The sequence below is a fragment of the Nonomuraea sp. NPDC049655 genome, from assembly GCF_044465465.1.
Lineage (GTDB): Bacteria > Actinomycetota > Actinomycetes > Streptosporangiales > Streptosporangiaceae > Nonomuraea.
Window position 1 is genome coordinate 109,472 of record NZ_JBITLS010000017.1, and the last position, 114,126, is coordinate 223,597.

General features: G+C 70.8%; 106 protein-coding genes (2 of these 106 only partly in view). 69 read left to right on the plus strand and 37 right to left on the minus strand.

Going from position 1 to position 114,126, the window contains the following annotated elements; genetic code table 11:
- The 3 genes from ACIBQ6_RS42890 to ACIBQ6_RS42900 form a co-directional block, all read left to right on the plus strand.
- Positions 1–258, plus strand: the 3' end of a protein-coding gene (locus tag ACIBQ6_RS42890; RefSeq protein ID WP_397218657.1) for a formimidoylglutamate deiminase. Its footprint begins 1,065 nt before the window's first position; only the last 258 of its 1,323 coding nucleotides appear in the window; the start codon falls outside the window, past its left edge; its stop codon occupies positions 256–258.
- Positions 255–1,400, plus strand: coding sequence for an imidazolonepropionase (gene hutI / locus ACIBQ6_RS42895; RefSeq protein WP_397218658.1), 1,146 nt, complete (start codon positions 255–257; stop codon positions 1,398–1,400). The genes ACIBQ6_RS42890 and hutI overlap by 4 nt, the downstream gene beginning before the upstream one ends.
- 106 nt (positions 1,401–1,506) lie before the next feature.
- Entirely contained in the window at positions 1,507–2,448 is a 942-nt protein-coding gene (locus ACIBQ6_RS42900) for a sigma-70 family RNA polymerase sigma factor (protein ID WP_358283634.1), read from the plus strand.
- Positions 2,449–2,534: 86 nt separating this feature from the next.
- Here the strand turns inward: ACIBQ6_RS42900 and ACIBQ6_RS42905 are convergent, their stop codons facing one another.
- Positions 2,535–3,101, minus strand: a complete 567-nt coding sequence (locus ACIBQ6_RS42905) for a TetR/AcrR family transcriptional regulator (protein WP_397218659.1) — start codon at positions 3,099–3,101, stop codon at positions 2,535–2,537.
- A gap of 79 nt (positions 3,102–3,180) precedes the next feature.
- Here ACIBQ6_RS42905 and ACIBQ6_RS42910 point away from each other — a divergent pair, with 79 nt between their 5' ends.
- Complete coding sequence (locus tag ACIBQ6_RS42910; RefSeq protein ID WP_397218660.1) at positions 3,181–3,984, plus strand: alpha/beta fold hydrolase; 804 nt, start codon at positions 3,181–3,183, stop codon at positions 3,982–3,984.
- Positions 3,985–3,994: 10 nt separating this feature from the next.
- Positions 3,995–4,759: an MOSC domain-containing protein gene (locus ACIBQ6_RS42915; protein ID WP_397218661.1), complete on the plus strand. Its 765-nt coding sequence runs from the start codon at positions 3,995–3,997 to the stop codon at positions 4,757–4,759.
- Here the strand turns inward: ACIBQ6_RS42915 and ACIBQ6_RS42920 are convergent.
- Complete coding sequence (locus ACIBQ6_RS42920; RefSeq protein WP_397218662.1) at positions 4,743–5,663, minus strand: ABC transporter substrate-binding protein; 921 nt, start codon at positions 5,661–5,663, stop codon at positions 4,743–4,745. The two genes, ACIBQ6_RS42915 and ACIBQ6_RS42920, sit on opposite strands and share 17 nt — an antisense overlap.
- 192 nt (positions 5,664–5,855) lie before the next feature.
- Between ACIBQ6_RS42920 and ACIBQ6_RS42925 the strand changes: the two genes are divergently transcribed.
- The 7 genes from ACIBQ6_RS42925 (at position 5,856) to ACIBQ6_RS42955 (ending at position 14,181) form a co-directional block, all read left to right on the plus strand.
- Complete coding sequence (locus tag ACIBQ6_RS42925) at positions 5,856–7,172, plus strand: ammonium transporter (RefSeq protein WP_358283648.1); 1,317 nt, start codon at positions 5,856–5,858, stop codon at positions 7,170–7,172.
- Positions 7,169–7,507: a P-II family nitrogen regulator gene (locus ACIBQ6_RS42930; RefSeq protein ID WP_352321406.1), complete on the plus strand. Its 339-nt coding sequence runs from the start codon at positions 7,169–7,171 to the stop codon at positions 7,505–7,507. Before ACIBQ6_RS42925 ends, ACIBQ6_RS42930 begins: the two co-directional genes overlap by 4 nt.
- On the plus strand, positions 7,504–9,729 hold the full coding sequence (locus tag ACIBQ6_RS42935) for a [protein-PII] uridylyltransferase (RefSeq protein WP_397218663.1): 2,226 nt from the start codon (positions 7,504–7,506) through the stop codon (positions 9,727–9,729). The genes ACIBQ6_RS42930 and ACIBQ6_RS42935 overlap by 4 nt, the downstream gene beginning before the upstream one ends.
- Before the next feature lie 225 nt (positions 9,730–9,954).
- Entirely contained in the window at positions 9,955–12,789 is a 2,835-nt protein-coding gene (locus ACIBQ6_RS42940) for a nitrate- and nitrite sensing domain-containing protein (protein ID WP_397218664.1), read from the plus strand.
- Between the two features lie 21 nt (positions 12,790–12,810).
- Positions 12,811–13,233, plus strand: a complete 423-nt coding sequence (locus ACIBQ6_RS42945) for a roadblock/LC7 domain-containing protein (protein WP_357971168.1) — start codon at positions 12,811–12,813, stop codon at positions 13,231–13,233.
- A 26-nt stretch (positions 13,234–13,259) separates the two neighbouring features.
- Positions 13,260–13,622 (plus strand): DUF742 domain-containing protein, encoded by a 363-nt coding sequence (locus tag ACIBQ6_RS42950; RefSeq protein ID WP_125631446.1) that lies wholly within the window; start codon positions 13,260–13,262, stop codon positions 13,620–13,622.
- A complete protein-coding gene (locus ACIBQ6_RS42955; RefSeq protein ID WP_352321413.1) occupies positions 13,603–14,181 on the plus strand; it encodes an ATP/GTP-binding protein in 579 nt (192 codons plus the stop codon). Before ACIBQ6_RS42950 ends, ACIBQ6_RS42955 begins: the two co-directional genes overlap by 20 nt.
- On the opposite strand, the gene ACIBQ6_RS42960 is transcribed toward ACIBQ6_RS42955, so the two are convergent.
- On the minus strand, positions 14,178–14,579 hold the full coding sequence (locus tag ACIBQ6_RS42960; RefSeq protein WP_397218665.1) for a hemerythrin domain-containing protein: 402 nt from the start codon (positions 14,577–14,579) through the stop codon (positions 14,178–14,180). The two genes, ACIBQ6_RS42955 and ACIBQ6_RS42960, sit on opposite strands and share 4 nt — an antisense overlap.
- A gap of 74 nt (positions 14,580–14,653) precedes the next feature.
- Here ACIBQ6_RS42960 and ACIBQ6_RS42965 point away from each other — a divergent pair, with 74 nt between their 5' ends.
- Positions 14,654–15,106 carry a MarR family winged helix-turn-helix transcriptional regulator gene (locus ACIBQ6_RS42965; RefSeq protein ID WP_387667803.1) on the plus strand — a complete coding sequence of 151 codons (453 nt, stop codon included), beginning with the start codon at positions 14,654–14,656 and terminating at the stop codon, positions 15,104–15,106.
- Here the strand turns inward: ACIBQ6_RS42965 and ACIBQ6_RS42970 are convergent.
- Positions 15,095–15,862: a TetR/AcrR family transcriptional regulator gene (locus tag ACIBQ6_RS42970; RefSeq protein ID WP_397218666.1), complete on the minus strand. Its 768-nt coding sequence runs from the start codon at positions 15,860–15,862 to the stop codon at positions 15,095–15,097. The two genes, ACIBQ6_RS42965 and ACIBQ6_RS42970, sit on opposite strands and share 12 nt — an antisense overlap.
- Before the next feature lie 80 nt (positions 15,863–15,942).
- Here ACIBQ6_RS42970 and ACIBQ6_RS42975 point away from each other — a divergent pair, with 80 nt between their 5' ends.
- Entirely contained in the window at positions 15,943–16,881 is a 939-nt protein-coding gene (locus tag ACIBQ6_RS42975; RefSeq protein ID WP_397218667.1) for an ATP-binding cassette domain-containing protein, read from the plus strand.
- Positions 16,878–17,666 carry an ABC transporter permease gene (locus ACIBQ6_RS42980; protein WP_397218668.1) on the plus strand — a complete coding sequence of 263 codons (789 nt, stop codon included), beginning with the start codon at positions 16,878–16,880 and terminating at the stop codon, positions 17,664–17,666. The genes ACIBQ6_RS42975 and ACIBQ6_RS42980 overlap by 4 nt, the downstream gene beginning before the upstream one ends.
- A gap of 6 nt (positions 17,667–17,672) precedes the next feature.
- On the opposite strand, the gene betA is transcribed toward ACIBQ6_RS42980, so the two are convergent.
- The 5 genes from betA to ACIBQ6_RS43005 form a co-directional block, all read right to left on the minus strand.
- Entirely contained in the window at positions 17,673–19,319 is a 1,647-nt protein-coding gene (gene betA / locus ACIBQ6_RS42985) for a choline dehydrogenase (RefSeq protein WP_397218669.1), read from the minus strand.
- Positions 19,295–20,230 (minus strand): ABC transporter substrate-binding protein, encoded by a 936-nt coding sequence (locus tag ACIBQ6_RS42990; protein ID WP_358283672.1) that lies wholly within the window; start codon positions 20,228–20,230, stop codon positions 19,295–19,297. The genes betA and ACIBQ6_RS42990 overlap by 25 nt, the downstream gene beginning before the upstream one ends.
- Before the next feature lie 62 nt (positions 20,231–20,292).
- The gene (locus tag ACIBQ6_RS42995) at positions 20,293–21,267 is read right to left on the minus strand and encodes an ABC transporter substrate-binding protein (RefSeq protein ID WP_397218670.1); all 975 of its coding nucleotides are present in this window, start codon (positions 21,265–21,267) and stop codon (positions 20,293–20,295) included.
- A complete protein-coding gene (locus ACIBQ6_RS43000; protein WP_397218671.1) occupies positions 21,264–23,177 on the minus strand; it encodes an ABC transporter permease in 1,914 nt (637 codons plus the stop codon). The genes ACIBQ6_RS42995 and ACIBQ6_RS43000 overlap by 4 nt, the downstream gene beginning before the upstream one ends.
- Positions 23,174–24,229, minus strand: coding sequence for a glycine betaine/L-proline ABC transporter ATP-binding protein (locus ACIBQ6_RS43005; RefSeq protein WP_397218673.1), 1,056 nt, complete (start codon positions 24,227–24,229; stop codon positions 23,174–23,176). The genes ACIBQ6_RS43000 and ACIBQ6_RS43005 overlap by 4 nt, the downstream gene beginning before the upstream one ends.
- A gap of 341 nt (positions 24,230–24,570) precedes the next feature.
- Here ACIBQ6_RS43005 and ACIBQ6_RS43010 point away from each other — a divergent pair, with 341 nt between their 5' ends.
- The 4 genes from ACIBQ6_RS43010 to ACIBQ6_RS43025 all read left to right on the plus strand — a co-directional run bounded on the left by ACIBQ6_RS43010 (position 24,571) and on the right by ACIBQ6_RS43025 (position 28,662).
- Complete coding sequence (locus ACIBQ6_RS43010) at positions 24,571–27,309, plus strand: nitrate- and nitrite sensing domain-containing protein (RefSeq protein ID WP_397218674.1); 2,739 nt, start codon at positions 24,571–24,573, stop codon at positions 27,307–27,309.
- A complete protein-coding gene (locus ACIBQ6_RS43015) occupies positions 27,309–27,731 on the plus strand; it encodes a roadblock/LC7 domain-containing protein (protein ID WP_352321436.1) in 423 nt (140 codons plus the stop codon). The genes ACIBQ6_RS43010 and ACIBQ6_RS43015 overlap by 1 nt, the downstream gene beginning before the upstream one ends.
- Positions 27,732–27,797: 66 nt before the next feature.
- Positions 27,798–28,112, plus strand: coding sequence for a DUF742 domain-containing protein (locus tag ACIBQ6_RS43020; protein WP_229824241.1), 315 nt, complete (start codon positions 27,798–27,800; stop codon positions 28,110–28,112).
- Positions 28,093–28,662, plus strand: coding sequence for a GTP-binding protein (locus tag ACIBQ6_RS43025; RefSeq protein ID WP_397218675.1), 570 nt, complete (start codon positions 28,093–28,095; stop codon positions 28,660–28,662). The genes ACIBQ6_RS43020 and ACIBQ6_RS43025 overlap by 20 nt, the downstream gene beginning before the upstream one ends.
- On the opposite strand, the gene ACIBQ6_RS43030 is transcribed toward ACIBQ6_RS43025, so the two are convergent.
- Positions 28,656–29,615: an SIS domain-containing protein gene (locus tag ACIBQ6_RS43030; RefSeq protein WP_397218676.1), complete on the minus strand. Its 960-nt coding sequence runs from the start codon at positions 29,613–29,615 to the stop codon at positions 28,656–28,658. The genes ACIBQ6_RS43025 and ACIBQ6_RS43030 overlap by 7 nt on opposite strands.
- Complete coding sequence (locus ACIBQ6_RS43035; RefSeq protein WP_397218677.1) at positions 29,612–30,733, minus strand: hypothetical protein; 1,122 nt, start codon at positions 30,731–30,733, stop codon at positions 29,612–29,614. The genes ACIBQ6_RS43030 and ACIBQ6_RS43035 overlap by 4 nt, the downstream gene beginning before the upstream one ends.
- Before the next feature lie 533 nt (positions 30,734–31,266).
- Between ACIBQ6_RS43035 and ACIBQ6_RS43040 the strand changes: the two genes are divergently transcribed.
- From ACIBQ6_RS43040 to ACIBQ6_RS43055, 4 genes are all read left to right on the plus strand, one after another.
- Positions 31,267–32,388 carry a spermidine/putrescine ABC transporter substrate-binding protein gene (locus tag ACIBQ6_RS43040; RefSeq protein ID WP_357971184.1) on the plus strand — a complete coding sequence of 374 codons (1,122 nt, stop codon included), beginning with the start codon at positions 31,267–31,269 and terminating at the stop codon, positions 32,386–32,388.
- Positions 32,389–32,495: 107 nt separating this feature from the next.
- Entirely contained in the window at positions 32,496–33,254 is a 759-nt protein-coding gene (locus ACIBQ6_RS43045; protein ID WP_352350262.1) for an ABC transporter permease, read from the plus strand.
- Positions 33,247–34,053: an ABC transporter permease gene (locus ACIBQ6_RS43050; protein ID WP_358283695.1), complete on the plus strand. Its 807-nt coding sequence runs from the start codon at positions 33,247–33,249 to the stop codon at positions 34,051–34,053. The genes ACIBQ6_RS43045 and ACIBQ6_RS43050 overlap by 8 nt, the downstream gene beginning before the upstream one ends.
- Positions 34,040–35,089 carry an ABC transporter ATP-binding protein gene (locus ACIBQ6_RS43055; RefSeq protein WP_358283697.1) on the plus strand — a complete coding sequence of 350 codons (1,050 nt, stop codon included), beginning with the start codon at positions 34,040–34,042 and terminating at the stop codon, positions 35,087–35,089. The genes ACIBQ6_RS43050 and ACIBQ6_RS43055 overlap by 14 nt, the downstream gene beginning before the upstream one ends.
- Here ACIBQ6_RS43055 and ACIBQ6_RS43060 read toward each other — a convergent pair.
- Positions 35,083–35,688 carry a TetR family transcriptional regulator gene (locus tag ACIBQ6_RS43060; protein WP_352350268.1) on the minus strand — a complete coding sequence of 202 codons (606 nt, stop codon included), beginning with the start codon at positions 35,686–35,688 and terminating at the stop codon, positions 35,083–35,085. The two genes, ACIBQ6_RS43055 and ACIBQ6_RS43060, sit on opposite strands and share 7 nt — an antisense overlap.
- A 149-nt stretch (positions 35,689–35,837) precedes the next feature.
- Between ACIBQ6_RS43060 and ACIBQ6_RS43065 the strand changes: the two genes are divergently transcribed.
- The 6 genes from ACIBQ6_RS43065 to ACIBQ6_RS43090 all read left to right on the plus strand — a co-directional run bounded on the left by ACIBQ6_RS43065 (position 35,838) and on the right by ACIBQ6_RS43090 (position 43,451).
- The gene (locus ACIBQ6_RS43065) at positions 35,838–37,088 is read left to right on the plus strand and encodes a glycosyltransferase (protein ID WP_358283701.1); all 1,251 of its coding nucleotides are present in this window, start codon (positions 35,838–35,840) and stop codon (positions 37,086–37,088) included.
- Between the two features lie 18 nt (positions 37,089–37,106).
- The gene (locus ACIBQ6_RS43070) at positions 37,107–38,504 is read left to right on the plus strand and encodes an aminobutyraldehyde dehydrogenase (RefSeq protein ID WP_358283702.1); all 1,398 of its coding nucleotides are present in this window, start codon (positions 37,107–37,109) and stop codon (positions 38,502–38,504) included.
- 251 nt (positions 38,505–38,755) lie between these two features.
- A complete protein-coding gene (locus ACIBQ6_RS43075; RefSeq protein WP_397218678.1) occupies positions 38,756–42,049 on the plus strand; it encodes a nitrate- and nitrite sensing domain-containing protein in 3,294 nt (1,097 codons plus the stop codon).
- 5 nt (positions 42,050–42,054) lie between these two features.
- A complete protein-coding gene (locus ACIBQ6_RS43080) occupies positions 42,055–42,468 on the plus strand; it encodes a roadblock/LC7 domain-containing protein (protein ID WP_201760494.1) in 414 nt (137 codons plus the stop codon).
- A gap of 19 nt (positions 42,469–42,487) precedes the next feature.
- Positions 42,488–42,892, plus strand: coding sequence for a DUF742 domain-containing protein (locus ACIBQ6_RS43085; RefSeq protein ID WP_055507219.1), 405 nt, complete (start codon positions 42,488–42,490; stop codon positions 42,890–42,892).
- 7 nt (positions 42,893–42,899) lie between these two features.
- Positions 42,900–43,451 (plus strand): ATP/GTP-binding protein, encoded by a 552-nt coding sequence (locus ACIBQ6_RS43090; RefSeq protein WP_352350489.1) that lies wholly within the window; start codon positions 42,900–42,902, stop codon positions 43,449–43,451.
- 48 nt (positions 43,452–43,499) lie between these two features.
- Here ACIBQ6_RS43090 and ACIBQ6_RS43095 read toward each other — a convergent pair whose 3' ends face one another.
- Positions 43,500–44,273 (minus strand): ABC transporter ATP-binding protein, encoded by a 774-nt coding sequence (locus ACIBQ6_RS43095; protein ID WP_358283706.1) that lies wholly within the window; start codon positions 44,271–44,273, stop codon positions 43,500–43,502.
- Between the two features lie 105 nt (positions 44,274–44,378).
- Complete coding sequence (locus ACIBQ6_RS43100; RefSeq protein WP_397218679.1) at positions 44,379–45,671, minus strand: flavin-dependent oxidoreductase; 1,293 nt, start codon at positions 45,669–45,671, stop codon at positions 44,379–44,381.
- An 82-nt stretch (positions 45,672–45,753) separates the two neighbouring features.
- Here ACIBQ6_RS43100 and ACIBQ6_RS43105 point away from each other — a divergent pair, with 82 nt between their 5' ends.
- The gene (locus ACIBQ6_RS43105) at positions 45,754–46,188 is read left to right on the plus strand and encodes a pyridoxamine 5'-phosphate oxidase family protein (RefSeq protein WP_397218680.1); all 435 of its coding nucleotides are present in this window, start codon (positions 45,754–45,756) and stop codon (positions 46,186–46,188) included.
- Positions 46,189–46,201: 13 nt separating this feature from the next.
- On the opposite strand, the gene ACIBQ6_RS43110 is transcribed toward ACIBQ6_RS43105, so the two are convergent.
- The 3 genes from ACIBQ6_RS43110 to ACIBQ6_RS43120 are packed head-to-tail and all read right to left on the minus strand — an operon-like array spanning position 46,202 to position 48,719.
- Positions 46,202–47,032 (minus strand): ABC transporter permease, encoded by an 831-nt coding sequence (locus ACIBQ6_RS43110; RefSeq protein ID WP_397218681.1) that lies wholly within the window; start codon positions 47,030–47,032, stop codon positions 46,202–46,204.
- Complete coding sequence (locus ACIBQ6_RS43115) at positions 47,029–47,847, minus strand: ABC transporter permease (protein ID WP_397218682.1); 819 nt, start codon at positions 47,845–47,847, stop codon at positions 47,029–47,031. Before ACIBQ6_RS43115 ends, ACIBQ6_RS43110 begins: the two co-directional genes overlap by 4 nt.
- A complete protein-coding gene (locus tag ACIBQ6_RS43120) occupies positions 47,844–48,719 on the minus strand; it encodes an ABC transporter substrate-binding protein (protein ID WP_358283719.1) in 876 nt (291 codons plus the stop codon). Before ACIBQ6_RS43120 ends, ACIBQ6_RS43115 begins: the two co-directional genes overlap by 4 nt.
- Before the next feature lie 765 nt (positions 48,720–49,484).
- Between ACIBQ6_RS43120 and ACIBQ6_RS43125 the strand changes: the two genes are divergently transcribed.
- The 4 genes from ACIBQ6_RS43125 (at position 49,485) to ACIBQ6_RS43140 (ending at position 53,719) form a co-directional block, all read left to right on the plus strand.
- Positions 49,485–52,307 (plus strand): nitrate- and nitrite sensing domain-containing protein, encoded by a 2,823-nt coding sequence (locus tag ACIBQ6_RS43125; protein ID WP_358283721.1) that lies wholly within the window; start codon positions 49,485–49,487, stop codon positions 52,305–52,307.
- A complete protein-coding gene (locus tag ACIBQ6_RS43130) occupies positions 52,304–52,726 on the plus strand; it encodes a roadblock/LC7 domain-containing protein (RefSeq protein ID WP_020546542.1) in 423 nt (140 codons plus the stop codon). The genes ACIBQ6_RS43125 and ACIBQ6_RS43130 overlap by 4 nt, the downstream gene beginning before the upstream one ends.
- Before the next feature lie 71 nt (positions 52,727–52,797).
- Entirely contained in the window at positions 52,798–53,145 is a 348-nt protein-coding gene (locus ACIBQ6_RS43135) for a DUF742 domain-containing protein (protein WP_352350491.1), read from the plus strand.
- A 7-nt stretch (positions 53,146–53,152) separates the two neighbouring features.
- Positions 53,153–53,719, plus strand: coding sequence for an ATP/GTP-binding protein (locus ACIBQ6_RS43140; RefSeq protein ID WP_352350291.1), 567 nt, complete (start codon positions 53,153–53,155; stop codon positions 53,717–53,719).
- Between the two features lie 25 nt (positions 53,720–53,744).
- Here the strand turns inward: ACIBQ6_RS43140 and ACIBQ6_RS43145 are convergent, their stop codons facing one another.
- From ACIBQ6_RS43145 to ACIBQ6_RS43160, 4 genes are read right to left on the minus strand one after another with little or no spacing between them, the layout of a single operon-like run.
- The gene (locus tag ACIBQ6_RS43145) at positions 53,745–54,749 is read right to left on the minus strand and encodes a methyltransferase (protein ID WP_358283726.1); all 1,005 of its coding nucleotides are present in this window, start codon (positions 54,747–54,749) and stop codon (positions 53,745–53,747) included.
- Positions 54,750–54,765: 16 nt separating this feature from the next.
- Positions 54,766–55,557 (minus strand): ABC transporter permease, encoded by a 792-nt coding sequence (locus ACIBQ6_RS43150; protein ID WP_397218683.1) that lies wholly within the window; start codon positions 55,555–55,557, stop codon positions 54,766–54,768.
- Positions 55,554–56,330 (minus strand): ABC transporter permease, encoded by a 777-nt coding sequence (locus ACIBQ6_RS43155; protein ID WP_358283732.1) that lies wholly within the window; start codon positions 56,328–56,330, stop codon positions 55,554–55,556. The genes ACIBQ6_RS43150 and ACIBQ6_RS43155 overlap by 4 nt, the downstream gene beginning before the upstream one ends.
- Positions 56,330–57,316, minus strand: coding sequence for an ABC transporter substrate-binding protein (locus ACIBQ6_RS43160; RefSeq protein WP_358283734.1), 987 nt, complete (start codon positions 57,314–57,316; stop codon positions 56,330–56,332). Before ACIBQ6_RS43160 ends, ACIBQ6_RS43155 begins: the two co-directional genes overlap by 1 nt.
- 389 nt (positions 57,317–57,705) lie before the next feature.
- Here ACIBQ6_RS43160 and ACIBQ6_RS43165 point away from each other — a divergent pair, with 389 nt between their 5' ends.
- The 5 genes from ACIBQ6_RS43165 to ffh are packed head-to-tail and all read left to right on the plus strand — an operon-like array spanning position 57,706 to position 63,611.
- The gene (locus ACIBQ6_RS43165) at positions 57,706–60,615 is read left to right on the plus strand and encodes a nitrate- and nitrite sensing domain-containing protein (protein ID WP_397218684.1); all 2,910 of its coding nucleotides are present in this window, start codon (positions 57,706–57,708) and stop codon (positions 60,613–60,615) included.
- Positions 60,612–61,034, plus strand: coding sequence for a roadblock/LC7 domain-containing protein (locus tag ACIBQ6_RS43170; protein ID WP_352350301.1), 423 nt, complete (start codon positions 60,612–60,614; stop codon positions 61,032–61,034). Before ACIBQ6_RS43165 ends, ACIBQ6_RS43170 begins: the two co-directional genes overlap by 4 nt.
- Before the next feature lie 5 nt (positions 61,035–61,039).
- Complete coding sequence (locus ACIBQ6_RS43175; RefSeq protein ID WP_352350303.1) at positions 61,040–61,432, plus strand: DUF742 domain-containing protein; 393 nt, start codon at positions 61,040–61,042, stop codon at positions 61,430–61,432.
- A gap of 7 nt (positions 61,433–61,439) precedes the next feature.
- The gene (locus ACIBQ6_RS43180) at positions 61,440–62,000 is read left to right on the plus strand and encodes an ATP/GTP-binding protein (RefSeq protein ID WP_352350493.1); all 561 of its coding nucleotides are present in this window, start codon (positions 61,440–61,442) and stop codon (positions 61,998–62,000) included.
- Positions 62,001–62,057: 57 nt separating this feature from the next.
- Positions 62,058–63,611 (plus strand): signal recognition particle protein, encoded by a 1,554-nt coding sequence (gene ffh / locus ACIBQ6_RS43185; RefSeq protein ID WP_358283740.1) that lies wholly within the window; start codon positions 62,058–62,060, stop codon positions 63,609–63,611.
- 827 nt (positions 63,612–64,438) lie between these two features.
- Here the strand turns inward: ffh and ACIBQ6_RS43190 are convergent.
- Positions 64,439–65,821, minus strand: a complete 1,383-nt coding sequence (locus tag ACIBQ6_RS43190) for a hypothetical protein (RefSeq protein WP_397218685.1) — start codon at positions 65,819–65,821, stop codon at positions 64,439–64,441.
- 254 nt (positions 65,822–66,075) lie between these two features.
- Between ACIBQ6_RS43190 and rpsP the strand changes: the two genes are divergently transcribed.
- From rpsP to ACIBQ6_RS43255, 13 genes are all read left to right on the plus strand, one after another.
- Positions 66,076–66,525: a 30S ribosomal protein S16 gene (rpsP, locus tag ACIBQ6_RS43195; RefSeq protein ID WP_352329496.1), complete on the plus strand. Its 450-nt coding sequence runs from the start codon at positions 66,076–66,078 to the stop codon at positions 66,523–66,525.
- A 1-nt stretch (position 66,526) separates the two neighbouring features.
- Positions 66,527–66,772 (plus strand): RNA-binding protein, encoded by a 246-nt coding sequence (locus tag ACIBQ6_RS43200; RefSeq protein ID WP_020546537.1) that lies wholly within the window; start codon positions 66,527–66,529, stop codon positions 66,770–66,772.
- Positions 66,773–66,846: 74 nt separating this feature from the next.
- Positions 66,847–67,347, plus strand: coding sequence for a ribosome maturation factor RimM (gene rimM, locus ACIBQ6_RS43205; protein WP_358283744.1), 501 nt, complete (start codon positions 66,847–66,849; stop codon positions 67,345–67,347).
- Complete coding sequence (trmD, locus tag ACIBQ6_RS43210; RefSeq protein ID WP_397218686.1) at positions 67,347–68,126, plus strand: tRNA (guanosine(37)-N1)-methyltransferase TrmD; 780 nt, start codon at positions 67,347–67,349, stop codon at positions 68,124–68,126. The genes rimM and trmD overlap by 1 nt, the downstream gene beginning before the upstream one ends.
- Before the next feature lie 137 nt (positions 68,127–68,263).
- Positions 68,264–68,626, plus strand: a complete 363-nt coding sequence (gene rplS, locus ACIBQ6_RS43215; protein WP_357707128.1) for a 50S ribosomal protein L19 — start codon at positions 68,264–68,266, stop codon at positions 68,624–68,626.
- Between the two features lie 142 nt (positions 68,627–68,768).
- Positions 68,769–69,626 (plus strand): signal peptidase I, encoded by an 858-nt coding sequence (gene lepB / locus ACIBQ6_RS43220; RefSeq protein ID WP_358283749.1) that lies wholly within the window; start codon positions 68,769–68,771, stop codon positions 69,624–69,626.
- Positions 69,626–70,222 (plus strand): signal peptidase I, encoded by a 597-nt coding sequence (gene lepB, locus ACIBQ6_RS43225; RefSeq protein WP_352330985.1) that lies wholly within the window; start codon positions 69,626–69,628, stop codon positions 70,220–70,222. Before lepB (ACIBQ6_RS43220) ends, lepB (ACIBQ6_RS43225) begins: the two co-directional genes overlap by 1 nt.
- Before the next feature lie 50 nt (positions 70,223–70,272).
- Positions 70,273–70,941 (plus strand): ribonuclease HII, encoded by a 669-nt coding sequence (locus ACIBQ6_RS43230; protein WP_364324443.1) that lies wholly within the window; start codon positions 70,273–70,275, stop codon positions 70,939–70,941.
- Between the two features lie 39 nt (positions 70,942–70,980).
- On the plus strand, positions 70,981–71,304 hold the full coding sequence (locus ACIBQ6_RS43235; protein WP_026215037.1) for a DUF2469 domain-containing protein: 324 nt from the start codon (positions 70,981–70,983) through the stop codon (positions 71,302–71,304).
- A 1,103-nt stretch (positions 71,305–72,407) separates the two neighbouring features.
- Positions 72,408–72,761 (plus strand): YraN family protein, encoded by a 354-nt coding sequence (locus ACIBQ6_RS43240; protein ID WP_397218687.1) that lies wholly within the window; start codon positions 72,408–72,410, stop codon positions 72,759–72,761.
- A complete protein-coding gene (locus ACIBQ6_RS43245) occupies positions 72,762–74,303 on the plus strand; it encodes a YifB family Mg chelatase-like AAA ATPase (protein WP_397218688.1) in 1,542 nt (513 codons plus the stop codon).
- Between the two features lie 91 nt (positions 74,304–74,394).
- Positions 74,395–75,648, plus strand: a complete 1,254-nt coding sequence (dprA, locus tag ACIBQ6_RS43250; protein ID WP_397218689.1) for a DNA-processing protein DprA — start codon at positions 74,395–74,397, stop codon at positions 75,646–75,648.
- A 499-nt stretch (positions 75,649–76,147) separates the two neighbouring features.
- Positions 76,148–77,017: a tyrosine recombinase XerC gene (locus ACIBQ6_RS43255; RefSeq protein WP_397162595.1), complete on the plus strand. Its 870-nt coding sequence runs from the start codon at positions 76,148–76,150 to the stop codon at positions 77,015–77,017.
- 1,608 nt (positions 77,018–78,625) lie between these two features.
- Here the strand turns inward: ACIBQ6_RS43255 and ACIBQ6_RS43260 are convergent.
- Positions 78,626–80,080, minus strand: a complete 1,455-nt coding sequence (locus ACIBQ6_RS43260) for a M23 family metallopeptidase (protein ID WP_397218690.1) — start codon at positions 80,078–80,080, stop codon at positions 78,626–78,628.
- Positions 80,081–80,255: 175 nt separating this feature from the next.
- On the opposite strand from ACIBQ6_RS43260, the gene ACIBQ6_RS43265 reads away from it, so the two are divergent.
- The gene (locus ACIBQ6_RS43265) at positions 80,256–81,494 is read left to right on the plus strand and encodes a GNAT family N-acetyltransferase (protein WP_397218691.1); all 1,239 of its coding nucleotides are present in this window, start codon (positions 80,256–80,258) and stop codon (positions 81,492–81,494) included.
- A gap of 500 nt (positions 81,495–81,994) precedes the next feature.
- Here the strand turns inward: ACIBQ6_RS43265 and ACIBQ6_RS43270 are convergent, their stop codons facing one another.
- On the minus strand, positions 81,995–83,317 hold the full coding sequence (locus ACIBQ6_RS43270) for an MFS transporter (RefSeq protein WP_397218692.1): 1,323 nt from the start codon (positions 83,315–83,317) through the stop codon (positions 81,995–81,997).
- A 154-nt stretch (positions 83,318–83,471) separates the two neighbouring features.
- On the opposite strand from ACIBQ6_RS43270, the gene ACIBQ6_RS43275 reads away from it, so the two are divergent.
- From ACIBQ6_RS43275 to ACIBQ6_RS43300, 6 genes are all read left to right on the plus strand, one after another.
- Positions 83,472–84,086: an ArsR/SmtB family transcription factor gene (locus ACIBQ6_RS43275; RefSeq protein ID WP_397162554.1), complete on the plus strand. Its 615-nt coding sequence runs from the start codon at positions 83,472–83,474 to the stop codon at positions 84,084–84,086.
- A 242-nt stretch (positions 84,087–84,328) separates the two neighbouring features.
- Positions 84,329–85,264: a 30S ribosomal protein S2 gene (gene rpsB, locus ACIBQ6_RS43280; RefSeq protein ID WP_364324423.1), complete on the plus strand. Its 936-nt coding sequence runs from the start codon at positions 84,329–84,331 to the stop codon at positions 85,262–85,264.
- An 849-nt stretch (positions 85,265–86,113) separates the two neighbouring features.
- Positions 86,114–86,947 (plus strand): translation elongation factor Ts, encoded by an 834-nt coding sequence (gene tsf, locus ACIBQ6_RS43285; RefSeq protein ID WP_352323799.1) that lies wholly within the window; start codon positions 86,114–86,116, stop codon positions 86,945–86,947.
- A gap of 145 nt (positions 86,948–87,092) precedes the next feature.
- On the plus strand, positions 87,093–87,791 hold the full coding sequence (pyrH, locus tag ACIBQ6_RS43290; RefSeq protein ID WP_352323800.1) for a UMP kinase: 699 nt from the start codon (positions 87,093–87,095) through the stop codon (positions 87,789–87,791).
- A 43-nt stretch (positions 87,792–87,834) separates the two neighbouring features.
- Positions 87,835–88,392, plus strand: a complete 558-nt coding sequence (gene frr / locus ACIBQ6_RS43295) for a ribosome recycling factor (RefSeq protein WP_352350337.1) — start codon at positions 87,835–87,837, stop codon at positions 88,390–88,392.
- Between the two features lie 57 nt (positions 88,393–88,449).
- Positions 88,450–89,289: a phosphatidate cytidylyltransferase gene (locus ACIBQ6_RS43300; RefSeq protein WP_352323802.1), complete on the plus strand. Its 840-nt coding sequence runs from the start codon at positions 88,450–88,452 to the stop codon at positions 89,287–89,289.
- Here ACIBQ6_RS43300 and ACIBQ6_RS43305 read toward each other — a convergent pair.
- The gene (locus tag ACIBQ6_RS43305; RefSeq protein WP_397218693.1) at positions 89,269–90,291 is read right to left on the minus strand and encodes a suppressor of fused domain protein; all 1,023 of its coding nucleotides are present in this window, start codon (positions 90,289–90,291) and stop codon (positions 89,269–89,271) included. The genes ACIBQ6_RS43300 and ACIBQ6_RS43305 overlap by 21 nt on opposite strands.
- Before the next feature lie 153 nt (positions 90,292–90,444).
- On the opposite strand from ACIBQ6_RS43305, the gene rlmN reads away from it, so the two are divergent.
- Positions 90,445–91,545 (plus strand): 23S rRNA (adenine(2503)-C(2))-methyltransferase RlmN, encoded by a 1,101-nt coding sequence (gene rlmN / locus ACIBQ6_RS43310; protein ID WP_352350343.1) that lies wholly within the window; start codon positions 90,445–90,447, stop codon positions 91,543–91,545.
- An 86-nt stretch (positions 91,546–91,631) separates the two neighbouring features.
- Here rlmN and ACIBQ6_RS43315 read toward each other — a convergent pair whose 3' ends face one another.
- The 3 genes from ACIBQ6_RS43315 to ACIBQ6_RS43325 are packed head-to-tail and all read right to left on the minus strand — an operon-like array spanning position 91,632 to position 93,878.
- A complete protein-coding gene (locus ACIBQ6_RS43315) occupies positions 91,632–92,339 on the minus strand; it encodes an SGNH/GDSL hydrolase family protein (RefSeq protein WP_397218694.1) in 708 nt (235 codons plus the stop codon).
- 31 nt (positions 92,340–92,370) lie between these two features.
- Positions 92,371–93,042, minus strand: a complete 672-nt coding sequence (locus tag ACIBQ6_RS43320; protein ID WP_397162556.1) for a hypothetical protein — start codon at positions 93,040–93,042, stop codon at positions 92,371–92,373.
- Positions 93,039–93,878, minus strand: coding sequence for an ATP-binding cassette domain-containing protein (locus tag ACIBQ6_RS43325; protein ID WP_397218695.1), 840 nt, complete (start codon positions 93,876–93,878; stop codon positions 93,039–93,041). The genes ACIBQ6_RS43320 and ACIBQ6_RS43325 overlap by 4 nt, the downstream gene beginning before the upstream one ends.
- Before the next feature lie 191 nt (positions 93,879–94,069).
- Between ACIBQ6_RS43325 and ACIBQ6_RS43330 the strand changes: the two genes are divergently transcribed.
- Positions 94,070–94,570, plus strand: a complete 501-nt coding sequence (locus ACIBQ6_RS43330; RefSeq protein ID WP_358283780.1) for a DivIVA domain-containing protein — start codon at positions 94,070–94,072, stop codon at positions 94,568–94,570.
- A 30-nt stretch (positions 94,571–94,600) separates the two neighbouring features.
- Here the strand turns inward: ACIBQ6_RS43330 and ACIBQ6_RS43335 are convergent, their stop codons facing one another.
- Entirely contained in the window at positions 94,601–95,248 is a 648-nt protein-coding gene (locus tag ACIBQ6_RS43335) for an HAD-IA family hydrolase (RefSeq protein ID WP_397218696.1), read from the minus strand.
- A gap of 3 nt (positions 95,249–95,251) precedes the next feature.
- Complete coding sequence (locus tag ACIBQ6_RS43340; RefSeq protein WP_397218697.1) at positions 95,252–96,823, minus strand: FAD-dependent monooxygenase; 1,572 nt, start codon at positions 96,821–96,823, stop codon at positions 95,252–95,254.
- Positions 96,824–96,888: 65 nt separating this feature from the next.
- On the opposite strand from ACIBQ6_RS43340, the gene ACIBQ6_RS43345 reads away from it, so the two are divergent.
- Positions 96,889–97,485, plus strand: coding sequence for a PadR family transcriptional regulator (locus ACIBQ6_RS43345; RefSeq protein ID WP_358283787.1), 597 nt, complete (start codon positions 96,889–96,891; stop codon positions 97,483–97,485).
- Here the strand turns inward: ACIBQ6_RS43345 and ACIBQ6_RS43350 are convergent.
- From ACIBQ6_RS43350 to iolC, 5 genes are all read right to left on the minus strand, one after another.
- Positions 97,466–98,470 (minus strand): AI-2E family transporter, encoded by a 1,005-nt coding sequence (locus ACIBQ6_RS43350; protein WP_397218698.1) that lies wholly within the window; start codon positions 98,468–98,470, stop codon positions 97,466–97,468. The genes ACIBQ6_RS43345 and ACIBQ6_RS43350 overlap by 20 nt on opposite strands.
- 61 nt (positions 98,471–98,531) lie before the next feature.
- On the minus strand, positions 98,532–100,367 hold the full coding sequence (gene iolD / locus ACIBQ6_RS43355; RefSeq protein WP_397218699.1) for a 3D-(3,5/4)-trihydroxycyclohexane-1,2-dione acylhydrolase (decyclizing): 1,836 nt from the start codon (positions 100,365–100,367) through the stop codon (positions 98,532–98,534).
- On the minus strand, positions 100,364–101,203 hold the full coding sequence (iolB, locus tag ACIBQ6_RS43360) for a 5-deoxy-glucuronate isomerase (RefSeq protein WP_397218700.1): 840 nt from the start codon (positions 101,201–101,203) through the stop codon (positions 100,364–100,366). The genes iolD and iolB overlap by 4 nt, the downstream gene beginning before the upstream one ends.
- Positions 101,200–102,105: a deoxyribose-phosphate aldolase gene (locus ACIBQ6_RS43365; protein WP_358283793.1), complete on the minus strand. Its 906-nt coding sequence runs from the start codon at positions 102,103–102,105 to the stop codon at positions 101,200–101,202. The genes iolB and ACIBQ6_RS43365 overlap by 4 nt, the downstream gene beginning before the upstream one ends.
- Positions 102,102–103,040 (minus strand): 5-dehydro-2-deoxygluconokinase, encoded by a 939-nt coding sequence (gene iolC / locus ACIBQ6_RS43370; RefSeq protein WP_397218701.1) that lies wholly within the window; start codon positions 103,038–103,040, stop codon positions 102,102–102,104. Before iolC ends, ACIBQ6_RS43365 begins: the two co-directional genes overlap by 4 nt.
- Before the next feature lie 225 nt (positions 103,041–103,265).
- Here iolC and ACIBQ6_RS43375 point away from each other — a divergent pair, with 225 nt between their 5' ends.
- Genes ACIBQ6_RS43375 through ACIBQ6_RS43390 form a run of 4 tightly spaced genes read left to right on the plus strand, consistent with a single transcriptional unit; the run spans position 103,266 to position 109,136 of the window.
- The gene (locus tag ACIBQ6_RS43375) at positions 103,266–104,444 is read left to right on the plus strand and encodes a CehA/McbA family metallohydrolase (RefSeq protein ID WP_397218702.1); all 1,179 of its coding nucleotides are present in this window, start codon (positions 103,266–103,268) and stop codon (positions 104,442–104,444) included.
- Positions 104,435–105,334: a TIM barrel protein gene (locus tag ACIBQ6_RS43380; RefSeq protein WP_397218703.1), complete on the plus strand. Its 900-nt coding sequence runs from the start codon at positions 104,435–104,437 to the stop codon at positions 105,332–105,334. The genes ACIBQ6_RS43375 and ACIBQ6_RS43380 overlap by 10 nt, the downstream gene beginning before the upstream one ends.
- Entirely contained in the window at positions 105,331–106,419 is a 1,089-nt protein-coding gene (locus ACIBQ6_RS43385; RefSeq protein WP_387667607.1) for a Gfo/Idh/MocA family protein, read from the plus strand. The genes ACIBQ6_RS43380 and ACIBQ6_RS43385 overlap by 4 nt, the downstream gene beginning before the upstream one ends.
- Positions 106,410–109,136 (plus strand): alpha-mannosidase, encoded by a 2,727-nt coding sequence (locus ACIBQ6_RS43390; RefSeq protein WP_397218704.1) that lies wholly within the window; start codon positions 106,410–106,412, stop codon positions 109,134–109,136. The genes ACIBQ6_RS43385 and ACIBQ6_RS43390 overlap by 10 nt, the downstream gene beginning before the upstream one ends.
- 11 nt (positions 109,137–109,147) lie before the next feature.
- On the opposite strand, the gene ACIBQ6_RS43395 is transcribed toward ACIBQ6_RS43390, so the two are convergent.
- Positions 109,148–110,602 carry a PucR family transcriptional regulator gene (locus tag ACIBQ6_RS43395; protein ID WP_397218705.1) on the minus strand — a complete coding sequence of 485 codons (1,455 nt, stop codon included), beginning with the start codon at positions 110,600–110,602 and terminating at the stop codon, positions 109,148–109,150.
- A gap of 70 nt (positions 110,603–110,672) precedes the next feature.
- On the opposite strand from ACIBQ6_RS43395, the gene speB reads away from it, so the two are divergent.
- Genes speB through ACIBQ6_RS43410 form a run of 3 tightly spaced genes read left to right on the plus strand, consistent with a single transcriptional unit; the run spans position 110,673 to position 113,763 of the window.
- Positions 110,673–111,605 carry an agmatinase gene (gene speB / locus ACIBQ6_RS43400; protein WP_358283807.1) on the plus strand — a complete coding sequence of 311 codons (933 nt, stop codon included), beginning with the start codon at positions 110,673–110,675 and terminating at the stop codon, positions 111,603–111,605.
- Entirely contained in the window at positions 111,602–113,107 is a 1,506-nt protein-coding gene (locus tag ACIBQ6_RS43405; RefSeq protein WP_397218706.1) for a purine-cytosine permease family protein, read from the plus strand. Before speB ends, ACIBQ6_RS43405 begins: the two co-directional genes overlap by 4 nt.
- Entirely contained in the window at positions 113,107–113,763 is a 657-nt protein-coding gene (locus tag ACIBQ6_RS43410; protein ID WP_358283926.1) for a cyclase family protein, read from the plus strand. Before ACIBQ6_RS43405 ends, ACIBQ6_RS43410 begins: the two co-directional genes overlap by 1 nt.
- Here ACIBQ6_RS43410 and ACIBQ6_RS43415 read toward each other — a convergent pair.
- Positions 113,760–114,126 carry the 3' portion of an Lrp/AsnC family transcriptional regulator gene (locus ACIBQ6_RS43415; protein ID WP_352322709.1) on the minus strand. Its footprint extends 125 nt past the window's final position, so 367 of the gene's 492 nt are visible here — the last part of the coding sequence; its start codon lies off the right edge, out of view; its stop codon occupies positions 113,760–113,762. The genes ACIBQ6_RS43410 and ACIBQ6_RS43415 overlap by 4 nt on opposite strands.

The following is a 114,126-nucleotide window of genomic DNA, read 5'->3' on the forward strand; positions in this document are numbered from 1 at the left end:
ACGGGCGCCGGGCACACCTCGCTCGGCTTCGCCGACGCCGGCCGGCTCATCCCCGGGGCGTGGGCCGACCTGGTGTCGGTCCGGCTCGACTCGGTGCGCACGGCGGGCATCGGCGGCCTGGAGGCCGTGGTGTTCGCGGCCACGGCCTCCGACGTGCACTCGGTGGTCTCCGGCGGCCGCAGGGTGGTCGCGCAGGGCCGCCACGAGCTCGGCGACGTCGGGCACATGCTCTCCGAGGCGATAGGAAAGGTGCGATGACCACCACGCTGATCGACGGGATCGGGCTGCTCTACACCGGCGACCCCGAGCGCGAGGAGATCACCGACGCGGCGCTGGTCGTCGAAAACGGCCTGGTGGCCTGGGTCGGCCCCGCCGCCCAGGCGCCCGACGCCGACGAGCGCCTGCACGCCGGCGGCCGGGCCGTGCTGCCCGGGTTCGTGGACAGCCACGCCCACCTGGTGTTCGCCGGCGACCGTACGGCCGAGTTCCAGGCCCGCATGTCGGGGCAGCCGTACACCGGCGGGGGCATCAGGACGACCGTCGCCGCCACCCGCGCGGCGAGCGACGCCGACCTGGCCACGCACGCCCGCGCCCTGGTGGAGGAGATGCTCGCCCAGGGCACCACCACCGTGGAGATCAAGAGCGGCTACGGCCTGTCCGCTGAGCACGAGCGCCGCTCGCTGGAGATCGCCACCACCCTCACCGACGAGACGACCTACCTGGGCGCGCACGTCGTCCCCGAGGGCGCCGACGCCGACGACTACGTCCGGCTGGTGACGGGCGAGATGCTCGACGCCTGCGCCCCCTACGCCAAATGGGTGGACGTCTTCTGCGAGCGCGGCGCGTTCGACGGCGACCAGACCAGGGAGATCCTGAACGCCGGGATCAAGGCCGGGCTCCAGCCCCGGGTGCACGCCAACCAGCTCACCGAGGGGCCCGGCGTGCGCATCGCCTGCGAGCTGGGCGCGGCCTCGGCCGACCACTGCACCCACCTGTCGGCCGCCGACGTCGACGCACTCGCGTCGAGCGGGACGGTGGCGACACTGCTGCCGGGGGCCGAGTTCTCCACCCGCTCGCCCTATCCCGACGCGCGGCGGCTCATCGACGCGGGCGTCACGGTCGCGCTGGCCACCGACTGCAACCCGGGCTCGTCGTTCACCTCGTCGATGCCGTTCTGCGTGGCGCTGGCGGTGCGCGAGATGGGGATGACGCCGCTGGAGGCGGTGCGCGCGGCCACGTACGGCGGGGCCCGCGCGCTGCGCCGCACGGACGTAGGCTGGCTGCGTCGGGGAGCCCGCGCCGACCTGGTCGTGCTCGACGCCCCCTCCTATGTCCACCTGGCGTACCGACCCGGTGTTCCCCTTGTCCACCAGGTGTTTCAGGCCGGTCTCCTCCTTTAGGAGGACGTCCAAGACCCTCCCTCTGGCGTAGCTGTTTAGGGAATCTTTGCTTCCGGCCGGACGTTGGCCGGATATAGGACGCAGCTGCGGAACGAGGTGCCAGGGGATGGCAAGGCCTACGGGGAGTCGCACGCAGGAGCAGCACGTCGCTGACCGCGACCTGCTGGGGACGTATCTGGCCGAGATCGGCCGGGTCCCGCTGCTCACGGCGGAGGAAGAGGTGGAGCTCGCCAAACGGATCGAGGCGGGCCTGTTCGCCGAGCAGCTTCTTGACAGCGGAGGCTCCGAGCCGCGCATCGGGGACGCGGCGGACGAGGAGCTGGAGCGCCTGGCCGTCTCCGGCCAGCGCGCGAAGGACGAGTTCATCCAGGCCAACCTGCGCCTGGTGGTGGCGGTGGCCCGGAAGTACTCGGGCCGGGGGATGCCGCTCATCGACCTGGTCCAGGAGGGGAACCTGGGCCTGGTTCGAGCGGTCGAGAAGTTCGACTACCGCCGGGGGTACAAGTTCTCCACCTACGCGACCTGGTGGATCAGGCAGTCGGTCGGACGGGCCATCCACGAGCAGGCCCGTCCGGTCCGGCTGCCGACGCACGCCGGCGAGCAGATGACCCGGCTGATGCGGGTGCGCCGCGACATGCTGGCCGAGTTCGACGCCGAGCCGACCGACGGCGACCTCGCCGAGATCCTCGACCTGCCGATCGAGCGGGTGCGCGAGCTGCGCCGCTGGGCGTCCGACCCGGTGTCGTTGCAGCTCGGCGTGGGTGACGAGGACGAGACCGAGCTCGGTGACATGATCGCCGACGAGACGTGGGCCGATCCCGAGCAGCAGGCCATCGACATCCTTGAGCGCGAGCGGCTCGACCAGTGGCTCACCGGCCTGGAGGGCGACACCAGCGAGATGCTGCGCTGGCGCTACGGGCTGCTCGACGGGCGCGAGCACACGCTGACCGAGGTGGGGGAGCGCTACGGCATCGGCCGCGACCGGGCCCGCCGCATCGAGCGCGACGCCCTGGCCCGGCTGCGCCGCATGGCCAACGCCGCCGCCTGACCTTTCTCCGCGTTTCCGGCCCCGCCGCCCGGCCTTCCGGGCGGCGCCGCCGTTTCCGTGGCCGTGCCGCAGCGCCTGAGCGCCTGCTACGGCTTGAGGACGCGGCGCAGGAACTCCTCCACGGCGGCCTCCGCCGTCGCCGTGTCGCCGCCCCTGGCGACCAGCAGGGCGCTCTCGTTGACGGCGGCCAGCAGCATGTGGGCGTGCAGGTCGACGAAGCCGTCGGGGACCGCGCCGGTCGCCTGCAGGGCCGCCTTCAGCATGCCGAAGGAGTACCGCTCCTCCATCGCCCGCCAGCTCTCCCAGCCCAGCACCGCGGGCGCGTCGATGAGCACGATGCGCCGGATCACCGGATCGCCCGCCAGCCTGACCCAGGCCAGCACGCCCGCCAGGAGCGCCGCCGCCGGGTCGGCGATGCCGCGCACCGCCTTGGCGATCTTGACGCCGATGGCCGACTCCGTGGCCTCCAGCACCGCCTCGAACAGCGCGTCCTTGCCCGCGTAGTGGTGGTAGAGGGCCCCGCGGCTCAGCCCCGACTCCTGGAGCACGGCCTCGATCGACGTGTCGTCGTAGCCCCGTTCGGCGAACAGCCGCGTGGCGATGGCCAGGACCTTGTCGCGGGTGGCCGCGCCGCGCTCCGCCTTGAGGTTCATGCCCTCACTCTAGACAAACCGACCAACGGTCGGTAATTTCCTAGACCGACAGTCGGTCTGTAATCGAGAGGGACCCGGCATGGACGGCATCAACTACGTGGACGTGGGCCAGGGCCCGGTGACCCTGTTCGTGCACGGGGTGGGCACCAGCTCGTACCTGTGGCGCAACGTCATCGCCGAGCTGCGCGACGAGCGTCGCTGCGTGGCCCTGGACCTGCCCGCGCACGGCGGCAGCGAGCCGCGCCAAGATCTGTCCATCCCCGCGCTGGCCGAGGCCGTGGAGGAGCTGTGCGCCGGGCTCGGCCTGGACGAGGTGGACCTCGTGGCCAACGACACCGGCGGCGCCGTCGCCCAGGTCTTCGCGGTCCGCCACCCCCGGCGCCTGCGCTCGCTCACCCTCACCAACTGCGACGTGCACACCAACACCCCGCCGGAGGCGTTCAAGGACACCGTGGAGCTGGCCGCGAGGGGCGAGCTGGCCGGGCTGGTGGCCGCCGTGCTGGACCACCCCGAGCTGCTGGCCAAAACAGCCCTGGGCGCCGGCTACGAGCACATCGACGACCCCGCCGCGCTGGTGGACGCCTACCTGCGCCCGATCCTGGCCAGGCCGGACGGCGGCCGCGCCTTCGAACGCCTGCTGGCCTCGATCGACGCCGCGGACATGGTCGCCATCGAGCCGCAGCTCACCGTGCTCACCGTGCCGACGCTGGTCGTGTGGGGCACCGGCGACGTGTTCTTCGACGTGAGCTGGGCCCGCTGGCTGCGCGACACGATCCCCGGCGTGCGGGAGGTCGTGGAGATCGACGGCGGCCGGCTGTTCTTCCCCGACGAGCGCGCCGCCGAGCTGGTCCCCCACCTGCGCCGCTTCTGGGGCCGGGCCTAAGCTCTCGATCATGCATGTCGAGACGTTGCGCCGCTATCCGGTGAAGTCGATGCTGGGCGAGGAGGTCGCCGAGAGCGAGGTGACCGAGCGCGGCCTGGCGGGCGACCGGGCCCGGGCGGTGCTCGACGTCGCCACGGGGAAGATCGCCAGCGCCAAGAACCCGCGGCTCTGGCGCGACCTGCTGACCGTCGAAGGCGCCCGCGCGCCGGGCGACGAGGAGCTGTCGAAGCTGCTCGGCCGCGAGGTGCGGCTGATCGACGTGCCGCCGGAGGGTGCCGAGCTGGAGCGGTCGGTGCCCGAGCGGGTGCTGGCCGAGGGCATCGAGGCGGAGGTGCCGTACACGGCAGGCACGCTCGGCGGGGCCTCGCCGGCGGGCACCTTCTTCGACTTCGCGCCCCTGCACCTGATCTCCACCTCGACGATCGACCGCATCGGCGAGCTCAGCCCGCGCGGGCACGTCGAAGCCCTCCGCTACCGGCCCAACCTGATCATCAGGACGGACGCGGCGGGCTTCGTGGAGAACGACTGGGTGGGGCGCGAGCTGCACGTGGGGGACGAGGTCGTGCTCCAGGTCATCGTGGCCAGCCCGCGCTGCGCGGTGCCGACGCTCGCCCACGGCGCGCTCGGCCGTGACACCGAGGCGCTGCGGGTGCCGGCCCGGCACAACCGGGTCCAGGTGCTGGAGGCCGGGCTCCAGGCGTGCGCGGGCGTCTACGCGCGGGTGCTGCGGCCCGGCCGGATCGTCCGGGGCGACCGGGTCAGGCCAGCGGGCTGAGGTACTTCTCCAGGTCGTCGAGGATCTTGCCGGCGGCGGTGACGCCGATGCCGGTCATCCAGATCTCGTCGTCCACGTCGTGGGCGTGGCCGGCCTTCACCGCGGCCAGGTTCTGCCACAGCGGGCCGCCGGTCACCGTGGCCTGCGACTTGGCGGCGGCCTCGCCGTAGGCGCTGTAGAAGACCACGTCGCCGTCGGCCTTGGCGATGTTCTCCTGGCTCAGCTTGCCGAAGCGCTTGTCGTCCTGGTCGGCCAGGCGCTGGGCCTCGGGCCGCTGGACGCCGGCGTCGCCGACCACGATGCCGCTGAACGACTCGGGGCCGTACATGCGGATCTCGGTGGGCATGAAGCGCACGATGCTCACCGACAGCTTGCCGAACTTCCCGCCCAGCGCCTCGGCCCGCTGCTCGTAGGCCGACAGCAGCCCGGACGCCTGCTCCTTCTTGCCCAGGGCCTCGGCGTCCAGCAGGAAGTTCTCCTTCCAGGTGACGCCCACCTTCTCGGTGAACACCGTCGGCGCGATCTTGCTGAGCTTGTCGTAGAAGGCGGCCTGGCGGAACTTCGAGCCGAGGATGAGGTCCGGCTTGAGGGCCATGATGGCCTCGATGTTGGGCTGCTGGAGCGTGCCGACCGGCTTGGTGGCCGACAGCGCCGAGCCGAGGTACTCCGGCCAGGTCTGGTTCTCGCCCGCCTGGGCCGCGCCGACGGGGGCCATCCCGAGGGAGACCATCGTGTCCAGCTTGTCGGTGTCGAGCACGACGACCCGCTTGGGGGTCATCGGCACCTTGGTCTCGCCCATGGCGTGCTTGACGGTCCGGGTGGGGCCGGCGTCCTCCGTGCCGGTCGAGGTGCCGCAGGCGGCCAGGGCGAGGACGGGGAGCAGGGCCAGAAGCCGGAGACGCATGAGGGATTCCTTGATCTATTAGGTTAGGCAATCCTAAGTATCTCATGACCGGATCGGCGCGTGTGAAGGGGCCGAAACCTACTCGAAACACCGTGCCGGTGAGATTCACCGCCGCGAAACACTGCAGGTCGAGCCACGAAACCCCGGCCGAACACGCTGTGGCAACACGTCACATGTAAGGAGGGTCGCGTCGTGAAGATCGATAGCGGCACCACAGCCTGGATGCTCGCGGCCACCGCGCTGGTGTTGCTGATGACTCCGGGTCTCGCGTTCTTCTACGGGGGCATGACCAGGGCCAAGAGCGTCCTGAACATGATGATGATGTCCTTCGGCGCCATCATCACGGTCACCGTGGCCTGGGTGCTGTTCGGGCACTCGCTCGCCTTCACCGACAACGGCAGCTCGCTGCTGAACAACGTCGTCGGCGGTTTCGACGCCCTGGGCCTGCAGAGCCTGGTGGAGACGGCCACCAAGGACGACGGCACCGGCATGCCGAGCCTGGTCTTCTCGGCCTTCCAGCTGACGTTCGCCATCATCACCGTCGCCCTGATCAGCGGCGCGATCGCGGACCGGGCGAAGTTCGGCGCGTGGATCCTGTTCAGCGTCATCTGGGCCACCGTGGTCTACTTCCCGGTCGCCCACTGGGTGTGGGGCACCGGCTGGCTCAACACCATGGGCATCGAGGACTTCGCCGGCGGAACCGTCGTGCACATCAACGCCGGCGCCGCGGCGCTGGCCCTGGCCCTCGTGATCGGCAAGCGCCAGGGCTGGCGCAAGGAGCCGATGCGGCCGCACAACCTGACGCTGGTCCTGCTCGGCGCGGGCCTGCTGTGGTTCGGCTGGTTCGGCTTCAACGCCGGCTCCGAGCTGGCCGTGGACGGCACCGCCGGGCTGGCGTTCATGAACACCCAGATCGCCACGGCGGTCGCCGCGGGGGCCTGGCTCGTCGTGGAGAAGCTGCGCGACGGCCACGCCACCAGCCTCGGCGTCGCCTCCGGCGCGGTCGCCGGCCTGGTCGCCATCACGCCGGCCTGCGGCTTCGTGGACCCGTGGGCCGCGATGGTCATCGGCCTGGCCGCCGGGGCGGTCTGCGCCTACGCCGTGGGCCTGAAGTACCGGCTGGGCTTCGACGACTCGCTCGACGTGGTCGGCGTGCACCTGGTCGGCGGCGTCATCGGCGCCGTCTCGCTCGGCTTCCTGGCCGCCTATCCCTTCCTCGACCAGCAGAGCAAGGGCCTGTTCTACGGCGGCGGCCTCGGCCAGCTCGGGCTGCAGGTGCTCGGCCCGGTCGCGATCGGCGGCTACTCGTTCGCCGCCACCTGGATCGTCGGCAAGCTCATCGACAGGACGATGGGCTTCCGCATCTCCGCCGAGGACGAGCTCACCGGCATCGACGTCACCACGCACGCCGAGACCGGGTACGACCTCGGCACGGTCTACGCCTCCGGCGTGACCACCCCGAACGGTCCGCTCACCCCGGCACCGGCTCCCAAGAAGGTGGAGGCATGAGGCTCATCACCGCGATCATCAAGCCGTTCAAGCTCGACGACGTCAAGGCGGCGCTGGAGCAGTTCGGCATCAAGGGCATGACGGTCAGCGAGGCCAGCGGCTACGGCCGCCAGCGCGGCCACACCGAGGTCTACCGCGGCGCCGAGTACCAGGTGGACCTGGTGCCGAAGGTGCGCCTGGAGGTGCTGACCGAGGAGGACGACGCCGAGGACGTCATCGACGTCATCGTCAAGGCGGCGCACACCGGCAAGATCGGCGACGGCAAGGTCTGGTCCGTGCCCGTCGACACGGCCGTGCGCGTACGCACCGGAGAGCGAGGGCCGGAGGCCCTGTGAGAGGAGAGGCGCGCTCGTACGCCGCGGCCCGCAAGGAGCGGACCGCGGACACCGACCGCTGGCTCAAGGACCTCTTCAGGACGGCGAGCGACGGCGACCAGGTCTCCCTGGTCGCCGTCGGCAGCCTCGGCCGCGGCGAGCCGGCCCCCGGCAGCGACCTGGACCTGGTCCTGCTGCACGACGGGCGGGCCGACGTGGCGCGGATCGCCGAGCGCATCTGGTACCCGATCTGGGACTCCGGCGTCGGCCTCGACCACTCCGTGCGGACCGTGGCGCAGGCCGTGGCCGTGGCCGGGCAGGACCTCAAGGCCGTGCTCGGCCTCATCCAGGCCAGGCACGTCGCCGGCGACCCCGAGCTGACCAGGAGGGCCAGAGAGGCGGTGCTGGCCGAGTGGCGGGCCGACTCGCGGCGCCGGCTGGGCGAGCTGCGCGCGTCGGCCGACCGGCGGGCCCAGGTCAGCGGCGAGCTGGCCTTCCTGCTCGAACCCGACCTCAAGGACGGCCGCGGCGGGCTGCGCGACGTCCAGGCGATGCAGGCCGTGGCGGCGGCGTGGGTCGCCTCGGCGCCGGGACCGCGGGCGCGCGAGGCCCACGAGTTCATCCTCGACGTGCGGCACGCGCTGCACGTCGTCACCGCGCGCGGCGCCGACCGGCTGGTGCTCCAGGAGCAGGACGCGGTGGCCGGGCTGCTCGGCCTGCTGGACGCCGAGGCCCTCATGCGCCGGCTCGCCGAGGCGGGCCGGACCGTCTCCCACGCCTTCGACGCCACCTGGCGCACGGTTGACAGGCTGCTGTCAGGGCCGGTCCCGCGAGGGCGCCGCCCGCTGGCCGACGGCGTGGTCGAGCACGGCGGCGAGGTGGTGCTCGCCAGGGGCGCCGACCCGCGCAAGGACCCCGTCCTGGTGCTGCGGGCCGCCGCCGCGGCGGCCGGCTCGGGGCTGCCGCTGGCGCCTGCCACGGTGTCCGTCCTGGCTGCTCAGTCGGCTCCGATGCCGGTGCCGTGGCCGGAGGAGGCGCGCGACGCGCTGGTGTCGATCCTCGGCGCCGGACGGGCCGCCGTGCCGGTGTGGGAGGAGCTCGACCAGGCGGGCGTGCTTGTCAAGCTGCTTCCTGACTGGGAGCGCGTACGGCACCGTCCGCAGCGCAACCCCATCCACCGCTTCACCGTCGACCGGCACCTGATCGAGGCCGCCGCGAACGCCGCCGGCCACGCCCGCGAGGTCTCCCGTCCCGACCTGCTGCTGATCGGGGCGCTCCTGCACGACATCGGCAAGGGCTGGCCGGGCGACCATTCGGCGACGGGCGAGGTCGTGGTCCGCGACATCGCCCGTCGCATGGGGCTGCCCGCCCGCGACGTCGAGACGCTGGCCACCGTCGTACGCCACCACCTGCTGCTGCCCGAGACCGCCACCCGCAGAGACCTCGACGACCCGGTCACGATCGAGAAGGTCGCCGCCACGGTCGGCTCCCGCGAGGTGCTCGACCTGCTGGCCGCGCTGGCCGTCGCCGACGGCAACGCGACCGGGCCGGCCGCGTGGAACGCCTGGAAGGCCGGGCTGGTCGCCGACCTCGTGCGCCGCGTCAGGTCCGTGTTGTCGGGCTCGCCGCCGCCCAGGGCGCCCTCGATCCCGCCCGAGCAGGCGGCGCTGGCCCGGCACGGCGGCGGCGCGGTGCGCGTCAACGGCGGGGCGGTCACCGTCGTCGCGCCCGACCGGGCCGGGCTGTTGTGGAGCGCCGCCGGGGTGCTGGCCGCCCACCGGATGGTCGTGCGCTCGGCGTCGGCCGCCTCGGCGGGCGGCACGGCGGTGATCGAGTTCGCCGTCGTGCCCGAGTACGGCTCGCCGCCCGACCCCGCCACCCTGGAGGCCGACCTCCGTCTCGTCCTTGCCGGCCGTCTTGACATCGAGCAGCGGCTGGCCCGCCGGACCAGGTCCGTGCGGCCGCCGCGGGTACCTGTGGCTCCACCTCGGGTGACACTGGTCGACGACGCCTCCGCGACGGCCACCGTGGTGGAAGTCAGGGCCCATGACAGGCCGGGGCTCCTGTGGCGCATCGGACGGGCGTTCGGGGAGTGCGGTCTTGACGTGAGAGCCGCCCGCGTGGAGACTCTCGGCGCGGAGGCGGTGGACGTCTTCTATGTCGTGGACCGCGCCGGTCGCCCCCTCAGCGACAGCGCGCAGCGAGCTCAAGTCCACGATCAGGTGCTGGCCGCACTGCGATAACCAACAGTGAACAACTGTCGGTCACATATGTAACGATTGTGTCCGAAATGCCTGTTAAGTCGGATGCTGCGGATACCTTGTGGACGGCTTGAACACCCGTCGTTTGAACGGGACGATTGAGGGGTAGCGAAAGCAGTGATCACGGGGAACTCCGACAGCGGCCATGCCGCGAGGCGGGACCGCGGGAAGCGGTCGCTGCCTCGCCTCGGCCTGCGGAACTGGCGCGTGAGATGGCGTCTGACGGCGCTCATCCTCGTGCCCACCATCGCCGGCGTCGTGCTCGGGGGAGCACGTGTGGTCGGCTCGGTCCAGAGCATCGGCGACTACGACCGCACGGCCACCGCGGCCGAGCAGTCCGGCCGGATCCGGGACCTGGTGCAGGCACTCGGCCTGGAGCGTGACACGGGGGGCTGGATCGGCGCCTATCCCAAGTTGCGCAAGTCGAAGGCCGGCGAACTCGCCGAGTACAAGGCCGCGGTCGACAAGCTGGTCACCAGCGTCCGCGCGGACCTCGACACCATGGACGAGTCCTACGGCGAACGCGTCGTCAAGGCCGCCGGCCAGGCCAAGTACGACCTCAACCGGCTGAGCAAGATCCGCGCCGAGGGCCAGGCCGACACCATCCGGTACGACTTCCTGACCGACACCCTGCTCAAGCTGCACGACGAGCTCGCGCTGCTGTCGGACGACTCCCAGATCATCGGCCACTTCCGCGCCCTGAGCGCGCTCGCGCAGGCCAAGGAGGAGATGTCCCGCCAGCGCGTGCAGCTGCTGAAGAACTCCTACAACGTCGAGCGCGTCGACGCCAAGGAGGTCGAGCGGTTCATCGCCTCCAACGCCCGCGAGCAGAGCGACATCGCCACCGTGGGCGCCGAGGCCGGCGTCGAGATCGGCCTGCAGCTGTCCAAGCTGCTGACCGGCAAGAACGAGTACGTCAACGTCCAGCTCACCAAGGCCCGCGCGGTCACCCTGGCCAGCGGCCGGGCCCCGGGCGTGCGGATCGCCGACAACCTGATCTCCTCCCGGTCCAACGCCCGCGAGCAGTGGTTCAACGACAACAAGGTCGCGATCGGCGTCCTGCACGAGATCGAGAAGGACCTCGCCGACAAGGTGAACCTGCGCAGCCAGGAGCTGCGCGAGGCCGAGATCCGCAACGCCATCATCGCCGGTGTGCTGATCCTGGCGCTGCTGCTGATCGTGCTGCTGCTGACCGTGGCCATCGCCCGTTCGATGGTCGGCCCGCTGCGCCGGCTGCGCACGGAGGCCCTGGAGATCGCCGGTTTCCGGCTCCCCGACGTGGTCCGCCAGCTGCGCGTCTCGGGCGAGGCCAGCACCGAGGTCCGCCCGATCGAGGTCGAGGGCCAGGACGAGATCGGCGAGGTCGCGCGGGCCTTCGACCAGGTCCACCGCCAGGCCGTGCGCCTGGCCGGTGAGGAGGCCGAGCTCCGCAGCAACATCAGCTCGATGTTCGTCAACCTCTCCCGTCGCACCCAGACGCTGGTCGAGCGGCAGATCTCGCTGATCGACGGCCTGGAGAAGGGCGAGCAGGACGGCGGCCGCCTGGCCGACCTGTTCAAGCTCGACCACCTGGCCACCCGCATGCGCCGCAACTCCGAGAACCTGCTGGTCCTCGCCGGCCACGAGGCCACCCGCCGGCGCAGCCAGCCGGCCAAGCTGGTCGACGTCGTGCGCGCCGCGCTGTCGGAGGTCGAGGGCTACGAGCGGGTCCAGGTCAAGGTCCACCGGGCCACGTCCGTGCAGGGCAGCGCCGCCAACGACCTCGTCCACCTGGTGGCCGAGCTGGTCGAGAACGCGATCCAGTTCTCCCCGAGCAACTCCCAGGTCCTGGTCTCCAGCAGCCTCATCGAGGGCGGCGGCGCGCTGCTGTCGGTGAGCGACTCCGGCATCAGCATGACCGAGGAGGAGCTGGCCGAGGCCAACCGCCGCCTGGCCGAGCCGCCCGTCGTGGACGTGTCGGTCTCCCGCCGCATGGGCCTGTTCGTGGTCGGCCGGCTGGCGCTGCGCCACGGCATCCGGGTGCAGCTGCGCAAGGGCGAGGGCGCCGGGTTGATCGCCATGGTGCTGCTGCCGCCCACGCTGATCGCCGACAACATGCAGCAGCCGCTGCCGCAGCGCCCCGCGTTCGGTGGCGGGACCGTGCCGCCGCCTGCGCCGAACGGCTCGTTCCGGTCGTTCGGCAGCTTCGACTCGGTCGAGGCGAACGGGGCCAGGCCGGCTCCGGGCGACCCGGCCAGGTTCGGCACCGGGCCGTCGGCGTCCCCGGCGGCCCCGGCGCCCTCGGGGACCTTCGACAGCGCTCCCTCCGGGCCGCCGTCCTTCGACAACCCGCCGCCGCCCGCGCCCAGGCACGGGCTCGGGGCGTTCAACTCCGACCCGGGCCGTCCGGTCAACGGCTTCACGGCCGACACCGACGGCGGCTCCTACCGGCGGCAGCCGTCCTCGTTCGACTCCGGGGCCTATCCGTCGTTGTCGTCGGGCACCGGCTCGTTCCCGCCGTACCCGGCGAGCGGCGGGACGTTCCCGACGCCGCCGCCGTACGCGACGAACTACGGGACGAACGACGTACGCCGTCCCGATCCGGCGCCCTCGGTGGACGTCTCGCCGATGGAGCCGGAGCAGGAGGAGTTTCTGCCGATCTTCGCGTCGGTGGAGTCCGCGTGGTTCCGCAGGCCGCCGGGGGAGTCGGCGCCCGAGGCGTCCTCGTCCGGCGAGAACGGCGGTGAGGCGAGGCCCGCGCAAGCCGTACCCTCTGGTGAGGAAGCGTGGCAGACGGCCGCGGACGCCGGTTGGCGTGCGGCGGCCAAAGCCAGCGAGCCCAGCCTCGGCGGCGTGACCGCCGCGGGGCTCCCCAAGCGCACCCCCAAGGCCAATCTGGTCCCCGGCACGGCCAGCCAGCCCGCTCAGCAGCAGGCTCAGCAGTCGCCGCCGCCGGCGCCACCGGTCTCTGCCGACCGGATGCGCAGCCGCATGGCCAGCTACCAGAAGGGTGTGCGACGGGGCCGCCAGGAAGTACGTGGACAGGAGGAACAGAGTGAGTAAGCGTCCCGCTGGGGAGGATGCGTGACAACGCTGAGCCATGAAGCCAACCGCTTCGACTGGCTGATCACCGACTTCGTGCGCAACACTCCGGGGGTCGCGCACGCCGTGGTCGTCTCGGCGGACGGCCTGTGCCTGGCCGCCTCCGAGGGTTTCCCGCCGGACCGGGCCGACCAGCTCGCGGCGGTCTCCGCCGGTCTGCTGAGCCTGACGGTGGGCGCGTCCAGGGTGTTCGAGGGCGGCGCGGTGTCGCAGACCGTCGTCGAGATGCAGCGCGGGCTGCTGCTGGTCATGGCGATCAGCGACGGCTCGGTGCTGACGGTGCTGGCGGGTCCTGATTGTGACATGGGGCTGGTGGCGTACCAGATGACGCTGCTGGTAGACAGAGCGGGACAGGCGCTCACGCCGGCCCTGCGCGCCGAACTCCAGGCCGCCAGGACCCGGTGATGTGATGGAACTGATGGGAGAGGGCCGTGTACGGCAGTGACGGGACCGGGGACGACGAGCCCCTGTTCCGTCCTTACGCGGTGACCGGCGGCCGTTCCGAGCCGCGGTATCACCTCGCGATGGAGACGCTGATCTCGTCGATGTCGATCCCGGACGACGAGATGGCCATGCTCACCCCCGAGCAGGAGGCCATCATGCAGCTCTGCAGGACGTTCCGGTCGGTCGCCGAGATCTCGGCCCTGCTCCGCGTCCCGCTGGGCGTGGCGAGGGTGCTAGTGGCGGACATGTCAGACGAAGGTCTCGTCCGCCTGCACCAGCCACGCCTCAGCCAGGGACAGCCAGACCTCAACATGCTCGAAAGGGTGCTCAGTGGACTTCGCAGGCTCTAGCCCCGGGCTCACTTCGACGAAGATCGTCGTCGCTGGTGGGTTCGGCGTCGGCAAGACGACGTTCGTGGGGGCGGTGTCCGAGATCCTCCCGCTCACCACGGAAGCGGTGATGACCGACGCGTCCGCGGGCATCGACGACCTCGGGTTGACGCCGAACAAGCAGACCACGACCGTCGCCATGGACTTCGGCCGGCTCTCGCTCGACCGCGACCTGATCCTGTACCTGTTCGGCACGCCCGGACAGCACCGGTTCTGGTTCATGTGGGACGACCTGGTACGCGGCGCCATCGGCGCGGTCGTGCTGCTCGACACCCGCCGCCTGGCCGACAGCTTCCCCGCCATCGACTACTTCGAAGAGGCCAAGCTGCCGTTCGTGGTGGGCATCAACGGCTGGGACGGGCAGTTCCCGCACACCGACGACGAGGTGCGCGAGGCACTGGCGCTGGGCTCGCACGTGCCGATCGTGCGCACCGACGCGCGCAACCGCGAGTCGGTCAAGACGACGCTGATCTCGCTGGTCGAGCACGTCGTACGGCTGCGCGCGGCCCCCGTCCGCTAGCCGCCGACCGCCCACGGGACGCTCTCCAGCGAGTTGAGCACGGGCACCAGCTCCCGCTCCTCGTAGTCGAAGTGGCTCTCCAGCTCGGCGGCGACGCGGTCGATCGCCGCCGGGTCGCCCGCCGCGCGCAGCTCCTCGACCAGCGCCGCGATCACCTCGTGCTCGCGGCGCAGCCGGTCGAGCGCCTCCTTCAGCTCCGGACGCGTGCCCTCCAGGTAGGGGAACGCCACCCGGTCCTCGCCGGAGTGGTGGAAGCTCAGCGCGTCGCAGAAGGTCAGGCAGTGTGCCCGCAGGTCGTCGGTGACGGCTCCGCCCGCGCGCAGCTTCGCCAGCTCGCCCCTGAACCAGTCGTGCACCTTGACCAGCTCGTCCCCGAAGGCCCGCACCCGCTCGTCCATGTCACTATCCTTTGCTCAGACGACGACAAATTAGCTTTGTGAACAAAGCTAATTTAGACAGCAAGGTATTGGCTATGTCAACCGACGGCTTGAGCGTGGACGAAGGCATCAGGACGCTGCTGCTCCTGATGCCGCGCATGGTGGGCCGGGCCAAGCGGCTCAAGGTGCCCGAGGCGCTGCGGTCGTTGGCGCTGGCCCCCCGGCACCTGTCGTTGCTGGCCTACCTGCTGTTCGACGGCCCGACCACGGTCAACGAGCTGGCCGGGCGCCTGGAGGTGGCGCCGGCCACCGTGAGCCTGATGGTGGGCGAGCTGAGCAGGAAGGGCGTGCTGGAGCGCCGCGAGGACGACGCAGACCGGCGTCGCACGATCGTCAGCATCGCCCCGGCCCACCAGGAGGCGATCACCGAATGGCTCGGCTACGGCGCCACGGCCTGGCGGGCCGCCCTCGACCCGCTGACGCCGCAGGAGCGGCAGACGTTCGTGCGCACCCTGCTGGCCTACGAGCAGGCGTTGTCAGCCCGCTGACCGGCTGTCGACCAGCACCTCGACGCCGTCGAGCACGCGCTGGAGGCCGAACTCGAAGGCGTGCTCGGGGCTGTAGGCGGCCTGCAGCGCCTCTCCGGCCGCCTGGCCGACGCGCGAGGCCGTGGGGAACATGGCGGGATCGGAGATCCGGCTGAGGAAGGGCGCGTGCGCGGCCCACCACTGCATGTCCGTCATGCCGGTCTGGCTCTCGGCCTGGGCGGCCTCCACCGCACCTCTCGCGGTGCCGTGCACGAAGCCGGTGACCAGCGTGATCACCGAGTCCATCTCCAGGTCGGTCAGGCCGATGCCGTCGACGGCGCGCAGCTCGTAGTCGTACTTGGCGGTGACGTTGGGGCCGAGGACCGGGCGGCTGGCCGCCACCTGGAGCAGCCACGGGTGACGCAGGTAGAGGGCGAAGTTCTCGCGGGCGATCAGCTCCAGGCGGGCCCGCCAGCCGCCCGGCACGTCCTCGGGGCGGGCGGTCTCGCCGTAGACGGTGTCGAGCATGACGTCGAGCAGCTCGGGTTTGCCCGGCACGTACGTGTAGAGCGACATCGTGCCCACGCCCAGCCTCTCGGCCACCCGGCGCATGGACAGCGCCGCCAGCCCCTCGGCGTCGGCGACGTCGATGGCGGCGCGGACGATGCGCTCGACGCTCAGCTCCGGCTTGCCCTTGCGGCTGGCCCGTTCGCTCGTCCGCCACAGCAGCGCGAGGCTGCGGGCCGGGTCGCCTTTGCCCGGGTACTCAACAGTCACCCTCGTACGGTACACCGTACGGTTGCATGCGTCGATCGTATGTTGTACGGTACGCCGTACGATTCGACAGGGAGGTGGCCATGTCCGCAGTGCTCGCCCAGGGCCTGCGCAAGACCTACGGCTCGACGACGGCGCTCGACGGCATCGATCTCGACGTGCCCGCCGGCACCGTCTACGGCCTGCTCGGGCCCAACGGCGCCGGGAAGACCACCGCCGTCCGCATCCTCACCACGCTCCTTCGCCCCTCGGCCGGCCGGGCGGAGGTGGCCGGGTTCGACGTGAGGGCCGAGCCCCGCCGGGTCCGCGCCGCCATCGGCCTGGTCGGCCAGCAGACGGCCGTGGACGAGATCCTGACCGGAAGGCAGAACCTGGAGCTGTTCGGCCGCCTCTACCACCTGAGCGCGCCGGCCGCCCGCGCCCGGGCCGCCGAGCTGCTGGAGCGCTTCGGCCTGACCGGGCACGACGGCCCGGCCAAGGAGCTGTCCGGCGGCCTGCGCAGGCGGCTCGACCTGGCCGCGAGCATGATCCTGGCGCCGCCCGTGCTCTTCCTCGACGAGCCCACCACCGGTCTCGACCCGCGCAGCCGCGCCGGGATCTGGAACGCGGTGCGCGAGCTGGTCGCGGGCGGCACGACCGTGCTGCTGACCACCCAGTACCTGGAGGAGGCCGACCAGCTCGCGGACCGCGTCGCGGTGATCGACTCCGGCCGGCTGGCGGCCGAGGGCACGCCGGAGGAGCTGAAGGCCAAGCTCGGCGGCGACCGGCTCGACGTGGTGATCAACGACCCGGCGCGGCTCGACGAGGCGGCAGCGATCCTCTCGGGGGCGTCCGCGGGCCCCGCCGAGATCGACCGGGACACCCGGCACGTCAGCGCCCCCGTGGCCGACCGCGTGAGCGCGCTCACCCGGGTCCTGCCCGCGCTGGCGGCGGCCGGCATCGAGGCCGCCGACGTCGCGCTGCGCCGGCCGACCCTCGACGAGGTCTTCCTGAACCTGACGACCGCGGGAGGCGATCGATGACCGCACTCAGATGGGCGCTGGCCGACGGCTGGACCGTCGCCCGCCGCGACCTGATCCACTGGGCCAACCAGCCCATGACGGTGGTCTTCGGGGTGCTCTTCCCCGTGGTGATCACCCTGGCCTTCGGCTACCTGTTCGGCGGCGCGGTCGAGGTGCCCGCGGGGGCCGACTACTTCGCCTTCCTCATGCCCGGCATGTACGGCATGACGATGCTCTTCGGCCTGAGCTCCACCATGATCGCCGTGTCCTCCGACGTCTCCAAGGGCGTCACCGACCGGTTCCGGTCGATGCCCATGGCGCCCTCGGCCGTGCTGGTCGGGCGGGCCGTGGCCGACCTGCTCAACTCGGTCCTGATCCTGGGCGGGCTGCTGCTGTGCGGGCTGGCGGTGGGCTGGCGGCCCGCCTCGGCCGGGGGCGCGCTGGGCGCGATCGGCCTGCTGCTGCTCCTGCGCTTCGCCCTGCTGTGGGCGGGCATGTACCTCGGCCTGCTCACCCGCGAGCCGGGCGCGGTGGTCGCGATCCAGACGCTGGAGTTCCCGATCGGCTTCCTGTCCAACGCCTTCGTCGCGCCCGGCACCATGCCCGGCTGGCTGGGGGCGATCTCGGAGTGGAACCCGCTCTCCTCCACGGTCGCCGCCGCCAGGCAGCTGTTCGGCAACCCGGGCTGGGGCGGCGACTCGTGGGTGGCCCAGCACGCCGTGACGATGGCGGTGCTGTGGCCGGTGGCTATCACCGTCGTCTTCTTCGTCCTGTCCGTCCGCCTGTACCAGCGTCTGGACCGTTAGACCGGGTCAGGCGTGGCGGTGGAAGGCCGTGGTGTCGGGGGCGAGGGGGGTGTTGCCGAGGATCAGGTCGGCGGACTTCTCGGCGAGCATCATGACCGGGGCGTAGATGTTGCCGTTGGTGACGTACGGCATGGCGGAGGCGTCCACGACGCGCAGGCCGTCCAGGCCGTGCACGCGCATGGTGGCGGGGTCGACCACGGCCAGGTCGTCCACGCCCATCTTGCAGGTGCACGACGGGTGCAGGGCGGTCTCGCCGTCCTTGGCCACCCAGGCCAGGATCTCCTCGTCGGTCCGGACGGCCGGGCCGGGGGAGATCTCGCCGCCGTCCAGGCCGGCCCAGGCGGGCTGGGACAGGATGGCGCGGGCGTGCCTGATCGCCTCCACCCACTCGCGGCGGTCCTGCTCTGTGGAGAGGTAGTTGAAGCGCAGCGCGGGCTTGGCGCGGGGGTCGGCCGACCGGATCCGCACCGAGCCGCGGGCGTCGGAGTACATCGGGCCGATGTGCACCTGGTAGCCGTGCCCGCCGGCCGGCGCCGAGCCGTCGTAGCGCACGGCGATCGGCAGGAAGTGGAACATCAGGTTCGGGTACGCGACGTCGTCGTTGGAGCGGATGAACCCGCCCGCCTCGAAGTGGTTCGTGGCGCCGGGGCCGCGCCGCAGGAACAGCCAGTCGGCGCCGATGAACGGCCGCCGCCACATCGCCAGCGACGGCTGCTGCGAGACCGGCTGCGTGCAGGCGTGCTGGACGTAGACCTCCAGATGGTCCTGGAGGTTCTCGCCGACGCCCGGCAGGTCGTGCACCACCCGGACGCCCACGGACTCCAGGACCGCCTTCGGCCCGACCCCGGACAGCTGGAGGAGCTGCGGGGTGTTGATCGCGCCGCCGCACAGCACGACCTCGCGCGCCTCGATGCGCTCGCCGCCGCACTGGACGCCCACCGCCCGCGTCCCGTCGAAGAGCACCTTCTCCACGTGGGCCCGCGTCCTGACCGTGAGGTTGGGACGGCGGCGCACCGGATGCAGGTAGGCGCGGGCCGCGCTGAGCCGGCGGCCCCGGTGGACGTTGCGGTCGAAGGCGGCGAAGCCCTCCTGGCGGTAGCCGTTCACGTCGTCGGTGAGCGGATGGCCGGCCTGCTGGACCGCCTCGAAGAACGCCTCGAACAGCGGGCCGCGGGCCGGGCCGCGCTCCAGCTTCAGCGGGCCGTCGTCGCCCCGGAAGGGGGAGCCGGGGTCGGCCAGGCAGTTCTCCATGCGCCTGAAGTAGGGCAGGCAGTGGGCGTAGTCCCAGTTCTCCATGCCGGGATCGGCGGCCCAGCGCTCGTAGTCCAGCGGGTTGCCGCGCTGGAAGATCATCCCGTTGATGCTGCTGGAGCCGCCCAGCACCTTGCCGCGCGCGTGGTAGATGCGCCGGTCGTTCATGTGCGGCTCTGGCTCGGACTCGTACTTCCAGTCGTAGAACCGGCTGCCGATGGGGAACATCAGCGCGGCCGGCATGTGGATGAAGACGTCCCAGAGGTAGTCCGGCCGGCCCGCCTCCAGCACCAGCACGGACACCGACGGATCGGCGCTCAGCCGGTTGGCCAGGGCGCAGCCGGCCGAGCCGCCGCCCACGATGACGAAGTCGAAGCTCAACGCGGGATCCAGTCCTTCCACACGATCTTGTTCTCCTCCACCCACTGCCGGGCGGCCTGCTCGGCGGTCTTCTTGCCGTTGATCATCTCGGCGGCCACGGCGTTCTGGTTGTCGTTGGTCCAGGTGAAGTTGCGCACCAGCTCGTACGCCTTCCCGCCGCGCTCGGCGAACCGCCTGCTGACGATCTTGTCCAGCAGGTACGGCGGGTAGTCGCAGGCGACCCTGGCGGGCACGTCGTCGCAGCCGACCGCGTACGGGGGCAGGTTGACCTTGACCAGTTTGACCTTGGTGAACAGCCATTGCGGTTCGTAGAAATACATGAGCAGGGGCGTGCGGGTGCGCGCCGCCGTCTGCGCGGCCTTGATCAGCGCGTCCTCGCTGCCGGAGTAGACGACCTTGTAATCGAGGCCGAGGTTCTTGATGAGAACCTCGTCGTTGGTGACGAATGTCGGGTCCCCGTCGAGTACCTGACCCAAATTTCCGGTTTTGGCGGTCCGGAATAGGTGTGCGTACTTGTTCAGGTTCCGATAGTCGGTGATGTCGGGATATTTCTTGGTCATCCACTCCGGGACGTACCAACCGATCACGCCTTTGTTGCCGGTGAGCCCGGCCGACAGCGCCACCTTCTTCTGCTCGATGTACTCCTTCTTCAGATCGTTGTGTCCCCAGTTCTCGACGATCACGTCGACCTTGCCGGATTCGAAATCGCGCCAGGAATCGCTCTCGTTGTTCTTGCGCGTGTTGACCTTGTAACCCAGTTCGTGTTCGAGCAGGTAGGCCAGGACGGCGGCCTGGGCCTCGTACCCGACCCAGGCGTGCACGTCGATGTTGACCGTGCCCTTGGCCGCGACCCCGGTCTCGGGGGCGCCGCCGGAGCAGGACGTCAGGAGCAGGGCCGCGAGCAGCGGCCCGGCCAGCTTCTTGGTTCGCATGAGAGGTCTCCGCGACCGCGTCCCCGCCGGCGGGCGGCCGGCGCAGACGCGGTCAAGAGGGGTCACTTGGGGAGCCAGGCCTGCCACTTGGCGGTGTTGGCCTCGACCCACTTCTTGGCGGCCTGCTCGCCGGTCAGGCCGTTGTTGGTCATGTCGTTGGCGACCGCGTTCTGGTCCTCGTTGGTCCAGCTGAAGTTCTTGACCAGCTCGTACGCCTTGCCGCCGGTGTCGGCGAACTTCTTGCTGACGATCTTGTCGAGGTCCAGCTCGGCGTAGTCGCAGGCGACCTTCTTGGCGTCGGCGTCGCAGCCCTCGGTGTACGGGGGCAGGTTCACCCGGGTCAGCTCGACCTTGTCGAACAGCCAGTGGGGCGTCCAGAAGTAGAACAGCAGCGCCTTCTTCTGCGCCTGCGCCTGCTCGGCCGCCTTGAGCAGGGCCGCCTCGCTGCCGCCGGTCACCACCTTGTAGTTCAGCTTGAGGTTCTTGACCAGGGCCTCGTCGTTGGTGACGTAGCTCGGGTCGCCGTCGAGGAGCTGGCCCTTGCCGCCGGACTCCGACGTCTTGAACAGGTCGGCGTACTTGTTCAGGTTCTTGTAGTCGGTGATGTCGGGGTACTTGTCGGCCATCCACTTGGGCACGTACCAGCCGATGACGCCCTTGTTGCCGGTGGAGCCCGCCGAGAGCGCGACCTTCTTCTCGTCGATGAACTTCTTCTTCAGGTCCGGATGGCCCCAGTTCTCGATGATGACGTCCACGTCGCCCGTCTCGAAGCCCTCCCAGGCGACCTGCTCCTTGATCTCGGGCAGCTGCACGTCGTACTTGAGCTCGTTCTTCAGCAGGTAGGCGACGACGTTCGCGCTGGCCTCGTAACCGACCCACGGGTTGATCGCGATCTTGACGGTGCCGGTCGTCGCCGCGCCGGAGGCGGCGGCCGACGGGGCGGCGGAGCTGGGGGAGGTCTCCACCTTGGCGCCACCGCCGCAACCCACGGCGGTGAGGCCGACAACGAGCAGGCCTGCGAGCAGGCGAATCTTCATGTGCGCTTCCTCTTTCGGGGGGAAGGACGCCTGTCGGCGCCCTGCGTGATGCGGTCGAGCATGACTCCGAGCAGGACGGTCGCGATGCCCGCCACGAAGCCCATGCCGAAATCCGTGCGCTGGGAGAAGCCGACGACCACGTCGTAGCCGAGCGCGCCCGCCCCGACCAGGCCGCCGACGACGACCATGGCCAGCGTCATCACGATGCCCTGGTTGGCGGCGAGCAGGATGGCCCGCCGCGCCATCGGCAGCTGCACCTTCCACAGCAGCTGGCCCGGGGTCGAGCCGGCCGACGCGGCCGCCTCGACGACCGTGCCGGGCACCCCTCTGATGCCGTCCTCCACCAGGCGCACCACGGGCGGCACCGCGTAGATCACCGAGGCGAAGATCGCGGTGAACCGGGTCGTCTCGAACAGGGCCAGCGCCGGCAGCAGGTAGACGAACGCGGGCATGGTCTGGGCGGCGTCCAGCAGCGGGCGCTGAACGGCCGACCAGCGCGGCGAGCGGGCCGCGGCCACCCCCAGCAGCAGGCCGACGACGAGGGTGACGAGCACCGCCACCGCGACCGTGGTCATCGTCTGCATGGCGTGCTCCCACACGCCGAGCAGCGCGATCGCCAGCAGGCAGCCGAGCGCGGTCAGCGCCGGGCGTACCCCGCTCACCCGCCAGGCCAGGGCCAGCACCGCGAGGGCGACCAGCCACCACGGGGCGGAGGTGAGCAGGCCCTCCAGCGGGTTGAGCAGGAAGGCCGAGGTCAGGTCCTTGACGAACGTCGTGACCGGGTACCAGGTCGTCTCCGCCCAGCGGACGGCGTCGTTCACCGCGCCGGCGAAGGTGACCGTCAGGCCGTCGGGCCAGCCCGCGGGCAGCGCGAGCCCGGCCGCCACGCCCGCGACCGCCAGCGCCGCCGCGACCGCCAGGTCGGGCCGGCCGAGCGACGCGTGCGCCTCGCGGCGGGCCACCGACATGAGCATGCGGTCGAGCACGACGGCCATGACCACGATGGCCAGGCCCGCCGGGAGCATGATGCCGACCTGGGCCCGCGACAGGCCGCGGATGATGTCGCCGCCCAGGCCGGGGGCCGAGATCAGGTTCGCGATCACGACCATCGACAGCGCCATCATGATGGTCTGGTTCACCGCCAGCGCCATCGTCGGGCGGGCCAGCGGCAGCCGCACCTTGAACAACGTCTGACGGCCGGTCGCGCCGAGCGACGCCGACGCCTCGACCGCCGTGGCGGAGACCCCCTCGACGGCCAGCGCGGTGATCCGGATCGCGGGCGGGATCGAGTAGATCATCGTCGCGATGGCCCCGGCCGGCGCACCGATGTGGAAGAACAGCACGAGCGGCGCCAGGTAGGCGAACGTCGGCATGATCTGCATGACGTCCAGCACCGGCGTCAGCACCTGCCGCACCCGCGCCGACAGCCCGGCCCAGACGCCGAGCGGCACGCCGACCGCCAGCGACAGCAGCACCGAGGCCGCCACCAGCGCCAGCGTGTCCACGCTCGACTGCCACAGGCCGAGCACCCCGAACGCGCCCACGCCCGCCGCCGCGAGCAGCGCGATGCGCCAGCCGCCCGCGAGCCAGGCCAGCGCGGCCAGGACGCCGATGAGACCCGGCCAGTTCAGGGCGGTGAGCACGGTCTGGAAGAAGGTGTAGACGCCGTCGACGAACAGCCGGATGTAGTTGAGGAAGTACAGGAAGAGCGGGCTCTCGTTGCGGTGGTCGTCGATCCATTCGCGCAGCTCGGTGACCGCCAGGAACTGCGGCGCCTCCTTGTCGTGCGGCAGCGTGCCGGTGCCGCGGAAGACCAGGTACGCCACGGCGAACAGGACCGCGACCCCGGCGGGAGCGGCCCATCTGGGGATCTTGAGCCTGGTGGGGGCGCTGACCGCGGTGGTGCTCACGCGCCTGCCCTCACCGCGGCGTCCGCGCCGGCGAGGAAGGACAGCAGGTCCACGCGGTCCACGACGCCGGCCAGCTCGTCGCCGTCCATCACCCGGATCGGGCGGGAGGAGGCCGAGGCCGCGGCGATGGCGTCCTTGACCAGGGTGGTGGCGGGGAGCTGGGGGCCGTCCAGCGGCTCGCCGGGCTCGGGGGCGCGGCAGATCCAGCGCAGCGTCAGCACGTGGCTGCGCGGCACGTCGCGGACGAAGTCGGCCACGTAGTCGTCGGCCGGCGCGCCCACCAGCTCCTCGGCCGTGCCCAGCTGCACGATCGAGCCGGCCCGCATGATGGCGATGCGCTCGCCCAGCTTGAGCGCCTCGGACAGGTCGTGGGTGATGAACACCATCGTCTTGCCGACCTCGCGGTGGAGCCGGATCACCTCGGTCTGCATGTCGCGCCGGATCAGCGGGTCGAGCGCGCTGAACGGCTCGTCGAACAGCATGACCTGGGGATCGACGGCCAGCGCGCGGGCCAGGCCGACGCGTTGCTGCATGCCGCCGGAGAGCTGGTCGGGGTAGGCGCCGGCGTACCCGTCGAGGCCGACGAGGGTGAGGATCTCGGCGGCCCGCGCGTGCCTGGCGGCCCTGGGGGTGCCCTGGATCTCCAGGCCGTAGGCGACGTTGTCGATGACCCTGCGGTGCGGCAGCAGGCCGAAGTGCTGGAAGACCATGCTGACCCGGTGGCGGCGCAGCTCGCGCAGCCGGGCGGGGGAGGCGCGGCCGACGTCCTCGCCGCCGATGCTGATGCGGCCGGCGGTGGGCTCGACGAGCCTGGTCAGGCAGCGTACGAGGGTGGACTTGCCGCTGCCCGACAGGCCCATGACGACGAAGACCTCGCCGGGGCGCACCTCGAAGCTCACGTCGCGGACGGCGGCGGTGCAACCGGTCTTCTCTCGCAGAGCGGCGGGGTCGAGGTGTCTGTCCTCGCTGTCCAGCACCTTTTGCGCCCTGGATCCGAAGATCTTCCAAAGCCCTTCGACGCTGATGGCCGCGCTGTCGGGAGAATCCCGCACCCTCGCCTCCTCGATTGCCGAGGGCTCAACATATGCGGTGAATAACGCAAATCTCAACGCTGTGACCTGTGAGAGACCTGGCTGCTCCTCCCGTGTTATGCGCTTGGAACGCACTAAACGCCCATAGATGGACATATGAATGTATAGGGGGCTATTTCTGGTTGGACGGACGGCGAGATGGGGCTCCAGCTTTCGTCCCACTGGACACAGAAGTTGAATTTCGCACCGATATGTGCGGGTGGCCACCTCCGCTTAGGATGTGTTCCAATTACCCGCACTTGCTGATTTCTCCCAAGGGCCACATCCCTGACAAATACGCCGATTCGGGCGAGGTGCGTTCGGTGACAACACAGCTGGGCGAGCGGCAGGCCGTCGAAGGCAACTGGCGCCTGCGCAATTGGCGCGTACGTGCGCGCCTGGTCGCCCTCATCCTGGTGCCGACCGCCGCCGCCGTGCTGCTGGGCGGCGTCCAGGTGCTGTCCTCGACGGGCGCCGCCGCCGACTACGACCGGACGAACCGATTAGCCGCGCTGTCGGAGCAGGTGGGCGACCTGACCCACCAGCTCGCCGGTGAGCGGGCCAAGACCGCCTGGTACATCGCCAGGAACCGGCCCGTGAACGGGCTCGGCGGCGTCCGGTCCCAGATGGACCAGGTGGACGTCGCCATCAGGGAGGTACGCGGCACCGCCCAGCAGATCCTGGCCGACGTCGAGGGCCGTACCGCCGACCAGATCGAGAACATGCTCACCCGCCTGGACGACCTGACCTCGCTGCGCGAGCAGGCGATGGACGCCGACCTGCTGCCCGGCCCCGCCGTCGACCTCTACACGACGGTGATCGGCGACCTCCTCTCCATCCACACCGAACTGATCAAGGGCAGCTCCGACGACGAGCTGTTCCGCCAGACCCGCATGCTGGACGGCCTGGCCAGGGCCAAGGAGAGCGTCTCCTACCAGCAGGCGCTGCTCACCACCGTCCTCGTCGAGGGCGCCTTCGGCCAGGACCAGCTCAAGCGCTTCCTCGGCGAGCTGTCCGCCGAGACCGCCGACCGCAGGGGCTTCGCCGCCGAGGCCACCGCCGATGAGCGCCGCTTCTTCGACGAGACCGTCAACGGCCGCAGCGCCGACCGCATGTTGTTCCTGCGCGAGCTGGTGCTCATCAGGGCCTCGGCCTCGCTGCCGCTGCGCGGGCTGGACCTGGCCAAGCGCGACGACGCCAAGGAGTGGTTCGACGCCTCCAACGTCGTCGTGGACTCCATGCGCAAGGTCGAGCAGCGCCAGGCCGCCGGGATCGTGGCGCGCAGCGCCACGCTCAGCGCCGAGGAGCAGCGGCGGGCGCTGGTCATCGCGGGCGCGGTGCTCGCGCTGCTGGTCGCCGTCCTGCTGATCACCACCGGCGTGGCCAGGTCGCTGGTCCGGCCGCTGCGCAGGCTGCGCGGCGAGGCGCTGGAGATCGCCGGGCGCCGTCTGCCGGACTTCGTCCAGCACCTGCGCGAGTCGCGCGACGGCGCGGTCGACGCCGAGGTGCCGCCCATCGGCATCTTCTCCAAGGACGAGGTCGGCGAGGTCGCCCGCGCCTTCGACGAGGTGCACCGCGAGGCCGTCCGGCTGGCGGGCGACGAGGCGCGGCTGCGCTCCAACGTCAACGCGATGTTCGTCAACCTGTCGCGGCGCAGCCAGACCCTGGTGGAACGGCAGCTCACCCTGATCGAGCGCCTGGAGCGCGGCGAGCGCGACGACGAGCGCCTCGGCGACCTGTTCAAGCTCGACCACCTGGCCACCCGCATGCGCCGCAACAGCGAGAACCTGCTGGTCCTGGCCGGTCAGGAGGCCGCGCGCAAGTGGAGCGAGCCGGTCGAGCTCATGGACATCGTGCGCGCGGCGCTCGGCGAGGTCGAGAGCTACGACCGGGTCAGCGTCCAGGCGCAGTCGGACGTCGCCATCGCCGGGCAGGCCGTCACCGACGTGGTGCACCTGCTGGCCGAGCTGGTCGAGAACTCGGTCTCGTTCTCCTCCAAGGACACCAAGGTGATCATCTCCAGCAGCCGCATCGACGGCGGCGGGCTGATGGTCTCGGTGACCGACAACGGCATCGGCATGACCCCCGAGGAACTGGCCGAGGCCAACTGGCGGCTGGCCCACCCGCCGGTCGTGGACGTGTCCGTGTCGCGGCGGATGGGCCTGTTCGTGGTCGGGCGGCTCGCGCTGCGGCACAGCATCAAGGTGCAGCTCCGCCGCCAGGACATCGGCGGGCTGACCGCGATGGTGCTGATCCCGGAGATGCTGCTCGCCGCCGTCCCCGGCACGGTGGCCGGGCACCTGCACGGCTCGATGGCCGCGGCCGCGCACACCCCGGCCATGTCCGCCATGGTTCGCCCGGACCAGGGACGCGCCGAGCCCTTCCAGACTGCCGACCCGTTCCAGAGCGCTGAGCATTTCCGCAGCGCTGAGCCTTTCCGCAGCGCCGACCCGTTCCGTAGCGCCGAGCCGTTCCAGAGCGCCGAGCCCTTCCAGAGTGCCGACCCGTTCCAGAGCGCCGAGTCCTTCCAGGGCGCCGAGTCGTACGCGCCGCCCACGGCCCCGATGCCCGCCTACGGGCACCCGTCGTTCGACCCCATGCCGTCGGCGTCCGAGTCGTCGTGGTTCACCTCGTCCTCCTCGCAGTCGGTCGAGCAGCCGGAGCCGCCGGCGTCCGGGGCGTCGTACCCGTCGTTCGCCACAGGGCCCGAGCCGGCCGAGCCGGCGGCCGGGAACGAGTTCCTGCCGATCTTCGCCTCCGTCGAGGAGAGCAGCTGGTTCAGCAAGGCCGCGCCGACCGCCGACCGGCGGGACCCGGCCTGGTCGTCGCCCGCCGACCAGGGCTGGCAGGCGGCGAACACGACCGCCGAGCCCGCCCAAGGCGGCACCACGAACTCCGGCCTGCCCAAGCGCACGCCGCGAGCGAATCTGGTACCGGGTGCCGCGGTTCCCCAGCCGCCGCCCGTGCCGGTTCCTCCGCCGTCCCCCGACCGGCTGCGCAGCCGGCTGGCCAGCTACCAGCAGGGCGTGCGCAAGGGCCGAGCCGAGCTAGAGGAGGACTGATGAAGGAACTGAGCCAGGGGGCCAGGGACATCAACTGGCTGGTGAGCGCGTTCGTCGAGGAGGTGCCCGGCGTGGCCCACGCCGTGGTCGTCTCCGCCGACGGCCTGCCGATGGCCTTCTCCCGCGGCTTCCCCAAGGACCGCGCCGACCAGCTCGCCGCCATCGCGGCCGGGCTGGTCAGCCTGACGCAGGGGTCGGCGCGGGTGTTCGAGGGCGGCGGCGTGACGCAGACCCTGGTGGAGATGGAACGCGGGCTGCTGCTGGTGATGTCGATCAGCGACGGGTCGTGCCTGGCGGTGCTGGCCGCGCCCGACTGTGACATGGGCCTGGTGGCGTACCAGATGACGATTCTGGTCGAACGCACGGGGCAGGTGCTGACCCCTGCCGTACGGGCGGAGTTGTCATCCGCGCGCCCCTGGTGATGGGAGTGGACGTTGGCATCGTGGCATGACGGGGAGCCGGAGCCCCAGCGCAGCTCGCTGGTGCGCATGTACGCCGTCACCGGCGGCAGGACGGCGCCGCGCACCGGCCTGGCCATGGAGGCGCTGGTCTCGTCGGCGACCTCGGCCCGGCTCGGCATGACCTACACCCGCGAGTACCGCGCGATCAGCGAGCTGTGCCGCCAGGTGCGCTCGGTGGCCGAGATCTCCGCGCTGCTGGCCGTGCCGCTCGGCGTGGCGCGGGTGCTGGTCGCCGACATGGAGGCGGACGGGCTGGTCAAGGTCTACCAGCCGCAGCTGGAGGCCGGGCTGCCGGACCGCAGGCTGCTGGAGAGGGTCCTGAGTGGACTTCGCCGGCTCTAGCCCAGCGCTCACCTCGACGAAGATCGTCGTGGCGGGCGGGTTCGGCGTGGGGAAGACCACCTTCGTCGGCGCGGTGTCGGAGATCGTGCCGCTGACCACCGAGGCCGTGCTGACGGACGCCTCGGCCGGCATCGACGACCTCGGGCACACACCGGGCAAGTCCACCACCACGGTCGCGATGGACTTCGGCCGCGTCTCCCTCGAACGCGACCTGATCCTCTACCTGTTCGGCACGCCCGGCCAGCACCGGTTCTGGTTCATGTGGGACGACCTGGTCCGCGGCGCGATCGGCGCGGTCGTGCTGGTGGACACCCGCCGCCTGGCCGACAGCTTCCCCGCCGTGGACTACTTCGAGGAGGCCGGGCTGCCGTTCGTCGTCGGCCTGAACGGCTGGGACGGTCGCTTCCCGCACGTGGAGAGCGAAGTGCGCGAGGCGCTCACGCTCTCACCGCAGGTGCCCATCGTGCGCACGGACGCGCGGGCCCGCCAGTCGGTCAAGAACACCCTGATCACCCTGGTCGAGCACGTGATCGGCGCCCGTCCCTACTGAGCGTTCCACCAGTACGCGGCCACCAGCTCGGCCACCAGCGTCTCGGTGAGCAGCGCCACGCCGGGGTCGTCGTCGTGCGCGTAGCGGATCGCCGCCGCGGCGTCCTTCACCTCGCCGCCCACGGAGAGCACCGTGGAGCCGCGCTCGCGCACCCAGTCCATGGCCTGCTCGTCGTAGCGGGAGCCGGGGAAGAGCAGCGCCCGGTAGTCGAGGGTCTTGGTGAGGTAGACGTCGACGTGCGACCAGTCGCCCGCCTCGCAGGCGTCGGCCGCGCGGCGCGGGCCCTCGCGGAACATCAGCGCCGACTGCTCGGCCGACGACAGCCGCTCGGCGGGGGCGATCGTGTAGACGCCGTCGGGCCCGTCCAGGAGCTCCATGGTCAGCGGGAGCCATTCGTCCCGGCGGTCCAGGAGGTCGCGGGTGGCCTCGGCGGCCCGGGTGAGCAGCGCGGGCAGATCGCCGCCCGTCCCGGTGAGCCGGGCTTCGAGCGCCAGCAGCAGGGCCAGCGTGTGCTGGAACGTCCGGCAGGCCACGCCGCCGCGCTCCTCGCCCGCGCCCATGGGGACGACCAGGTCGGCCGCCTCGGTGACGGGCGAGCCGGGCACGTTGGTGATCGCGGCCACGTACGACGGGCCCCCGGCGTAGCGGGCGAGGGCGTCGAGGGTCTCGCGGCTGCCGCCGGTGGCCGAGATCGGCACGACCAGTGTGTCCGGCCCGGCCGGGTAGGTCGCCGCGGCCGAGGCGTAGTCGGCGTAGGCGTCCACGCCGGCCGCGCGCAGGCGCAGGGCCGCCACGCCGGCGGCGTACCGGGAGCTGCCCATGCCGAGGAACAGCACCCGGCGCACGCCCTCGGGCAGCCCGGCGAAGGGATCGGCCACGCGCAGCCCGTCGGCGAGGGCGGCCAGGGCGGCGGGCTTGGCCTCCAGGTCGGCCAGGTAGAGCTCGGGATTCACGGCAGGTTCTCCTCGGGGTACCAGGTGCGCAGCACGCCCATGGGGGCGTAGCGCCAGCGGGGCAGGTGGCGGGCGGCGTAGATCAGCTCGCGGCACTCCTGCTCGACCTCGAACGGGCGGATCAGGGTCTCGTCCAGCAGGTCGGAGCGGCCGAGGCCGGACAGGCGGTCGCGGTAGGCGTCCAGCAGGCCGGCCCGGGCCCGCGCCGCCCAGGCCGCGGCGTGGGCGGGCGGGGTGCCCCGGCGCTTGACGGCGACCTGGGCCACGTGCTCCAGGCTGGTGGTGAGCTGGGCGACGTCCCTGGCGGCCGGCTGGCGCACGCCGGTGTCGGCCACGGTCGGGTTGCCGTCGAAGTCGATCACGGCGTAGCCGTCGCGCCACCGCAGGATCTGGCCCACGTGCAGGTCGCCGTGGATCCTGATCACCGGGCCCGCGAAGCCCGCGCGCAGCGGCTCCAGCTCGCCGGCCAGGGCGCCGGCCCGCGTGGCCAGCCACGCGCCGTCGGCGCCGCCGGTGAGGGCGAGCGCCTCGGCCAGCGCGTCCGCGGCCCGCGCCGCCGGGTCCGCCTGCCGCGCGGACGAGCCGCCGGGCAGGGTGGACAGCGCGACGTGCAGGTCGGCGGCCAGCCGGCCGAGCTCGCCGGCGAAGCGCGTGCCGCCGGACTCGGCCTCGTCCACGCACCACTCCCACCCGTCGCGCGCCTCGGGCAGGTAGCCGGTCACCAGCGCGAGCAGCTCCTCGCCGGCGTCCGACGCGCGGGTCAGCGCCAGGTACGGGGGCGCGGTGCCGGTGAAGCCGACCTCGACGAGGTGGGCGAAGATCTCGGGCGTCGGGTGGGGCAGCGGGACCGGCGGGGCCAGCCACTTCACGACCATCCGCTCGTCCACCACGACCGAGTGGTTGGTCTGGTCGACGTGCGGCCCGAAGCCGCGCTCGGCGGCCGTCTCCGAGAGGACGGGAAGGTCATGGAACCGGCGGACGGCGAACGGGGGCGGCGGGTCGTGCGCCAGCGCCCGCAGCAGGCTCGCGGACAGACCGTGATCCCGGTCGGAGACGGGCTCCGCCGCGAGGGCGGCGAGCCGGGGCGCAATTGAATCCCAGTTCAACAGATTGACCATCGTTCCCGATCGACGTGTGGAAGGAAGTCTCGCTCATGTTGATATCGGCTGCAACTTCGCCCTCTTCGGAGCCCGTCCGCGCATTAGGGGAAAAGCGCCTGCGCCGGTCAGGAGGGTACGGTCCCGTTCCCGGTGCTCGCTCCGGGCCGCCCCTGTCTCCGTGCGCGAGCGGGGTCCGCGCGGTGTCACCGCGACCGATAACCCGCTCTGGGCGGATCCCGATCGTTCGCCCGTTCGCTGAGCACCCGCCAGGGATCGCACGCTCCCGAGCCGATAGATTACGGCTGGGAGAGATGGCGCGAAGAGCGCGGCCCGAAGGCGGTCCGTACGCGAGGTGAGAGGTCCCTCACGGACCGGGATGAGGCGACTCCGTTATTGAATCTCGATTCAACACTCTGATCAAACTTCCTGGTAGCAATGTCGGGAAAAGTCTTGCTCATGTTGATTTCTGCTGCAACACTCCTGCTCTGGTCTGCCGTGTCCAGTAAGGTCGCGCGACCCCTCAATCCTCAGCACCAGAAGGAGTAGCGGCCGTGTCCCGTAACCGGTTCACCCGTCGTCTTCCGGCCGCCGTGGCGGTGGCCGGCCTCGCGCTAGCCGTCGCGGCGTGCGGCGGTGGGTCGTCGAGCAGCTCAGACGGCACGACCGCGGCCAAGGCCGAACAGCTCCAGCCCAACGCCGACCTGACCAAGCAGTCGCTCCAGGTGACCGTCTGGCCGGGCTACACCCCGGAGGAGCTGCCCGAGAAGGTCAAGCAGCAGCTCAAGGTCAAGGAGATGGGGATCACCAACCACGACACGAACGAGCTGGCGATGGCCAAGCTGACCGCCTCCGGCGACAGCGGCATCGACGTGGCCTTCGTGTCCGGCCAGTACGCCCAGGCGCTCAACGCCCAGGGCCTGCTGGAGCCCATCCACGCCGAGCTGATCCCCAACCTGGCCAATCTCTACCCCGAGGCCACGCAGCTCTCCTACGACAAGGGCAACAAGTACTCGGTGCCCTACACCTGGGGCACCACCGGCATCTGCTACCGCAGCGACCTGGTGAAGACGCCGCCGACGAGCTGGAACGACATCCTCAAGCCCGCCTCCTGGGCCGAGAAGAAGGTCACCATGATGACCACCGAGCGCTGGCTGGTCCTGCCCGCGCTCAAGGCGCTCGGCTACTCGGTCAACACCGAGAAGGACGAGGAGATCGCCAAGGCCAAGGAGCTCCTGGTCTCGCAGAAGCCGCACCTGCTGCGCTACGACGACACCACCTTCGGCGACCGGCTGAAGTCCGGCGAGGCCATCATGGTCGAGGCGTGGGACGGCTGGTGCCCGACCACGGACGAGAAGCAGAACATCAAGTTCGTGGTGCCGAAGGAGGGCAGCGACCTCTGGGTGGACACCATGGTGATCATGAAGTCCTCCAAGAACAAGGAGGCGGCCCACGCCTTCATCAACATGATCCTCGACCCGGAGATCCACCGCTGGGCGGCCGAGAACATCAACTACAAGGTCCCCAACAAGGCCGCCATGGACAAGGTGACCATCCCCAAGGGCTCGCTGCTGGACATCAAGCCGGCGGAACTGCTCAACGGTGAGTCGATCATCGACCTGGGACAGGCGTCGACCAAGTTCAGCCGCCTGTCGCAGGAAGTCACGGCCGGATAGTCGTTGGTGCAGTGAGATCCGAGGTCAAGGCCCGGCCGGTGTCCCGTAAGCGGGGTCGCCGGCTGGGCGCGTTCGTTTTCCTTTCGCCAGGTCTGACGTACCTGGTCGTGCTCCTCCTCGTGCCGCTGGCGCTGGTGCTCAGCTACACCGTCTTCCAGCGGGGGCGCTTCGGGGGCATCGTCTACGAGTTCACGCTGGAGAACTTCCAGCGCCTGTTCGACTCCCTCTACCTGAACGTCGTCGGCGACTCGCTGAAGATGGCGACGATCGCCACGCTGATCGCGTTGCTGCTCGGCTACCCGACGGCGTACCTGATCGCCCAGCTCCCGTCGAAGTGGAAGACGATCGCCCTGGTGGCGGTCGTGCTGCCCTTCTGGACGAACTTCATCATCCGCGTCTACGCGTGGATCATCATGCTCAGCAGTCAGGGGCTGCTCAGCTCCCTGCTGGGCAAGGAGATGGAGCTGCTGTACACCCAGGGCGCGATCGTCACCGGGCTGCTGTACTCGTACCTGCCGCTCATGGTGCTGCCGTTGTACTCCTCGATCGAGAAGCTCGACCCGCAGTTGCGCGAGGCGTCGGCGAACCTCGGGGCCTCGGCGTTCACCACGTTCCGGAAGGTGACGCTGCCGCTCACCCTGCCCGGCGCGCTGACCGGGGCGATGTTCGTGTTCGTGCCGAGCTTCGGCAACTTCGTCATCCCCGAGATGCTCGGCGGCAACAAGTCCATCATGGTGGGGAACCTGATCCGCAACCAGTTCCTGGTCGCGCGCGACTGGCCGTTCGGCTCGGCGCTGGTGCTGGCGCTGATCGCGGTGCTGATCCTGCTGCTGCTCGTGCAGGCGTGGGCGGCCCGCCGTGCGTAGACCCAAGCTGCTGTACGTGCCGTTCTGGGCGACCTACGCCTTCCTGTACGTGCCGATCATCGTCCTGGTCGTCATGTCGTTCAACTCCGGCAAGTCGGCCTACACCTACGAGGGCTTCAGCCTCAAGTGGTACGGCGAGCTGGCCGCCGACGAGAAGATCCGAGAGGGCCTGGTCAACACCCTGATCGTGGCCCTGGGCTCGACGGCGATCGCCACCGTGCTCGGCACGCTGCTGGCCGTCGGCCTGGCCCGGTACACCAGGTCGAAGCTGCTCGACGCGATCTCGCTCATGCCGGCCGTGCTGCCCGACCTGGTGCTCGGGATCGGGCTGCTGGTCCTGTACGCCCTGATCAACACCTTCCTGGCCCAGTGGGACGCCCAGTTCGCGCTGGGCCTGCCCACGGTGACCATCGCGCACGCGGTGTTCTCGATGGCGTTCGTCGCGGCGGTGGTGCGCACCCGGCTCACCAACGCCGACACCTCGCTGGAGGAGGCCTCGCGCGACCTGGGGGCCGGGCCGGTGGTCACGTTCATGAAGGTCACGCTGCCGCAGCTGGTGCCCGGGATCGTCGCCGGGGCGCTGCTGGCGTTCACGCTGTCGCTGGACGAGTTCGTGATCGCCTTCTTCACGATCGGCAACGCCGAGCCGACGCTGCCGATCGTCATCTACTCAATGGTTCGTTTCGGGGTGACCCCGAAGATCAACGCGCTGGCCGCGATCCTGCTCCTCGTGAGCTTCACGGCGGTGATCGCCGGGCAGCGGATGACCAAGATCGGGAAATCACGTGCTCAGGATTGACGGGGTCACCCGCAGGTTCGGTGACGTCACCGCGCTCGACGGCGTCTCGCTGGAGATCGAGCAGGGCGAGTTCTTCGCCCTGCTCGGGCCCTCCGGCTGCGGCAAGACCACCCTGCTGCGCATCATCGCCGGCTTCGAGACGCCGGACGCCGGCACGGTCACGCTCGACGGCGAGGACCTGCTGTCCAAGCAGCCCAACCGGCGGCCGATCAGCCTCATGTTCCAGTCGTACGCGCTGTTCCCGCACATGACCGTGGCCAAGAACGTGGCCTACGGCCTGGAGCGGGAGAAGCTGCCCCGGCAGGAGATCAAGCAGCGGGTCGGCGAGGTGCTGGAGACCGTGGGCCTGTCGGCGCACGCCTCGCGCAAGCCCGCGCAGCTGTCCGGCGGCCAGCGGCAGCGGGTCGCGCTGGCCCGCTCCATCGTCAAGCGGCCGCGGCTGCTGCTGCTCGACGAGCCGCTGTCGGCCCTGGACAAGAAGGTCCGCGCGGACATGCAGCTGGAGCTCAAGCGGCTGCAGAGCGAGGTCGGCATCACCTTCGTGGTCGTCACGCACGACCAGGAGGAGGCCATGTCGCTGGCCGACCGCATCGCGGTCTTCGACAGCGGCACCGTGCGCCAGGTGGACGCCCCCGTGGCCCTGTACGAGCGCCCGCGCTCGCCGTTCGTGGCCGACTTCGTCGGGGCGAACAACCTGTTCGAGGGCGTCTGCACCGGTCTGGACGGGATCAAGAGCGAGGAGTTCGGCATGCTGGCCGGCACGCCGCTCGAAGACCTGGCCGCCGACTCCAAGGCGCTGCTCGCGGTGCGGCCCGAGAAGATCGAGCTGGCCGACGAGAACGCGGCGCGGGGCCTGAAGGGCAGCGTCCTGGACGTGAGCTTCTACGGCGGCGTCTCGCACATCTCCGTGGACGTGCCGGGACGGGCCAAGCCCGTGCTCGCCGCGGTGCAGGGGGCGAGCACGGTGCAGCCCGGCGCCAAGGTGAAGGTGCGCTGGGAGGCCCAGGACGCCGTCATCATGGCGGTCGATCAATGAGCCAGGTCGTTGCCCGTCGCCGCCCGCGCGTACGACAGGATCAGCTCGGCCGCCTCGTCGGGGCCGATCAGCGGATGCCTGGCGGTGATGCGGTAGCCGTAGGCGTCCTCCAGGGCCACCAGGTTGCGCGCGACGGTCACGGAGTCGGCCGTCAGCCGGAAGACCCCGAGCGCGGCCCCGGTGTCCAGGATCGCCTGGTACATCGACACCTGGCGGTCGTACAGCGAGGTGAGCAGCACGCCGTAGACCCGGTTGCGGCCCGCGGCGCCGCCCAGCTCGTTGAGCAGGCGGACGTCGGGGTCGAGCGGCCCGGTCGGCAACCCCGACCGGATCGTGACGACCAGCTTCTCGACCGGGTCGGTGAAGTCGGCCAGGCGGCGCATGCGCAGCTCGTAGAACCGCTCCATGCCCGCGTGCTGCGCCTCGACCAGCAGTTCGCCCAGGTCGGGGTAGTGGTAGAGCACGGCGCCGGAGGTCAGACCGGCCTCCTCGGCGACGTGCGAGAGCTGTACTCCGTCGATGCCGTGGCGGATGATGGCTCGGCGCGCGGCCTCGATCAAGTCGATGCGCCGGTCACTACGGCTTTTGCGCTGGGCCACGACCACCACCCCCCGTGCGTTTGGTCACCATTCAGATCGGCCGTGACCATAGTGCACTTAACTTGCGCTTCACGCTAGATGAGTATTTGAATTCCTCTTCAATTTGACGAGTTCCCCCGGAGTTCACGATGTCCCTCACCATCCTGTTCATGCCAGAGAGCGCGTACGGCCCCACGAACAACTGCATCGGCGTCGGCGACATTCTCCGCCGTCGCGGGCACCGCGTCGTCTTCGCCGCGGAGTCGTCCTGGAAGGGCAAGCTCGAAGCGCTCGGCTTCGAGGAGGACCTCGTCGACCTGGCCCCGCCGCCCGAGAACGCCGAGGAGCAGGACGCCGGCCAGTTCTGGAAGGACTTCATCCGCGAGACCGCGCCGGAGTACCGCAAGAGCACGCTGGAGCAGCTCGACACCGTCATCAAGCCCATCTGGGACTCCCTCATCGACGGCGCCAAGTACTGCGAGCCGCAGCTCAAGGCCATCATCGAGCGGGTGAACCCGGACGTGATCGTCGAGGACAACGTGATCACGTTCCCGGCGCTGCTCACGGCGGGCAAGAAGTTCGTCCGGATCGTCTCCTGCAACCCGCTGGAGGTGCGCGGCGAGAACGTCGCGCCGGTCTTCTCCGGCCTGCCCGCGGACGACCGCTCCGGCTGGGACGCCTTCCGCGCCGAGTACGACCGCACTCACCGCGAGATCTGGACCGCCTTCAACGAGTGGTGCGTCGAGCAGGGCACCGCCCCGCTGCCCGACCTGGACTTCATCCACGAGGGCGACCTGAACCTCTACGTCTTCCCCGAGATCCTCGACTACACCGACGCCCGCCCGCTCGGCCCGAGCTGGCACCGGCTCGACTCCTCGGTGCGCGAGACCGACGAGGACTTCACGCTGCCCTTCCAGCGCAACGACGGCTCGCTGATCTACTTCTCGCTCGGCTCGCTCGGCTCCTCCGACGTCGAGCTGATGCAGCGCGTGATCGACATCCTGGCCGGCACGCGGCACCAGTACATCGTCTCCAAGGGCCCGCTGCACGAGGAGATCAAGCTCGCCGACAACATGTACGGCGCCGAGTTCCTGCCGCAGACGAAGATCATCCCACTGTGCGACCTGGTCATCACGCACGGCGGCAACAACACCACCACCGAGGCGGCGCACTTCGGCAAGCCGATGATCGTGCTGCCGCTGTTCTGGGACCAGTACGACAACGCCCAGCGGGTGGACGAGCTGGGCTACGGTGTCCGGCTCTCCACCTACACCTTCACCGACGAGGAGCTGACCGGCGCGGTGGAGCGCCTGCTCGGCGACACCGAGATGCGCGCGAGGCTCGCCGCGGCGGGCGAGGAGATCCGCCGCCGCGACGGCCTGCGCAAGGCCGCCGACCTGATCGAACAGCTCGGCCAGTAGGGATTTCGAGGACTTTCCATGCGTGAACTGATCAACCCCGCCACCGGCCTCCCGTGCGCCGAGATCCCGGACACCCCCGTGGCCGACGTGGCCGCGGCCGTCCGGACCGCCCGGGGCGCGTTCGAGGAGTGGGCCCAGACCACCCCCGCCGAGCGCCAGCGGCTGCTGCTGCGCCTGGCCGACCTGGTGGAGGCCGACGCCGAGGAGCTGACCCGGCTGGAGGTGGAGGAGACCGGCAAGCCGGCGGCCGTCTTCAGGGACGGCGAGCTGCCCTTCGCCGTCGACAACCTGCGCTTCTTCGCCGGCGCCGCCCGTTCGCTCGAAGGGTCGGGGGCCGGGGTGTTCAGCGCCGGTTACACCTCGGTGCTGCTGCGCCGTCCGGTCGGGGTGGTGGGGTCGATCGCGCCGTGGAACTTCCCGTTCGTCATGGCGGTGTGGAAGGTCGGCCCGGCCGTGGCCGCCGGGAACGCCGTGGTCATCAAGCCGGCGCCGCAGACGCCGCGCACGACGCTGCGCCTGGCCGAGCTGTTCGCCAAGGCGGGCGCGCCCGAAGGGCTCGTCCAGGCGGTCACCGGCGACGCCGAGGTCGGCCAGGCGCTGGTCACCGACCCGGGCGTGGACATGGTCAGCGTCACCGGCTCGACCGGCACCGGCCGGGCGGTCATGACCGGCGCGGCGGCCACGCTCAAGCGGGTGCACCTCGAACTCGGCGGCAAGGCGCCCGCCCTGGTCTTCCAGGACGCCGACCTGGCCGAGATGGCTCGCGGCGTGGCCATGGGCGCCACGTACAACACCGGCCAGGACTGCACCGCGGCCACCCGCGTCTACGTCGCCCGGGAGATCTACGACGACGCCGTCGAGGCCATCCGGGCGACCCTCGCCGAGATCACCGTGGGCGACCCCTGGGACCCGGCGACGGACATCGGCCCGCTGATCTCGGCCGCCCACCGCGAGCGCGTGCACGGCTTCGTCGCGCGCTCGGGCGGACGGGTCGTGCACGGCGGCGCGCCCGTCGAGGGGCCCGGGTTCTTCTACCCGCCGACGCTTGTGACCGATGTCGCACAGGACAGCGAGATCGTCCAAGGTGAACTTTTCGGACCGGTCCTTGTGGCGCTGCCGTTCGACGGCGAGGACGAGGCCGTCCGGCTGGCCAACGACACCCCCTACGGGCTGGCCTCGTCGGTGTGGTCGCGCGACGTCGCGCGGGCGATGCGCGTGTCCCATCGGCTCGACGTGGGCGTGACCTGGGTGAACGATCATCTGCCGATCGCCAGCGAGGCGCCGCACGGCGGCGTGAAGGGCAGCGGGTTCGGCAAGGACATGAGCCAGGAGGCGGTGCAGGAGTATTCGGTGACGCGTCACCTCATGGTCAAGCACGCGGCGCCCGTGGAGCGGGATTCGTTCCGGCCCGCCTGAAAACGTGTACGGCGATATGACGCCCAAAGTGTCGCTTTGGGTGCATTTAGTGGGAAATGTGCGGTTGGCCGTCTGGTACGGACTGTGTTCCAATTACCCAGCCGGACAGAATCCCATGCGCCACACGCGTGTCTGATTTCTTTCGAGCACGTACCGGCGAGAGGTAGCGAGAGTCAGTGAGGACGGAAAACCCCAGGCACACGAGGTCAGGGGAGTACACAGGCGGAAGGTTCCGGCTGGGGAACTGGCGTGTGCGCTCGAGGTTGATCGCGCTGATCCTCATCCCCACCATCGTGGGCGTGCTCCTCGCGGGCGTGCAGCTCGCCAACGCCATCGGGACGAGCTCCGAGTACCGCCGGCTGACCCAGGTCGCCGAGCTGGTGCAGCGCATCGGCGGGCTCAACCACGAGCTGGCCAAGGAGCGCACGCTCACCGCGTGGTACGTGACCGACCAGTCGAAGGCGGGGCGGTTCGTCCAGCTCAAGACCCAGCGCGCGGCCGTCGACGCGGCCAAGAAGAAGGTGCTGGCCTCGGCCAACGCCATCGACGCCGCGCACTCGGCCCGTATCCGCGACGGTGTGGAGAACATGCGCCGGTGGCTCACCGGCCTCGACAGCCTCCGCACGTCGATGGTGGCCGAGGGCACGCCCCCGCGAGCCGCGATCACCACGTACACCACCATGATCGGCGTCTTCTCCGCGATCCAGGGCGACCTGGGCGACGGCGTGAACGACGACGACCTCCAGGGTGACGTGGCCGCCCTCGGCTCGCTGCAGCGGGTCAAGGAAGAAGTCTCCAGGCAGCAGGCCATTCTCATGATCGCGCTCATCGAGCGTGAGCTGGACTACGACGACCTGTCGGAGTTCCTCGGCTCGTGGAGCCGCCAGCAGGCCGAGCTGACCGCCTTCGAGCGGGAGGCCGACCCGGCGGACCTGCGCGCCTACCAGAAGAGCATGCGCGGGCCGGACATCGACCGCGCCGACGCCATGCGGCAGCGCGCCCTGGCCCAGGTCCGCGAGTACAACCGGATCCGCGACCTCGACGTCACCTCCGCCCGCGACCTGAGCCGCTGGTACGACAGCACCACGCTGGCCGGCAACACCATGCGCAAGGTCGAGGACTCCCTGGCCACCAAGATCGTGACCAGGGCCCGCGAGCTGAGCGACACCGAGCAGCGCAACGCCATCATCAGCGGCGCGACCATCCTCGTCCTGCTGCTGCTGGTCCTGATCATCACCACCCGGGTGGCCGGTTCGCTGGTCCGCCCGCTGCGCCGGCTGCGCGCCGAGGCGCTCCAGGTGGCCACCACCCGGCTGCCCGAGACCGTCCGCATCCTGCGCGAGTCCGGCGACGGCGCGCAGATGCCCGAAGTGCCCTCGGTCGGCGTCAACACCCGTGACGAGATCGGTGAAGTGGCGCGGGCCTTCGACGAGGTCCACCGCGAGGCGCTCCGGCTGGCCGGCGACGAGGCCAAGCTGCGCGCCAACGTCAACGCCATGTTCGTCAACCTCTCCCGCCGCAGCCAGACGCTGGTCGAACGGCAGCTGCAGCTCATCGAGGGCCTGGAGCAGGGCGAGGAGGACGAGCAGCGGCTCGCCAACCTCTTCCGCCTCGACCACCTGGCCACCCGCATGCGCCGCAACAGCGAGAACCTCCTGGTCCTCGCCGGCCAGGAGGCCGCGCGCAAGTGGAGCGAGCCGGTGCCGCTGGTCGACATCGCCCGCGCCTCGCTGTCGGAGGTCGAGAACTACGAGCGGGTCCAGATCAAGATCCCGTCCGGGACGCTGATCGTCGGCCCGGCCGTCACCGACGCCGTCCACCTGCTCGCCGAGCTCATCGAGAACGCGATCTCCTTCTCGCCGCGCGAGAGCAAGGTCGAGGTCTCCAGCGTGGCCGCCGACGGCGGCGTCATGATCTCCATCAACGACCTGGGCATCGGCATGAGCCCCGAGGAGCTCGCCGAGGCCAACTGGCGCCTGGCCAACCCGCCCGTCGTGGACGTCGGCGTCTCCCGCCGCATGGGCCTGTTCGTGGTCGGCCGCCTGGCGCTGCGCCACGGCATCCGCGTCCAGCTCAGCATGCGGGAGACCGGCGGCCTGAGCGCGCTGGTGATGATGCCCGACATGCTCATCAGCGGCGGCGCCGGCATGCCGCAGCAGCCCGGCAGCCAGTACGAGGCGTTCACCACGTTCGACCCGAGCCAGTTCGGCATCGCTGCCGCGCCCGCCGAGGCGAGCCAGAACGGCGCCCCCGTCTCCGCGCCCGACGCGGCCGACCGGGTGCTGGACACGCAGTGGCCGGGCTCGCTGCCCGCGCCGGGCACCGGCAACTGGCCGTCCTTCGCCGACGAGTCGGCCCAGGAGGAGACCCGCTGGGGATCCTTCGGCGAGGAGCCGGGCCGGGACGAGCCGCGCTGGCCGTCGTTCGCCGAGGAGCCCAAGCCGTCCTTCGGTGACGAGCCCAAGCCGTTCTTCGCCGACGAGCCCAAGCCGTTCTTCAGCGATGAGCCGAAGCCGTCCTTCGGTGACGAGCCCAAGCCCTTCTTCGGGGATGAGCCCAAGCCGTTCTTCGGCGACGAGCCGCCCGCGGCCCAGCCCCAGCCCCAGCCGCAGCCGCAGGCCCAGTCCCCGTGGGGCGAGCAGCGCTGGCCCTCCTTCGCCGAGCAGCCGCCGCCGCTGCAGGACGACGAGCCCCGCTGGCCGTCCTTCGCGACCGAGCCGCCGCAGAGCGGGACGGAGGAGCCCCGCTGGTCCTCCTTCGGCTCGCCGTCCTTCGGCGACACCTCGCTCGGCCAGTCGGCCTTCAACGAGGAGCCGCCGCGGCGGTCCCTGTTCGAGTCGGTCGACCCGCCGCGCCCCTCGGCGTTCGGCGAGGAGCCCTACCGGGCGGCGTTCGGCGACCTGCCGGGGTTCGGCGCGGAGGAGCCCAAGCCCGCCGACCAGTACGAGCAGAGCCGTCCGGGCGCCTACGGCCCGTTCGGCCAGGGCGACTACTCCTCCCAGGACCTGACCGGCCCGCTGCCCGTGGTGCGCACCTCGCCCCTGGAGGAGCAGAGCGAGGAGTTCCTGCCGATCTTCTCGTCCGTCGGCTCGGACTGGTTCCGCAGGCCCGACCCCGAGCAGCTGCGCCAGCAGGAGCAGGAGCAGGAGCCCGAGATCACCGCCGTGCATCCGGCCGTGCCCGCCGACCCTCCGGCGGCCGCGCCGCCCGCCGCCCCGGCGGTGGGCCGGTCCGGACTCCCGCAGCGCAGGCCCGGCCAGTCGGGCGCCGGCGCGTCGTGGTCCTCGCCCGCCGACTCCGGTTTCCAGGCGGCCCAGGCCGCCGCGCAGCCCGCCCAGGCCGGCACGACGTCCTCGGGGCTGCCGCGCCGGGTGCCCAAGGCCAACCTCGTGCCCGGTACGGCCAGTCTCGCCGAGCCGCAGCCCACGTCACCGCCGCCGCAGATCTCGCCCGAGCGGTTGCGCAGCAGGCTCTCCAGCTTCCAGCAGGGAGTGCGGCAAGGCCGCGCGTTCACCCGCGGAGAAGAGAATGAGGAGGACAAATGAGAGAGATGAGCCAGGGAGCGCGTGGCATCAGCTGGCTGATCACCGACTTCGTGAACAACGTGCCGGGCGTCGCGCACACCGTCGTGGTGTCGTCCGACGGCCTGCCGCTGGCCTTCTCGGAGGGTTTCCCCAAGGACCGGGCCGACCAGCTCGCCGCGGTCGCCTCGGGCGTGATCAGTTTGACGCAGGGCGCCGCGCGGGTCTTCGAGGGCGGCATGGTCACCCAGACCGTCATCGAGATGCAGCGCGGGCTGTTGATGATCATGTCCATCAGCGACGGGTCCTGTCTGGCCGTCCTCGCGGCTCCCGACTGTGACATGGGCCTCGTGGCGTACCAGATGACGCTGCTGGTCGAGCGCGCCGGTCAGGTGCTCACCCCGGCCGTACGCGCTGAGCTGCAAGCGGCCCGCCCCCGCTAGCGGGCGGTGACAGGAGATCATGGTGTCAGGTCAGGGTTGGGCTGGTGATAGCACTCCGCCGCATCCGGCGGCCCCTCGTCCGCAGAAGCCGAGTTCCCTGGTACGGCCCTATGCCGTGACCGGGGGGCGCACCGCGCCGCGGATGAAGTTCGCCATGGAGGCTTTGGTGTCCTCCGTGACGTCGGAATACCAAGACATTTCCCTACTGAGTCCGGAGTATCAGGCGATCATTCAGCTGACCCGGAACGTCCGGTCGGTTGCCGAGATCTCCGCCCTTTTACGCCAGCCCCTTGGTGTGGTCCGGGTGCTGATCGCCGACATGGCGTCGGAGGGCCTGATCCGCGTGCACCAGCCTGCGCTGGACGCGGGAAAGCCGGACCTCAACTTGCTCGAAAGGGTGCTCAGTGGACTTCGCAGGCTCTAGCCCCGGTCTGACCTCGACGAAAATCGTCGTGGCCGGGGGCTTCGGCGTGGGGAAGACGACGTTCGTGGGAGCGGTCTCGGAGATCCTGCCGCTCACCACGGAAGCGGTCATGACGGACGCCTCGGCCCACGTCGACGACGTCTCGCTCACGCCGAACAAGACGACCACGACCGTGGCGATGGACTTCGGACGTGTGTCGCTGGATCGCGACCTGATCCTCTACCTGTTCGGCACCCCCGGACAGCACCGGTTCTGGTTCATGTGGGACGACCTCGTGCGCGGCGCGATCGGTGCCGTCGTCCTGGTGGACACGCGCCGTCTGGCGGACAGCTTCCCCGCCATCGACTACTTCGAAGAGGCCAAGCTGCCCTTCGTCATCGGCATCAACGGCTGGGACGGCCAGTTCGCCCACGCGGAGGACGAGATCCGCGAGGCGCTGTCCGTCGGCGGGCACATCCCGATCGTCCGCCTCGACGCCCGCCAGCGCGACGCGGTGAAATCCACCCTGATCACGCTGGTGGAGCACGCGCTCACGCGCCACTCCCACACGCCGGTATAGCCCGACGCGCCCCGGGCGCCCGGCTGAGGCCGGGCGCCCGACCGCGCGTCAGACGGTGGTGGCGTGGCCGCGCACCAGGCGGCCGACCTCGGCGCGGAGGTGCACGAAGTCGGGGTGCTCGCGGGTGGTGATCTGGTCGCGCGGCTCGGGCAGATCGACCTTGAGGTCGCCGACCACGTGCGCGGGGGCCTTCGACAACACCACGACGCGGTCGCCGACGTAGACGCTCTCGTCGATGTCGTGGGTGATGAGCACGATCGTCATCTGGTGGTGGCCGCGCACCTTCAGCACGAGGTCTTCCAGGTCTTCGCGGGTCTGGGCGTCGACCGAGCCGAACGGCTCGTCCATGAGCATGAGCGAGGGCCGGTAGGCCAGCGCCCGCGCGATCGCCACCCGCTGCTGCATGCCGCCGGAGAGCTGGAACGGGTACTTCTTCTCGGCGCCCTGGAGCCCGACCGACTCCAGCGCCTCCTGGGCGGCCTCGCGACGCTGCTGCTTGTCCATGCCCCGGCGGCGCAGCGGCAGGGCCACGTTGTCGGCCACCGACATCCACGGGAACAGCGAGCGGCTGTAGTCCTGGAAGACCACCGCCAGGTTGTCGGGGGTCTGCCGCACCAGCTCGCCCTCGACCCTGACCTCGCCGCCGGTCGGCCTGATCAGCCCGGCGATGGAGCGCAGCAGGGTCGACTTCCCGGCTCCCGACGGCCCGACGATGCACAGCAGCTCGCCCGCGGCGACGCTCAGGTTGAGCCCTTCGATGGCGTGGTGAGCGTTGGGGCCACCGCCGCCGTACACGTGGGAGAGGTTCTCTATCTCGAGCATGGATGTCCTAGGGGGCGAGGCCGCGAGCGGAGGACCGACTCGGGAAGCCGGAAATGTCGGTATGGCTCTACGGTGTCGGATCTTACCCTTGAGTCTTCGCGGCTGTCATGGGATGCGTACGCTCCACGACTCCCGCTCGTTCAGCGCCCGGACGTCGGCGTCGGAGATGCGCCGCTGGGCCCCGGCCATGGCGGCCAGCTCGGCCTCCGCCAGCACGTCGGCGATGTCGGCGAACCCGTCGGGCGCGCGCTCGGTCACCAGGCCGATCGTATCCTCGATGGGCAGCGCCCGATGCGCCATCACCAGCGCCGACGTGGGCGGACGCCGTTCCTCCTCGTACGCCTTGAGCGCCGTGACCGGGTCCCCGGACGTCGCCAGGCACCGGGCCAGCACCCGCGCGTCGAGCACCGCCTGCGAGCCGCCGTTCGAGCCGATCGGGTACATCGGGTGCGCGGCGTCGCCCAGCAGCGTCACCCGGCCCTCTCCCCAGACGGGCAGCGGGTCCCGGTCCACCATCGGGTACTCCAGGATGCGCGGGGAGGCCGCGAGCAGCCCCTGGACGTCGACCGGCCGGTACCGCCAGTCGGCGAAGTGCGCGGCCACCTCCTCCAGCCGGCCCGCGCGCGACCAGTCGGCCTCCGCGGCGACGCCGGGCTCGGCCACCTTGACCTCGGCCACCCAGTTGACCAGCCGGGGGTCGCGGGCCGAGATGTGGTAGGTGACGAACTTGCCGGCCCGGTTGGAGCCGCCCACCAGCACGGTGGCGCCGTCCAGGACGCGGTCGGCCTCGGCCACCCCGCGCCACATCCTGATGCCGGACCACAGCAGCGGGTCGTCCGACGGGTGCAGCAGCGCCCGCACCGTGGACTGCACGCCGTCCGCGCCGACGAGCACGTCCACGCGTTCCTCCACGAGCTCGCCGCCCTGCCGGAGCCGGACGAGGACCTGCTCGCCGTCCTGCTCGAAGCCCTCCAGGCGGACGCCCGTCCGCACCGGGACGGCCCGTTCCTCGACCGCGGCCAGCAGCGCCATCTGCAGCTCGCCCCGGTGGATGCTGTACTGCGGCCAGCGGTAGCCGGCCGACCGCCCGCGCGGCAGCGCCAGGATCACGTTGCCGTGCCGGTCGGCGAAGGTCATGAAGGTCGTCTCCACGCCCAGCGCGGCCAGCTCGCCGGCCAGCCCCAGCTCGGTCAGCTCCCGTACGGCGTGCGGTTGCAGGTTGATCCCGACGCCGAGCGGCCTCAGCGTGGCGGCCGCCTCCACGACCACGCACTCCAGCCCGGCCGCCGCCAGGCTGAGCGCGGTGGTGAGCCCGCCGATCCCGGCGCCCACGACCATCGTCCTCACGTCGCCCCCAGTGGTCTCGATCCGGTCCCACGTGTCCCTGACGGGGAACATGACGATAAGTTTCTCGCCCTTTGCAGGCCGAAGACCAGAGTTATCCCATTAACCTCGTTCCTATCTGGGTGTGAGGTGTGTGATGCGCGGATTCAGCGACGGGGAGTTCGCCTACCTGCTGGAGCACGACCTGGCCCGGCTCGCCACGGCGGGAGCCGGGGGAACGCCGCACGTCGTGCCCGTGCGGATCCATCTCCAGCCGGACCGCGGCATGATCGCGGTCGGCTCCCGCCTGCTGCCCGGCGGCGTGCGTCCCCGGCGGTACCGCAGGGACGTCAGGGACAACCCCGAGGTGTCGCTCGTCGTGGACGACTTCACCGAGGACGGGCCGCGCGGCGTCCTCGTCCAGGGGGTCGGGCGGGTCCACGCCCAGGGCGGCGAGCGGCTGAAACCCGGGTACGAGCCCGTATGGGTGGAGATCATGCCGCTGGCCGTCGCGTCGTGGGGCATCGACTCGGGCGCCTACGAGCCGCCGCGCAGCCGCCCGGTCGCCGCCGGCACGTTCACCGCTCCGTGAGCCGCCCGCACGTTCACTGCTCCGTGAGCCGCTGCGCGCCGAGGTGCCAGGCCAGCACCCGCCGCTCGGCCACCAGGAACAGCTCGTTGAGCAGGTAGCCCAGCACGCCGAGCAGCACGATCCCGGCCCACATCGCGGGCAGGTCGAACGTCGAGTACGCGGTGGTGAGCTGGAACCCGATGCCGTTGGAGGCCCCCGGCAGCAGCTCGGCGAAGACCATGACGATCAGCGACAACGACAACGACAGCCGCAGCCCGGCGAACATCTTCGGCAGCGCCGACGGCAGGACGACCCGCAGCAGGCGTTCGGTCCCCGACAGCCGGAACACCCGCCCGGTGTCCAGGTGCAGCGGATCGACCGCCCGCGCGCCGTCGGCGGTGTTGAGCAGCACCGGCCACACGACGCTGAACATGATGAACGCCAGCTGCATGCGCAGCCCGAAGCCGAACACCACCAGGAACACGGTGACCAGCGCGGGCGGCGGGATCGCGCGCAGGAACTGCAGCACGCCGTCGAGATAGTCGTAGACCCGCGCCGACAGCCCGAACGCCAGCCCGAGCAGCACCCCGGCCACCGCCCCGCCCGCGAACCCGGCGGCCATCCGGCCCAGGCTCGGCAGGACGTCGTCCATCGCCGCGCCGGTCAGGAACAGGCTGCCGGGCGGGCCGGAGAACCACATCTGGTGCATCCGGGCCACGATCGTCGTCGGCGGCGGGAAGAACGAGCTGCCCGCCAGCCGCGTGCCCGCCTCCCAGGCCAGGACCAGCACGGCCAGCACGGCCACCCGGAACGCCGTGCCGCGCGTGCGGTCGCGCGCCGACGGCCCGCGCCGGGCCCCGGTCACGACCCCTCCGTCAGCCGGGCGTGGTGCCAGCGGAAGGCGCGCTGCTCGGCCGCCACCAGCAGCGCGTTGACCAGCACGCCGAACAGTCCCACCCAGAACACCCCGGCCAGGATGTCGGTCATCCTGGCCGGGACCGCGATCCCGGCGAAGAAGATGAACACGCCGATGCCCTCCCCGCGCCCGGCCACGATCTCGGTGCTGACGGTCAGGATGAGCGCCACGGACGCCGCCAGCCGCACGCCCGTGGTGATGAACGGCGCGGCCGACGGCAGACTGACGCGCAGCAGCACCGACAGCGGGCCGAAGCCGTAGGAGCGCAGGGTCTCCTTGGCGACGGGGTCGACGCCGCGCAGGCCGTACATGGTGTTGTAGAGGATGGGCCACATGGCGGCGTAGAGCACGAGCGTGACGCGGAGCTGCAGGCCGGTGCCGATCACGAGGGCGACCAGCGGGATCAGCGCCACCGACGGGATCGGCCGCAGGAACTCCACCACCGAGCGGGTGGCGGCGTCGATCACCGGCACGCTGCCGAGCAGCAGGCCGAGCGGCACCGCCACCAGCACCGCGAGGCCGAGCCCGAAGGCCCAGGCCAGCAGGCTGGTGCGGGCGTGGGTCAGGAAGGCCGGATCGGCGAGCAGCGCCAGGCCACGCCCGACGATCCGCGTGGCCGGCGGCAGCACCTCGGCGTCCACCAGCCCCGACCGGCTCAGCAGCTCGACGAGGACGGCGAAGCCGGCCGCCCCCGCCGCCCGGCGCGACCACCGGGTGGCGACGCCGGCCGGACGGCGGACGACGCCCGTCGCGGTGCTGCTCACCCCGACGTCGTCGGCGACATCAACGTCTTGACGTCGATCTCCTTGCCCAGCCACTTGGCCTCCCACATCCAGTCGGCCACCCGCTGCAGCCGCACCGGGTTGTCGGAGCTGGAGAAGTAGGGGAAGGTGACCGTCGCCGCCGTGGACGCGTCGATCTGCGTGAAGTTCGGCAGCACCTTGGCCACCACCTCACGGTTGTTCTCCATCAGCTTGGCCGCGTTGTGGATGGCCCGCTGGAAGGCCGCCGCCGTCCTCGGGTTCTTGTCGTACCAGTCCTGGGTGCTGATGTATCCCGAGATCGGGAACTCCGCCGCCGGCCCGGAGGCCGGGTCGAGGATCTTGCGCGCGCCCATCGACGAGGTCGCCGCGGTGACCTGTGGCTCGCCCAGGTAGGCGGCGTCGATCTGGCCGCTCTTCCACGAGGCCATGATGTTCTGGAACGTCACGGGGACGTACTTGATCGTGCCGGGGTCGATGTTGTTGGCCTTGAGCACCTGGGTGAGCGCGAGCTCCTGGAAGTTGTGCAGGACATTGACGTTGATCGTCTTGCCCGCGAGGTCCTTCGGCGTCTTGATGGGGGAGTTGGGCAGCGCCATGATGCTGAGCGAGTCGGGGGCGGCCCGCGAGCCCTCGGCGAGCACATGGATCTTGATCGCCCCCTTGTCGTGCGCCTGGAACATCGACACGTAGTTGCCGAACATGGCGTCGATCTCGCCGTTGACCAGCATGGGGATCGCCTCGGGGGCGGCCTGGACGACCTGCGGGGTGACGTCGAGACCCTCCTGCTCGAAGAGCTTCTGGTCGATGGCGACGTAGATGGCGGCACTGTCGATGGCGGGCAGGGTGGCGATCTTGAGCTTCGTCTTCTCCAAGGCGCCGCCGCCGCCGTTCGCGGAGGCGGAGGGTGGTGCGCTGGCGGTGGTTGAGCCGCCGGTGCTGCACGCTACGGCGCCTAAAGTCACAGCGAACCCGATGATGGCGGCCTTGGCGGAGCGGCCAAGCCTCATGTCAGGGACTCCCTTCAAGACGTGGAGCCGGGGGGACCGGGTGGCTGAACTGCCCCCGGGGCTGAGTGCCTGACGAACAAGCAGGAATCGACCGTAGCACCACATTGGCAGTCATTATCAAGAAAATGACTCTTGTGGTTGCAATGTCCGTTTGCCGCTCTATCGTAAATAGAGGCGTGAGATGTCTTTGTCCGTTTTGGGAAAGAGGGTGGCGACCGAGGCGTCTGTTACTGGTGGGACTAGCTGACCTGGATCGTTCCGCGGGCGGAAGGGGGCTTGCGGAACACGTTTCGGCTGCCCGTTTTTGCAGGTAAACGGCGGTCTACCAATTTTGTCACAATTTTTGGACAATTCGGGATACAGGCCCCAGAAGGGCACTATAGGTGGTTGGTCCTGACCGGTACCTGTGCTCAAATGGCCCTCATCTCGATTGTACATATTGCCCCACGTGCATTTACCTGCATGGTCTTCGAGAATTCCCCTCCGGGGCGAGAGGTTGCGAGGCAAGTGAGAACGCAGAGCGCTGAAGCTTCCGCTGACCGCGAGCCGCACGGGCACCAGAAGCGACGGCTGCCCAAACCTGCTTCTAACAGGTTCGGATTGGGCAATTGGCACGTACGATCGCGCCTCGTGGCGTTGATCGTCGTACCCACGGCTGTCGCGGTGGGCCTGGGCGGGCTGAACGTGATCACCTCCCTCAGGGACGCCGACACCTACCAGACACTCAGAGAGGTGGCCGAGCTCAGCGAGCAGCTCGGCGCCGTCACGCACGAACTGGCCTTCGAACGGGACGAGACCGCTCTCTACATCGCCCAAGGCCGTCCGGAGAGCCGCGCGGCCCAGCTCCGCACCACCTACAGCGGGGTCGACAACCTCATCGACGAGGCCAAGGTGCGGGCCGGCGCCCTCACCGACACCCACGCCGACTCCGTACGCCCGGTGCTGCGCCGCCTGGAGGAGATCCAGACCCTGCGCGACACCGCCGTCAAGGGCAAGATCCAGCCGCTGCCGATGATCCAGAAGTACTCCCAGATCATCGCCACCCTCCTGCAGTTCCACGACCAGGTGGGACAGGTCGCGGTGGACGACGACATCTCCCACAGCGCCAGCTCCATGGCGGCCATCGCGCGCGCGAAGGAGCAGGCGTCCAAGCAGCGCGGCATCCTGGCCAGCGCCCTGGACAAGAAGAGCTTCGACAGCGGCGAGCTCGACGCGCTCTCCGACGCCAAGGCGCGGGAGGAGAGCGAGGAGACCCTCTTCGCCACCCTCGCCAGCATCGACCAGCTGGAGCTCTACCGCGACACCGTGGTGGGCAGGGACGTCGACCAGACCGACCTGTTCCGGCTGCGGGCCATGGCCCAGTCCGTCGAGGCCAAGCCCCTGAGCATCGGCGTACGGCCGGACAAGGACGTCGGCACCTGGTTCGACGTCAGCACGGGCAAGATCGACGCCCTGCGCAGCGTGGAGAAGTCGCTGGCCTCCTCGGTCATCCTGCGGGCCCGCGCCCTGGAGGAGGCGGCCAACCGGTCGGCGCTGATCTCCGGCGTGCTCATCATGATCCTGCTGATCGTGGTGCTGATCATCATCACCTTCATCGCCCGCTCGCTCATCAGGCCGCTGCGCAGGCTGCGCCGAGAGGCCCTGGACATCGCCGGCAAACGCCTGCCGGAGACCGTGCGGGCGCTCCGCGAGGCGGGTGACGGCAAGGTCGGGCCCGTCCCGCCGATCGGGGTGGACACCCACGACGAGATCGGCGAGGTGGCGCGCGCCTTCGACGAGGTCCACCGCGAGGCGGTCCGGCTGGCCGGCGAGGAGGCGCGGCTGCGCTCGAACGTCAACGCGATGTTCGTGAACCTGTCGCGCCGCAGTCAGACGCTGGTGGAGCGGCAGATCACCCTGATCGACGGTTTGGAGCAGGGTGAGCAGGACGAGCAGCGGCTCGGCAACCTGTTCAAGCTGGACCACCTGGCCACGCGTATGCGGCGCAACAGCGAGAACCTGCTGGTGCTGGCCGGTCAGGACCCGCCGCGGCGCTGGAGCCAGCCGGTCAAGCTGGTCGACGTGGCCCGCGCCTCCCTGTCGGAGGTCGAGAGCTACGAGCGCGTCGTGCTCCAGGTGCCCGACGGCGTGTCGGTGGCCGGCCAGGCCGTCAACGACGTCATCCACCTGCTGGCCGAGCTGGTGGAGAACGCGCTGTCGTTCTCGCCGCGCGAGACCCGGGTGGCGGTGTCGGGCAGCAGGATCGACGGCGGCGGCGTGATGTTGTCGATCACCGACTCCGGCATCGGCATGACCCCCGAGGAGCTGGCCCAGGCCAACGACCGCCTCACCGACTCGCCCAGCGTCGACGTGTCGGTCTCGCGGCGGATGGGCCTGTTCGTGGTCGCCAGGCTCGCCCACCGGCACGGGATCAGGGTGCAGCTCCGTCCGCACAGCTCGGGCGGGCTGACCGCCATGGTGCTCGTCCCGGAGAACATGCTCGGCACGCAGCCGCCCGGGTTCGCGGGCATGCAGCCGGCGGCGGCCGAGAGCACGTCCGGGAGCGAGCCGTACGTGGGGCCGCACGCGGCGCCCCCGGCCACCGACTGGCCGCCGATCTCGGCTCCGCCCGAGGCCGACTGGCCCGCGGCCGCCTCCGCCGCCGGGGCCGACTGGCCGCCCGCGCCGCCCGCGCCGGGAGCCGACTGGCCGCAGGCGCCGCTCACACCGGCGGCCGACTGGCCGCAGGCGCCCCCGGCCGCCGGACAGGACTGGCCGCGGCCCACCTACCAGATGGGCCCCGCGCACCCGTCGTACCCGTCGAACCCGGAGGCGGGGGGCAACTGGCCGCAGTGGCCGTCGTCCGACGGCTGGCCCTCCGACCCGCACGGCGGCGGCTTCGACAGCCACGACATCTGGTCGCCGCCGCGCAACAACGGCGATCGCGGGCTGCCCAAGCGTCCCCCGGCCGAGCCGCCGCCCCCCTGGAAGCAGGACGGCTTCCAGCGCCCGCGGCCCGACTTCCCCGAGACCGAGTCGGCGGCCACCGGCCCGATCCCGCCCGTGCCGCCCGCCTCCGCCGGGGACGACTACCTGCCGATCTTCGCCGCGGTCGAGTCGGCCTGGTTCGGACGCGACGAGGGCGGCTGGGGCTCGACGAAGGCCGACGCCGGCTGGAGCGCCGCCGAGGCGGCGGCCGAGCCGGCCCGCGACGGCACGACCGCGGCCGGCCTGCCCAAACGGGTGCCCAAGGCGAACCTGGTGCCCGGCTCGGCCGACACCTCCGCCTCGCCCAAGGGCGTGTCCCCGATGCCCTCGGTCTCGCCGGACCGGGTGCGGAACAGGTTGTCCAGCTTCCAGCAGGGCTTCCGGGCGGCCCGCGACGACATCACCGGGGGCAAGGCGTTCCAGCCGGGCCCTCGCGGCTCCTACAACGGTGAAGCCCACAACAGTGAAAGAGAGGAGGGCGCATGAACGACCTGAGCCACGCGGCGCGCGGAGTCGACTGGTTGATCACCGACTTCGTCAGCACGGTCCCCGGTGTGGCACATGCGGTGGTCGTCTCGTCCGACGGGCTGCCGCTTGCGGCCTCGTCGGGTTTTCCGGCTGACCGGGCCGACCAGCTGGCCGCCATAGCGTCGGGGCTGGTGAGCCTGACGCAGGGTGCGGCCAGGGTGTTCGAGGGTGGTGCGGTCAACCAGACGATCGTGGAGATGCAGCGCGGGCTGATGCTGATCATGTCGATCAGCGACGGCTCGTGCCTGGCGGTGCTGGCGGCTCCGGACTGTGACATGGGGCTGGTGGCGTACCAGATGACTCTGATGGTGGATCGCGCCGGTCAGGTGCTGACCCCGGCTGTGCGGGCCGAGTTGCGCGCCAGCCAGACCAGGTGATGTAGGTGACGGACCAGAGATGGAACAGCGGCGGCTGGGCGCCTCCGCCCAAGCCACAGCCCCAGTCGCAGCTGCACCCCGACCCCGCCTCGCCCGTCCGCCCGTACGCGGTGACGGGTGGGCGGACGGCGCCCAGGGTCAAACTGGCGATGGAGGCCCTGGTGTCGTCGGCGACGGCCGAGCACCGGGAGTTCTCGCACATCACGCCGGAGTACCAGGCGATCAGCCAGCTGTGCAGGCAGGTCAGGTCCGTGGCCGAGGTGTCGGCGCTGCTGCGGATCCCGCTGGGCGTGGTGCGTGTTCTGATCGCCGACATGGCGGCCGAGGGCCTGGTCCGCGTGCATCAGCCACAGCTGGACGCCGGCAGGCCGGACGTTAATCTGCTCGAAAGGGTGCTCAGTGGACTTCGCAGGCTCTAGCCCCGGCTTGACTTCAACGAAGATCGTGGTGGCCGGCGGTTTCGGGGTGGGCAAGACGACGTTCGTCGGCGCGGTCTCGGAGATCATGCCGTTGACCACCGAGGCGGTGATGACCGACGCCTCCGCGGGGATCGACGACCTGGGCATGACGCCGCTGAAGTCGACCACGACCGTCGCGATGGACTTCGGCCGCGTCTCGCTCGACCGTGACCTGATCCTCTATCTGTTCGGCACGCCGGGCCAGCACCGGTTCTGGTTCATGTGGGACGACCTGGTGCGCGGCGCGATCGGCGCGGTCGTGCTGGTGGACACCCGCCGGCTGGCCGACAGCTTCCCCGCGATCGACTACTTCGAGGAGGCGCAGCTGCCGTTCGTGGTGGGCGTCAACGGCTGGGACGGCCAGTACCCGCACAGCGACGCCGAGGTCCGCGACGCCCTCACGCTGGCCCCCCACATCCCGCTCGTCCGGCTGGACGCGCGCTCCAAGGACGCCGTCAAGAGCGCGCTGATCCAGCTGGTCGAGCACGCCCTGTCGATCAGGATGGCGGTGCCGGGCTGGAGCGGCGGCAGCTGATCCGGCCCGCCGCCGCCCCTCGCGCTCAGCGGGGCCGGGCCTCGATGAGGCTGGCTCCCGAGCCCAGCTCGACGACCTCGGCCAGGCGCAGGTCCGCCCGGTCGAGCAGTGCCGTGTACTGCTCCCGGCTGCGCTCGGCGCCGCCGTCGAAGATCGCCAGCATCCGCATGTCGATGTCCTTGCCCAGGTGCGGCGCCTCGTCGTCGGGCAGCACCACCTCCAGCACCAGGACGCGGCCGCCGGGGTTCATCGCCCGGCGGACGTTGCGCAGGATCGTGACCGCGTCCTCGTCGTCCCAGTTGTGCAGGACGCTGGCCAGCAGGTAGACGTCGCCGCCCGCCGGGACCTCGGTGAAGAAGTCGCCGGTGACGACCTCGCTCCGCTCGCCCAGCCCCTCGGCGGCCAGCAGCTCCCTGGCCCGGTCGGCCACGTGCTCCAGGTCGAACAGGATGCCGCGCATGTCCGGGTTGGCGTGCAGCACCGTGGCCAGGATGTGGCCCTTGCCGCCGGCCACGTCCACCATGGTCGCGGTGGCCGGGAAGTCGTACCGCTTGGCCAGGCCCTCGGTGAAGGGGATCGCGCGGGCGGTCATGTAGTCGTCGAACAGCTTGCCCGCTCCGGGGTTGGCCGCCAGGTAGTCGTACAGGTGGCCGTAGCGGGCGGCGAAGGCCGAGCCGCCGTCGCGGACGGTCGCGGGCAGGTTGCCCATGGCGTGCCAGAAGCCCTCCTCGCCGAGCATCCTGATCGACGAGCGCACCGAGTCGGGCACGTCCGAGCGCAGCGCCGTGCCGCGCTCGGTCAGGTCGAACGTGTCCGGCCCGGCGCCGCGGACCACGCCCATCCCGGCCAGCTCGCGCAGCACGCGGCGCAGCCGGGGGGCGTCGGCCTCGCAGCGGGCGGCCAGGTCGGCGGTGGTGAGCGGACCGTGGGCGAGATGGTCGGCCAGGCCGAGCTCCGCCATGGTCAGCAGAGCGGCGAAGCGCGAGATGTCGGCCACGGCCCCCCAAAGGAGGTCATCCGAGTGGGGCATGGGGTCCTTCCAGAAGTCAGACGTTGCGGTTGGCCTGCCGGTGCCACACCAGCAGGCGGCGCTCGGCCAGCACGAACAGCGAGTTCACCAGGTAGCCGAGGATGCCGAGCAGGGCGATCGCGGCCCACACGCCGGGCCCGTCGAAGCTGCGCTGGGCCTGCAGGAGCTGGTAGCCGATGCCGTCCGTGCTGCCGAACAGCTCGGAGATCACCATGAGGATCAGCGCCAGGGACAGGCTCAGCCGCAGCCCGGCGAAGATCTTCGGCGAGGCGGCGGGGAGCACGACGACGCGCAGGCGCTGTGCCTTGGACAGGCCGAACACGGTGGCGGTCTCGGTGTAGGTGCGGTCCACGGCCCGGACGCCCTCGATCGTGTTGAGCAGCACCGGCCAGATCACGCCGAACACGATCGTGGCGAGCTGCATGCCGAGCTGCGCGTACTCGGTGCGCGCGAACAGCGCGACGAACAGCGGCAGCAGCAGCGGCGGCGGGATCGCCCGGCCGAACTCGAACAGCGCGTCCACGTAGTCGGTGGCCGCCTTGGAACGGCCGAGCGCCACGCCGAGCAGCACCCCGAGCAGCGAGGCCAGGATCCAGCCGCTGAACATGCGGCCGAGGCTGGGCAGGATGTTGCCGATCGCGTCTTCGGTGAGGAACAGGTGGGAGGCGGGCCCGGAGAACCACATCTGGTACATGCTGGTGACGATGGTGAGCGGCGGCGGGAAGTCGCTGTCGTCGATGAGCCGCCCGAGCAGCTCCCAGACGACCAGCACGACCGGCACCACCCACAGCCTGGACAGCCGCCTCACGACTCCGACGCTCCCATCCGGACGCGGTGCCAGCGGAACAGCCGCCGCTCGCCGGCCAGCAGGACGAGGTTCGCGAACACCCCGAACGCCCCGGCCCAGAACGTCGCCGCCATGATCAGGTCCATCCGGTTGCCGCTGCCCGCCTGGATCGTGTAGACGCCGATCCCGGCCGTGCCGCCGGCCAGCAGCTCGGCGCTGACCGCGAGCACGAGCGCGATGCCGGCCGCGATCCTGATGCCGGTCGCGACGAAGGGGGCGGCGCTCGGCAGGCTGACCCGGGCCAGCACGGCCAGACGGCCGAAGCCGAAGCTGCGCAGCGACTCCTTGGCCAGCGGGTCCACGTCCTGCATGCCGTACAGGGTGTTGATCAAGATCGGCCACATGGACGCGTACACGATGACCGAGACCTTCATCAGGCCGTCCACCGGGATCAGCAGGATCGCCAGCGGGATGATCGCCACCGAGGGGATCGGGCGCATGAACTCCAGCAGCGGCCGGATCGCCCGCTCCACCGGCGGCACCGCCCCCAGCAACACGCCCAGCGGCACGGCCACGACGATGGCGGCGAGCAGGCCGAGCGCCCAGTTGGTGAGGGTGGTGACCAGGCCCTCCGTGAACACCGGGTCGGCGAGCAGGCGCACGGCTTCGTACAGGATGACGGAGGGCGCCGGGAAGATCACGCCGTCGCTCAGCGCGAAGCGGATGACCAGCTCACCGGCGATGAGGAACCCCGCGGCGCCGGCGGCGCCGCGGAGCAGACGCGCGGTGTTCATCAGCTTGCAGGGGCGGCGATGACCGACTTCACGTCGACCGGGCTGGTGAGGTACTTGTACTCCAGCATCAGGTCGGCGACCTTCTGCAGCCGGTTCTCGTTCAGCTCGCTCGGGTACGTGCCGAGCGTGATCACCGAGGCCGTCTTGGCGTCGATCTTGGTGTACTTCGGCAGCGTCTCCTCGATGACCTTGCGGTCACTGGAGGCGAGCTGCTGCGCCTTGGCGATGGCCCGCTGGAAGGCGGCCAGCGTCTTCGGGTACTTCTGCACCCAGTCCTCGGTGGCCATCCAGCCGGCGATGGGGAAGTCCTCCGTCTGGCCGGTCATGGTGTCGGCGAGCTTGCGGAAGCCGAAGGCGCTCTGGTTGGCGGTGATGAAGGGCTCGGTCATCCAGCCCGCGTCCGCCTGCGCGGAGTTGATCGCGTTGCCCTGCTCCGGGAACGGCTTCTCCACGAACTTGACGTCGGACTCGGTCAGGCCGGCGACCTTGAGCTGCGTCTCCACGGCCAGGGTGGCGATGTTCCTGAGGTTGTTGACGTAGATCGTCTTGTCCTTCAGGTCCGCCACCGTCTTGATGGGGGAGTCCTTGGGCACCATGATGTTGAACGTGTTCGGCGCGGCCTGGTACATGTCCGCGACCAGCTTGATCTTCTTGCCCTTGCTCACCGCGAGGAAGGTCGAGACGTAGTTGGTCTGCGAGATGTCGAGCGCGCCGCTCTCGATCTGCGGCAGCGCCGCCGCGCCACCGGTGATGGTGACCGGCTCGACGGTCAGTCCCTCTTCCTTGAAGAAGCCCTTTTCGTTGGCAAGATAGACCGACACAACGTCGGGCACGGGGAGGGCGCCGACCTTGATGGTGGTCTTCTCCAGGCCCTTGCTGTTGGCCGAGCTCTTCGCGGTCTCGCCGCTGCCTCCGCCGCAGCCGGCAAGGGTGAGCGCCAGAGCCACGCCGACGACAATGGCGTGACCGCGCATAGTGCGTGTCATGGGGGGTTCTCCTACCAGGGGGAAGTTCCGGAGATCGGCACGGGATGCCGGGCGTGAAGCGTACCGGAGCCGACTTCGGATCTACAGCGCTATGCCGCGTATATGTTGGTTTATCGCGAAAATATGACAAATCGGCGCTATAGATGTAAATCTGAAGATTAAGTATGTTTAGTGGTGATATGTCCGTATTGGGATGGTGGTTGCGCTCCGTGTGCGCTGGTATGCGACGTGAAGGGAGTGCGATGTGGAACGGTTGAAAACCACCGAAACGTTGGCCTAAGTATGAGGTTTGTGCTCAAATTGGGCCTCGAACTTGCCTGCGATCACTCGTCCGCGTGACGAAGCCGCTGATTCCCCCTGAAGCAGGCCATGGCGAGAGGTTGCCACCAGTGAGGACAACAACGACCGGATCCGGTCGTGGCCGGGCTCCGGACGCCCCGGAAAAGGCCGCGGACGGCGAGGTGCGGCAGGCCCACCCGCCCAAGGCGGGCAGCCCGTTCGCCCTGCGCAACTGGCGCGTGCGTACCCGCCTCATCGCCCTCATCGCCATTCCCACGCTCGTCGCCGTCGTCCTCGGCGCCCTGCGGGTCACGACGTCGATCAACAGCGCCCAGCAGTACCAGGACATCAGCAGCGTGGGGACCCTGGTCGCACAGCTCGGCGAGCTCTCCCGCGACCTCGGGCTCGAACGCGACCTGGCCACCCGCCACGTCGCCACCAACCGCGGAGCCTCCGACGAGCAGCGGTTGCAGAGCCAGCACGAGATCGTCGACAAGCGCATCGCCGGCACCCTTGAGGCGGGGAAGAAGTCCGAAACGTCGCTGTCCGACCTCGGCAGGAAGTCCCTCGACCACATCCGGATCCGGCTCGGCCAGATCCCCACGATGCGCAAGGCCGTCGCCGAGACCAAGCTCGGCCCGCTGCCCACCAGCGAGAAGTACTCCGAGGTCATCGCCGAGCTGCTGCAGCTCTACGACGAGCTCGGCCAGGGCTCCACGGACGAGGAGATCATCGCCACCAGCGCGGCCCTGCGCGCCGTCGCCCGCGCCGAGGAGGAGGCCTCCAAGCAGCGCGGCCTGCTGACCAGCGCCCTGATCAGAGGCTCGTTCGAGGAGCCGGAGTACAACGCCTTCCTCGACGCCCGCTCCCGCCGCAACAGCGAGCGGGACTCCTTCCGCGCCGTCGCCACGCCCGCGCAGCGCCAGTTCTACGACAACACCGTCGCCAGCCTGAAGATCGGCCGCGCCGAGTTCTACGCCAGCCGCGCGGTGCTGCTGCACAACGCCAACCAGTCACTGCGCCGGCTCGACACCTCGACCAGGGACGACACCGACCAGTGGTTCCAGTCCATCACCGAGACCGTCGAGCGCCTGCACACCGTGCAGAAGTCGCTGTCGGAGCAGATCGCCACCCGAAGCGCCGACATCGCCAGCAGCGACCGGCAGCTCGCCGCGATCAACATCGGCATCGTGGTGGGCCTGCTCGTCCTGGTCCTCGCGATCACCGCCCTGATGGCCGGCTCGCTGGTACGCCCGCTGCGCCGCCTGCGCTCGGACGCCCTGAAGATCGCCGGCCAGACGCTGCCCGACCTGGTCCGGCAGCTGCGCAACACCGACGTCAGCCCGGAACAGCTCCAGGTACCGCCGATCGAGGTCAACTCCAAGGACGAGATCGGTGAAGTCGCCCGCGCCTTCGACGAGGTCCACCGCGAAGCCGTCCGGCTGGCCGGCGAGGAGTCCAGGCTCCGCTCGAACGTCAACGCGATGTTCGTGAACCTCTCGCGCCGCAGTCAGACGCTGGTGGAGCGGCAGATCACCCTGATCGACGGTTTGGAGCAGGGCGAGCAGGACGAGCAGCGGCTCGGCAACCTGTTCAAGCTGGACCACCTGGCCACGCGTATGCGGCGCAACAGCGAGAACCTGCTGGTGCTGGCCGGTCAGGACCCGCCGCGGCGCTGGAGCCAGCCGGTCAAGCTGGTCGACGTCGCCCGCGCCTCCCTGTCGGAGGTCGAGAACTACGAGCGCGTCGTCCTGGAGGTGCCCGAGGGCGTCTCCATCGCCGGCCAGGCCGTCAACGACGTCATCCACCTGCTGGCCGAGCTCATCGAGAACGCGCTGTCGTTCTCCCCGCGCGAGACCCGCGTCCCCGTCTCCGGCAGCAGGATCGACGGCGGCGGGATCATGCTCTCCATCAGCGACTCCGGCATCGGCATGACCGGCGAGGAACTGGTCCAGGCCAACGAGCGCCTGACCGACGCCCCCACCGTGGACGTGTCGGTCTCCCGCCGCATGGGCCTGTTCGTGGTCGCCAGGCTGGCCCACCGGCACGGCATCAGGGTGCAGCTGCGCCCGCACGGCTCCGGCGGCCTGACCGCCATGGTCCTCATCCCCGAGACGCTGCTCGGCGCGCAGCCCGCCGCGGTCGCCGGCGCGGGCGGCAACACCGCCGCCACGACCGCCCGCGAGGACGCCTTCGCCGCCTCCCAGCCCGCCGCCGGGGCCCAGCAGTGGCCCAGCGCCTCGGGCTTCGGGCTCGCCCCCGGGCACCCGTCCTACCCGTCGTACCCGTCCGAGCCGGCCGGCGGGTCGTGGCCGTCGCTGCCGAACTCGCTGCCGAACTCGATGCCGTCCTCGATGCCGTCCTCGATGTCGTCGTCCATGCCGTCCGCGATGCCGCAGTGGCCCTCGACGGAGTCGACGAACACCGGCTCCGACTGGCTGCCGGACTCGTCGTCCGACGTCTGGGTGTCCTCGCGCGGGCCGGTCACCGGGGAGCACGCGCCGCCGCAGCGCGGCCTGCCCCCCGAGGAGCCCCGCGCCTGGTCGGCTCCGCCGCAGGAGACGTCGCCCGCGTCCAAGTACGACTACCCCGAGACCGAGTCGGCGGCGACCGGCCCGATCCCCGTCGTCAAGCCCGCCTCCGGCGGGGACGAATACCTGCCGATATTCGCCGCGGTGGAGTCGGCCTGGTTCGACCAGGGCGAGCCGAGCGCCACCTGGGGCTCGGCCAAGGCCGACGCCGGCTGGAACGCGGCGGCGTCCGTGGTGGAGCCCGTACGCGACGGCTCGACGGCGGCCGGGCTGCCCAAGCGGGTGCCCAAGGCCAACCTCGTGCCCGGATCGGCGGACACGGCGTCCGCGCCCAAGGGCGTGGCTCCCATGCCGTCGGTCTCGCCCGACCGGGTGCGCAGCAGGTTGTCGAGCTTCCAGCAGGGCTTCCGAGCAGCGCGTGACGACATCAGCGAGGGCAGGACATACCAATCCGGCCCGAGGAACGACAGTAGGGAGGAGGGCGCGTGAATGACCTGAGCCACTCGGCGCGCGGAGTCGACTGGTTGATCACCGACTTCGTCAGTACCGTCCCGGGGGTCGCGCACGCGGTGGTCGTGTCATCCGACGGGTTGCCGCTCGCGGCTTCGTCGGGTTTTCCGGCTGACCGGGCTGATCAGCTGGCCGCCATCGCGTCGGGACTGGTGAGTCTCACGCAGGGCGCGGCCAGGGTCTTCGAGGGTGGTGCGGTCAACCAGACGATCGTGGAGATGCAGCGCGGGCTGATGCTGATCATGTCGATCAGCGACGGCTCGTGCCTGGCGGTCCTGGCGGCTCCGGACTGTGACATGGGGCTGGTGGCGTACCAGATGACCTTGATGGTGGATCGCGCCGGTCAGGTGCTGACCCCGGCGGTGCGCGCGGAGCTGCGCGCCAGCCAGACCAGGTGATGTAGGTGACGGATTCCTGGAACAGCGGTGGTTGGGAGCCCCAGCCGCCGGTCAGCTCGGACCCGGCCTCGCCGGTGCGCCCGTACGCGGTGACGGGCGGGCGTACCGCGCCCAAGGTCAAGCTGGCCATGGAGGCCCTGGTCTCGTCGGCTACGGCCGAACACCGGGAGTTCTCCCACATCACCCCCGAGTACAAGGCGATCAGCCAGCTCTGCCGTCAGGTCCGGTCGGTCGCCGAGGTGTCGGCGCTGCTGCGGATCCCGCTCGGTGTGGTGCGTGTTCTGATCGCCGACATGGCGGCCGAGGGCCTGGTACGGGTGCATCAGCCGCAGCTGGATGCAGGTAGGCCGGACGTCAACCTGCTGGAAAGGGTGCTCAGTGGACTTCGCAGGCTCTAGCCCCGGTCTGACCTCGACGAAGATCGTGGTGGCCGGCGGCTTCGGCGTGGGCAAGACGACGTTCGTCGGCGCGGTCTCGGAGATCATGCCGCTCACGACGGAGGCCGTCATGACGGACGCCTCCGCGGGCATCGACGACCTGGGCATGACGCCGCTGAAGTCGACCACGACCGTCGCGATGGACTTCGGCCGCGTCTCGCTCGACCGCGACCTGATCCTGTACCTGTTCGGCACGCCCGGACAGCACCGGTTCTGGTTCATGTGGGACGACCTCGTGCGCGGCGCCATCGGCGCCGTCGTCCTGGTCGACACCCGCCGCCTGGCCGACAGCTTCCCCGCGATCGACTATTTCGAGGAGGCGCAACTCCCCTTCATCGTGGGGATCAACGGCTGGGACGGCACGTACGCCCACAGCGACGCCGAGGTCCGCGACGCCCTCACGCTGGCGCCCCACATCCCGCTGGTGCGTCTCGACGCCCGCCAGAAGGACTCGGTCAAAAGCGCTCTGATCAACCTCGTCGAGCACGCGTTGACCGTCCGGATGGCCGTGCCAGGCTGGAGCGGCTAGGAGAGCGGATAGGCTGAAGTCTTAGACGTACATTCGCTTCGAGGACTGGCCAACCACGTGTTCGAGACGCTTTCCGACCGGCTGACATCGGTCTTCTCCTCCCTCCGATCCAAGGGTCGGCTGTCCGACGCCGACATCGACGCCACCACCCGCGAGATCCGCATCGCCCTGCTCGAGGCCGATGTCGCGCTCCCGGTGGTCAAGGCGTTCGTCGCCCAGGTCAAGGAGCGCGCCCGCGGCGCCGAGGTCTCCCAGGCGCTCAACCCGGCGCAGCAGGTCGTCAAGATCGTCAATGACGAGCTGATCGAGATCCTCGGCGGCGAGACCCGCAGGCTCCGCTTCGCCAAGACCGCGCCGACCGTCGTCATGCTCGCGGGTCTCCAGGGCGCCGGCAAGACCACCCTGGCCGGCAAGCTGGCCCGGTGGCTGCGCGATCAGGGCCACGCGCCCCTGCTGGTCGCCGCCGACCTCCAGCGGCCCAACGCCGTGCAGCAGCTCCAGGTCGTGGGCGAGCGCGCCCAGGTCGCCGTCTTCGCGCCCGAGCCGGGCAGCGGCGTCGGCGACCCGGTCGACGTCGCCCGCCGCTCGATCGACGAGGCGCGGCGGCTCAACCACGACATCGTCATCATCGACACTGCCGGTCGCCTGGGCATCGACCAGGAGATGATGAAGCAGGCCGCCGACATCCGCGACGCGGTCCGCCCCGACGAGGTCCTGTTCGTGGTCGACGCCATGATCGGCCAGGACGCCGTCACCACGGCCCAGGCGTTCATGGACGGCGTCGGCTTCGACGGCGTCGTGCTGACCAAGCTCGACGGCGACGCCCGCGGCGGCGCCGCGCTGTCGGTGCGGCACATCACCGGCCGCCCGATCATGTTCGCCTCCACCGGCGAGAAGCTGGAAGACTTCGACGCCTTCCACCCCGACCGGATGGCCTCCCGCATCCTCGACATGGGTGACATCCTCACCCTGATCGAGCAGGCGCAGAAGACGTTCGACGAGGAGCAGGCCGCCAAGATGGCGGGCAAGCTCACCTCGGGCGAGAACTTCACGCTCGACGACTTCCTCGAGCAGATGATGATGGTCCAGAAGATGGGCCCCATCAAGAACCTGCTCGGCATGATGCCCGGCATGGGGCAGATGCGCGACCAGCTCAACTCCATCGACGACCGCGACCTCGACCGCATCGCCGCCATCATCCGCTCGATGACGCCCGGCGAGCGGCAGGACCCGAAGATCATCAACGGTTCCCGCCGCGCCCGCATCGCCGCCGGCTCCGGCGTCACGGTCAGCGCCGTGAGCAACCTCGTCACGCGCTTCTTCGAGGCGCAGAAGATGATGAAGCGGGTGGCCGGGGGCATGGGGCTGCCGGGCATGCCCGGGGGGCGCGGGAAGGCGTCCAAGGCTCAGAAGAAGGCCAAGAAGGGGCGGCGCGTCAGCGGCGACCCGCGCAAGGCGGGCCTGGAGAAGTCGGCGTCCCCGTCGCCCGACGGCGAGGGCGGCGCGCCCAAGGCCGGGGGAGTGCTGGGGAACCTGGGCGGCAAGCTGCCGCCGGGGCTCGAACTGCCGCCGGGCTTCGACCCGTCGAAGCTGAAGCTGCCCGGGCAGTAGCCGCGCCGACCGGGGCGGGCCCCCGTTCCGCCCGCCCCTGCCCGGCCTGCACGTCTGTCCGACCTGCACTTTTGCCGGGCCTGCACCTTTACCGGTCCTGCGGGTTTGCCCGGCAGCCTGCGCGTCTGCTTGGGCCTGCCGCGTCCGCCTCCCGCGCCTGCTTGTCGGGCAGGTCCCTTTCACGTGTTGTCTGGCGTGTAGCTGTCTATTGCGTGGCCATCTGTCGCGCGCATCCTTGCCGGGCGCGCGCCTGTCCCTGACCACGACCCTGGGCTGGCCGACCGGCGCGTCTGTCTGTTCGCCGCGCCTGTCTGGCGCCCGACTCGGAGCCGTGTCTCTTACGCGTGCCATGGCGGGCCTCGCCCCGCACCGGAAGCTCTGGGCATCCAGGCGCGCCCTTACACCTGCGTCCCTTGCGGCGGCGGCCCCTTGCGGTGGCGGCCCCTTACGTCGGCGGCCCCTTGCGATGGCGCCCCTTACGTCCGCGCCCCTTGCGGTGGCGGCCTCTGTGCTGGCGGTCCCTGTGCTGGCGTCCCTTGCGGTGGCGGTCCCTGTGCTGGCGTCCACTGCGGTGGCGGCCCTGTGCTGGCGGCCCTTGCGCCGTCGGTCCTGTGCTGGCGGGTTTTGGCGCCGGTCTTTCTCGCCCCGGCGCCCTTTTCGCGCCGGTCCTTCTCGTACTACCCCTACCCGCGCCGCCTTCATGACGGTGGTTTGTGCGTCGGGGCTGTGCCGCTGTTCGGCGGTGTGTTCGCGCTCGCCCGAACGGGTGCGCGCCCGGGACCGTGGTCGGTCACCGGGCGCGCGGACGTGAGGTCGTTCGGCCTGCTCTAACGGCAGAGGAGCATCCACTGCAGAGCGGGGTCCATGAGGAGCCATCCTGAGGCGGCCGTTATGGGCATCCACATCGGCAGGCCGGTGAGCGGGGACCTCTGGGTCACCCAGGCGTCTTCGTGCGCTGGGCCGAAGTCGCCGCCGTGGTCGCCGGGCCATTGATGACCGCCGGGGCCGCCGTGGTGGTGCGGCTCATGCGGGCTGTACGGCCACTCGCAAGGGGGCCAGTGGCTCTTCTCGTACGGCTTGTGAGTCTTGTGCGGCTTGTGAGTGCAGTCATGCGTGGGCGTTGGGCTCGGCGTGGGCGTCGGCGTCACAGTGGGCGTCGGGTTCGGCGTCGGCGTCACGATGGGCGTCGGCGTGACCGTGGGTGTGGGTGTCACGGTGGGTGTGGGCGTCACCGTGGGTGTGGGCGTCACGGTCGGTGTGGGCGTCACGGTGGGGGTCGGTGTCACGGTGGGCGTCGGGTTCGGCGTCGGCGTGACCGGAGGCGTCGGTGTCACGGTGGGTGTGGGCGTCACGGTGGGTGTGGGCGTCACGGTGGGGGTGACCGTGGGGGTGGGTGTCACGGTGGGCGTGGGAGTGACGGTGGGCGTGGGTGTCGGGGTCACCGTGGGGGTGATCGTGGGCGTCGGGGTGGGCTGGTTGGGGACGCAGTTGACCTCCACCCGGCCGATGGTGACCTCCGTGAGCGGCCCTTCGTAGACGACGTTCCCCTCGGCGTCACGCAGGCTGGCCGAGATCGAGATCGTCATGTCCGCCTCGGCGGAGGTCGCGTCGTTCGTCGTGGCGTTGTCGGTCCTGACCACCGTCAGGATCCCGTCGTACACGCCGGGGTACCCGAGCTGCGCGCCCGTCGCGGGCACCTCCGTGGTCCCCTGGTCCACGGGCACGCCGAGCACCGTGATGGTCCCCGGCGCCGCCTGCACGGACGCCATCGCCGGAGCCGGCGGCGTGCACCGCGCGTGCGTCTCCACGTTGCCCGTGACCAGCAGCGGCTCGGACGCGTCCGGGTTGAGTTGAAGGGTGTTGACGACCAGTTGGGCGCTGGCCTCCCAGACGTCCGGCGTGTCGAGGCCGTCGGCCTGGATCTGCTCGTTGGCCAGGCTGACGAAGTCGGTGACCCCGTCGGGGTCGCTCCAGTCGCCGGTGTCGGTGCCGGGGTCGGGCCCGACGGACGCCGTGCCCCAGGTGCCGGAGAAGCCCGGCTGGCCCAGTTCCGGGATCTCGGTGATGGTCAGGCCGATACCGTTGGCGTTGGCGAACTCGCCCGCCGCTGCGGTGGCCGTAAGCCCGAACAAGGCGCCGGTGAGCAGGACGGACGCGCCGGCGGTGAGCAGCCGCGCGCGCGTGAACAGCGGATTGGTCGTGGTCGTCACCCACCCATTCCGCAGGGAAGTTGATCAAGTCGGGCGAGGTGACACGCGGCCCTTGCCGAGCCTTTGCCGCGGCCTGCCGGGACAGGTCGAAGGCACTGTCCGCGGTCTGGCAGAATGACATGTTGGAACATCGTGACCAGGTGGGTGCCCTCTCATCTCCTGCCGGCCACGCCTGTCCCTGGAACGTCCTCTCATCGTGCCCCACTCGATGAGGTGCCGTTCACCCACGCTCGAATGCAGGAGAGACCACACCAGTGGCAGTCAAGATCAAGCTCAAGCGGCTCGGCATGATCCGCAACGCTCAGTACCGAATCGTCGTCGCCGACAGCCGCACCAAGCGTGACGGCCGGGCGATCGAGGAGATCGGCCTGTACCACCCGAAGGAAAACCCTTCGCGCATCGAGGTCAACGCCGAGCGTGCGGCCTACTGGCTGGGTGTCGGCGCGCAGCCGACCGAGCCGGTGCTCAAGCTGCTCAAGCTCACCGGTGACTGGCAGAAGTTCAAGGGCGAGGCCGCCCCGGCGCCGCTGCTGGTCGCCGAGCCCGCGCCCGACCGTCACGCCCTCTACGAGGCCGCGGCCAAGGAGGCGCTGTCCGGTGGCGACACCGGCACGGCCGCCACCACGGCGCCCAAGCGTGCCAAGAAGAAGGAAGAGGCTGAGGCCGCCCCCGCCGCCGAGACCCCGACCGAGGGCGAGGGCTGACGTGCTCGAGGAGGCTCTCGAGCACCTCGTTAAGGGCATCGTCGAACATCCCGACGATGTCCGGGTCCGTGCTCGCCGCATTCGCAGCGGGCGCGTCCTGGAGGTCCGGGTGCACCCCGAGGACCTGGGCAAGGTCATCGGACGCGGCGGGCGCACCGCCAAGGCGCTGCGCACCGTTGTGAACGCCCTGGCCGACGGGAAGTACGTACGGGTCGATCTGCTCGACCTGGACGAAGCAGTCCGTTAGCGTCAGGAATTCGCGCCCTCATCGGTCCCGAAAGGGCTGATGGGGGCGCTTGCGTTAGGAGAAGGTGGATTTACGTGCAGCTGGTCGTCGGCCGGATAGGCCGTCCGCACGGTGTACGCGGCGAGGTCACCGTGGAGGTGCGCACCGACGATCCCGAGCTGCGCTTCGCCGAGGGCGTGGCAGTCGCGACCGACCCGGCGAGCGCGGGGCCGCTCGTGGTCGAGAGCCGCCGCTGGCACAAGGGCGTGCTGCTGATCGCGTTCGAGGGGGTTCACGGTCGCGACGCCGCCGAGGAGCTCCGGGGCACCATGCTGGTCATCGACTCCGCCGACGTGGAGTCGTCGGACGACCCGGACGAGTTCCACGACCACCAGCTCGTCGGGCTGGCGGTGGAGACCGTGTCCGGCGAGCCCGTCGGCGAGGTCACCGACGTGCTGCACCACGGCCAGGACCTGCTGGTCGTACGCCGGCGCGGGCAGGACGACGCGCTCATCCCGTTCGTGAAGGCCCTGGTGCCCGAGGTCGATCTGACGGGCGGGCGCCTGGTCGTCGACCCGCCAGAGGGCCTGCTGTGATGCGCCTCGACATCATCTCCATCTTCCCCGAGTACTTCGCCCCGCTCGACGTCTCGCTGATCGGCAAGGCGCGCGAGCGCGGCACCCTCGACGTACGCGTCCACCAGCTCCGCGACTGGGCGCACGACGTGCACAGGACGGTCGACGACACGCCGTACGGCGGCGGTCCCGGCATGGTGATGAAGCCCGAGGTCTGGGGCGAGGCCATCGACTCGGTGATCGGCGACGGCGCGCCGCGGGTCATCGTGCCGACGCCGAGCGGGCGGCCGTTCACCCAGGAGATGGCCCAGGAACTGGCCGCCGAGTCGTGGCTGCTGTTCGCCTGCGGGCGCTACGAGGGCATCGACTCGCGCGTCATGGCCGAGTACGGCGCCCGGCTGCGGGTCGACGAGGTCAGCATCGGCGACTACGTGCTGGCCGGCGGCGAGGTCGCGGTGCTGGTGATGGTCGAGGCCGTCGGCAGGCTGCTGCCCGGCGTGCTGGGCAACGCCCAGTCGGCCGTGGACGACTCCTTCGCGCCCGGTTCGATGCAGAACCTGGTGGAAGGCCCGGTCTACACCAAGCCGCCGGTCTGGCGCGGGCACGAGGTTCCCTCGGTGCTGCTGTCCGGACATCACGGAAAAGTCGCCCGATGGCGACGGGACGAGGCGCTCCGGCGTACGGTGCGTAACCGGCCGGAACTGGCTGCGGCGCTCGATCCCGAGACGCTCGACAAGCACGACAAAAAGCTGCTCGACGAGCTCTCGTTTCGCGTCCGGCCGGAAGATGTGGCAAACTGAATCGCTGCCGACCATCACACGGTTGGTCCGTCATGCCCGGGTAACGGTCCCGGGTTCACCAAATCAGCAAGCGTGTCCGCCGCGAGCTCCGGCCGGGTGGACCTCCGCGTGCTCGCGAGGACTTGAGGACAGCTCTCATGCACACGAAGATCCAGGAGCTCGAGAAGGCGACCCTTCGGAGCGACGTCCCGGCGTTCCGCCCCGGTGACACGCTCGAGGTCCACGTACGAGTCGTCGAAGGCAACCGCTCCCGTATCCAGGTCTTCAAGGGTTTCGTGCTGCGCCGGCAGGGCAGCGGCGCCCGCGAGACCTTCACGGTCCGCAAGGTCAGCTACGGCGTCGGCGTCGAGCGCACCTTCCCGGTGCACAGCCCGGTCATCGAGAAGATCGTGCTCGTGACCCGCGGTGACGTGCGTCGCGCCAAGCTCTACTACATGCGCGACCTGCGCGGCAAGGCCGCCCGTATCCGCGAGAAGCGTGAGGCCACGCCCGCGAAGTAACCCCAATCTTTTCCGAAAGGCCCGTGCACCGCACGGGCCTTTCGGCTTTGCGGGGCCATTTCCTTTATGTGGAGCGACTCGTGCGTGGGTGTAACGTCGGTCGAGGCTTGTCGAGCCGTTCCATCATCTAGGCTCGTCAGCGATGACAAGCGAAGACCAGGAGTACGGCGCTTCGCGCCGCCCTGTCGAGGACGAGGTGGACGTGGTCGCCGAAGAGACTCAGAAGCCGGCAAAGGGCGACAAGGAGAAGAAGGGGTCGTTCTGGAAAGAACTCCCCGTACTTGTCGTTGTGGCCCTCGTGCTGGCCCTGATCATCAAGACGTTCGTGATCCAGGCCTTCTACATTCCGTCGGAGTCCATGGAGAACACCCTGCTCAAGAACGACAGGGTCCTGGTCAACAAGCTCGTCTACCACACCCGTGACATCGAGCGCGGCGACGTGGTCGTCTTCTCCGGCGTCGACTCCTGGGACGGCGAGTTCGAGGTCGAGGAGCCGTCCAACCCGATCGCGGGCTTCTTCCGCTGGGTCGGCACGGCCTTCGGCGTCGTCCCCGGCGAGAAGGACTACATCAAGCGGGTCATCGGCGTGGGCGGCGACCACGTCAAGTGCTGCGACTCCAAGGGGCGCATCACGGTCAACGGCACGGCCATCGACGAGGAGAGCTACCTCTATCCGGGCAATGTGCCGTCCGACCGGTTCTTCGACATCACCGTGCCGCCCGGGCGGCTGTGGGTGATGGGCGACCACCGTTCCGTCTCGCTCGACTCTCGCTCGCACACCGGCGACCAGGGCGGCGGCTCGATCCCCGAAGGTCAGGTCATCGGCCGGGCCTTCGTGATCGTCTGGCCGTTCAACCGGGCGGGCGTGTTGTCCATACCCGACACCTTCGCGCAGCCCGCGCTCCAGGCACTCGGAGGGGCCGTACCGCTGGTGGCCGGGTTCGGGCTGGCCGTACCCTTGGTCCTGGTTCGTCGGCGCCGGTTGGGGAGGAAGCGCTGATGGCCGTCACCAAGAAGGCGGAGGGCGTGGCCAAAGAGAAGAAAAAGGGCGGCTTCCGGGAGACCGTCCTGCTGCTGGTGCTCGGCGTGGGCATCGCGTTGTTGCTCCAGGCGTTCGTGATCGGGTCGTTCTACATCCCGTCGGAGTCGATGGAGAACACCCTGCTCATCAACGACCGGGTCTTCGTCAACAAGCTGGCGGGCGATCCCGAGCGCGGCGACATCGTGGTCTTCAAGGGCTGGCGCACCGGCGAGGACACCATCAAGCGGGTCATCGGCGTCGGCGGCGACAAGGTGGTGTGCTGCGACTCCAAGCACCGCATCAGCGTCAACGGCACGCCGCTCGACGAGGAGTCCTACCTCTACCCCGGCGACTTCGGCGGCGGCGACAAGTTCAGCGTCACCGTCCCGGCCGGCAAGCTGTGGCTGATGGGCGACCACCGCACCGCCTCGGCGGACTCGCGGGCCCACATGGACGAGCCCGGCGGCGGCTTCATCTCCGTCGACGACGTGATCGGCAAGGCGGTCGTCCGCTACTGGCCGCTGTCGCGCGGCTACCTGTTCTCCACGCCCGAGACTTTCGACAAGGTCAAGTAAGGGGCTTTCGGTCGCGGTTTGCGGCGAATGGGGCGTACGCTTCGAGTGTCATGACAGTTGCGTTCCGCCCTCGACCGAGCGTCGTCCGGCGCGATTCCGGACTCTACGCCTACGAGCGGGCGCTGGCCCGCCGTGGGCTGACCCCGATCGCGGGCGTCGACGAGGCGGGCCGCGGCGCCTGCGCCGGGCCGCTGGTCGTCGCGGCCGTCGTCCTGCGCAGGGAGATCGACGGTCTCGGTGACTCCAAGGTGCTGTCCCCGCCGGTGCGCGAGCGCCTGTACGACCGCGTCGTCGCCACCGCCCACGTGGGCGTCGTGGTGATCCCGGCCGCCGAGATCGACGCCCGGGGGCTGCACAGGAGCAACATCTCCGGAATGCGGCGGGCTGTGGCGCAGTTGCCATGTGATCCGGAGTACATCCTCACGGACGGCTTCCCGGTGCCCGGAATGCCCGCGCCGTCCCTGGCGGTGTGGAAGGGGGATCAGGTGGCCGCCTGCGTGGCGGCCGCGTCGATCGTGGCCAAGGTGACGAGGGACCGCCTCATGGTCGAGCTGGATCGAAGGTTCCCTCAGTACGGTTTTGCCGAGCACAAGGGGTATGTCACGCCAGGACACCGTTTGGCACTGGAGAGACATGGCCCGTGCCCCGAACACCGTTACTCCTTCGTCACGGTGGCCAGGGGGATGGGTGAAAATGAGATGGGGGCCGGGGTTGCCTGAGCAGGCGAACCGGGGGACCGGTACGACAGGAGGACCGCGATGAGCGCAGAGGATCTCGAAAAATACGAAACCGAGATGGAGCTGCAGCTTTACCGCGAATACCGTGATGTCGTCGGTTTGTTCACATACGTCGTGGAGACTGAGCGTCGGTTCTACCTGACCAACTCGGTCGACCTCGACGTCCGTACGGCGGAGAACGGCGACGTCTTCTTCGATGTGAAGATGCAGGACGCCTGGGTGTGGGACATGTACCGGCCGGCGCGGTTCGTCAAGAACGTGCGGGTGGTCACGTTCAAGGATGTGAACGTGGAAGAGCTGGCCAAGGCCGACCTGGAGATGCCCAAGGAAGGGTTCTCGGGGTAGGTCGAAGGGCGCCGTCGAGGCGGGGGCGGGTGGGGCGGGCGCCGGGTGTTGCTGGTGCGTCCGGCGGCGTGTCGGCTCGGTTGACGTTGTGCTCGCTCCGGGAGGTCCGGGGTTCTGGTGTTGTGCGTGACGCTGCTGGTGTCACGCCGCATCGGGGGACTCATCGCTCTGGGCGGCTATTGGTCCCAGGAAGTCTTGTTGCTGGTTGACCAACGCTGACCTCATCGGCCCGATGCCTTGCACGACGCATGCCTGCAAGCATGCTGAGTCCCGCATCCTGCACGCTGGTGACCTGCTCTGCGCTGTGGCGCCCGCCGGGTGCTTGCTGGGCAGTGTCGGCACACGTTGGGCCCTTTCGGGGCACGTTGGCTCCCTGCCGGGACACGCTGAGCGCTGCGGGCACACGCTGAGCGCTGCTGCACACGCTGAGCGCTGCTGCACACGCTGGGCGCCATCAGCGCGTGCTGGGGCGTCGTCCGGCTTGCGATGGTCGTCGCCGAGCGCAAGGTGAGGGTCGCCGGGCAGGCGGAAGCACTAGCCAGCTCAGGGTAGCGACGCCTGGCCTGCGATGAGCGTTGGCAGCCGGCTCAAGATGAGAGCCATCTGGCCCACGATGCAGGCGTCTGCCCGCCTCCCGCTACACGCTGCCGCCCTCTGCCAGTGCTTACCCGCCTCCTCCTACGTACTGCCCGGCATGTGCTGCCTCGTGGGATGGGTACCGCGTCCTACCTACACCGTCGCCGCCAGCCGTCCGCATCGCTTCAGGGGCCCGCGGAGGGCCGCAGGGCTCATGGTGCGCCTCCGCCGCCCCTGCGCTGTGCAGTGGCCGACTGTCGTGCCACGGGCGAGCCGCCTCGGGCAGGACAGTCACACCGCACCTGATCACACAACGTTCCGAACCGTTCCGTCATCCCGGCATGGATGCACAGATGACACCCCTCGATGGCCCGGCAACGAGCCTCGGTTGCGTGGAGTTATCCACAAGCCGCCGCCCAGCTCTCCCCGCTATCCCCAGAATCCCGTTCGCCTCCGTCTGATCTCCCCGCCATCCGTCAAGGTCGGTGACCGAACACAGCACCGACGACGGACGAAGGGACGCCCCCATGGCCCCGAAAGACGAGCTCGGCAAAGAAGGCGAGCACCTGGCCGCGATCTACCTCGAAGCCAAGGGAATGACGATCCTCGAACGCAACTGGCGCTGCCGTCGCGGCGAGATCGACATCATCGCCCTGGACGGTCAGGTCCTGGTGGTCGTCGAGGTGAAGACCAGATCGAGCAGATCCCACGGCACAGCCCTGGAATCCGTGAACCAGACCAAACTGGCGCGGCTCCGCATGCTGGCCGCCAAATGGCTGTCGGCGCAGTCCCGGTCCTTCGAAGCCGTACGCATAGACGTGATCGCCCTTGAGCGCTTCGCGGGCAACTTCGCCCTGCGCCACATACGGGGGGCGATCTAGATGGCCGTTGCCCGCACCCGCAGCGTCGCGCTGGTCGGTGTGAGTGGCCGCAGCGTCGAGGTCGAGGCCGACGTGGGCAACGGCCTGGCCGGCATCCACCTCATCGGTCTGCCCGACACGGCGCTCAGCGAGGCCCGCGACCGGGTGCGATCCGCCGTGGTCAACAGCAGTTACCCATGGCCGGACGCCCGCATCACCGTCAGCCTCTTCCCCGCCAGCCTCCCCAAGCGCGGATCCCAGTTCGACCTCGCCATCGCCATGGCCATCCTGGGAGCCGCAGGAGTCGTCCCGGCGGAGCGCATCGCCGAGCCCTTCTTCCTGGGCGAGCTCGGCCTCGACGGCCGCATCAGGCCCGTGCGCGGAGTGCTCCCGTCCATCCTCGGCGCCGCTGCGGCGCACGAAGACGCCACGATCATCGTCCCGTCGGAGAATTCGGGGGAAGCGGGCCTGGTCCCCGACGTGAACGTGGTCCCGGTGGCTCACCTGCGCCAGCTGGTCGAGTGGCTACGCAAAGGCGACAAGCCACCCGAACCCGAGATCGCTGGCCGCGTCGACACGCCCAAGCCCGTGGCCCAGCCCGCCGTCGACCTGGCGGACGTCGTCGGCCAGCCCGTGGCCCGCCGAGCGTTGGAGGTGTGCGCCGCAGGCGGCCACAACCTGTGGATGGTGGGCCCGCCCGGCACCGGCAAGACCCTGCTGGCCGAACGCCTTCCCACCCTCCTGCCGGACCTGGAGCTCGACCATGCCCTGGAGGTCACGGCCATCCACTCCGTCGCGGGGCTGCTGCCGCCCGACAGTCCCATGATCAACCGTCCGCCGTTCGTCAGCCCCCACCACACGGCGACGGCGGCCGCCATCATCGGTGGTGGCAGCACGGTCGTCCGTCCGGGAGCGGTCTCCCTCGCGCACAGGGGCCTGCTGTTCATGGACGAGGCCCCCGAGTTCCCTCGTCACGTCCTCGACTCGTTGCGGCAACCGCTGGAGTCGGGGCGTGTCACGGTGTCCAGATCCGCGGCGTCGGTGACGTTCCCCGCCCGGTTCATGCTGGTGCTTGCCGCCAACCCGTGCCCCTGCGCCCAGGCCGACGACCAGGCCGGCGCGACCTGCCGCTGCTCGCCCACCACAAGACGTCGATATCTGGGCCGGCTGTCCGGGCCCCTCCTCGACCGCATCGACATGAAGGTCACGGTCGCCCGTTCGTCCAGACGCGAGCTCCTGGCCGACCGCCACTTCGTCGAATCCAGCGAAACAGTGGCCGAACGCGTCCTGCTGGCCCGCGAGCGCGCCGTCAAACGCCTGGCCCACACCCCCTGGCGGACGAACGCCGAGATACCCTCATCCGTCCTCCACTCCGACTTGCGTCCGTCCGATGCGGCGATGAAGCCCATGACCTCCTGCCTCGACTCGGGCTCCCTCACCGCCCGCGGCCTCGACCGCACGCTGCGCGTCGCCTGGACCCTCGCCGACCTCGCCGACAAAGACCGCCCAGAAGAAGACGAGACCACCGCAGCTCTCGGCTTCTGGCTCGGAGTACAACCGTGACCCCGGCCGTCCGCCTGCACACGAACCCGCCCATGAAGATCACCAGGAGGTCCCCGTGATTAGTCCAGAGCATGAGGCACGTGCGGCCCTCATGCGAGCCGCCGACGTGGGCGACACGGCCATGGGCCGCCTGGTGGCCCACCTCGGTGCCTCCGGCGCGGTGGAGGCGATCCGCGAGCGCGCACTTCCACCGGCCTTCACCGCCCAGGAGTCCCGGCAGGAACGTCCGTGTGACCTGTCGGGGCGGCTGAACGCCTGGTTCCTCCGCCTGGCTGCGTCGAAGCCCGCCGCCGATCTGGAGGCCGGCGAGAAGCACGGAGCCAGGCTGATCGTCCCAGGCGACCCCGAATGGCCCACGCAACTGGACCATCTCGGCCCGAGCCGCCCCCTGGGCCTCTGGTTGCACGGCACGGCCGATCTCCGCTTCGCCTGCCTGCAGTCCGTGGCCGTCGTAGGAGCCCGAGCCGCCACCCAGTACGGTCTGCACATCGCGGCCGACTTCGGCATCGGCCTCAGCGAAGCGGGCTGGTCCGTCGTCTCCGGCGGCGCCTACGGGGTGGACGGCGCGGCCCACAAGGGCGCCCTGCTGGCCGGCTCACCCACGGTGGTCGTTCTCGCCTGCGGAGTGGACATCTGCTACCCGAGCGGCCATCAGGAGCTCTTCGCCAAGGTCCGCGAGCAGGGCGTCGTGATGAGCGAATGCCCGCCCGGCGTCCATCCCACCCGCGCCCGGTTCCTGATCAGGAACCGCCTCATCGCCGCCCTGACCAGAGGCACGGCCGTCGTGGAGGCAGCCCTCCGCAGCGGTGCCCTGAACACCGCCGGCCACGCGCTCACTCTCAACCGTCACCTGGGGGCGGTGCCCGGGCCCACCACGTCCGCGTTGTCGGCCGGCTGCCACAAACTCCTGCGCGAACGCAAGGCGGTCTGTGTCACCACTCCGGAGGAAATGATCGAACTAGTCGGCGTCATGGGCGACGACCTGGCCCCGCAGACCCGAACGCCCATCGTCCCCCGCGACGGTCTCAGCGAATCCACCAAGAGAGTCCTGGACGCCATCCCCACCCGCGGCGGCGCCGGTCCGGCCTCGATAGCGGTCTCAGCAGGCGTCAGCATGGACATCACACTGAGCGCCCTGGGCGGTTTGGCCGCAGCCGGATACATAGAACGAGCGGGCGGCGGCTGGCGCCTCCGCAAAACCACATCCAGCTACCCGAAAGCCCCCGAAACCATGGCCCTGACCCCACCCCCGGCCAACGAAGCCCCAGCCACAGACCCTCCGCCACCTGCAGAAGACGACACCCCACCCCCGCCCCACCCCGACGAACTCGCACCCCTTACCTGACCAACCTTTGTGACGTAGGGGCATGCAGCACCGCCGATGTGACAGCCACCATGAACCAAGGGGCGAGTGCATCGGGTGAGATGGTGAAGGAAGAGGGCATGTAGGCGATCGAAAATGACTGACATGTGGGCAATGTGATGCGCAACCAAGCCGCAGCCGACGTCCGCGCCGTGCCGCGCCGTGCCGCGCCGTGCCGTGCCGTGCTCGGCCGCTCGGACGGACGCTCGGGCGGTTGAGCTGCACACCGCTCCCATGGCGAGCCCGAGGCATCAGGCGGCACAGCAGTGACACAAGGGGCGAATGTTTCGTGCGGACAATAGGTGAAGCCTTGAACAACGACCTGAACGACAGCCTGAACCGCGACCCAAATCCCGACCTGAACCCCGACGTGAACGCCGGTCTGAACCCCGATGTGAACGCGGACTCGAACCCCCACGTGAACGCGGACCTGGATCGTGGCCTGAACTCCGGTTTGAACCGTGACGTGAATGCCGACGAAGTGCTTGCTGAGTTCGAGAGGTATTTGCGGTTCGAGCGAGACCTTTCCCCACATACAGTGCGCGCTTATCTCTCCGACATCACCGCCCTCCTCGACCATCTCCATGGACGGCTTGACGGCCTGGACATCAGCGAGCTGAGAGGCTGGCTGGCCGACCAGCACAGTGCAGGCAAGGCAAGAGCCACGCTGGCCCGCAGAACGGCCTGCGTCCGTACCTTCACCGCGTACTGTCACCGCCGGGGTTGGCTGGCCGCCGACCCCGGCCTGTTGTTGGGCAGCGCAAAGGCGCCCCGTCCCTTGCCTGCCGTGCTCGACCAGGAGCAGGCCCAGACCGTCCTGAGCGCGCCCCAGTCCACCGGCGATCCCAAAGACCTTCGAGACCAGGCCCTCCTGGAACTCCTCTACGCCACGGGTGTGCGGGTGGGTGAGCTCTGCGCCCTCGACGTCGATGACGTGGACCGGGACCGGCATGTCATCAGGGTCCTGGGCAAGGGACGAAAGGAGCGTTCCGTGCCGTTCGGGCTGCCAGCGCTTCGAGCTCTGGACCGATGGTGCATCAACGGGCGTCCCATCTGGGTTCGGGAACGCTCCGGGCCGGCCCTCTTCCTCGGTGTCCGTGGTGGCCGGATCGACGCCGGCACCGTACGACGGGTGGTGCACGCGCGGCTGGCTCAGACCGAGGGCGCCCCCGACATGGGCCCACACGGACTGCGGCACACCGCCGCAACCCACCTGCTCGAAGGAGGCGCAGACCTGCGTAGCGTCCAGGAACTACTCGGTCACGCCTCCCTCAACACAACCCAGATCTACACCCACGTCTCGATCGACCGCCTCCGCACCGCATACCGCCAAGCCCACCCCCGCGCCTGACCACAGACACCAGCACGCCATTGCCTCTCTCACCCACCCCTCGCTCCCCGGCTGAGCGGCAAGGGCCATAAGACGTCGAACCAAGCATCCACGCAGGCATTGGGCCCGGCCGAGCCCGCCGCCAGGCGGCGCGGCACGACGCGTTCGGGCGTGCTGCGCAGTTCCCACACCGACGCCAACTACCCAAGACCTGTAGCCACGTCGTCCAGAGAACCCGACGGCGCGACGACACGGCAGTGTCGTCATTGCGCGAGGGATGCGAAGGGGCGAGAGGCAATGACGCGAAGAGCATGTTCCTGCCGCGCAGGCAGTGCTGGATTCACGGGGTGGAGCGAAAGACCGGCGGCGACCACCTAACCGACGGTTGCTCTACCGGATAGGCGCGCGGGAGTCGAGCGCGCGGAGGTGTGGGTGCGAAGGTGTGGGTCACGTGCAGCGCCTTGATCGAGGACCCGATACTCCTGGCTGCCGCCGGCTTGCTGGACGTTTCAGACACGCGCCGCCATCCCACAGCAGGACGCGTCTGTACCTGGCCCCCTCCGAGGAGGAACGGGGAACGAAGGACTCGTACGAACGCGGCGCGGACGGTAGAGGAAGAAACCACTCCGGCGTTGGAGTATTCGCGGGCATGGTCTCCCATCAGGGGCCAGCCACAGCCTGGGAGTCTCTCATCCCAGCAGGGGGGCGGGGGCTTCAGCGCGGGTCGGTCTAGCCGCCGCTTGGATGAGTCCCCGCCCCAGGGGGGTGGGGGCTCCGGCGTGGGTCTAGCTACCGTCCGGGTGAACGCCGCCCACTGGGGCGCAGGTTCCGGCGCGGGTCTAGCCACCGTCCGGGTGAACGCCGCCCCCCTGGGGTACGGGCTCCGGCGTGGGGCCAGCCCTCGCCCAAGTGAGTCCCGGGTTTGTTCGGTCCCCTGCTGACGAGCTCCCCCTACGGCGCATAGAAGCGTCTTGCTACAGGGGAGCGGCGGCCATGTGGCGACTGGGCTGACCTACGGCGGCCAAGAAATGAGTGGTCGCCATTCACATGGCGTTGGTGGCCTGTGCCGCTACAGGCAACCAACCACAACCACGCACGGCGCAGGTGCCGTGCGCTCGACGTAGGCCGCAACTTGGCAGTGCGGTCCTGGTGCACCGTACTTCGGTGCCTGGCTCGGCGGTGAGGGGCGCAGAGGAGCAGAGGGCGCGAAGAGCAAGAAGCGCGAAGGGCGGAGAGTTCAGAGACGGTTGGTCGGTGTCGGTGTCGGTGTCGGGCGTCGGCGGTGGGTGGTGGGCGGACGGCGGTGGCCGGACGGCGGTGGGGGAATGGCGACGGCCGATGGCGACGGCCGATGGCTACGGAGGCGGCGGACGGCGGCTGGGCCGCGAGGCCGGAGGGCGAACAAGGCGCTCTTATTAGTTGGGGCTTGGTCCGGATCAAGGGCGCACGCGTTTCCCGATGAGATTTGACGGTCGTGTTCATCCAGCGGCGGTGAATGGATGGGCATCTTGGTTGCCTTGAGGGCATTTCTGGCTTGATGCGGGTGGCCGTTGTGGGGGTCTCGTTGTGAGCTTGGAGGTTCTTGGCAGGTGTCGGGTTTAGGGCTTGAAGAGTGAGTCTTTGAGGGGGTCAGGAGGAGCGTCGTGAGGGTGGGGTGGGGCGTCTGTGGAGCCCTTCTATTGGGGGTTTGCGGTGTTGGCCGCTTCTTGAGCCGTGGTGCTTCTTGTGGGGGCGTCGGCGGCGGCGTAGGGCTGTGATCAGGAGAGCGGCGCCGAGGAGGGTGCCCAGTCCGATCGCTGGGGCTGCTGGCAGCGATGCCGCATGTGTCAGGAGGCGGAGGACGGTTGCAAGGGATCTGGAAGGGGCGTGAGTTGAGTCATGCCACTGCTCGGGAGTTCTGGCTGATTGGTTGCGGAGGGGGAGGTCGCTGGAACGCATCTCCGGGCGTGAGGAGGTGACCGCAGGGGTGATGAGCGGGGTCTCGGGGGTCGGCTCTGCGGTGAGGCCAAGTGCCTGCGGGACGGTGGAGTAGGGGGCTGGGAGCGCGTTGTGTTGGTTCGCGGATGAGTCGTGGTGCGCGAGAACTGTGAGCAGGGACGGGGGGAGAGGGACGAAGAGCGGGGGCGGAGGAGGCACGGGGGCATTGGGGAGCAGGCTCCGTGTGAGCGGAGCAGGCGGGTTCAGGTGTGGAAGCAGGGGCGGGTTCGGGCGGTGGAAAGCGGCGGACACCTTGGTGAGCAGGGGGAGGGCGGGTGGGGTTGAGGTGCTGCCTGCGAACGCCTCCGAGGGGTTGGATGAGACGTCAAGCGGGGCTTCGGAGTGCTCAAGGGGGACGGCAAGGGGTGCGTCGGAGGGCTCGACGGGGACGGCATCGGGCGCTTCGGAAGGCTTGGAGGGATAGATAAAGGGTGCTTCGGAGGGTGTTTTGGGGGCCGGAGGGAGCAGGGGTGGGGTGGTCCGCGGTGGGGCGGTCTTGGGCCAGATGGGGAGGAGGCGGATGGGGGCGTGGCCCAGGAGGAGAAGAGGGTCCAGGTAGCGGGCGCTTTGGATCAGGCCCCAGTGCAGGCATGACTCCTGGCAATGGCCGTGTTCGGCTTGTACGACTCCCAGACGGCTGCCCATCGTGATCGGCTCACCCTGCTTCACCGAGGCGCTGATCGGCAGGTACGTCGTTCGGAGGCCGCCTGGGTGGTCGATGGTGACGACTCCCCTTCCGCCTACTGGGCCTGCGTAGCGGACGGTGCCTGAGCCCGCGGCCAGGACGGGGGTGTCGGCGGACGCGGCCAGGTCGATGCCGCGATGTCCGGCCAGCCAAGGAGCCAAGGGCGGGGCGAAGCGGCGCAGGACGCGGGGGCTGCCGTCGAGTGGCCAGCGCCAGGCGGGTGGGGCGGCCTTCGCCAGCGGAGCCGGGGTGGCGATGGTCGTGAGCGTGATCGCTGTTGTGAGCACGACCAGGGAGATCGCGGCACGGCGGCCCACGTTCTGCGTGCGTGGTCTCGGCGGTGGCGGTGCTGAGCAAGGGGACAGGGCGGGGAGGGGTGCTGAGCGAGGGGGCAGGGCGGGGAGGGGTGGGCGAGGGGGCATGGCGGGGAGTCTTGCCGGGAGCGGCCCGTGGAGGTCGAGGCGAGCGGGATTCTGTGGATACAGGAAGCGGTGGGGAGCCTCCTGTGGACAACCTGCCCTGTGCCGAGCCCGCCGCCCGCCCGCCCGAGTGGAAATCCAATGGACGAGGTCATCCGGGCGATGCAAGAGTCCCACCGTGAGCCCGACTGCAGCGTCCCCCGCACCCGTCCCGCTGGCCGACGGCCTCGTTCTGCGGCAGGCACGGCCGGCGGACCTCGACCAGATCAGCGCGCTGCTCACCGAACGTGGCGACTCGGCCGACGCCCTCGACCACCGGCTGGTCGTCTCGGACCCGGAGGTCGGCTGGTCCGCCTGCGCCGTGGTCGTGGATGGAGAGCGGGTCGTGTCCACCGCGACGCTTCTCGACGAGGAAGTGCGCGTCGGCGGCATCCGCCTACCCGCCGGCCAGGTCGAACTGGTCGCCACCGACCGCGAATACGAAGGACGCGGACTCGTACGGGCGCTCATGCGATGGGCTCACGACCGCTCCGCCGCCCGTGGTCACGTCGTTCAGGTGATGATCGGGATCCCGTACTTCTACCGGCTGTTCGGCTACGAGTACGCCATCGACATACCGTCGGCGCTGACTGTGCACACGCCCCCGGCCGGTGTGGGCACGCCCGCACTCCGCGTCGCCCGGCCCGCCGACATTCCCGCCATGGCAGCTCTGCAGGACATGGCTCAGGACGGGTTCGACGTGGCCATGCCGCATTCGGCGGCATGCCGGCGATGGCTGCTGGACCACCAGGCGAGCACCTCCTGGGTCCTGGAGCGCGCCGGCACCGTCATCGCCACCGGACGCACCACGCCTCCCGACGACGACGAGGTGCTGCTGGCCGAGGCTGCCGCCGCCAACGAGGCCGCGGCCCGCGACCTGCTCAGTGCCGTCGTCGCCCAGTTCCCCGGGAGTGAGCTGAAGGTCGTCCATCGGGCCGGATCCGTGACTGCCACCGCCTGGCAGGAGTTCCTCGACCACGAACCGCGGAAGCGGGCGGAGCAGTACTACGTGCGCATTCCGGACGTCGCGGTGTTGCTCGACCGGCTCCGGCCGCTGCTCTGGCAGCGCCTCACCGCAGAGGGGACGGACCGCACCGGCGATGACATCGTCATCTCCACCTTCGGCGCCCATTACCGGATCCCGGTCGCCGCCGATGGCCTCGGCGAGGTCGTCACAGGCGGCCCGATGCAGAGACCTGGAGCCGTGAAGGGCGTCGGAGTGGCACCCGACCACCTGCCCGCCCTGTTGTTCGGCCCGCACGGGATCGAGGGGCTGACCCGCATCCGGCCCGACGTCTACACCGGAGAGGAAGAGCTGTTCCAGGCGCTCTTCCCGCCGCTCACCGCGGATCTGCTCAGCTACTACCTGCCGTATTAGGCCCGTCCCGTCCCGGCTTCAGGTCGCTGTTCGGCGGAGCTTGAGGGCCGAGTGCTGCGGCTCCTGGGCGGCCATCAATGGCCGGTTCCGGCGGTGACGGCTCAGGGTGGCTTCGGGACGTTGATGAAGTGCGCTGGCGCGAGGCAGGTCGATCTCTGCCTGGTCAGCATGGGTCACACCATTGCGTCACCACCATGCGGCTGGTGCGGCGATCGATCCAGAGCTGCGCCAAGAGCTGGAGAAAGGCTGTGCCCAAGGAACGGGCCGCCCTCAGTGACGGTAACCGCCGACGCCGGGAGGTGAAGGCACTGACCGTGGGAGGGGCGTTGTAGGCCGTTAGGGCGAGGGTTCTGGCTGTGTGCCGTACGACCGGTGCAGGCGCCGTGGGTGTACGTGCGGTTGGCGAGATGGCAAGGGGCGGAGAGGGGGCAGCGGCGGCGGGAGCGAGACGTAGTGGGGTCCGTACGGGCGAAGTGCGGGATCTGGGGGAGTGGAGGTGGCTAGATGACTGAGTGGCGCTTGGATTCGATCAGGTTCTTCAGTGTCTGGGGGCTGGGGTTGTGAGGGGGCGCGGGTGGGGTGTGGGAGGTCTGAGGGCGGTTGGGACGTAGGGGGGAGAGCCAGATCCAGAGGCTGCTCAGGGCGATGCCCGCCGCGCTGAGAAGGATGACCGGGCGCAGGCCCATGAACTCGGCCAGTACGCCGCCCACCAGGCCGCCGACGGCCAGGACGCCCTGTACGGCGAAGGTCATGGTGGCGTTCACGCGGCCTCGGAGTGCGGTGGGGGCGTCGCGGAGAGTGATCACGCCCATGCAGGTGGCGAAGGCGACCACGATGACGCCGGTCATGACGCCCGTCAGGCCGAGGACGGTGAGCTTCACCCAGAGGGGGCCGGTCAGGAGGCCGACGGCGAGGATGTCCAGCGGGAAGAACAGGACCGAGACGAGCAGGATGCGGTTCTCGCCGTAGCGCTTGGACAGGCGGGAGGTGAGCCAGGCGCCCAGGAGGCCGCCCGCGCCGCTCAGCGCCGTGAGGAAGCCGATCATTCCCTTGGGGATGTCGAGCGTGTTGACCATGTAGAGCATGTAGACGGCGATGTACGCCATGGCGAAGAAGTTGATCGTCACGCCGGCGCCCAGGACGGCTCGGAGCGTGGGGTGGGTGAGGCTGGTTCGCAGGCCCTCGACGATGTCGTGCCACATGCTGGACGAGCGGGTGGGCTCGTTGTGCTCCGGGGTGCGGATCGAGCGGAGCAGGATGGCGGAGGCGAGGAACGACAGCGCCTCGGCCAGTACGGCGAACGGCGCGGTGAGCGTCTGGACCAGGATGCCGGCCAGGCCGGGGCCGCTCACGGAGGCTACCGAGTACGAGGCATGGAAGCCCGCCATGGCCTCGGTGCGCTGCGACGGGTCCACGACCGCGGCTATGTAGGGGAAGTTGGCGGATTTGAAGATGACGCCGGCCGTACCGATGACCACTGCCACGATGATCAGCCAGGGCACGGTGAGGACGCCGAGCAGCCAGGCCAGCGGGACGGTGGCGGCGGCGGCGCAAGAGACGAGTTCGCAGGCGATCATCAGCGGGCGGTGCCGGGTGAGACGGTCGGCGATGGCGCCCGACTGGAGGCCGAACAGCAGGGCGGGCAGCGGCGCGGCGGCGGTCAGCAGCCCCATCTCGGCGGGTGAGGCGGTCAGCAGCGTGATGGCGGTCAGCGGGACGGCCAGCTTGGAGACCTCCGAGCCGGTGATCGAGATCGTGCGGGCGCTCCACAGCAGGCGGTAGTCGCGCTGTTTGCGGAGGGGGAGTGGGGGCGTCGTGTCCATGCTGGGGTCTCCGGTGGCGAGTTCGGGGGGAGCTGAAGGGGGGCCGGTCGGACGGGTGGGGAGAGATGTGAAAGGAAGACTTCATAAGTATGAAGGGATCCCTTCAGAGTTGTAAAGGGAATGCTTCACATCTCCCGCCGGGTACCTTTGGCACATGACGCAGGACATGGAGGGGCTCAGCGATCCCAAGATGATGCGGGCGCTGGCTCACCCGGCGAGGCTGTTGATCCTCAACCGGCTCGGCGTGCAGGACAGCGCCACCGCGACCGAGGTGGCCGAGATCGCGGGGATCACGCCCAGCGCCGCCAGCTATCACCTGCGCATGCTGGCCAAGTACGGCTTCGTCGAGGACGCCCCGCCCAGAGGGGACGGACGCGAACGGCTGTGGAGATCGACGCACAAGCCGTTCAGCGTGGGAGTGCTTCCGGACGACCAGCCGGAGGTCCGAGACGCCAAGACCCTGTTGATCAAGGCGTTCCGCAAGGAGGCCGGCGACGAGGCCGACCGGGCCCTGGCCAGGACCGAGCACGACACTGACGAATGGCGCGACGCGACGCGCTTCAGCCGCACCCGGATCAGGGTCGACGCGAGCGAGCTGGGACGACTGAGCGCGGAGATCGAGAAGCTCCTGGAGCCGTACATCGCCCACCAGCGCAGCCAGGAGGACGCGCCGAGCGGCGCCAGGATCGCGGAGGCGCAGATCAACCTCTTCCCGGTCGCTCCCAGGACGTCGCCCGGGTTGCCCACGGAGGACCACGATGTGGGGTGAGCCGTACCCGGTATGTCGGTTTGACCTCCGACGGTCAGCCTGGGGCGGTGTGGGAGGTAGACTTTTCGATGGCCTGTGGCAACAGGCCGACTTCGCATGCCCCGTTGCGGACCGCACCCTCGGTCCGGGCCCCGGCCCGGCTGGAGCGGTTTTGGGGCATCAGGGCGGTAGACAACGCGCTGCCGCGGCACAACCGAGAACTGCGCCCATCCGCAGGGCGCCCAGACCTGGAGGACCATCACATGGCCCCCGTCGTCACCATGCGACAGCTGCTCGAGAGCGGCGTTCACTTCGGCCACCAGACCCGCCGGTGGAACCCGAAGATGAAGCGCTTCATCTTCACCGAGCGCAACGGCATCTACATCATCGACCTGCAGAAGTCGCTGTCGTACATCGACCGTGCCTACGACTTCGTCAAGGAGACCGTCGCCCACGGCGGCACGATCCTGTTCATCGGCACCAAGAAGCAGGCTCAGGAGGCCATCTCCGAGCAGGCCGCGCGGGTCGGCATGCCGTACGTGAACCAGCGCTGGCTGGGCGGCATGCTCACCAACTTCTCCACCGTGCACAAGAGGCTTCAGCGTCTGAAGGAGCTCGAGGAGCTCGACTTCGACAACGTCGCCGGCTCGGGGCTCACCAAGAAGGAGCTCCTCATGCGCCGTCGCGAGAAGGACAAGCTCGAGCGCACGCTCGGCGGCATCCGTGACATGGGCCGCGTGCCCAGCGCGGTGTGGGTCGTGGACACGAAGAAGGAGCACATCGCGATCAGCGAGGCCAAGAAGCTTGGCATCCCGGTCGTCGCGATCCTCGACACCAACTGCGACCCCGACGAGGTCGACTACCCGATCCCGGGCAACGACGACGCCATCCGCGCCGTCGGCCTGCTCACCAGGGTCGTCGCCGACGGTGTCGCCGCCGGTCTGATGGCTCGCTCCGGCGCCGCCCGCGGTGACGAGAAGCCGGCCGCCGCCGAGCCGCTGGCCGAGTGGGAGCGCGAGCTCATCGAGCAGGGTCAGGGTCAGGCCGCCGAGGCCGCCCCTGAGGCTGCTCCGGAGGCCGCCGCCGAGGAGGCCCCCGCTGCCGAGGCGCCCGCTGCCGAGGCTCCGGCCGAGGAGGCGCCCGCCGCCGAGGCCGCTCCGGCTGCCGACGCGACCCCCGAGTCCGAGCCGCAGGCCTGAGACACGGCCGCCGCGCCCGGTTCGTGAGGCCGGGCACGGTACAGGCGCCGGCCCCGCGCCGCAGGTCGTCATCGACCGCGGTGCGGGGCGGGCAGCCGGCCGACAGAGGGTGAGCGGAACCGAGGTCCTGCGCGGGCCGAGGTTGTGAAGGGCAAGGCCGAGGTCCTGTGCGGGCTGAGGCTTGGTAGGGCAAGGTACGCGTCTCGACTGGGCAAACGGCCGAGCCGGGACGGCAAGCCGGACAGGACGGCACCCCGCCGAGGCGATAAGTCAAGGCAGGGTGGCGATCTGGCTGGGGCGAGAGCCTAGGCAGGGTGGCGATCAGGTTCGGGCGGTAAGTCAGGGCCGGGCGTCGGAAGCCGAGGCGATGAGCCGAGGTGGATGACCATCGGGCCGGAGCGATAAGCCGAGCCTGGCTGGGCAGTATGCCGAGCGAGGCGGAGCGGAGCTCCACCGGCGGAGCCCGTCCTGCTGAGCGGAGACCTGGGCGAAAGCCCGGGCCCGAGCGGAGTCCGCGCCCAGGCCGGACGAAGCCCGAGCCCAGACCAAGCCCAGGTACGAGCGAAGGTTCCGGAGGCAGCCGGACGGGCCAGGCGAAAGCCGGGCCAGTCAGGTGAAGGCCAAAGGGCCGGGCGGAAGCCCAGCCGGCACGACCCGGCGCCATCGCTTGAGACCGTGCAAGACCCGGGCAAGACCGCGCACGACCGAGGCAGAACGCACGACCCGCGCACGACCCGCGCACGACAAGGCCCTGGTGCGGCGCGCGCCTGCCGCACCGACCAGGGGCGGGCGCCCAGGGCGTCCACTCCGATCCACGACGACGACGAAATCCCACAAGGAATAAGAGCAATGGCTTCCGTGAACATGGCCGACGTCAAGCGGCTTCGCGAGATCACCGCTGCCGGCATGATGGACTGCAAGAAGGCGCTTGAGGAGTCCGAAGGCGACTTCGACCGCGCCATCGAGCTCCTGCGCCTCAAGGGCGCCAAGGACGTGGGCAAGCGCGAGGCCCGTACGGCCTCCAACGGCCTCGTCGCGCTCCAGCAGGACAGCGACTCCTCCGCCGCTCTTCTCGAGCTCAACTGCGAGACCGACTTCGTGGCCAAGGGCGAGCGCTTCCAGGAGCTGGCCGCCGGTGTGGTCGCCCACATCCTGGCGAGCAAGCCCGCCGACGTGGCGACGCTGCTCGACTCCTCCTTCGACGGCAAGACCGTCAAGGAGCACCTGGACGAGGCCAACGCCGCGCTCGGTGAGAAGATCGAGATCCGCCGCTTCGCCGTGCTTGAGGGCGGCTACATCGGCTCGTACATGCACAAGACGGACCCGGCGCTGCCGCCGGCGGTCGGCGTGCTCGTGCAGCTCGACAAGCCGAACGCCGAGGTCGCCAAGGACATCGCCCAGCACGCCGCGGCGATGGCCCCGCAGTACCTCAAGGCCGAGTCCGTCCCCGCCGAGGTCGTCGAGAAGGAGCGCAAGCTCTTCGAGGAGATGACCCGCGAGGAGGGCAAGCCCGAGGCCGCCATCGGCAAGATCGTCGAGGGTCGCGTCAACGGCTGGTACAAGGACTTCACCCTGGTCCAGCAGGCCTTCGTGAAGGACAACAAGAAGAGCGTGGGCAAGTACGCCGAGGAGAACGGCGTCGAGGTGCTCGCCTTCGTCCGATTCAAGGTCGGCCAGGCTTAGGCTTGAGCGAACTGCCAGCCCAGAGTTCCACCCAATGAAGGAGGCCGCCGCCGTGCAGGACCACCGGGAGTCAGCCCACGAATCCACACGGACGGCGGCTTCCTCATCACCCAGCCCGCAGGGTCCACTGAGGTGGAAGCGGGTGATGTTGAAGCTGTCAGGCGAGGCGTTCGCCGGAGACGACCCGCTGGGCATCGACCCGGCCGTCGTCGACCACCTGGCCGACTCGATCACCGAGGCCGTGCGCGAGGGCGTGCAGGTCGCGGTCGTGGTCGGCGGGGGGAACATGTTCCGCGGCGCCACCCTGTCCCAGGGCGGCATCGACCGCGCCAGGGCCGACTACATGGGCATGCTCGGCACGGTGATCAACTGTCTGGCGCTCCAGGACTTCCTGGAGCGGCGCGGCGTCGAGACCCGCGTCCAGACCGCCATCACCATGCAGCAGGTCGCCGAGCCCTTCCTGCCGCGCCGCGCGATCAGGCACCTGGAGAAGGGCCGCGTGGTCATCTTCGGGGCGGGTCTCGGCTCGCCGTACTTCTCCACCGACACCGCGGCGTCGCAGCGGGCCCTGGAGATCGGCGCCGAGGCGCTGCTCAAGGGCACGCAGGTCGACGGGATCTACGACTCCGACCCGCGCAAGAACCCCGACGCGGTCCGGTTCGACCATCTTGACTACGGCGAGGTGCTGCTGCGCGACCTCGCGGTCATGGACGCGACCGCGATCAGCCTGTGCAAGGACAACGATCTGCCGATCGTGGTCTTCGACCTGATGGGCGAGGGCAACATCCTGCGAGCGGTACGCGGTGAGAAAATCGGCACGCTGGTGAGTCCCGCAGGCAAATGAGGGAGCTAGCCCGACACCGCCAGCTAGTAGACAGGGAGCCGCTGTGATCGACGAAACCCTCCTCGAAGCCGAGGAAAAGATGGACAAGGCCGTCTCGGTCGCGAAGGAAGACTTCGCGACCATCCGGACCGGCCGGGTCACCCCCGCGATGTTCAACAAGATCAATGCGGAGTACTACGGCACTCCGACTCCGGTGCAGCAGTTGGCCTCGTTCCACCTGCCCGAGGCGCGCATGGTCATCATCCAGCCCTTCGACAAGAGCGCGATGGGCGCGATCGAGAAGGCCATCCGCGACTCCGACCTCGGCGTCAACCCGACCAACACCGGCGACGTGATCCGCGTGACCTTCCCGGAGCTGTCCGAGGAGCGCCGCAAGGAGTACATCAAGGTCGCCAAGAACAAGGGCGAGCACGCCAAGGTGTCGATCCGGAACATCCGTCGTACGGCCAAGGAGGCCCTCGACAAGATGATCAAGGATGGCGAGGCGGGCGAGGACGAGGTCCGTCGCGCGGAGAAGGAACTCGACGACCTCACCCAGAAGCACGTCGCCAAGATCGACGAGCTGCTCAAGCACAAGGAAGCCGAGCTGCTCGAAGTCTGAGCGGCACGCCTCGCGGCCCTCGCCGGAAGGCGGGGGCCGTGGCTATGGAGAGTGTCTGTGGAAGAACGTACGGCCGGCACCGGCCCGGACGGCGGCAGCCGTACCGGAAGGAACCTGCCGGCCGCGATCGCGGTGGGTGTGGGGCTGGGTGCGCTGGTCCTCGGTACCCTCTACACGATCAAGGAGCTCTTCCTCCTGGTGATCGTGGTGTGCGTCGGCGTGGGCGTGCTGGAGCTGACCAAGGCGTTCGCCACGCGCGGGATCAAGGTCCCGGCCGTGCCCGTGCTCGCGGGGCTGGTGGCGATGCAGGCCGGGGCGTACTGGGGCGGGCCGTTCTGGCTGCTGGGGACGTTCGCGGTGTTCGCGTTCGTGCTGCTGGTCTGGCGGATGTTCAGCGACGGCACCGACGGCTACGTGCGCGACGGCACCGCCTCGGTGTTCACGTTGTTCTACCCGGCGATGCTGGCGGCGTTCGCGGCGTTGCTGCTGGCGCCGCACGACGGCCGCGACCGGGTGCTGATCTTCATCGCGGTGACCGTGGCCAGCGACATCGGCGGATACGTCGCGGGTGTGCTGTTCGGCAGGCACAAGATGACGGTCATCAGCCCGAAGAAGACCTGGGAGGGTTTCGCCGGGTCGGTGATCGCCTGCACGCTGGTCGGCGGCTGGCTGGTGACCTGGCTGCTGGACGGCCCGCTCTGGCTGGGCGCGCTGATCGGGGCGCTGGCGGCGCTGCTGGCGACCGTGGGCGACCTCATCGAGTCGATGATCAAGCGGGACCTCGGCATCAAGGACCTCGGCACGATCCTGCCGGGGCACGGCGGCCTGATGGACCGCCTCGACTCGCTGGTGACCACGCTGGTGCCGGTCTGGCTGCTACTGACGCTGTTCCTCTAACGCCTCCGTCGTGACGGGCGTGAGCCACAACCACCGGACGGCCTCCCCGCCGAACGCGAACCCCGACATGTCAGGCATGTCGGGTGGGTCGGCCCGCATGAGCACCCCCGAGTACTGCGGCCCCAGCGGGAACGTCGAGGGCTCGTGGTACCACTTGGCCGTGTGCCCGTGGCCGAGCCAGGTCACCGAGTGCCACGGATACTGGGCCAGCCACACCAGCAGCAGCGCCGCGTCCCTGGGGTCGTCGTGGGTGGCCACGGCCAGCTCGATCCGGGCGTAGGCGTCGGGGCGGTCGATCCACTGCTCGACCGTCGGCATGCGCTGGCAGCTCATCCCCACCGTGGACAGCACGGTCGGCTCGCGGCCCGCGTACGGCGGCCGTTCGGTGATGCCGACGGTCGGCAGGCGCTCGCCGCTGGCGTCCCAGTAGCGGCCGGCCGGGCCGAGCACCCGGTCCAGATGGCCCATGACGAACTGCTGGAACGACGGCCACGACCCCTCGCCGTGCCGCCAGCGCCAGTAGGACGTGGCATTGGAGATACGCGGCCGCAGCCCCTCCAGCGCCTCCGACAGCGCCCACGCGAACGGCGACTCGCCCACGGCGTCACGGGCGTAGCCGGGCATGCCCCTGCTCATGTCGGCCCAGCCGGGGATGACCGCGAGCAGGTCGTCGTCCTCGTAGAGGGCGACGCCGTCGCCCTCCTCGAACCACAGGGCGGACAACTGGCCGAGCGGCCTGCGCCCCTCGGGGTGCGTCGTGCTGCCCCTCGGCATCAGCGGGGGCAGGCCGGAGTTGATCCGGGCCAGGTCGACCACGGCCGGGGCCGGTCGGTGGTTGGCCAGCCAGACCGCTCCGTGGACGGCGCCCTCCGGCGAGCACAGGTAAGCTACCGAGGAGTCCTCGTCCCGCTCGACCACGAGCGTGCGGCTGCCGTAGGGGTTACCGGCGGCGAGGACGACCTCGGTGCCACCCTCGCCAGATGCCGACCGGAAAATCGCCATACGAGATGACTGTAGATCGGGCGGTGACCCTGACGCGAGCCGTACCGTGATCAGGAATGCCTCCTCCGCGGCCGGCGTTCACTAACCTGGCCGGTGAGAAATCCCGGAAGTCCCAAGCAGAGTCCCGGAAGTCCCCCAAGCAAAGGCAGGAACGTGTCCCAGCAGCCAGGCCAGCTCACCTTCGTCGCACCGCGACGGGCCAAGCCCGCGCGGCACCTGGCGGACCTGTCCATGGCCGAGCGCCGGGCCGCGGTCACCGAGCTGGGGGAGAAGGCGTTCCGCGCCGACCAGCTCTCGCGCCACTACTTCGAGCGCCACACCGCCGACGTCGCCGAGATGACCGATCTGTCCGCGGCGGCCCGCGACAAGCTGTCGGCGCTGCTGCCGACGCTGCTCACGCCGGTCAAGGAGCTGACCACCGACGGCGGCACGACCCGCAAGACCCTGTGGCGGCTGTTCGACGGCGCGCTGGTCGAGTCGGTGCTCATGCGCTATCCCGAGCGGGTCACGATGTGCGTGTCGTCGCAGGCCGGTTGTGGCATGAACTGCCCGTTCTGCGCCACCGGACAGGCGGGCCTGACCCGGAACATGTCCACCGCCGAGATCGTCGAGCAGGTGGTCTCCGGCGCCCGTGCGCTGGCGGCGGGCGAGGTGCCGGGCGGTCCCGGCCGGGTGAGCAACATCGTCTTCATGGGCATGGGCGAGCCGCTGGCCAACTACAAGCAGGTGATCGGCGCCGTGCGCCGCATGGTCGAGCCCGCGCCGCACGGTCTCGGCATCTCCGCGCGCGGGGTCACGGTCTCCACCGTGGGGCTGGTGCCCGCCATCGGCAAGCTCGCCGACGAGGGGCTGCCGGTCACGCTCGCGCTGTCGCTGCACGCGCCCGACGACGAGCTGCGCGACACGCTCGTCCCGATCAACACGCGCTGGAAGGTGGCCGAGGTCCTCGACGCGGCCTGGTCGTACGCGGCCAAGACCAAGCGCCGCATCTCCATCGAGTACGCCCTGATCAAGGACGTCAACGACCAGGAGTGGCGGGCCGACCTGCTCGGCAAGCTGGTCAGGAACAAGCTCGTGCACGTCAACCTGATCCCGCTCAACCCCACGCCCGGCTCCAAGTGGACGGCCTCCCGGCCGGAGGACGAGCGGGCGTTCGTGCGCCGGCTGGAGTTCCACGGGGTGCCGGTGACCGTGCGTGACACCCGGGGCCGCGAGATCGACGGCGCCTGCGGCCAGCTCGCCGCGGCCGAGTAACCGGCCCCGGCCCGAGCGGGTAGCAGCCGGCCCTCTTCGAGCAAGCGACCGGCCCCGACCGGCGGCCGCCGAGCAGGGCGGCCGGCCTATCTTGTGGCGGTCGAGCGGGCGGCGAAGGTCTCGATCAGGTCCGCGATCATGGCCGCGCCCCGGCTGTTGAGGTGCACGGTGTCGGTGGTGAACCGCAGGCCGCGGCTGCTGGAGATGGCGTCCAGGCTGCGGCCGAGCAGGAAGTGCTGCATCGCGGCGGTCTGCGCCTGGTTGCTCTCGGGACGGTAGTGGGTGCGGGGCGAGGTGCCCTCCAGGTCGGCGGTCATGCGCTCGTTGAGCGGCAGGTAGGTCACGCCCTGCTCGGCGGCGACCGTCCTGACGATCTCGGCGAACTCCTGGGTGCGGCGCACCGGGACCGAGTCCAGGTCCTCGCCGATGACCGGCGGGGACAGCAGCGCCACGCGGGCCATGGTCTCGTTCTGCAGGCGGGCGGCGATGGCCGTCAGGTTGGCGGCGTACGCGGCGGGCGTGGGGGTCTCGGCGAGCTTCCAGCGCTTGCGCAGGGCCCTGGCCCGCTTCTCGCTCAACGTGGCGTTGGCGTCGTTGGTGCCGATGAGCACGGTGACCACGTCCGGATCCTGCCGTACGACGTCGTCGAGACGCTTGAGCAGCTCGGACGACGGCTCGTAGTTGACGCCCGCGTTGATCACCGTCTCGCCGGGCAGCCGCTCGCGCAGCATGGCCACATAGTCGACGCTCACCTGTCCGCGGGTGATGCTGTCACCCAGGCAGATCACCTTCACCGTTGCCTCCTCAGGGGTGAGTGGACGCTTACTAACCTACCCTACGGCGCCTCCAGGCATACAGGGCGAGTCCCGCCAGGCACCACACCAGCGAGATCGCGGACAGTTGGGGCAGCTGGTCGAGCAGCTCGCCGGCGCCGGCCGTACGCATCCAGACCACCAGCGGAACCGTCAGCCAGTACGCGGGGGACGCGCTGAGCAGCAGCATCACCAGGTAGCCGAGCACCAGCGACATGATCGAGACCGCGGGGGAGCGCAGCACGGCCCGGCTGGTGAGCGCGCCGAGCGCCGTCCCGGCGAGCACGGCCAAGGCGTGCAGGACGAGGGCCGCGCCGAGCACGTCCCGGCCGGGGCGCTCGCTCAGGCCGAGCAGGACGGCCCACGCGAGGCCGACGGCGGCCAGCGCGGCGCAGGCGACCAGGCTCGCCACGAGCCCCGCGGCCACCTCCTTGCCGCGCCCGCCCGCGGTGACCGCCGACAGCTCGCGCTGCCGGTCGGGCTCGGTGTCCAGAAGGCTCCGCGTGGCCCAGGCGAGGATGGGGATGATCAGGACGGCGCCGTCGGCCAGCACGGCGGCCTCCGTGCCCTTGGGCGCGCGGCTGCCGTAGACGATCGCGAGCATGGCGAGGGTGAGCAGAAGCGCCTGATGCACGCGATGCGACCGCACATAGGCGGCCAACCGGAAGACGGCCAGGGCGATCATCCGGGCTCCTCGGGGGTGTGGGGGTGGTCGAGGGTGGAGGTTCGGTAGCCCTGGTCGCGCATCCTGGTCAGGAAGAGCGGGAGCTCGTCGGCGGGCAGGGTGACCGCCACGGTGGTCAGCGGGCGTTCCGGAGCGTGAGTCGCGGGGGCCACAGAGGCCGCCGGGGCCGCCTGGGCCACAGCGGCGGCGGGGGTCGGGGCCGCGGCGGTCACCGGGGCCGCGGCGGTCACAGAAGCTGTGGGGGTGGCCTCTTTGAGGTGGCCGTCCACGAGCGACCATGAGCGCAGCCCGGGGAGGCCGCGCAAACCGCCCTGGTGGTCGCTGGCGACGACGATGCCCCCGCGCCCGGCGACCTCGGTGACGATGGCGGGCAGCGTCTCGCGGGCGTCGGCGTCCAGGCCGGCGAAGGGCTCGTCCAGGATCAGCAGGCCGGGGTCGGCCATCAGGGCCTGGACCAGGCCGACCTTGTGCGCGCTGCCCTTGGACAGCTCGCCGAGCGGCAGGCTGAGAAGGTGGCCCATGTTCAGGCGTTCGGCCCAGGGCCGCCACCGGGCGCCGCCCCGTACGGACGCCATGTGCGTCAGGTAGGACGTCACCGTGAACGGCTGGGCCGTCGGGAAGCGGTCGGGGGCGAAGCCCACGACGCCGGGACGGTCGGTGATGTGGCCCCGCGTCGGCCGCGCGAGCCCCGCGAGGAGCCGCAGCAGCGTGGACTTCCCCGCCCCGTTGGCCCCGGTCAGCTCGATCGCGTCGCCCGGCGCGAGCTGCCCTTCGGCCTCTTCGAGGACGAAGGGCTGACGTCTTCGGTAGCGAAAAGAGACCTGTAACAGTCGCATGGTGCTGTAACGGTATATGTCAGGGCGCAGGGCCGTGATAAAGGGCCTCACCGCTATAACGGGCCTCACCGCTATAAAGGGCCTCACCGTGATGAAGGGCCTCACAATGGAGAAGCCCCCGGCACACCTCAGGAGGAGTCGGCTTGAACCGCTTTCCGCGCGTCATGGGTATGCGTTCAGGCTATGACCCCGTGGAAGTCGACGCCCTGATCGCGCGTATCGAGTCGACCCTGGGCAGAGGGCCGCACACGGTCGAGCCCGTCACCGCCGACGAGGTCCGCACCGCGACCTTCCGCGCCAAACGCGGCGGCTACCACGAGACCGCGGTGGACTTCGCGCTGGAGGCGTTCGTCGTGGCCCTGGAGACCCAGGCCAAGCGCCCGGTACGGCTGGCCATGGCCGAGCCCACCGGCGAGTTGCTGCGCGAGGAGTGGTTCGAGACCCAGGCGGCCCGCGTCGAACGGGTGGCCTTCCGCCCCGGCCGCATGGGCACCGGCTACAACGAGGACGAGGTCGACGCCTTCCTCGACCGCATCGTGGCCACCCTGCGCGGCACGACCGAGTTCGCGGTGACCGCCCAGGAGGTGCGCGAGGCCCGCTTCTCGACCGTGCTGCTGCGCGCCGGCTACCTGATCGCCGACGTCGACTCCTTCCTCGAAGGCGTCGCCGAGATCCTGGAGAAACCCCGCTAGGCCCGCCGCGGTGCGGCCCCAGTGCCGCCGTCAGGCTCGTTCGACGGCGGCGAGCAGGCCGCGGAGGTCGGGCAGGACCACCCGGACGACCTCGGGCCCGGCGGGCCGCTCGCCGTGCCGGTTGATCCACACCCGGCGCACGCCCAGCCGCTCGGCCGGGATCATGTCGTGGAAGTGGCTCTGCGCCACGTGCACCCACTCGGCCGGCTCGTAGGCCCTGCTGAAGTGCTCGAAGTGCGCCTCGTCCGGCTTGTAGGCCCCGGCGTCCTCGGCGGTCACCACCGCGTCGAACGGCACGGGCAGCCGCCGCAGCGTCTGGGCGATCAGGTCGCGGTCGCAGTTGGTCAGCAGCGCCAGCCGCCGGCCCGCCGCGCGCAGGGCCGACAGCTCGGCCCCTACCTCGGCGTACACCGGCCAGTAGGGCAGCGTGGCGGCCAGCACCGAGGTGTCGTCGTCGTTCAGCGGGACTGCGGTCTCGGCGCAGGCGCGGCGCAGCGCCTCGGCCATGACGTCCCGGTAGCGGGCCCGTGGCGTCTCGGCCTCGACCGCGCTCTCGTGCCGCAGGTACGCCGTCAGCAGCTCGTCCCCCCTGCCGGGCGCGATCAGCTCAAGGCTGGTGCCGATGCCGTGCCGCCAGTCGACGAGGGTGCCGAAACAGTCGAACGTGATCCATCGCATAGGTCACATGATGACCCTTCCAAGCACCTGGTCGAGCGCCCGGCCGACCTCGCCCTCGACCGCCGGTCCTTCGGCCCGCCAGGCCACGTAGCCGTCGGGGCGGACCAGGACGGCGGTGGCGTCGCCGTAGCGTTCGGCCCAGGCGTCCTCGACGTCGAGCACGTCACCGCCCACCCGGTGCACCCGCACGCCGGGCCCGGCGGCCCGCGCCCAGTCCGCGCCGCCGGGGCCGCACAGCAGGACGAAGGCGTCGTGGAACAGGTCGTGGACGCCGATGCGCTCGCCGTCCTGGTCGAGCCAGAGGTGCGGGGCGCGGGTGCCGGGACGGGCGCCCTGGGCCGCCGGGTCGCCGAGCACCGTCTCGTGGGTGGCGCCGACCACGGCCGACGAGCGGTAACGCTGTCCCAGGATCGCCGCGACGTGGTCCAGCGGGTCGTCCTCGGGGTTGGGGCCGAACCTGGCCGCCTGGCTGCGTACGGTCAGGTCGGCCAGCTCCAGGGCCACCGGGCGGCGCTCGGCCTCGTAGGTGTCGAGCAGCGCGTCGGAGGCCCGGCCGGCCAGCACGGCGGCCAGCTTCCAGGCCAGGTTGTGGGTGTCCTGAACGGCCGAGTTGGCGCCCAGCCCGCCGGCCGGCGGCCAGACGTGCGCCGCGTCGCCGACCAGGAAGACCCGTCCCTCGCGGTAGCGCGCGGCGACGCCCACCGCCTCCTCCCACGCGGCCCTGCTGACGATCTCCACGGGCAGGTCGCGGCCGATCAGCTCCTTGGCCGAGGCGATCAGCCGCTCGTCGGTGAAGTCGTCCGGCGACTCGGCGGCGGGGTCGTACGTCAGAGCCATGCCCCAATGGCCCGGCAGCGCGTGGGAGACCATCGCACCCGAGGCCGTCCCGCCGGGCGCGCCGAGGATCCAGAACAGCGCCCGCTTGGTGACCAGCTCCGACAGGTCGGCCCTGAAGACGAAGGACTGGTAGGCGCGCAGGACGCCGAGCCCTTCGCGGGCGATGCCCAGCCGCTCCCTGATCGTGCCGCGGTAGCCGTCGGCGGCGATCAGGTAGCGGGCGCGCAGGGTCCGGCGCTCGCCGGTGCGGGCGTCCTCGGTCACCACCGTGACGCCGTCCGCGTCGGGCTCGATCGACCTGCATATGGTGTCGAAGCGCAGGTCGGCGCCCCGGGCGCGGGCGGCCTCGGCGAGGATCGGCTCGACCGTGCTCTGGTCGGCCATGCCGTACTCGCCCGCGGTCAGCTCGGGCAGCGCCCGGGAGGAGCCGCCCTCGAAGAGCCACTGCCATTCGCCGGCCAGCGTCTCGCAGCGGGCCACGCCCCCTTCCTCGTCGAAGGGCCGCCCGGCCTCCTTGACGGCCTGCTCCAGGCCGAGCGGCCGGTAGATCTCCATCGTGCGCGGGGTGATGCCGCGCGCCCTGCCCAGGAGCGACACGCCGGGGTGGCGGTCGACGAGCACGCAGGGCACCCCGTGGTGCGACAGGAACAGGGCGGAGGTGAGCCCGGCGTAGCCGCCGCCGACGATCAGCACGGGAATCTCGGTCATGACGCCCTCAGGGCGGTCTGCTGTGGTCATGGGGAAATAGTTGCATTGCAACTAGTCTCAAGTCAACTAGTTGCCGTGCGGCTACGATGAGGGCCATGGCTCTCGACCGCGGCTCGCCGCTCGCCCTCACCGTGCTGGCCCTGCTGCGGTCCCGGCCTCTGCACGCGTACGGCATGCAGCGCCTGCTCAAGCAGTGGGGCAAGGACCAGGTCGTCAACGTCGGCCAGCGGGCCGGGCTCTACCGCACGATCGAGCGGCTGGGAGAGGCCGGGCTGCTCAGGGTCAGGGAGACCGGCCGCGACCAGCAGTACCCGGAGCGCACGGTCTACGAGCTCACCGACGCCGGGCGCGAGCGGCTCGACGTGTGGCTCGACGACATGCTCAGCCGTCCCAAACAGGAGTTCCCGCAGTTCCCCGCCGCGCTGTCCAACGCGATGCTGCTCCCGCCCGGCGTGCTGGCCGACGCGCTGGAGCGGCGGGCGGCGGCCGTGGAGCAGACGCTGGCCGAGCTGGAGTCGAGCCTGTCGGCCGAGCAGGACCTGCCGCGCATCACGATGCTGGAGTCCGAGTACCTGCGCGAGGTGACGGCGGCCGAGGCCCGCTGGCTCCGCGCCGTCATCGCCGACCTGCGGGAAGGCCGCATCCAGTGGTCGCGCGAGCAGCTGGAGGCAGTCAGCTCGGCCCGGGAGTGATCAGGTGCGGGCGCGGCCGCCGCAGCAGCGCGACGAGCACCGAGGTCACCGGCGCGGCCAGGAACGCCCCGGTGATGCCCGCGATCACGCTGCCCACCGTGATCGCGATCAGGATGACCGCTCCCGGCAGGTCGAGCGCCTTGCCGTAGACCTGCGGCGCCAGCACGTGCCCTTCGAGCTGCTGCACCGCCACCGTCACCGCGACCACGATCAGCGCCACCAGCCACCCCTTGGCCACGAGCGCCACCACCGCCGCCAGCAGCCCGGCCATGAACGCCCCCACCACCGGCAGGAACGCCCCCACGAACGTCAGCACGGCCAGCGGCAGCGCGATCGGCACGCCGAGGATCCACAGGGCGAGCCCGATGAAGAAGCCGTCGACCACGCCCACGATCGCCACGCCGCGGATGTAGCGCCCGATCACCCCGAAGATCAGCACGCCGGTGTCGTGGCAGCGCGTTCTCGCCGCGTCGGGCATCAGATCGACGATCCAGGCGAACAGCCGCTCGCCGCCGTGCACGAAGTACACCGACAGGATGACCGCGAGCACCGCGCCGACGACGATCTCGCCGGCCGTCCTGACCCCGGCGATGGCGCCGCTGGTGATCTGCCTGCCCTGCTTGGAGACGTAGTCCCTGGCCTGGGCGAGCAGCCGCTGGTCGTCGAGCCCGAACCGGGCGGCCAGGCCGTGCAGGTCGCCGAGCGCCTTGCCCAGGCTGGTGCGCATCTCGCTCAGGCTGTCCACCGTGGGCGGCACCAGCAGCGCGATCAGCGCGCCGGCCAGCAGCAGGCCGCCGACGAAGACGATCGTGGTGGCCAGCGCCGGGCCGAGCCCGCGAGCGGTGAGCCAGCGGGCCGGCGGGTGCAGCAGCGCCGTGAGGAAGACGCCGATGATCACGGACATGACGACCGTGCGCAGGTGATAGAGGCAGAAGAAGGCGACCGCGATGATCGCGATCCACCCCAGCACCCGCCACGGCCTCATGCCCAACCCCCGATCGTGCCTGGTCAGTGGCCTTCCCGGCGGTGATCGAGGGCAACCCTGGTCAGGACGGCGGGCTCAGGTGCGCGCGCTGCGACCGCTTGGCCTCCTCGTACGCCGCCCGCTCGGCCGGCGCGCCCACCTCGGCCACGGGCACGTCCCACCACGCCTGCGAGGAGGGGACGTCGTCGGCCATGGGGTCGGTGCGCACGTGCACGACGGTCGTCTCGCCGGACGAGCGCGCCTCCTCCAGGGCCTTGCGCAGGTCGGCGAGCGACTCCGGACGCAGCACGGCCGCGCCCAGGCTGGCGGCGTTGGCGGCCAGGTCGACCGGCAGCGGGCCCCCCGTGCGGGAGCGGTAGGACGTGCCCAGGCGGCGCGCGCCCACGCTCTCCGACAGCCGCCCGATGGAGGCGAAGCCCGAGTTGTCCACCAGGACGACGACCAGCTTGACGCCCTCGGCGACTGCGGTGACCAGCTCCTGCGCCATCATCAGGTACGACCCGTCGCCCACCAGGACGAACACCTCGCGCTCCGGCGCGGCCAGCTTGACGCCGACGCCGCCCGCGATCTCGTAGCCCATGCAGGAGTTGCCGTACTCGACGTGGTAGCCGCCGGGGCGGCTCGGCCGCCACAGCTTGTGCAGGTCGCCCGGCATGGAACCGGCCGCGCACACCACGACGCCGTCCGGGCCCGCGGCCGCGTTCACGGCGCCGATGATCGCCGCCTGCGACAGGGGGGAGCCGTCGAGCGCGTACGCCCGGTCCACCTGCGCGTCCCAGTCCCGGGAGAGCGCGGCGGCCCTGGCCGTCCAGGCGTCGTCGGAGCGCCGGCCGGCGACGGCGGCCATCAGGTCGGTCAGGCATTCGCGGGCGTCGGCGACCAGGTGCAGCCCCGACAGTTTGGCGGCGTCGAAGGCGGCGACGTTGACGTTGACGAACCTGGCGTCCGCGGCGAAGAGCGACCTCGACGCCGTGGTGAAGTCGCTGTAGCGGGTGCCGATCCCGATGATCACGTCGGCCTCGCGGGCCAGCGTGTTGGCGGCGGTGGTGCCGGTCGCGCCCACCGCGCCCACCGCCATCGGATGGCCGTGCGGCAGCGACCCCTTGCCGGCCTGGGTCTCGGCGACCGGGATGCCGTGCGCCTCGGCGAAGGCGGCCAGTTCGGCGGTGGCCCGGCTGTAGATCGTCCCGCCGCCCGAGACGATCAGCGGGCGGGCCGCCGACCCGATCACCTGCGCCGCCCTGGCCAGCGCGGCGCGTTCGGGGCGCGGGCGCGGCACGTGCCACACCCGGCGGGCGAACAGCTCCTCGGGCCAGTCGTACGCCTCGGCCTGCACGTCCTGCGGCAGCGCCAGCGTCACCGCGCCGGTCTCGACCGGGTCGGTGAGCACCCGCATGGCCGCCGTCAGCGCGGACGGAAGCTGTTCGGGCCGGTTGATCCGGTCCCAGTACCGCGAGACCGGCTTGAAGCAGTCGTTGACCGAGATGTCGTACGAACGCGGGTCCTCCAGCTCCTGGAGCACTGGGTTGGCGGCCCGGGTGGAGAAGACGTCGCCGGGCAGCAGCAGCACGGGCAGCCGGTTGATCGTCGCGCCCGCCGCGCCGGTGATCATGTTGGTCGCGCCGGGGCCGATCGACGTCGTGCAGGCCAGCGTGGCCAGCCGGTCGGCGGCGCGGGCGTAGGCGGCGGCCGTGTGCACCATGGCCTGCTCGTTGCGGGCCAGGTAGTAGGGCAGGTCGTCGCCCGCGGTGGCCAGGGCCTGGCCGAGCCCGGCGACGTTGCCGTGGCCGAAGATGCCGAAGCAGCCGCCGAAGAAGCGGCGCTCCTCGCCGTCGCGCTCGCTCCACTGGGCGGCCAGGAAGCGCACGACGGCCTGCGCGACGGTCAACCGGGTCATGCGTGCCCTCCGAACGGCAGTCTCGGGTCGACGTCCTGGCCCGACCAGGACGAGCGGATCCAGGCGTGACGGGGATCGTCGCAGAACGCCATCGAACGCTCCTCCGCCGGCCCCGCCAGCACGTTGAGGTAGTACAGGTCGTAGCCCGGGGCGGCCATGGACGGCCCGTGGTAGCCGTAGGGCACCAGGACGACGTCGCCGGAGGAGACCTCGGCCAGCGTGTCGACCTGCCCCCGCTCGGAGGAGTAGACGCGCTGGTAGCCGGGCCCGTCGCCGGCGACCTCGAAGTAGTAGACCTCCTCCAGCACGGCCTCGCCCGGGTTGGGGGTGTCGTGCTTGTGCGGCGGGTAGGACGACCAGTTGCCGCCCGGGGTCAGCACCTCGACGGCCATGAGCTTGTCGCAGTCGAAGACGCCGGGGGCGCAGAAGTTGTTCACCTGCCGGCTGGCCTGCCCCGCGCCCCTGATCTCCACCGGCACCCGGGAGGCGGGCACGTGCCGCGGCGGCAGCGACCGGGTCGCGCGGGCCGACGGCAGCGCGACGCGTCCGCCGCCCCTCAACGTGACCTGCACGCCGATCGGCAGGTACGCGAAGTCGCTCGGCCCGTCGAACACCGACCCGCGCCCGGCCAGCACGAACGTCTCACCGCCGACCTCGACCGTGCACGACCCCGACAGCGGAAGGACGATCATCTCCTCCTCTCCGGTGCCGAACGACAGCGGCGTGCCGGTCAGGTCCGCCACGCGCAGCCCGGAGTAGGTCCAGCCGGCCAGCGAGGGGGTGATCTCCACCGACCAGAGGCCGTTGGCGGCCTTGCCGTAGGGCAGGTAGGTCATGCGTGTGCCTCTCGTACCAGGGCGGCGGCGCCGTCCACCGCCGTCGCCACGTCGTCGTCGGATGGGTAGAGCAGGGCGCGGCCGACGACCAGGCCGAGCACGCCGGGCAGGGCCAGCGCGCGGTGCCAGTCGGCGTAGGCCGTGCCGATGTCGGGCGGGTCGCCGCCGAGGAGCAGGGTGGGCAGCGTGGTCGCGGCCATCACCCGGTCCATCTCGGCCACCACGGGGATCTTCAGCCAGGTGTGGGCCGAGGTGGCGCCGAGCGCCTGGGCGACGCTGATCGAGCGGATCACGGCGTCGGGGGACAGGTCGTTGCGCAGCACGCCGGACTCCGAGCGCGCCGCCCAGAACGGCTCCACCATGGCCACCAGCCGCCTGCGGGCCAGCCCGGTCACCGCGTGCGCGCACGACTCCAGGGTGGCGGCCGTCGCGTGGTCGCCGGGGTCGATGCGGCACAACATCTTGCCGCCGTCGAGGCGCATCGTGTCGATGGCCTCGGGGTCGAAGCCGGTGAACCGGTCGTCCAGCTCGAACACCGAGCCCTGCAGGCCGCCCCGGTTCATCGAGCCGAAGGCCAGCTTGCCCTCCAGCGCGCCGAGCAGCAGCAGGTCCTCCAGGACGTCGGGGGAGGCGAGGATGCCGTCCACGCCGGGCCGGGCCAGGGCCGCCTGGAGGCGGTCGAGCAGGTCGTGGCGGCTGCCCATGGCCAGTGGGCGGTCGCGTACGGACAAGGCTCCCCTGGCCGGATGGTCGGCGGCGATGATCAGCAGCCGCTCGTCCGGCCCCGGCATCCGGCGGCGCTGCCGGCGCGCGGCGGCCGCGGCGATCTCCTCGGGGCGGGTCGCGCGGATCCGCGTGAGCCACTCGTAGCGGGCGGTCCTGGGCAGCGTGAGGTCGCTCACGTGGGCACCTCGTTCAGCAGCTCGTGCACCTCGTCGGTGGTGGGCATGGCGTCGGCGCAGGCCAGCCGGGCGGCCACGAACGCGCCGGCGGCGCCCGCGAAGCGGATCGTGCGCTCCAGCGGCCAGCCGCGCAGCAGCCCGAGGCAGACGGCGCCGCCGAACGCGTCGCCGGCCCCGATGCCGTTGACCACCTTCACCTCGACCGGCTCGGCCACGACGGTCTCGGTGGCGGTGCGGGCGAGCACCCCCGCCGGGCCCATCTTGACGATCGCCACCTCGACCCCGGCGTCGAGCAGCGCCTGCGCCGCCGCCTCCGGCTCGCGCACGCCCACGGCGGTCTCCACCTCGTCCAGGTTGCCGACGGCCACGTTCGCGTGCGGCAGCGCCTCGCGCGCCGCCGCGCGGGCGGCCGCACGTGACTCCCACAGCGCCGGACGGTGGTCGAGGTCGAACACGGTCCAGCCGGAGGTGCGGGCCGACAGGGCGGCGGCGTGCGCCGCGCGGCTCGGCTCCTTGCTCAGGCCGGTGAGGGAGAACCAGAACAGACCGGTCGCGCGGATGGCGTCGAGGTCGAGGTGGCCGGGGGTGAGGCGCAGGTCGGGCGGGTGCTCGCCGCGGTAGAACCAGATGGGGAAGTGGTCGGGCGGGAAGATCTCGCAGAACGTGACCGGGGTGGCCGGGCCGTCGATGACGCTCACGTAGGCGTCGTCCACGCCGAAGTCGCGGATGGCCCGCCGTACGTACGCGCCGAAGGGGTCGGCGCCCACCGCGGTGATCACCGCCGAGCGCAGCCCGTGACGTGCCGCCGCGACGGCGACGTTGGTCGGGCTGCCGCCGAGGAACTTGCCGAAGGTCTCGACGTCGGCCAGCCCGACGCCGGTCTGCAGCGGATAGACGTCGACGCCGCAGCGGCCGATCGTGATCAGGTCGTACAACGCACCTCCAGAGGACGCACCCTACCTCGACACTATGGCATATTGTCATGACATAAGGATGTCCGCTATGTTGTTGATGATCCTTCAGGACGGGCCCCCGTCACCTCACTTCTGTAGTGTCGGGCGGTGAGGAGGTTCGCTCATGTTCGTCCCCAACGGCGTCCATCACGAACAGCACACCACCAAGCTCTCCTTCCGCCCCGCCTCAGGCAAGGGCGGACCGGCGTGAAAGGCCACTGGAGCCTCGACGACCGGCTGGAGCGGTCGTTGCGCGAGGTCCCCTTCGAGGTGCCCGCCGGGTCGGAGTCCGTCACCGTGCGGCTCGACTACGACCGGTCGCGGGGCGTGCTCGACCTCGGCTGCGGCTCGCCCGGCGGCTTCCGCGGCTGGTCGGGAGGGGCGCGCTCGGAGTTCACGATCGCCCGCGACTGGGCCACCCCCGGCTACCTGCCCGGCGTCCCCGAGCCCGGCACCTGGCACGTGTGGCTCGGGCTGCACCGCGTGCCGCCGCAGGGGCTGGACTTCACCCTGGAGATCTCGGCCGGCCGCACGGCCCCGCCGGAGCCGGTCACCGCCGAGCCGCCGCCCGGCGAACGGCCGCCGCGCCGGGACGTGCCCGACGTCGGCGGGCTGCGCTGGTTCGCCGGCGACTTCCACGCGCACACCGTCCACAGCGACGGCGCGCTCACCGTGGCCGAGCTGGCCGAGCTGGCCCGCGGCCGGGGCCTGGACTTCCTGGCGGTCACCGACCACAACACCGTCAGCCACCACCCCTGGCTGCGCGCGACCGACCGCGGCGTCACGCTCATCCCCGGCCAGGAGGTCACCACCGACCGCGGCCACGCCAACGTGTTCGGCGAGGTCGGCTGGGTGGACTTCCGGCGGCCCGCGGGCTCCTGGACCGAGCACGCCGGGCGCGCCGGCGGCCTGATCTCGATCAACCACCCGCTGGGCGGCGACTGCGCCTGGCTGCTGCCGGTCGGCGAACGCCCGAGGGTGGCCGAGGTGTGGAGCTCCGGGTGGTGGGACCGCCGCTGGGGCGCGCCGCTGGCCTGGGCCGACGCCTGGCGCGACGACGTGGTGGCGATCGGCGGCAGCGACTTCCACCGGCACGGCAGCGACGGCCTGCCGGGCGCGCCGACCACGTGGGTGCTGGCCGAGGAGCCGGGCGCGGTGCTCGACGGCGTGCGCGCCGGGCGCACCGCGGTCTCGGCGGGGCCGGACGCGCCGCTGCTGCTCCGGCTGGGCGACGAGCTGCTCGCGCTCGACGCCGACGGCCTGGTGCTGGTCCGCCCCGGCGGCGCCCGCCAGGTCGTGCGCGGCGAGCGGGCGCTGCTTCCCGCGGCTGAGGGACGCCACCGCCTGGAGACCTACGAGAACGAGGTGATCGCCCTATGCGAGTGAGGAGAGTCGCGAACGCGCCGGTGAGCTTCGGCGTGTTCGAGCTCAGCGACGCGCCGCCGCCCCTGGGCCCCGACGAGATGGTCCGCGCGCTGGCCGAGGCCGGTTACGCGGGCATCGACTCCGGGCCCATCGGCTACCTCGGCACCGGCGCCGACCTGGCCGCCCGGCTGTCGGCGCACGGCCTGCTGCTCGCCGGCGGCTGGGTCGACCTGCGTTACGGCGACGCCGAGGCGTACCGGCGGGGGCTGCCCGCGCTGGAGGCCGCGCTCGACGTGTTCGCCGCCGCGCCGCAGGCGCCCGCCCTCTTCGCGCCCCGGCCCACGCTGGCCTGCTCGGGCTCGCCCGAGAGGTTCGCCAGGCCCGGCGGCAGCGTCCCCGGGCTGCCCGCCGCCGGCTGGCCCGGGTACGCCGCCCGCGTCCAGGAGGCCGCCGACCGCTGCCGCGAACGCGGCCTGGAACCCGCCTTCCACCATCACCTCGGCACCTACGTCGAGACCCCCGACGACGTCGAGCGCCTCCTGGAGCTGACCGACGTCCAGCTCTGCCTGGACACCGGTCACCTGCTGCTGGCCGGCGGGGACCCGGTCGCGGCGCTGCGCGCGTGGGCCGGCCGCGTGGGGCACGTGCACGTCAAGGACGGCGACACCAGGATCCTGGCCGCCGCCCTGGACGACGGCGCCGACCTGCGCGAGCTGATGGCCAGGGGCGGCTTCACCCGCCTGGGCGACGGCGAGCTCGACCTGCCCGCGGTCGTGGCGGCGCTCGACGCCATCGGCTACGAGGGCTGGATCGTGGTCGAGCAGGACACGATGCCGGGCCGCCGCCCGGTCGGGCGGAACATCGCCGACCAGGCCGCCAACCGCGAGCGGCTGAGGGAGCTGGGCCTGTGAGGATCGCGCTGGTCGGGTGCGGGGCCGTCACCCAGGCGGTCTACGTGCCGCTGCTGTCCAGGCGGCGGGACCTGTTCGAGGTGAGCGCCGTCTGCGACCTGTCGCGCACGCTGGCCGACGTCGTCGGCGACCGGCTGGGCGCGCCCCGGCGCTACACCTCCCTGGCGAAGATGCTGGCCGACGGCGGTTTCGAGGCCGTGGTGGTGCTGGCCTCGGGCTCCCACGGCGAGACCGTGCGCCGGGCGCTGGCCGCCGGGTACGCCGTGCTGTGCGAGAAGCCGCTCGCGCTGACCAGGGCGGAGGTGGCCGCGCTGCCCGAGGGGCGGCTGATGGTCGGCTACATGAAGCAGTACGACCCGGCCGTACGGCGGGCCGTCGCGCTGCTGGAGGAGCTGGGCGGCCCGGCGGCCGTCCGGTCGGTCGAGGTGACCGTGCTGCATCCCAGCGGGGAGTCGCAGCTCGCGTTCGCGAACCTGGCGCGGGCCGGCGACGTCGACCCCGGCGTGCTCGGCTCGTTGCGCGAGGCCGAGGACGCGCTCGTCTCCCGGGCGCTGGGCCAGGCCGCCCCGGAGTCGCTGCGCAACGTGTACGCGGTCTCCCTGGGCTCGATCTGCCACGACCTGTCGCTGCTGCGGCGCTTCACCGGAGCGCCGCGGGAGATCACGTACGTGGACAGCTGGGGGCCGGCGCCCGGTTCCGTGGAGATCTCCGGGCCGCTGCCCGTGGCGGGCCGGTTCCACATCCGCTGGCACTACCTGGACGGCTACCCCGCCTACCGCGAGACCGTCGCGATCCACCACGACGGGGGCACGCTGGAGCTGGTCTTCCCCACGCCCTACCTGATGAACGCGCCCACCACCCTCACCGTGGTCTCCGGGGCCGAGACCCGCGCCGAACACCGCCAGGTGACCGAGGCGTTCGAGGTACAACTGACGGCCTTCCATGCTTATGTGAACGATGGCAGCCCGCCGCTCACCGACGCGGCCGGCGCACTGGAGGACATCGTGACGGCTCAGCGGATCGCCGCCCGCTACGCCGTCCAGCATCGGCTGCCCATCGGAGGGGAGGCGGCGGCATGGACATAGTGGTCGTACCGCACACGCATTGGGACAGGGAGTGGTACGAGCCCTTCCAGCGCTTCAGGCTGCGGCTGGTGGACCTCCTCGACGAGGTGCTCGACACCATGGAACGCGAGCCCGCCTACCACTTCACCCTCGACGGCCAGCTCGCCTGCGTGGACGACTACCTGGAGGTGCGCCCGGAGAACCGGCACCGCGTCGCGGCGCTCGTCGAGTCCGGGCGGCTGGCGGTGGGGCCGTGGCAGATCCTGCTCGACGAGTTCCTGTGCTCGGGCGAGAACATCGTGCGCAACCTCGAACTCGGCCTGGCCGGCGCGGACGCGCTCGGCGGCGCGATGCGGGTGGGCTACCTGCCGGACATGTTCGGTCACACCGCCCAGATGCCGCAGATCCTGCGGCAGGCCGGGCTTGAGCACGCCTGCGTCTACCGCGGGGTGCCGTCGTCGGTGACGACCGACGCCTTCGCCTGGGTGGCCCCCGACGGCACCGCGATCCGCACCCAGTACCTGCCCGAGGGCGGCTACGGCAACGGCGCCCACCTGTTCTCCGACGTCAAGGGGCTGGAGGAGCGGGCGGCGGAGTTCGTCGCCGCCATGCGCGCCTGGCACGGTCCCCAGGGCGAGCTGCTGGCCATGTACGGCGCCGACCACTCGGCCCCCGTGCGCGGGTTGCCGGTGATGGTGGCGGCCGTCGGCGCCCGCATGGACACCTTGTCTGGATATATCGAGAAATTTTCGGGTGATACCGCGGGGCTGCCGCAGGTCGTCGGCGAGCTGCGCTCGCACGCCCGTGCCAACCTCCTGCCCGGCGTCATCTCCGCCCGCGTCGCCGTCAAGCAGGCCATGGGCCGGGCCGAGCGCATGGTCGAGCGCTACGCCGAGCCCCTGGCCACGCTCTGGGGCGGCCCGTGGCCCGGCCGGTTCCTCGACATGGCCTGGCGGCGGCTGGTGGAGGCCGGCGGCCATGACTCGGTCACCGGCTGCGGCGTGGACGAGACCGCCCAGCAGGTCGCCGCCCGCATCGCCGAGGCCGAGCAGCTCGGGCAGGCCGTCCGCGACATGGTGACCACGCGGCTGGCGGCGGCGGTGCCGGCCGACGGCGTGCTCGTCGTCAACCCGACGCCGGCCGTGCGCAGCGGCGTGGTGATCGCCGACGTGGCCGGCGGCAGCGGGCCCCTGGTGGATCCCTCCGGCGCGCCGGTGCCCACCCAGCCCCTGGACTGCGCGCCCGTGCTGCTGCTGGACGAGCGCATCGACCCCCTCACCGTGCTCGGCTTCGTGCACGGCACCGAGCTGTACGGCCAGCACATCATCGACTGGCAGGTGTTCGACGACATCCTCCTCATCACCGTGGGCAGGGAGCCGCGCGGGCCGTTCGACCAGGCCGAGCTGCGCCGCGCGCTCGACGGCGTGACCTGGGTCCGGGTCGAGGCCGAGCCCCGGTCCACGGTCGCCGCCTTCGTCGAGGTGCCCGCGCTCGGCCACACGAGCCTGCGCCCTGGCCCGCCCGAGCCCACGTACCCCGCTCCGCGGGCGGAGGTCCGCAACAACGGCCACCACCAGGACTGCTGGCTCTCCTCCGACACCGGCGTCCTGCCCATCAAGGCCAGCTCCACGGTGCTGGACAACGGGCTGCTGCGGGTCGAGATCGAGCCCGACGGCACCCTCGGCCTGTTCGGCGAGGACGGCCGGACGATCACCGGCGTGGGCCGCATCGAGGACGGCGGCGACTCCGGCGACACCTACAACCACGCGCCCCCCGCCGACGACCTGGTCGTGTCCGAGCCCATCTCGATCGACACGGAGATCATCGAAGGCGGCCCGCTCGTCGCCGCCGCGGAGATCACCCGGGTCTACCTGTGGCCGGCGGCGGGCGAGCCCGTCCCGAACACGCCGGAGCTGCCGCCGCCCGCGCGTACCGGCGCGACCGAGGACGTCGTGGTCACCATGCGGGTCGAGCTGCGGGCGGGCGAGCCGTTCGTCCGGCTGCGGGTGTCGTTCGACAACCGGTGCGCGGACCACCGGGTGCGGTTCCACGTGCCGCTGCCGAGGCGGGCCGACCATTCGCTGGCCGAGGGGCAGTTCGCGATCGTGCGGCGGGAGCTCGAAGCCGAGGGCGGCTGCGGCGAGACCCCGTTGCCCACCTTCCCCGCCTCCGGTTGGGTGGCCGCCGGCGGCGTCGCCGCGCTGCTGGAGCACGTCACCGAGTACGAGCTGCTGGACGACGGGTACGAGCTGGCGCTCACGCTGCTGCGCTCGGTCGGCTACCTGTCGCGCAACCACAACAGGCTGCGCCCCGAGCCCGCCGGTCCGCAACTGCCCACCCCCGCCGCGCAGTCACGCGGGCCGCACACCGTGTCGCTGGCGCTGATGCCGTACCTGGACTGGCGGGACGTGCCGCCGCAGGCGGAGCTGTACCGGCACGAGCTGCTGGTGGTGCCGGGCGGCGGCGATCGCGAGCTGACCCAGCCGCCGGCGGCGCACGGGTTGTCGGTGTCCGGTCAGGGCGTGACGATGAGCTCGCTGCGCCGCCGCGACGACTGGCAGGAGCTGCGCCTGGTGGCGCTCACCGCGTCCGGCACCGAGGCCGTGGTGCGGGGCGCCTTCACCCGGGCCCGGCGGGCCGGCCTGACCGGCGGCCCCGGCGAGCCGCTGGAGACGGCGGACGGCACGCTCAGGCTGCCGCTGAGGCCGTGGGAGATCGCCACCGTCCAGCTCCGCTGACCCCGCAGCCCCTAGCAGAGGCCGAGCTGGCGCGCCGCGCGCACGGCCAGCCAGACCTCCGCGAACGCCGCGCTGGACGACAGGTCGCGACCGCTCAGCGCGGCGAACCGGCGCAGCCGGTAGGCCAGCGTGTTGGGGTGGACGTGCAGCGCCGCCGCCGCGTCCTCGACGTGGCGGTTGCGCTCCATCCACGTGCGCACCGACAGCAGCAGCCGCGAGTCGTGGGCCTCGTCGTAGGCCAGCACCTCGCCCAGCACGTGGCCGACCAGGGCCGACAGCGTGGAGGGGTCGTCGGGCAGCCAGCGGCCGGTGGTGTCGTCGCCGTAGTGGACCAGCGCCTTGCCCGACTCGGCGGCGTGCGCGGCCGCCCACACGGCCTCGCGCTGGGCGACCCGCAACGACTCGCCCGGCGGGAACGGCCGGCTCACACCCGCGCTGACCCCGGGCACGGCGGCCACCGCCGGCCCCAGCTCGGACGGCCCCAGCAGGTAGTGGTCGTCGCCGCGGCGCAGCAGCAGATGCGGCAGCTCGCCCACCGCCCGGCGCAGCGCGTCGTCGGGCGCGTGCCGCACGACGAGCAGCACCGATCCGGTCTCCAGGGGCAGGCCCATCCTGGCCAGCCGGCGCCGGGCCGCGGGCGGGTCGAGCACGTCCTGGAGCAGCTCGGCCAGCGTCTCGGCGCCCTCTCTGCGCAGGGTCTCGCGCTCGTGCCTGGCCATGGCGACCTGGAGGGCCGCCACGGTGGCGATGTGCTGGACCACGGCCAGCCCGGCGGGCCGCGCGCCCTCCCGCTCGAAGGCCACCAGGAACCCGGCGGGGCCGCCGGGCGCCGGCACCGGCAGCGCGAAGCCGCCCGGGATCGTGGGCGGCGCGTCGGGCTCGGCGGGCAGGACGTCGAGCGAGGGCACCGGCACGCCGGGCAGCAGCGGCCGGCCCTGCGGGGTGCACAGGTAGACGTCGTAGCCGGACAGCCGTTCCAGGCGCTTGAACAGGGTGACGGTGTCGAGGTCTTCGGCGGCCAGCCAGCGCAGCGCCCCGAACACCTGGAGCTGGGCGCCCAGCCGGTGGCTGGCGTCCTCCTGCAACGCCGCCGCCACTTCCTGCGAGACGGCGATGAACGGCACCGCGAGCGGCACCTCCAGCACCGGCATGCCGCGCTCCTCGGCGGCCTCGAAGAACGCCCGGTGCAGCGGCGGGACGTGCAACTGGGCCGACAGGGCGAGCGCCGAGACCCCCGCGTCGTCGAGCCGTTCGAGGTAGGCGCGCTGCCGGGCGGCCGAGCGCGGCAGGCCGAGACCGGTCGTCATGATGACCTCGGCGCCGAGCAGCCAGGGCGTCGGGTCGGCCAGCTCGCTGACGTGCGCCCACGAGACCGAGCGGGACAGCCCGGCCTCGCCGGCGAGCACGCGGAGCTGGAGAGCGGGGGAGCGGAGAAGGTCTTCGACCGTCAGCTTGTGGTCAGCCACAACACACACCGTATTACTTTGTGGGAGTAACAATTGCCGCAGGTCAGAAGCGTGACGAACACTGACGAACATGCACATCGGTCCCGTCGACTCCTCTCGGGTCCCGCGTTTCGCCGGGCCCGCCACCTTCGCCCGGCTGCCCCGGCTCGACCAGGTCGAGCGGGCGGACGTGGCCGTCGTGGGCGTGCCCTTCGACGCGGGCGTGTCCTACCGTCCGGGCGCCCGGTTCGGCCCCGCCGCCGTACGGGAGGCCAGCCGGTTGCTGCGGCCCTACCATCCGGGGCTGGACGTCTCGCCGTTCGAGCGCGTCCAGGTCGCCGACGCCGGTGACATCGCGGCGAACCCGTTCGACATCGGCGAGGCCGTCGAGACCATCGAGGCCGCGGCCGACGAGCTGGACGCCCGGCTGGTCACCATCGGCGGCGACCACACGATCGCGCTGCCGCTGCTGCGCTCGGCGGCCAGGAAGCACGGCCCCGTGGCGCTGCTGCACTTCGACGCGCACCTCGACACCTGGGACACCTACTTCGGCGCCGAGTACACCCACGGCACCCCCTTCCGCCGGGCGGTCGAGGAGGGCATCCTCGACACCGAGGCGCTCAGCCACGTCGGCATCCGGGGCCCGCTGTACGGCAAGAAGGACCTGGAGGACGACCGGCGGCTCGGCTTCGGCATCCTGACCGCCGCCGACGTGCTCCGCCGCGGCCTGGACGAGGTCATCGACGTGCTTCGGCAGCGCGTCGGCGACCGCCCGCTCTACGTCTCCGTCGACATCGACGTGCTCGACCCCGCCCACGCCCCCGGCACCGGCACGCCGGAGGCCGGCGGGCTCACCAGCCGGGAGCTGCTGGAGATCCTCCGCGGTCTGGCCGGCTGCCGCCTGATCGGGGCCGACGTGGTCGAGGTGGCCCCCGCCTACGACCACGCCGAGATCACCTCGGTCGCCGCCTCCCACGTGGCCTACGACCTCGTCAGCCTGCTGGCGATGCAGGAGAAGACATGAGCATCACCGAGATCGAGACCTACGGCGTCGAGCGCATCCCCGACGCCGACCGCACCGCCGGGCCGTTCGACCTGTTCCGGGTCGCCTTCGGGGGCGCGAACACGTTCGCCACCTGCGTGCTGGGCGCCTTCCCCATCCTGTTCGGCCTGTCGTTCTGGCAGGGGCTCGCGGCCACCGTGCTCGGCCTGGTGGTCGGGGCGCTGATCCTGGCCCCGCTGTCGCTGTTCGGGCCGCTCAACGGCACCAACAACGCCGTCTCCTCCTCGGCCCACCTGGGCGTGCACGGCCGGGTGGTCGGCTCGTTCCTGTCGCTGCTGACCGCCATCGCGTTCTTCTCGATCTCGGTGTGGTCGTCGGGCGACGCGCTGGTGGGCGGCGCGCACCGGCTCGTCGGCCTGCCCGACACCGACCTGTCCTACGGGGTGGCCTACGCCGTCTTCGCCCTGCTCGTCCTCGTGGTCTGCGTGTACGGCTTCCGCTTCATGCTGTTCGTCAACAAGATCGCGGTCGCGGCGGCGTCGCTGCTGTTCGTGCTCGGGCTGTTCGCCTTCGCCGGGGACTTCGACCCGTCCTACCCCGGGACGCTGGCGGCCGGCGACCCGCTGTTCTGGCCGTCGTTCATCGGCGCGGCGCTGATCGTGTTGTCGAACCCCGTGTCCTTCGGCGCCTTCCTGGGCGACTGGTCCCGCTACATCCCGGCCTCGACCCCGCGCTCCCGCGTGATGGCGGCGGCCTTCCTGTCGCAGCTCGCCACCATCCTGCCGTTCTTCTTCGGGCTGGCCACCGCCTCGATCATCGCCGCCAAGGCCGCCGAGTACGTCGACCCGGCCGCGCCCAACTACGTGGGCGGGCTGCTGGCGATCTCGCCGGCCTGGTACTTCGTCCCGGTCTGCCTGATCGCGCTGATCGGCGGCATGTCCACCGGCACCACCTCCCTGTACGGGACCGGGCTCGACTTCTCCAGCGTGTTCCCGCGCTTCTCCCGGGTGCAGGCGACCGTCTTCATCGGCACCCTGTCGATCGTGTTCATCTTCGTCGGGCGCTTCGCGGCGAACCTGACGGCCAGCATCTCCACGTTCGCCACGCTGATCATCACCTGCACCGCGCCCTGGATGGTGATCATGATGCTCGGCTACGTGACCCGCAGGGGCTGGTACGACCCCGACGCTTTGCAGGTCTTCAACCGGCGGCAGCGCGGCGGGCGGTACTGGTTCACCCACGGCTGGAACTGGCGCGGCCTCACCGCGTGGCTGCTCGCGGCCGCCGTGGCGCTGATGTTCGTGAACCTGCCGGGCCAGTTCGTCGGGCCGCTGGGCGACCTGGCCGGCGGCGTGGACGTCTCGCTGCCGCTGGGCCTCGCGGTCGCGGCCGTGCTCTACCTGACGCTGCTCGCGCTCTTCCCCGAACCGCGCGAGGTGTACGGCCCGCAGGGCCCGCGCCTGGTGCGCTCGGCCGACACGCCGATCCTGCCCATCGTGGACGCGGCAGAATCGATGGCGTGATGGAACTCGTCGACCTGTCGGTGCCCGTCGAGACGGGGATGCCGGTCTACCCGGGCGATCCCGAGGTCTCGGTCGCCCCCGCGCTCACCGTCGCCCGCGACGGCGTCAACGTGCTGGGCCTGCACCTCGGCTCGCAGTCGGGCACCCACGTCGACGCCCCCTTCCACATCGACGACGCGCTGCCGGCGCTCGGCGACCTGCCGCTGTCCCGCTTCGCCGGGCCGGCCGTGGTGGCCGACGCCCGGGGGCTCGCGCCCCGGTCGCCGATCGGGGCCGGGCTGCTCGACGGCCCGGCCTGGCCGTCCGGCGGCGACGCGCCGATCGTGCTGGTCGCGACCGGCTGGTCGGCCCACTGGGGCGGCGAGTCCTACCAGGCCCATCCCTTCCTCACCGAGGAGGCCGCCACGCTGCTGGTCGAGCGGGGCGTGCGCACGGTCGGCATCGACGCGCTGAGCGTCGATCCGACGCCGGCCGACGACTTCCCTGCCCACCGCGTCCTGTGCGGGGCGCACGCCGTGATCGCCGAGAACCTCACCGGCCTCGACCGGCTGCTGGACGCCCAGGCCCGGGGGCGGCCGATCGAGGTCTGGATGATGCCGCTGCGGCTGGACGGCGCCGACGGCGCGCCCGTGCGGGCCGTGGCGCGGATCGGTTAGCGCGTGCCCCAGGAGTACGACTGCTTGCGCAGCTTCAGGTACACGAACGACTCCGTGGCCCGGACGGCGGGGATGGCGCGGATCTTGCTGAGGATCTCCAGCAGGTGCCCGTCGCCCTCGCAGACCACCTCGACGATCACATCGAAGGAGCCCGCCGTGAGCACCACGTAGTCGATCTCCTCGATGGCCGACAGCTCGTCGGCCACCGACTCCAGGTCGCCCTCGCAGTTGACCCCGATCATCGCCTGGCGGGGGAAGCCGAGGGTGAGGGGGTCGGTGACCGCGACGATCTGCATCACCCCGGCGTCCTGCAACCGCTGGACGCGCTGGCGGACCGCGGCCTCGGAGAGCCCGACGGCCTTG

Coding starts and splice junctions, on each gene's coding strand:
- hutI (WP_397218658.1), top strand. CDS start 255: ATGACCACCACGCTGATCGACGGGATCGGGCTGCTCTACACCGGCGAC.
- ACIBQ6_RS42900 (WP_358283634.1), top strand. CDS start 1,507: ATGGCAAGGCCTACGGGGAGTCGCACGCAGGAGCAGCACGTCGCTGAC.
- ACIBQ6_RS42905 (WP_397218659.1), bottom strand. CDS start 3,101: ATGAACCTCAAGGCGGAGCGCGGCGCGGCCACCCGCGACAAGGTCCTG.
- ACIBQ6_RS42910 (WP_397218660.1), top strand. CDS start 3,181: ATGGACGGCATCAACTACGTGGACGTGGGCCAGGGCCCGGTGACCCTG.
- ACIBQ6_RS42915 (WP_397218661.1), top strand. CDS start 3,995: ATGCATGTCGAGACGTTGCGCCGCTATCCGGTGAAGTCGATGCTGGGC.
- ACIBQ6_RS42920 (WP_397218662.1), bottom strand. CDS start 5,663: ATGCGTCTCCGGCTTCTGGCCCTGCTCCCCGTCCTCGCCCTGGCCGCC.
- ACIBQ6_RS42930 (WP_352321406.1), top strand. CDS start 7,169: ATGAGGCTCATCACCGCGATCATCAAGCCGTTCAAGCTCGACGACGTC.
- ACIBQ6_RS42960 (WP_397218665.1), bottom strand. CDS start 14,579: ATGGACGAGCGGGTGCGGGCCTTCGGGGACGAGCTGGTCAAGGTGCAC.
- ACIBQ6_RS42965 (WP_387667803.1), top strand. CDS start 14,654: ATGTCAACCGACGGCTTGAGCGTGGACGAAGGCATCAGGACGCTGCTG.
- ACIBQ6_RS42975 (WP_397218667.1), top strand. CDS start 15,943: ATGTCCGCAGTGCTCGCCCAGGGCCTGCGCAAGACCTACGGCTCGACG.
- ACIBQ6_RS42980 (WP_397218668.1), top strand. CDS start 16,878: ATGACCGCACTCAGATGGGCGCTGGCCGACGGCTGGACCGTCGCCCGC.
- ACIBQ6_RS42990 (WP_358283672.1), bottom strand. CDS start 20,230: ATGCGAACCAAGAAGCTGGCCGGGCCGCTGCTCGCGGCCCTGCTCCTG.
- ACIBQ6_RS42995 (WP_397218670.1), bottom strand. CDS start 21,267: ATGAAGATTCGCCTGCTCGCAGGCCTGCTCGTTGTCGGCCTCACCGCC.
- ACIBQ6_RS43015 (WP_352321436.1), top strand. CDS start 27,309: ATGAAGGAACTGAGCCAGGGGGCCAGGGACATCAACTGGCTGGTGAGC.
- ACIBQ6_RS43020 (WP_229824241.1), top strand. CDS start 27,798: ATGTACGCCGTCACCGGCGGCAGGACGGCGCCGCGCACCGGCCTGGCC.
- ACIBQ6_RS43035 (WP_397218677.1), bottom strand. CDS start 30,733: ATGGTCAATCTGTTGAACTGGGATTCAATTGCGCCCCGGCTCGCCGCC.
- ACIBQ6_RS43065 (WP_358283701.1), top strand. CDS start 35,838: ATGCCAGAGAGCGCGTACGGCCCCACGAACAACTGCATCGGCGTCGGC.
- ACIBQ6_RS43070 (WP_358283702.1), top strand. CDS start 37,107: ATGCGTGAACTGATCAACCCCGCCACCGGCCTCCCGTGCGCCGAGATC.
- ACIBQ6_RS43080 (WP_201760494.1), top strand. CDS start 42,055: ATGAGCCAGGGAGCGCGTGGCATCAGCTGGCTGATCACCGACTTCGTG.
- ACIBQ6_RS43085 (WP_055507219.1), top strand. CDS start 42,488: ATGGTGTCAGGTCAGGGTTGGGCTGGTGATAGCACTCCGCCGCATCCG.
- ACIBQ6_RS43095 (WP_358283706.1), bottom strand. CDS start 44,273: ATGCTCGAGATAGAGAACCTCTCCCACGTGTACGGCGGCGGTGGCCCC.
- ACIBQ6_RS43100 (WP_397218679.1), bottom strand. CDS start 45,671: ATGTTCCCCGTCAGGGACACGTGGGACCGGATCGAGACCACTGGGGGC.
- ACIBQ6_RS43105 (WP_397218680.1), top strand. CDS start 45,754: ATGCGCGGATTCAGCGACGGGGAGTTCGCCTACCTGCTGGAGCACGAC.
- ACIBQ6_RS43130 (WP_020546542.1), top strand. CDS start 52,304: ATGAACGACCTGAGCCACGCGGCGCGCGGAGTCGACTGGTTGATCACC.
- ACIBQ6_RS43145 (WP_358283726.1), bottom strand. CDS start 54,749: ATGCCCCACTCGGATGACCTCCTTTGGGGGGCCGTGGCCGACATCTCG.
- ACIBQ6_RS43155 (WP_358283732.1), bottom strand. CDS start 56,330: ATGAACACCGCGCGTCTGCTCCGCGGCGCCGCCGGCGCCGCGGGGTTC.
- ACIBQ6_RS43160 (WP_358283734.1), bottom strand. CDS start 57,316: ATGACACGCACTATGCGCGGTCACGCCATTGTCGTCGGCGTGGCTCTG.
- trmD (WP_397218686.1), top strand. CDS start 67,347: ATGCGCCTCGACATCATCTCCATCTTCCCCGAGTACTTCGCCCCGCTC.
- rplS (WP_357707128.1), top strand. CDS start 68,264: ATGCACACGAAGATCCAGGAGCTCGAGAAGGCGACCCTTCGGAGCGAC.
- lepB (WP_358283749.1), top strand. CDS start 68,769: ATGACAAGCGAAGACCAGGAGTACGGCGCTTCGCGCCGCCCTGTCGAG.
- lepB (WP_352330985.1), top strand. CDS start 69,626: ATGGCCGTCACCAAGAAGGCGGAGGGCGTGGCCAAAGAGAAGAAAAAG.
- ACIBQ6_RS43230 (WP_364324443.1), top strand. CDS start 70,273: ATGACAGTTGCGTTCCGCCCTCGACCGAGCGTCGTCCGGCGCGATTCC.
- ACIBQ6_RS43235 (WP_026215037.1), top strand. CDS start 70,981: ATGAGCGCAGAGGATCTCGAAAAATACGAAACCGAGATGGAGCTGCAG.
- ACIBQ6_RS43240 (WP_397218687.1), top strand. CDS start 72,408: ATGGCCCCGAAAGACGAGCTCGGCAAAGAAGGCGAGCACCTGGCCGCG.
- ACIBQ6_RS43245 (WP_397218688.1), top strand. CDS start 72,762: ATGGCCGTTGCCCGCACCCGCAGCGTCGCGCTGGTCGGTGTGAGTGGC.
- dprA (WP_397218689.1), top strand. CDS start 74,395: ATGCGAGCCGCCGACGTGGGCGACACGGCCATGGGCCGCCTGGTGGCC.
- ACIBQ6_RS43260 (WP_397218690.1), bottom strand. CDS start 80,080: ATGCCCCCTCGCCCACCCCTCCCCGCCCTGCCCCCTCGCTCAGCACCC.
- ACIBQ6_RS43270 (WP_397218692.1), bottom strand. CDS start 83,317: ATGGACACGACGCCCCCACTCCCCCTCCGCAAACAGCGCGACTACCGC.
- ACIBQ6_RS43275 (WP_397162554.1), top strand. CDS start 83,472: ATGACGCAGGACATGGAGGGGCTCAGCGATCCCAAGATGATGCGGGCG.
- rpsB (WP_364324423.1), top strand. CDS start 84,329: ATGGCCCCCGTCGTCACCATGCGACAGCTGCTCGAGAGCGGCGTTCAC.
- tsf (WP_352323799.1), top strand. CDS start 86,114: ATGGCTTCCGTGAACATGGCCGACGTCAAGCGGCTTCGCGAGATCACC.
- pyrH (WP_352323800.1), top strand. CDS start 87,093: ATGTTGAAGCTGTCAGGCGAGGCGTTCGCCGGAGACGACCCGCTGGGC.
- ACIBQ6_RS43305 (WP_397218693.1), bottom strand. CDS start 90,291: ATGGCGATTTTCCGGTCGGCATCTGGCGAGGGTGGCACCGAGGTCGTC.
- ACIBQ6_RS43320 (WP_397162556.1), bottom strand. CDS start 93,042: ATGATCGCCCTGGCCGTCTTCCGGTTGGCCGCCTATGTGCGGTCGCAT.
- ACIBQ6_RS43325 (WP_397218695.1), bottom strand. CDS start 93,878: ATGCGACTGTTACAGGTCTCTTTTCGCTACCGAAGACGTCAGCCCTTC.
- ACIBQ6_RS43335 (WP_397218696.1), bottom strand. CDS start 95,248: ATGCGATGGATCACGTTCGACTGTTTCGGCACCCTCGTCGACTGGCGG.
- ACIBQ6_RS43340 (WP_397218697.1), bottom strand. CDS start 96,823: ATGACCACAGCAGACCGCCCTGAGGGCGTCATGACCGAGATTCCCGTG.
- ACIBQ6_RS43345 (WP_358283787.1), top strand. CDS start 96,889: ATGGCTCTCGACCGCGGCTCGCCGCTCGCCCTCACCGTGCTGGCCCTG.
- ACIBQ6_RS43350 (WP_397218698.1), bottom strand. CDS start 98,470: ATGAGGCCGTGGCGGGTGCTGGGGTGGATCGCGATCATCGCGGTCGCC.
- iolD (WP_397218699.1), bottom strand. CDS start 100,367: ATGACCCGGTTGACCGTCGCGCAGGCCGTCGTGCGCTTCCTGGCCGCC.
- iolB (WP_397218700.1), bottom strand. CDS start 101,203: ATGACCTACCTGCCCTACGGCAAGGCCGCCAACGGCCTCTGGTCGGTG.
- ACIBQ6_RS43380 (WP_397218703.1), top strand. CDS start 104,435: ATGCGAGTGAGGAGAGTCGCGAACGCGCCGGTGAGCTTCGGCGTGTTC.
- ACIBQ6_RS43390 (WP_397218704.1), top strand. CDS start 106,410: ATGGACATAGTGGTCGTACCGCACACGCATTGGGACAGGGAGTGGTAC.
- speB (WP_358283807.1), top strand. CDS start 110,673: ATGCACATCGGTCCCGTCGACTCCTCTCGGGTCCCGCGTTTCGCCGGG.
- ACIBQ6_RS43405 (WP_397218706.1), top strand. CDS start 111,602: ATGAGCATCACCGAGATCGAGACCTACGGCGTCGAGCGCATCCCCGAC.
- ACIBQ6_RS43410 (WP_358283926.1), top strand. CDS start 113,107: ATGGAACTCGTCGACCTGTCGGTGCCCGTCGAGACGGGGATGCCGGTC.